This is a genomic window from Stenotrophomonas sp., from assembly GCF_032061965.1.
Lineage (GTDB): Bacteria > Pseudomonadota > Gammaproteobacteria > Xanthomonadales > Xanthomonadaceae > Stenotrophomonas.
The window spans coordinates 1-115,343 of the sequence record NZ_DAMBEF010000001.1; the positions used below are offsets into that span (position 1 = coordinate 1).

88 protein-coding genes and 3 pseudogenes (1 of these 91 running past the window's edge) are annotated in these 115,343 nt (G+C 62.1%); 39 read left to right on the forward strand and 52 right to left on the reverse strand.

All coding sequences use genetic code 11. The features are described 5' to 3' along the window. Window positions 1-814, forward strand: an 814-nt coding sequence (locus RT460_RS00005) for an AAA family ATPase (RefSeq protein WP_313316412.1), incomplete at its 5' end; no start/stop codon positions are given. Window positions 815-1,083: 269 nt separating this feature from the next. On the opposite strand, the gene infA is transcribed toward RT460_RS00005, so the two are convergent. From infA to trxB, 5 genes are all read right to left on the reverse strand, one after another. Continuing rightward, complete coding sequence (gene infA / locus RT460_RS00010; protein WP_005409596.1) at window positions 1,084-1,302, reverse strand: translation initiation factor IF-1; 219 nt, start codon at window positions 1,300-1,302, stop codon at window positions 1,084-1,086. A gap of 100 nt (window positions 1,303-1,402) precedes the next feature. Continuing rightward, on the reverse strand, window positions 1,403-2,137 hold the full coding sequence (aat, locus tag RT460_RS00015) for a leucyl/phenylalanyl-tRNA--protein transferase (protein ID WP_313316413.1): 735 nt from the start codon (window positions 2,135-2,137) through the stop codon (window positions 1,403-1,405). Continuing rightward, entirely contained in the window at window positions 2,134-3,276 is a 1,143-nt protein-coding gene (locus RT460_RS00020; RefSeq protein WP_313316414.1) for a GNAT family N-acetyltransferase, read from the reverse strand. The genes aat and RT460_RS00020 overlap by 4 nt, the downstream gene beginning before the upstream one ends. After that, on the reverse strand, window positions 3,273-4,163 hold the full coding sequence (locus RT460_RS00025) for a metallophosphoesterase (protein ID WP_313316415.1): 891 nt from the start codon (window positions 4,161-4,163) through the stop codon (window positions 3,273-3,275). The genes RT460_RS00020 and RT460_RS00025 overlap by 4 nt, the downstream gene beginning before the upstream one ends. Before the next feature lie 27 nt (window positions 4,164-4,190). Then, complete coding sequence (trxB, locus tag RT460_RS00030) at window positions 4,191-5,159, reverse strand: thioredoxin-disulfide reductase (RefSeq protein WP_313316416.1); 969 nt, start codon at window positions 5,157-5,159, stop codon at window positions 4,191-4,193. Window positions 5,160-5,447: 288 nt separating this feature from the next. Between trxB and RT460_RS00035 the strand changes: the two genes are divergently transcribed. The 8 genes from RT460_RS00035 (at window position 5,448) to RT460_RS00070 (ending at window position 14,054) form a co-directional block, all read left to right on the forward strand. After that, a complete protein-coding gene (locus tag RT460_RS00035) occupies window positions 5,448-7,811 on the forward strand; it encodes a DNA translocase FtsK 4TM domain-containing protein (RefSeq protein WP_313316417.1) in 2,364 nt (787 codons plus the stop codon). A gap of 95 nt (window positions 7,812-7,906) precedes the next feature. Then, window positions 7,907-8,545: an outer membrane lipoprotein chaperone LolA gene (gene lolA / locus RT460_RS00040; RefSeq protein ID WP_313316418.1), complete on the forward strand. Its 639-nt coding sequence runs from the start codon at window positions 7,907-7,909 to the stop codon at window positions 8,543-8,545. Between the two features lie 121 nt (window positions 8,546-8,666). Beyond that, entirely contained in the window at window positions 8,667-9,962 is a 1,296-nt protein-coding gene (locus RT460_RS00045) for a replication-associated recombination protein A (protein WP_313316654.1), read from the forward strand. 36 nt (window positions 9,963-9,998) lie between these two features. After that, window positions 9,999-10,385 carry a fluoride efflux transporter CrcB gene (gene crcB / locus RT460_RS00050; RefSeq protein WP_313316419.1) on the forward strand — a complete coding sequence of 129 codons (387 nt, stop codon included), beginning with the start codon at window positions 9,999-10,001 and terminating at the stop codon, window positions 10,383-10,385. Window positions 10,386-10,474: 89 nt separating this feature from the next. Then, on the forward strand, window positions 10,475-11,509 hold the full coding sequence (locus tag RT460_RS00055; protein WP_313316420.1) for a glucokinase: 1,035 nt from the start codon (window positions 10,475-10,477) through the stop codon (window positions 11,507-11,509). Window positions 11,510-11,533: 24 nt separating this feature from the next. After that, complete coding sequence (locus RT460_RS00060; RefSeq protein ID WP_313316421.1) at window positions 11,534-12,541, forward strand: N(4)-(beta-N-acetylglucosaminyl)-L-asparaginase; 1,008 nt, start codon at window positions 11,534-11,536, stop codon at window positions 12,539-12,541. After that, a complete protein-coding gene (locus RT460_RS00065; RefSeq protein WP_313316423.1) occupies window positions 12,538-13,272 on the forward strand; it encodes a copper homeostasis protein CutC in 735 nt (244 codons plus the stop codon). Before RT460_RS00060 ends, RT460_RS00065 begins: the two co-directional genes overlap by 4 nt. Before the next feature lie 287 nt (window positions 13,273-13,559). Continuing rightward, the gene (locus tag RT460_RS00070; RefSeq protein WP_313316425.1) at window positions 13,560-14,054 is read left to right on the forward strand and encodes an Lrp/AsnC family transcriptional regulator; all 495 of its coding nucleotides are present in this window, start codon (window positions 13,560-13,562) and stop codon (window positions 14,052-14,054) included. 30 nt (window positions 14,055-14,084) lie between these two features. Here RT460_RS00070 and RT460_RS00075 read toward each other — a convergent pair whose 3' ends face one another. The 5 genes from RT460_RS00075 to RT460_RS00095 form a co-directional block, all read right to left on the reverse strand. After that, a complete protein-coding gene (locus tag RT460_RS00075) occupies window positions 14,085-14,636 on the reverse strand; it encodes a hypothetical protein (protein ID WP_313316426.1) in 552 nt (183 codons plus the stop codon). Beyond that, complete coding sequence (locus tag RT460_RS00080; protein ID WP_313316427.1) at window positions 14,626-14,973, reverse strand: hypothetical protein; 348 nt, start codon at window positions 14,971-14,973, stop codon at window positions 14,626-14,628. The genes RT460_RS00075 and RT460_RS00080 overlap by 11 nt, the downstream gene beginning before the upstream one ends. Window positions 14,974-14,978: 5 nt before the next feature. Continuing rightward, window positions 14,979-16,124, reverse strand: coding sequence for a TIGR03032 family protein (locus tag RT460_RS00085; RefSeq protein ID WP_313316428.1), 1,146 nt, complete (start codon window positions 16,122-16,124; stop codon window positions 14,979-14,981). A 109-nt stretch (window positions 16,125-16,233) separates the two neighbouring features. Beyond that, entirely contained in the window at window positions 16,234-20,250 is a 4,017-nt protein-coding gene (locus tag RT460_RS00090) for an autotransporter outer membrane beta-barrel domain-containing protein (protein ID WP_313316429.1), read from the reverse strand. 67 nt (window positions 20,251-20,317) lie between these two features. Next, window positions 20,318-21,928, reverse strand: a complete 1,611-nt coding sequence (locus tag RT460_RS00095; protein WP_313316655.1) for a M4 family metallopeptidase — start codon at window positions 21,926-21,928, stop codon at window positions 20,318-20,320. A 656-nt stretch (window positions 21,929-22,584) separates the two neighbouring features. Here RT460_RS00095 and RT460_RS00100 point away from each other — a divergent pair. The 5 genes from RT460_RS00100 to RT460_RS00120 all read left to right on the forward strand — a co-directional run bounded on the left by RT460_RS00100 (window position 22,585) and on the right by RT460_RS00120 (window position 28,576). Then, entirely contained in the window at window positions 22,585-23,133 is a 549-nt protein-coding gene (locus tag RT460_RS00100) for a fimbrial protein (protein WP_313316430.1), read from the forward strand. Window positions 23,134-23,201: 68 nt separating this feature from the next. Further along, entirely contained in the window at window positions 23,202-23,954 is a 753-nt protein-coding gene (locus tag RT460_RS00105; RefSeq protein ID WP_313316431.1) for a molecular chaperone, read from the forward strand. Further along, complete coding sequence (locus RT460_RS00110) at window positions 23,938-26,520, forward strand: fimbria/pilus outer membrane usher protein (protein ID WP_313316433.1); 2,583 nt, start codon at window positions 23,938-23,940, stop codon at window positions 26,518-26,520. Before RT460_RS00105 ends, RT460_RS00110 begins: the two co-directional genes overlap by 17 nt. Continuing rightward, window positions 26,517-27,860 carry a fimbrial protein gene (locus RT460_RS00115; RefSeq protein ID WP_313316434.1) on the forward strand — a complete coding sequence of 448 codons (1,344 nt, stop codon included), beginning with the start codon at window positions 26,517-26,519 and terminating at the stop codon, window positions 27,858-27,860. Before RT460_RS00110 ends, RT460_RS00115 begins: the two co-directional genes overlap by 4 nt. Beyond that, on the forward strand, window positions 27,860-28,576 hold the full coding sequence (locus tag RT460_RS00120) for a molecular chaperone (RefSeq protein ID WP_313316435.1): 717 nt from the start codon (window positions 27,860-27,862) through the stop codon (window positions 28,574-28,576). The genes RT460_RS00115 and RT460_RS00120 overlap by 1 nt, the downstream gene beginning before the upstream one ends. Window positions 28,577-28,720: 144 nt before the next feature. Here RT460_RS00120 and RT460_RS00125 read toward each other — a convergent pair whose 3' ends face one another. Both RT460_RS00125 and RT460_RS00130 read right to left on the reverse strand, forming a co-directional pair. Next, the gene (locus RT460_RS00125) at window positions 28,721-29,170 is read right to left on the reverse strand and encodes a hypothetical protein (RefSeq protein WP_313316436.1); all 450 of its coding nucleotides are present in this window, start codon (window positions 29,168-29,170) and stop codon (window positions 28,721-28,723) included. A gap of 561 nt (window positions 29,171-29,731) precedes the next feature. After that, window positions 29,732-30,628: a DNA-binding protein gene (locus tag RT460_RS00130; RefSeq protein WP_313316437.1), complete on the reverse strand. Its 897-nt coding sequence runs from the start codon at window positions 30,626-30,628 to the stop codon at window positions 29,732-29,734. A 102-nt stretch (window positions 30,629-30,730) separates the two neighbouring features. On the opposite strand from RT460_RS00130, the gene RT460_RS00135 reads away from it, so the two are divergent. Continuing rightward, entirely contained in the window at window positions 30,731-31,819 is a 1,089-nt protein-coding gene (locus RT460_RS00135) for a site-specific integrase (protein WP_313316438.1), read from the forward strand. Between the two features lie 269 nt (window positions 31,820-32,088). Here RT460_RS00135 and drt3b read toward each other — a convergent pair whose 3' ends face one another. The 5 genes from drt3b to RT460_RS00160 form a co-directional block, all read right to left on the reverse strand. Further along, entirely contained in the window at window positions 32,089-34,041 is a 1,953-nt protein-coding gene (gene drt3b, locus RT460_RS00140; RefSeq protein ID WP_313316439.1) for an antiviral reverse transcriptase Drt3b, read from the reverse strand. After that, window positions 34,031-35,353, reverse strand: a complete 1,323-nt coding sequence (drt3a, locus tag RT460_RS00145; RefSeq protein ID WP_313316440.1) for an antiviral reverse transcriptase Drt3a — start codon at window positions 35,351-35,353, stop codon at window positions 34,031-34,033. The genes drt3b and drt3a overlap by 11 nt, the downstream gene beginning before the upstream one ends. Window positions 35,354-35,736: 383 nt before the next feature. Next, window positions 35,737-36,294 (reverse strand): hypothetical protein, encoded by a 558-nt coding sequence (locus RT460_RS00150; protein WP_313316442.1) that lies wholly within the window; start codon window positions 36,292-36,294, stop codon window positions 35,737-35,739. Between the two features lie 17 nt (window positions 36,295-36,311). After that, window positions 36,312-41,105 carry an RHS repeat-associated core domain-containing protein gene (locus RT460_RS00155; protein WP_313316443.1) on the reverse strand — a complete coding sequence of 1,598 codons (4,794 nt, stop codon included), beginning with the start codon at window positions 41,103-41,105 and terminating at the stop codon, window positions 36,312-36,314. Window positions 41,106-41,463: 358 nt separating this feature from the next. Next, window positions 41,464-42,351 carry a LysR family transcriptional regulator gene (locus RT460_RS00160; RefSeq protein WP_313316445.1) on the reverse strand — a complete coding sequence of 296 codons (888 nt, stop codon included), beginning with the start codon at window positions 42,349-42,351 and terminating at the stop codon, window positions 41,464-41,466. 276 nt (window positions 42,352-42,627) lie between these two features. Between RT460_RS00160 and RT460_RS00165 the strand changes: the two are divergent. From RT460_RS00165 to RT460_RS00180, 4 genes and pseudogenes are all read left to right on the forward strand, one after another. After that, a pseudogene (locus RT460_RS00165) lies at window positions 42,628-43,749 on the forward strand (MFS transporter); the annotation flags it as partial. Window positions 43,750-43,760: 11 nt separating this feature from the next. Then, window positions 43,761-44,747 (forward strand): aldo/keto reductase, encoded by a 987-nt coding sequence (locus RT460_RS00170; RefSeq protein WP_313316447.1) that lies wholly within the window; start codon window positions 43,761-43,763, stop codon window positions 44,745-44,747. Window positions 44,748-44,772: 25 nt separating this feature from the next. After that, entirely contained in the window at window positions 44,773-45,249 is a 477-nt protein-coding gene (locus tag RT460_RS00175; protein ID WP_313316449.1) for a cupin domain-containing protein, read from the forward strand. Between the two features lie 59 nt (window positions 45,250-45,308). Further along, the gene (locus RT460_RS00180) at window positions 45,309-46,283 is read left to right on the forward strand and encodes an alpha/beta hydrolase (protein WP_313316450.1); all 975 of its coding nucleotides are present in this window, start codon (window positions 45,309-45,311) and stop codon (window positions 46,281-46,283) included. A gap of 9 nt (window positions 46,284-46,292) precedes the next feature. On the opposite strand, the gene RT460_RS00185 is transcribed toward RT460_RS00180, so the two are convergent. After that, window positions 46,293-47,165, reverse strand: a complete 873-nt coding sequence (locus tag RT460_RS00185; protein ID WP_313316451.1) for a methylenetetrahydrofolate reductase — start codon at window positions 47,163-47,165, stop codon at window positions 46,293-46,295. Beyond that, window positions 47,162-48,083 (reverse strand): annotated as a pseudogene (locus RT460_RS00190) (LysR family transcriptional regulator). Before RT460_RS00190 ends, RT460_RS00185 begins: the two are co-directional and overlap by 4 nt. A gap of 114 nt (window positions 48,084-48,197) precedes the next feature. On the opposite strand from RT460_RS00190, the gene msuE reads away from it, so the two are divergent. The 3 genes from msuE (at window position 48,198) to RT460_RS00205 (ending at window position 50,899) form a co-directional block, all read left to right on the forward strand. Then, complete coding sequence (msuE, locus tag RT460_RS00195) at window positions 48,198-48,791, forward strand: FMN reductase (protein ID WP_313316452.1); 594 nt, start codon at window positions 48,198-48,200, stop codon at window positions 48,789-48,791. A 69-nt stretch (window positions 48,792-48,860) separates the two neighbouring features. Further along, window positions 48,861-49,844 carry a DUF1852 domain-containing protein gene (locus tag RT460_RS00200; RefSeq protein WP_313316453.1) on the forward strand — a complete coding sequence of 328 codons (984 nt, stop codon included), beginning with the start codon at window positions 48,861-48,863 and terminating at the stop codon, window positions 49,842-49,844. A gap of 26 nt (window positions 49,845-49,870) precedes the next feature. After that, window positions 49,871-50,899, forward strand: a complete 1,029-nt coding sequence (locus tag RT460_RS00205; protein ID WP_313316454.1) for a methionine synthase — start codon at window positions 49,871-49,873, stop codon at window positions 50,897-50,899. A 246-nt stretch (window positions 50,900-51,145) separates the two neighbouring features. Here the strand turns inward: RT460_RS00205 and RT460_RS00210 are convergent, their stop codons facing one another. Then, window positions 51,146-52,114, reverse strand: coding sequence for a TraB/GumN family protein (locus tag RT460_RS00210; RefSeq protein WP_313316455.1), 969 nt, complete (start codon window positions 52,112-52,114; stop codon window positions 51,146-51,148). A 543-nt stretch (window positions 52,115-52,657) separates the two neighbouring features. On the opposite strand from RT460_RS00210, the gene RT460_RS00215 reads away from it, so the two are divergent. The 4 genes from RT460_RS00215 (at window position 52,658) to RT460_RS00230 (ending at window position 62,836) form a co-directional block, all read left to right on the forward strand. After that, on the forward strand, window positions 52,658-54,502 hold the full coding sequence (locus RT460_RS00215; protein WP_313316456.1) for an AAA family ATPase: 1,845 nt from the start codon (window positions 52,658-52,660) through the stop codon (window positions 54,500-54,502). A gap of 5 nt (window positions 54,503-54,507) precedes the next feature. Then, window positions 54,508-55,170 carry a 4Fe-4S cluster-binding domain-containing protein gene (locus tag RT460_RS00220; protein WP_313316657.1) on the forward strand — a complete coding sequence of 221 codons (663 nt, stop codon included), beginning with the start codon at window positions 54,508-54,510 and terminating at the stop codon, window positions 55,168-55,170. Next, a complete protein-coding gene (locus RT460_RS00225) occupies window positions 55,167-61,487 on the forward strand; it encodes an AAA domain-containing protein (RefSeq protein WP_313316457.1) in 6,321 nt (2,106 codons plus the stop codon). Before RT460_RS00220 ends, RT460_RS00225 begins: the two co-directional genes overlap by 4 nt. Before the next feature lie 161 nt (window positions 61,488-61,648). Continuing rightward, window positions 61,649-62,836 carry a hypothetical protein gene (locus RT460_RS00230; protein WP_313316458.1) on the forward strand — a complete coding sequence of 396 codons (1,188 nt, stop codon included), beginning with the start codon at window positions 61,649-61,651 and terminating at the stop codon, window positions 62,834-62,836. Between the two features lie 126 nt (window positions 62,837-62,962). Here the strand turns inward: RT460_RS00230 and RT460_RS00235 are convergent, their stop codons facing one another. Then, window positions 62,963-63,685: a hypothetical protein gene (locus RT460_RS00235; RefSeq protein WP_313316459.1), complete on the reverse strand. Its 723-nt coding sequence runs from the start codon at window positions 63,683-63,685 to the stop codon at window positions 62,963-62,965. Between the two features lie 343 nt (window positions 63,686-64,028). Between RT460_RS00235 and RT460_RS00240 the strand changes: the two genes are divergently transcribed. Then, the gene (locus RT460_RS00240) at window positions 64,029-66,482 is read left to right on the forward strand and encodes an aminotransferase class V-fold PLP-dependent enzyme (RefSeq protein WP_313316461.1); all 2,454 of its coding nucleotides are present in this window, start codon (window positions 64,029-64,031) and stop codon (window positions 66,480-66,482) included. A 111-nt stretch (window positions 66,483-66,593) separates the two neighbouring features. Here the strand turns inward: RT460_RS00240 and RT460_RS00245 are convergent, their stop codons facing one another. The 3 genes from RT460_RS00245 to RT460_RS00255 form a co-directional block, all read right to left on the reverse strand. Next, window positions 66,594-68,087, reverse strand: coding sequence for a hypothetical protein (locus RT460_RS00245; protein ID WP_313316462.1), 1,494 nt, complete (start codon window positions 68,085-68,087; stop codon window positions 66,594-66,596). 21 nt (window positions 68,088-68,108) lie between these two features. Beyond that, a complete protein-coding gene (locus RT460_RS00250) occupies window positions 68,109-68,588 on the reverse strand; it encodes a hypothetical protein (RefSeq protein WP_313316463.1) in 480 nt (159 codons plus the stop codon). A 339-nt stretch (window positions 68,589-68,927) separates the two neighbouring features. After that, window positions 68,928-69,824: an SDR family oxidoreductase gene (locus RT460_RS00255; protein WP_313316464.1), complete on the reverse strand. Its 897-nt coding sequence runs from the start codon at window positions 69,822-69,824 to the stop codon at window positions 68,928-68,930. Window positions 69,825-69,923: 99 nt separating this feature from the next. On the opposite strand from RT460_RS00255, the gene RT460_RS00260 reads away from it, so the two are divergent. Further along, window positions 69,924-70,766: a helix-turn-helix transcriptional regulator gene (locus RT460_RS00260; protein ID WP_313316465.1), complete on the forward strand. Its 843-nt coding sequence runs from the start codon at window positions 69,924-69,926 to the stop codon at window positions 70,764-70,766. Window positions 70,767-70,958: 192 nt separating this feature from the next. Here RT460_RS00260 and soxR read toward each other — a convergent pair whose 3' ends face one another. Then, window positions 70,959-71,417 (reverse strand): redox-sensitive transcriptional activator SoxR, encoded by a 459-nt coding sequence (gene soxR / locus RT460_RS00265; RefSeq protein ID WP_313316466.1) that lies wholly within the window; start codon window positions 71,415-71,417, stop codon window positions 70,959-70,961. A 125-nt stretch (window positions 71,418-71,542) separates the two neighbouring features. Between soxR and RT460_RS00270 the strand changes: the two genes are divergently transcribed. Then, entirely contained in the window at window positions 71,543-71,965 is a 423-nt protein-coding gene (locus RT460_RS00270) for a DoxX family protein (protein WP_313316468.1), read from the forward strand. Further along, window positions 71,877-73,157 (forward strand): MFS transporter, encoded by a 1,281-nt coding sequence (locus tag RT460_RS00275; protein ID WP_313316469.1) that lies wholly within the window; start codon window positions 71,877-71,879, stop codon window positions 73,155-73,157. The genes RT460_RS00270 and RT460_RS00275 overlap by 89 nt, the downstream gene beginning before the upstream one ends. 90 nt (window positions 73,158-73,247) lie before the next feature. On the opposite strand, the gene RT460_RS00280 is transcribed toward RT460_RS00275, so the two are convergent. Then, window positions 73,248-73,910 carry a hypothetical protein gene (locus RT460_RS00280; RefSeq protein ID WP_313316470.1) on the reverse strand — a complete coding sequence of 221 codons (663 nt, stop codon included), beginning with the start codon at window positions 73,908-73,910 and terminating at the stop codon, window positions 73,248-73,250. Between the two features lie 72 nt (window positions 73,911-73,982). On the opposite strand from RT460_RS00280, the gene RT460_RS00285 reads away from it, so the two are divergent. Further along, window positions 73,983-75,422 (forward strand): PLP-dependent aminotransferase family protein, encoded by a 1,440-nt coding sequence (locus tag RT460_RS00285; protein ID WP_313316471.1) that lies wholly within the window; start codon window positions 73,983-73,985, stop codon window positions 75,420-75,422. A gap of 16 nt (window positions 75,423-75,438) precedes the next feature. Here RT460_RS00285 and RT460_RS00290 read toward each other — a convergent pair whose 3' ends face one another. The 8 genes from RT460_RS00290 to RT460_RS00325 form a co-directional block, all read right to left on the reverse strand. After that, the gene (locus RT460_RS00290) at window positions 75,439-75,807 is read right to left on the reverse strand and encodes a VOC family protein (RefSeq protein WP_313316472.1); all 369 of its coding nucleotides are present in this window, start codon (window positions 75,805-75,807) and stop codon (window positions 75,439-75,441) included. A gap of 196 nt (window positions 75,808-76,003) precedes the next feature. After that, window positions 76,004-76,849, reverse strand: coding sequence for an aldose epimerase (locus RT460_RS00295; RefSeq protein WP_313316473.1), 846 nt, complete (start codon window positions 76,847-76,849; stop codon window positions 76,004-76,006). Next, on the reverse strand, window positions 76,839-77,885 hold the full coding sequence (locus tag RT460_RS00300; protein ID WP_313316474.1) for a glycoside hydrolase family 43 protein: 1,047 nt from the start codon (window positions 77,883-77,885) through the stop codon (window positions 76,839-76,841). The genes RT460_RS00295 and RT460_RS00300 overlap by 11 nt, the downstream gene beginning before the upstream one ends. A 16-nt stretch (window positions 77,886-77,901) precedes the next feature. After that, window positions 77,902-79,386, reverse strand: a complete 1,485-nt coding sequence (locus RT460_RS00305) for an MFS transporter (RefSeq protein WP_313316475.1) — start codon at window positions 79,384-79,386, stop codon at window positions 77,902-77,904. Window positions 79,387-79,445: 59 nt separating this feature from the next. Continuing rightward, window positions 79,446-82,049 carry a glycoside hydrolase family 3 C-terminal domain-containing protein gene (locus RT460_RS00310; RefSeq protein WP_313316659.1) on the reverse strand — a complete coding sequence of 868 codons (2,604 nt, stop codon included), beginning with the start codon at window positions 82,047-82,049 and terminating at the stop codon, window positions 79,446-79,448. A gap of 92 nt (window positions 82,050-82,141) precedes the next feature. After that, the gene (locus RT460_RS00315; protein WP_313316660.1) at window positions 82,142-83,824 is read right to left on the reverse strand and encodes a glycoside hydrolase family 43 protein; all 1,683 of its coding nucleotides are present in this window, start codon (window positions 83,822-83,824) and stop codon (window positions 82,142-82,144) included. 56 nt (window positions 83,825-83,880) lie between these two features. After that, window positions 83,881-85,863, reverse strand: coding sequence for a sialate O-acetylesterase (locus RT460_RS00320; protein ID WP_313316476.1), 1,983 nt, complete (start codon window positions 85,861-85,863; stop codon window positions 83,881-83,883). Then, window positions 85,860-87,968: an alpha-glucuronidase family glycosyl hydrolase gene (locus RT460_RS00325; protein WP_313316661.1), complete on the reverse strand. Its 2,109-nt coding sequence runs from the start codon at window positions 87,966-87,968 to the stop codon at window positions 85,860-85,862. Before RT460_RS00325 ends, RT460_RS00320 begins: the two co-directional genes overlap by 4 nt. A gap of 170 nt (window positions 87,969-88,138) precedes the next feature. Between RT460_RS00325 and RT460_RS00330 the strand changes: the two genes are divergently transcribed. Beyond that, the gene (locus tag RT460_RS00330; RefSeq protein ID WP_313316478.1) at window positions 88,139-89,197 is read left to right on the forward strand and encodes a LacI family DNA-binding transcriptional regulator; all 1,059 of its coding nucleotides are present in this window, start codon (window positions 88,139-88,141) and stop codon (window positions 89,195-89,197) included. Window positions 89,198-89,208: 11 nt separating this feature from the next. On the opposite strand, the gene RT460_RS00335 is transcribed toward RT460_RS00330, so the two are convergent. The 8 genes from RT460_RS00335 to RT460_RS00370 form a co-directional block, all read right to left on the reverse strand. After that, window positions 89,209-89,349 (reverse strand): hypothetical protein, encoded by a 141-nt coding sequence (locus tag RT460_RS00335; protein WP_313316479.1) that lies wholly within the window; start codon window positions 89,347-89,349, stop codon window positions 89,209-89,211. A gap of 5 nt (window positions 89,350-89,354) precedes the next feature. Further along, window positions 89,355-90,764 carry a sugar porter family MFS transporter gene (locus RT460_RS00340; RefSeq protein WP_313316480.1) on the reverse strand — a complete coding sequence of 470 codons (1,410 nt, stop codon included), beginning with the start codon at window positions 90,762-90,764 and terminating at the stop codon, window positions 89,355-89,357. 47 nt (window positions 90,765-90,811) lie between these two features. Further along, window positions 90,812-92,146, reverse strand: coding sequence for a xylose isomerase (xylA, locus tag RT460_RS00345; RefSeq protein WP_313316481.1), 1,335 nt, complete (start codon window positions 92,144-92,146; stop codon window positions 90,812-90,814). Between the two features lie 44 nt (window positions 92,147-92,190). Continuing rightward, window positions 92,191-93,684 carry a xylulokinase gene (xylB, locus tag RT460_RS00350; protein ID WP_313316482.1) on the reverse strand — a complete coding sequence of 498 codons (1,494 nt, stop codon included), beginning with the start codon at window positions 93,682-93,684 and terminating at the stop codon, window positions 92,191-92,193. 194 nt (window positions 93,685-93,878) lie between these two features. Continuing rightward, window positions 93,879-95,408: a tryptophan halogenase family protein gene (locus RT460_RS00355; protein ID WP_313316483.1), complete on the reverse strand. Its 1,530-nt coding sequence runs from the start codon at window positions 95,406-95,408 to the stop codon at window positions 93,879-93,881. Window positions 95,409-95,422: 14 nt separating this feature from the next. Beyond that, window positions 95,423-96,442 (reverse strand): cupin-like domain-containing protein, encoded by a 1,020-nt coding sequence (locus tag RT460_RS00360; RefSeq protein ID WP_313316484.1) that lies wholly within the window; start codon window positions 96,440-96,442, stop codon window positions 95,423-95,425. Window positions 96,443-96,445: 3 nt separating this feature from the next. Next, window positions 96,446-97,204, reverse strand: coding sequence for a SapC family protein (locus RT460_RS00365; RefSeq protein WP_313316485.1), 759 nt, complete (start codon window positions 97,202-97,204; stop codon window positions 96,446-96,448). 157 nt (window positions 97,205-97,361) lie between these two features. Beyond that, window positions 97,362-100,496 (reverse strand): TonB-dependent receptor, encoded by a 3,135-nt coding sequence (locus tag RT460_RS00370; protein WP_313316486.1) that lies wholly within the window; start codon window positions 100,494-100,496, stop codon window positions 97,362-97,364. 443 nt (window positions 100,497-100,939) lie between these two features. Between RT460_RS00370 and RT460_RS00375 the strand changes: the two genes are divergently transcribed. Next, complete coding sequence (locus RT460_RS00375) at window positions 100,940-102,022, forward strand: LacI family DNA-binding transcriptional regulator (RefSeq protein WP_313316487.1); 1,083 nt, start codon at window positions 100,940-100,942, stop codon at window positions 102,020-102,022. Window positions 102,023-102,080: 58 nt separating this feature from the next. On the opposite strand, the gene cls is transcribed toward RT460_RS00375, so the two are convergent. Together cls and RT460_RS00385 are read right to left on the reverse strand one after the other, a co-directional pair. Continuing rightward, on the reverse strand, window positions 102,081-103,346 hold the full coding sequence (gene cls / locus RT460_RS00380) for a cardiolipin synthase (protein WP_313316488.1): 1,266 nt from the start codon (window positions 103,344-103,346) through the stop codon (window positions 102,081-102,083). 171 nt (window positions 103,347-103,517) lie between these two features. Then, window positions 103,518-104,231, reverse strand: coding sequence for a response regulator (locus RT460_RS00385; protein ID WP_313316490.1), 714 nt, complete (start codon window positions 104,229-104,231; stop codon window positions 103,518-103,520). On the opposite strand from RT460_RS00385, the pseudogene RT460_RS00390 reads away from it, so the two are divergent. Next, window positions 104,222-104,941, forward strand: a pseudogene (locus RT460_RS00390) (efflux RND transporter permease subunit); the annotation flags it as partial. The gene RT460_RS00385 and the pseudogene RT460_RS00390 overlap by 10 nt on opposite strands. A 112-nt stretch (window positions 104,942-105,053) precedes the next feature. On the opposite strand, the gene RT460_RS00395 reads toward RT460_RS00390, so the two are convergent. Then, the gene (locus RT460_RS00395) at window positions 105,054-105,242 is read right to left on the reverse strand and encodes a hypothetical protein (RefSeq protein ID WP_313316491.1); all 189 of its coding nucleotides are present in this window, start codon (window positions 105,240-105,242) and stop codon (window positions 105,054-105,056) included. Window positions 105,243-105,980: 738 nt separating this feature from the next. Here RT460_RS00395 and RT460_RS00400 point away from each other — a divergent pair. The 4 genes from RT460_RS00400 (at window position 105,981) to RT460_RS00415 (ending at window position 110,037) form a co-directional block, all read left to right on the forward strand. After that, window positions 105,981-108,626, forward strand: coding sequence for an EAL domain-containing protein (locus RT460_RS00400; RefSeq protein WP_313316492.1), 2,646 nt, complete (start codon window positions 105,981-105,983; stop codon window positions 108,624-108,626). A 67-nt stretch (window positions 108,627-108,693) separates the two neighbouring features. Next, the gene (locus tag RT460_RS00405) at window positions 108,694-109,335 is read left to right on the forward strand and encodes a DNA-3-methyladenine glycosylase (protein ID WP_313316493.1); all 642 of its coding nucleotides are present in this window, start codon (window positions 108,694-108,696) and stop codon (window positions 109,333-109,335) included. A gap of 200 nt (window positions 109,336-109,535) precedes the next feature. Beyond that, on the forward strand, window positions 109,536-109,745 hold the full coding sequence (locus RT460_RS00410) for a hypothetical protein (protein ID WP_313316494.1): 210 nt from the start codon (window positions 109,536-109,538) through the stop codon (window positions 109,743-109,745). A 7-nt stretch (window positions 109,746-109,752) separates the two neighbouring features. Next, a complete protein-coding gene (locus RT460_RS00415) occupies window positions 109,753-110,037 on the forward strand; it encodes a hypothetical protein (protein ID WP_313316662.1) in 285 nt (94 codons plus the stop codon). A gap of 99 nt (window positions 110,038-110,136) precedes the next feature. Here the strand turns inward: RT460_RS00415 and RT460_RS00420 are convergent, their stop codons facing one another. After that, window positions 110,137-110,298: a hypothetical protein gene (locus RT460_RS00420; RefSeq protein ID WP_313316495.1), complete on the reverse strand. Its 162-nt coding sequence runs from the start codon at window positions 110,296-110,298 to the stop codon at window positions 110,137-110,139. Window positions 110,299-110,562: 264 nt separating this feature from the next. Here RT460_RS00420 and RT460_RS00425 point away from each other — a divergent pair, with 264 nt between their 5' ends. Then, window positions 110,563-110,748, forward strand: coding sequence for a hypothetical protein (locus tag RT460_RS00425; RefSeq protein WP_313316663.1), 186 nt, complete (start codon window positions 110,563-110,565; stop codon window positions 110,746-110,748). A gap of 15 nt (window positions 110,749-110,763) precedes the next feature. On the opposite strand, the gene RT460_RS00430 is transcribed toward RT460_RS00425, so the two are convergent. The 6 genes from RT460_RS00430 to RT460_RS00455 all read right to left on the reverse strand — a co-directional run. After that, window positions 110,764-111,045, reverse strand: coding sequence for a DUF3247 family protein (locus tag RT460_RS00430; RefSeq protein ID WP_313316497.1), 282 nt, complete (start codon window positions 111,043-111,045; stop codon window positions 110,764-110,766). 426 nt (window positions 111,046-111,471) lie between these two features. Beyond that, on the reverse strand, window positions 111,472-112,134 hold the full coding sequence (locus tag RT460_RS00435) for a DUF6766 family protein (protein WP_313316498.1): 663 nt from the start codon (window positions 112,132-112,134) through the stop codon (window positions 111,472-111,474). A 35-nt stretch (window positions 112,135-112,169) separates the two neighbouring features. Continuing rightward, on the reverse strand, window positions 112,170-113,153 hold the full coding sequence (locus RT460_RS00440) for a CorA family divalent cation transporter (protein WP_313316499.1): 984 nt from the start codon (window positions 113,151-113,153) through the stop codon (window positions 112,170-112,172). 24 nt (window positions 113,154-113,177) lie between these two features. Next, window positions 113,178-113,780 carry a hypothetical protein gene (locus RT460_RS00445; RefSeq protein ID WP_313316500.1) on the reverse strand — a complete coding sequence of 201 codons (603 nt, stop codon included), beginning with the start codon at window positions 113,778-113,780 and terminating at the stop codon, window positions 113,178-113,180. Between the two features lie 277 nt (window positions 113,781-114,057). Beyond that, the gene (locus RT460_RS00450) at window positions 114,058-114,303 is read right to left on the reverse strand and encodes a hypothetical protein (protein WP_313316501.1); all 246 of its coding nucleotides are present in this window, start codon (window positions 114,301-114,303) and stop codon (window positions 114,058-114,060) included. Window positions 114,304-114,461: 158 nt separating this feature from the next. Next, on the reverse strand, window positions 114,462-115,343 hold the final stretch of the coding sequence (locus tag RT460_RS00455) for a catalase (protein ID WP_313316502.1). The gene runs 1,503 nt beyond the window's last position; only the last 882 of its 2,385 coding nucleotides appear in the window; its start codon lies off the right edge, out of view; the stop codon is at window positions 114,462-114,464.

The following is a 115,343-nucleotide window of genomic DNA, read 5'->3' on the forward strand; positions in this document are numbered from 1 at the left end:
GATCGGCAACTTCCTGTTTGCCGGCCCCACCGGCGTGGGCAAGACCGAGGTGACCCGCCAGCTGGCCTTGCAGCTGGGCATCGAGCTGGTCCGCTTCGACATGTCCGAATACATGGAGCCGCATTCGATCAGCCGCCTGATCGGTGCGCCCCCGGGCTACGTCGGCTTCGACCAGGGTGGTCTGCTGACCGAGAAGATCGTCAAGACCCCGCATTGCGTGCTGTTGCTGGACGAGGTGGAGAAGGCGCACCCGGACATCTTCAACATCCTGCTGCAGGTGATGGACCGCGGCATCCTGACCGATACCAACGGTCGCGAAGCCAACTTCAAGAACGTGATCCTGGTGATGACCACCAATGCCGGCGCCACCCAGGCGGCCCGGCGTTCGATCGGCTTCACCAAACAGAACCACACCACCGACGCGATGGAAGTGATCCGCAAGAGCTTTACCCCGGAGTTCCGCAACCGCCTGGATGCGGTAGTGCAGTTCCAGGCGCTGGGCTTCGATCACATCCTGCGTGTAGTGGACAAGTTCTTGATCGAGCTGGAAATGCTGCTGCAGGACAAGCATGTGTCGTTGTCGGCCACCCCGGCCGCCCGCGACTGGTTGGCCCAGCATGGCTTCGACCCGGAAATGGGTGCGCGTCCGATGAGCCGCGTCATCCAGGACAAGATCAAGCGTCCGCTGGCCGACGAGTTGCTGTTCGGCAAGCTGTTGAACGGTGGCAAGGTCAGCATCGACGTGCGCGATGGCGAGTTGATCGTGGAGACCGAGGCCGAGCCAGAACACCTGCTGCCGGCAACGGTGGAATAAGCCAAGCCAAGCAACCCCGCGCCACGCAAGCCGTGGCGCGGGGTTTTTTTGTCTGTAGTGCCGAGCCATGCTCGGCAGAGGCCTTACGGGCAATCCCAGTAGTGCCGAGCCATGCTCGGCAAGGGGCCTGACGAGGAAAGCCTCTACCAAATATGGCTCGGCACTACCGGTGAAGACCGGTCAGCATGCCGGTGCCATATTCCCAAGCCGCAGCCACGCAAAAAAGCCAGCACAAAGGCTGGCTTTCTGGCAGCGCCCTGCTTACCGCATTACTTCATGCGGTAGGTGATACGGCCCTTGGTCAGGTCGTACGGCGTCATCTCGACCTTGACGCGGTCACCGGTCAGGATGCGGATGTAGTTCTTGCGCATGCGGCCGGAGATGTGGGCGATGATTTCATGCCCATTTTCCAGGCGAACGCGGAAAGTGGTGTTCGGCAACGTCTCGCTGACGGTGCCTTCGAACTCGATGGAGTCGTCTTTCGACATGTAGTCCTGTGCGGTTCTGCGGACGGCCATTAGGCCTAAGGGCGGGCATTTTACGCTGCCGGGCGCGATGTTGCAAAGTTTGCGTTAAACCTCCGCTGGCTCAGCCCAGCGAGGAGGCCGGCAATTGCCCGAATTCGCGGGTCCAGCTGCCGATCCGGCCAGGGCGCTGCACGGCGTCCCGCACCTGCGCCAGGAACAGCGGGCGGGGCAGGTGGACCGCGCCCAGGCGCAGCAGATGCGGGTTTTCCACCTGCGCGTCGATCAACGACCAGCCCCATTGCGCCAGCGTGCGGGCCAGCGCGGCCAAGGCAACCTTGGAGCCGCCGCTGCGGCCGCTGAACATGCTTTCGCCGAAGAACATCTGACCGATGCTGACCCCATAGATGCCACCGACCAAGGTGTCCTCGTCGTAGACCTCGACGGAGTGCGCATACCCCAGCTGATGCAGCTGGACGTAGGCCTGGTGCATCTCGGCGGTGATCCAGGTGCCATCCTGGCCCGGGCGCGGCGCGCCGGCGCAGGCCAGCATCACCTCGGAAAACGCGGTGTCCGCACGGACCTGCCAGTTGCTCTGGCGCAGCCCGCGGCGGAAGCGCGACGACAGGTGCACCGCATCGGTGCGGAACACCATGCGCGGGTCCGGTGACCACCACAGCAGTGGCTGTCCTTCGGAGAACCACGGGAATACCCCGCCGGCATACGCGTTGAGCAGGCGCACCGGGCTCAGGTCGCCACCGATGGCCAGCAGTCCATCCGGTTCGCGGGCGGCCAGTTCGGCGGGCGGGAACGGAGCGTCGCTGGGTGTATCCAGCAGGAAGGGGCCAGTCTTGCTCATGGGGTGCTTTCGGCGGACTTGAATGGGCTGTGCAGGCGCAATGCCTGGGCGTAGCGGGCGACGTCTTCGCGTTCCCGGCCGCACCAGTCCTGCAGTGCTTCGCGGAACTGTCGATCGGCAATCCAATGCTGGCTGTGTACCAGGGTCGGCAGGAACCCGCGTGCGAGTTTGTGCTCGCCCTGCGCGCCGGGCTCGAAGCGCTGCAGCCCTTCGCGCAGGCAATACGCGATGCCTTGGTAGTAGCAGGTTTCAAAATGCAGGCCGGGCAGGGTCTGGCCGCCCCAATAGCGTCCATACAAGGTGTCGCCACCTCGAAGGCACAGTGCGCCTGCGACCGGTTCGTCATCCTGCAAGGCGAGGAACAGCACCAATTGACGCGGCAACGCCTCGGCCAGGTGACGCAGGAAGCCCAGGGTAAGGGCCGGGGCGTTTCCGTATTCGGCAAAGGTTCGCAGGTAGAAGCCGTGCATTGCCCGTAATTCATCCGCGCTGGCCTCATCACCGTGACGGGTCACGAAACGAATGCCGGCCTGGGCCACCTTGGCGCGCTCCTGGCGGATGTTCTTGCGGCGCTTGTGATCCATCGCGGCAAGGAAGTCGTCGAAGCTTTTCCAGCCCGGTTGCCGCTGCCATTGGAACTGCACGTCGTCGCGCTGCAGCCAGCTTGGGTCAAACAGCGTCGCCTCCGCAGGCAGGTGGAAGTTGAAGTGTGCCGAGGACAATGCGCCGTCCTGCACGTGCCGCACCACCGCCCTCAACAGCCCGCGGCGCGCGTCATCATCCACCCCAAGCAGGCGAGGACCGGTCACCGGGGAGTAGGGCACGGCACCCAGCCATTTGGGAAAGTAATCCACGCCGTGGCGCGCATAGGCGTTGGCCCAGGCATGGTCGAACACGAACTCGCCGTGCGAATTCTCTTTCAGGTAGCCCGGGGCCGCGGCAATCAGTTGTTCGTCACGCCACAGGGTGAGGTGCTGTGGTTGCCAGCCCCATTCCGGACGCAGGCATCCGTGTTGCTCCAACCCCGCCAGGAAGGCATGGCTGATGAACGGGTTGCTGCCGTCGTGCAGCGCTTCCCATTGCGTGGCCTGCACGTCGGCAAGCGATGCCAGCACACGGGTTTCATGGACGGAAGTCATGGCCGCAATTGCAACACATCGATTGTCGGCGGATTGAACAGCCGCAACGGCAGCCCGATTTCGCCAACGCCGCGGGTGGTGAACACCCGTACCGGCCCCTGCGGGGTCTGCATGACCTGCTCACCGCGGTCGAAGCCGAAGTAGCTGGGGATGACCTTGTGGTACAGCCAGGGGATGCGGATCTGTCCGCCATGGGTGTGCCCGGCCAGCACCAACGCCGCATCGCCTGGTTGCAGTTGCATGCCGCTGTCGGGGTTATGGGCGACCAAGATGATGGGGCTGTTGGCCGGGGAGTTGCGCAGGAATCCGGGGTCGTCCTTGCCAGCCCACCGATCCCCCAGGCCCGCCCAACGCACGTTTCGCGCACCGGTGATGACGCGGCCTTCGATGACCTGGGTACCATGGGTGGCCAATGCTGCGCGCAGGGGCTTGTCGATATCCGGGCCGGGTTGCTGTTGGTCGTGGTTGCCCAGCACCACATACGCAGGAGCACGCAATGCCGCCAGCGGAGCGAACAGTTCGGAGGGCGAACTGTCCTGCGGTTCGTAAGTCAGGTCCCCCGCGATCACCACCGCATCCACATCCAACGCATTGATGCGTTTGACCACGCGCTCCAGGAAGCGCCGGTCCTTGTAGACACCAAGATGGATGTCACTGATCAAGGCGACACGCGTATCCACGCCGGTGCCGCGAAGTTCGGTGTGGTCCACCAAAATCAGTTGCGGCTCGACGAAGCGTGCCCATACGAACACGGCACAGCCCAGCAGGAGCAACGCCAGCAGCGCACGGTGGCGACCGCCGCGCCAGCGCCACAGCAGCCAGACGATGGCCGGATACACCAACCAGCTGCCGTGGAACAGCAGCTGCTTGAGCATCACCTTGTCCATGTCAGGCTGCGGCGGTGCGGGCGGGTATCAGAGGCCCTCGGCGTCCAGGAAACGCTCGGCGTCCAGCGCGGCCATGCAGCCGAAGCCGGCGGAGGTGATGGCCTGGCGGTAGTGCTGGTCGGCCACGTCACCGGCGGCAAACACACCTTCGACCGAGGTCATGGTGGCGTTGCCGCCCAGGCCGGAGCGGATCTCCAGGTAGCCGTTGTTCATGGCCAGCTGGCCGGTGAACAGTTCGGTGTTGGGCTGGTGGCCGATGGCGACGAAGAAGCCATGGGCTTCGATATCACGGGTGCTGCCGTCCAGCGTGGACTTCACGCGCACGCCGGTAACGCCGGCGTCGTTGCCCAGCACTTCGTCCACCTGGTGATGCCATACGGTCTCGATCTTGCCGGCGGCGACCTTGGCGAACAGCTTGTCCTGCATGATCTTTTCCGCCTTCAAGGTGTCACGGCGGTGCACCAGGTAGACCTTGCGGGCGATGTTGGACAGGTACAGGGCTTCTTCCACGGCGGTATTGCCGCCGCCGACCACGACCACGTCCTGGTCCTTGTAGAAGAAGCCGTCGCAGGTGGCACACGCCGACACGCCGCGGCCCTTGAAGGCTTCTTCGGACGGAATGCCCAGGTACTTGGCGGTGGCGCCGGTGGCGATGATCAGCGCATCGGCGGTGTACTGGGCACTGTCACCGGTAAGGGTGAACGGGCGCTTGGACAGGTCGGCGGTATGGATGTGGTCGAACACGACTTCGGTGTCAAAGCGCTCAGCGTGCGCCTGCATGCGCGCCATCAGGTCCGGACCCATCAGGCCGTGGGCATCGCCCGGCCAGTTGTCGACCTCGGTGGTGGTCATCAGCTGTCCGCCCTGCTGCAGGCCGGTGACCACCAGCGGCTTCAGGTTTGCGCGTGCGCCATAGACGGCAGAGGTCCAGCCGGCGGGGCCGGAGCCGAGGATCAACAGACGGGTGTGCTTGGTCGGGAGGCTGGAAGTGCTCATGTATACTCGCGAAAGTCAGGATTGGTGGCCCGAACGCGATGTTCCGCAACTGTCCGGGCAGGCCAATAGAGTGGCGGTCGGGGCAGGGTGAATCAAGGCGCGTGAATGGAACTGCGCAACCCGTCGGCTACAGTCCATATCTTCAGGTAGCACCGCTTGGTGGGAATCGGCGGATTTTTGACGTTTTCTGTCTGCCGGCCTTACCGGCATATGTCGTCGTGGGTGAAACCTGTCGATCTGTCGTTTAATATCAATCACTAACCGTGCATTTCTAAGGTCTGGTCAAAGGTGGCGAAACAGGTCCCGGAACGTGGCAAGAACCCCAGCGCTGGCAATGCCGCGCGCAAGCCGCCTGCCGCAGCGGACAATCCGCGTCGCCAGAAGTTATGGCGTGACCTGGCGCTGATCGCGATCGCGCCGGCATTGCTGTACCTGCTGGCCAGCCTGTTTACCTATTCACCCGCAGATCCGGGCTGGTCGCAGTCGGGCTCGGTGGTGGCACCGGTGCACAACATGGGCGGCCGCGTTGGTGCCTGGATCGCCGATGTGATGCGCCAGCTGTTTGGGTATGTGGCGTACCTGATCCCGTTGATGCTCGCGGCCGTGGCCTGGATCGCCATGTTCGGCCTGAAGAAGAACGAAGAGCGCGGCCAGGATGACCTCGGCCCGGCGCTGCGCCTGGTTGGCATTGTCGGCTTCCTGATCGGCGCCACCGGCTTTCTGTACCTGCGTCTGCCGCAGGGCGACGTAGCGCGCGCCGGTGGTGGCCTGGGTGTGCTGGTCGGCAAGTCGCTGGACAGCGGCTTTGGTCCGGTCGGTAGCAACCTGTTCCTGCTGGTCCTGTTGCTGACCTCGATCACGCTTGCCACCGGCCTGTCCTGGTTCGTGGTGATGGAAAAGATCGGCCGCTGGGTGCTGGCCTTCGGCCCCATGCTCAACAAGAAGAAAGAGCAGGCCAATGAGTGGCAGCAGACCCGCGCCATGCGCGAAGAACGCGAGGAAGTGCGCAAGGTCGACGCCGAGGTGCGTGCCAAGCGCGAGCCGGTGAAGATCGAACCGCGTCCGGCGCCAGTGATCGAGAAGAGCGACCGCGCCAAGCGCGAAACCCAGATCCCGATGTTCCAGGGCGTCAATGGTGACGGCTCGGACATCCCGCCGCTGGCGCTGCTGGACGATCCCAAGCCGCAGGCCAAGGGCTATGACGAGCAGACCCTGGAAACCCTGTCGCGGCAGATCGAATTCAAACTGAAGGACTTCCGCATCGATGCGCAGGTGGTGGGCGCCTATCCGGGTCCGGTGATCACCCGTTTCGAGATCGAGCCGGCGCCGGGCATCAAGGTCAGCCAGATCAGCTCGCTGGACAAGGACATCGCGCGCGGTCTGTCGGTCAAGTCGGTGCGCGTGGTTGACGTGATTCCGGGCAAGTCGGTGATCGGCCTGGAAATTCCCAACGTCACCCGCGAGATGATCTTCCTGTCCGAGCTGCTGCGCTCCAAGGAATATGACAAGTCGACCAGCGTGCTGACCTTGGCCTTGGGCAAGGACATTGCTGGCCGCCCCAGCGTGGCCGACCTGGCGCGCATGCCGCACCTGCTGGTTGCCGGTACCACCGGTTCGGGCAAGTCCGTTGCGGTCAACGCGATGGTGCTGAGCCTGCTGTACAAGGCTAGCCCGAAAGACCTGCGCATGCTGATGATCGACCCGAAGATGCTGGAGCTCAGCGTCTACCAGGGTATCCCGCACCTGCTGGCGCCGGTGGTCACCGACATGAAGGAGGCCGGCAACGGCCTGCGTTGGTGCGTGGCCGAAATGGAGCGCCGCTACAAGCTGATGAGCGCGGTGGGCGTGCGCAACCTGGCTGGCTTCAACAAGAAAGTGAAGGACGCCATCGACGCCGGCCAGCCGCTGATGGACCCGCTGTTCAAGCCCAACCCGGAAATGGGCGAGGCGCCGCGCCCGCTGGAACCGCTGCCGTTCATCGTCATCTTCATCGACGAATTCGCCGACATGATGATGATCGTCGGCAAGAAGGTCGAAGAGCTGATCGCGCGCCTGGCGCAAAAGGCGCGTGCGGCCGGCATCCATCTGATCCTGGCCACGCAGCGGCCGTCAGTGGACGTGATCACCGGCCTGATCAAGGCCAACATCCCGACCCGTATCGCCTTCCAGGTCAGTTCCAAGATCGACTCGCGCACCATCCTGGACCAGTCCGGTGCGGAAGCGCTGCTCGGCAACGGCGACATGCTGTACCTGCCGCCGGGCACGGCCATGCCGGACCGCGTCCACGGCGCCTTCGTCTCCGATGAGGAAGTGCACCGCGTGGTCGAGCACCTGAAGGCCAGCGGCCCCACCGATTACATCGAGGGCGTGCTGGACGAAGTGCAGACCATGGGCGATGGCGTGGTGGTCGGTGCCAACGGCCTGCCGGAAAGCAGCGCCAGCGCTGGCGACGAATCCGATCCGCTGTACGACGAAGCCCTGCGCATCGTCACCGAAACCCGCCGCGCCTCCATCTCGGGCGTGCAGCGGCGCCTGAAGATCGGTTACAACCGCGCCGCCCGCCTGATCGAGGCCATGGAAGCAGCAGGCGTGGTTACCCCGCCTGAGCACAATGGCGACCGCACGGTGCTGGCACCGCCGCCGCCCAAGTAATGAACGGAAGGGCGGCATTCAGTCGATGATTGCCGCCCATTCAGTTTGAAAGGGGCAGACTCTGCCTCACCCGATACCACTTACCTCAAGCCGCCATGACTGCATTCCTGCGCACCACCGTTATTGCCGCCGCCCTGGCCTGTGCCGGCCTCGCTGCTGATGCCCAGGCCGGTGCCCGCGATGATCTGCGATCCTTCACCAGTGGCCTGCGCGGCCTGGACGGCCAGTTCTCGCAGCAAGTAGTCGACAGCCGCGGCAGGGTCAAGGAATCGTCCAGTGGCCGCGTGGCGATGTCTGCGCCGCGTTTGTTCCGCTGGGAATACACCCGCCCGCATCCGCAGTTGATCGTTGCCGATGGCAGCAAGGTCTGGGTCTACGAACCGGACCTGGAGCAGGCCCGCGTGACCCCGCAGGGCAGTGAGGAGCAGAACAATCCGCTTACCGCGCTGATCAACCCGGCCCTGCTGGAGCAGCAGTACGACGTCAGCGAGGAAGCCGCCGCGCGTGATGGCATGCAGTGGCTCTCGCTCACCCCCAAGCGTGACACCGAGGCCAGCTTCGACTACGCCGCACTGGGCTTTGCCGGTGGCAGCCTGTCGCGCATGGAACTGGTTGACGCAGTGGGCCAGCGCACCATCATCAGCTTCAGCGGCTGGAAGAAGAACCCCAGCTTCGCCGCTGGCACCTTCCGCTTCGTGCCGGGCAAGGACGTCGACGTCGTCGGCGAACGCTGAACACCTGCCGCCCAGCGCAGGGGAGGGCTGGCCACGCTGCTAGAATGCAGGCGTGGCCAGATCCCGAAATATCTTTCTTGATGAAGCACCTGCCGACCTGCTGAGCGCGGACCGCGACAGCATGCGTCCACTTGCCGAGCGCATGCGCCCGCGCGCACTGGATGAGATGGTCGGGCAGAAGCGTCTGCTTGCTCCCAATACGGCGCTGCGCCGCGCGGTCGAGTCCGGGCGCGTGCACTCGATGATCCTGTGGGGCCCGCCGGGCTGCGGCAAGACAACCTTGGCGCTGCTGCTGGCGCAATACGCCGATGCCGAATTCCGTGCCATCTCTGCCGTGCTGTCCGGCTTGCCCGATGTGCGCCAGGTGCTGGCCGAAGCCGCCCAGCGCTTCGCCGAAGGACGGCGCACGGTGCTGTTCGTCGATGAGGTGCACCGTTTCAACAAGGCCCAGCAGGATGCCTTCCTGCCGCACATCGAGCGCGGCACGATCATCTTTGTCGGCGCCACTACCGAGAACCCCTCGTTCGAGTTGAACTCGGCGCTGCTGTCGCGCTGCCGCGTACACGTGCTGGAATCGGTCTCGCCCGAGGACGTGGTGGAAGCACTGCAGCGCGCACTGCACGACACCGAGCGCGGCTTGGGCGAACAGTCGATCACGGTTTCGGCCGGGTCCTTGCTGGAGATCGCACGCGCCGCCGATGGCGATGTACGACGTGCCCTGACCCTGCTGGAAATCGCTGCCGAACTGGCGGCGGGCGAGGGCGGTGAAATCACCCCGGAAACCCTGTTGCAGGTCCTGGCCGATCGTACCCGTCGCTTCGACAAGAACGGCGAACAGTTCTACGACCAGATCTCGGCCCTGCACAAGTCGGTACGCAGCTCCAACCCGGACGGCGCGATTTACTGGCTCGCACGCATGCTCGACGGCGGCTGTGATCCGTCCTACCTGCTGCGCCGGCTGACCATCATGGCGGTGGAAGACGTGGGGCTTGCTGATCCACGTGCGCTGGAAATGGCGATCAATGTCTGGAACGCCTATGACCGCATCGGCGCGCCTGAAGGCGATATCGCGCTGTCCAACCTGGTCGTCTACCTGGCCAGCACCGCCAAGTCGAATGCGGCCTACATGTCCCTGCACGCGGCCCGTGCCGACATTGCGGCCTACGGGACCCAACCGGTCCCGATGCACCTGCGCAATGCGCCTACGCGGCTGATGAAGACGCTGGGTTACGGCCAGGGCTACCAATACGACCATGACGTCGAAGGCGGCATCGCCTTGGACCAGACCGCATTCCCCGACGACATGGGCGAGCGTGTCTACTACAAGCCGGTCGAACGCGGCCTGGAAATCAAGTTGAAGGAAAAGCTGGACCGGCTGCGGGTGGCGCGCGAGCAGGCGCGCTCACAGCGCAAATGAATCTGCCCGCCTGCCAACCCCGCGGAGACTGAAACCATGTGGCTTTCCCTCCTGGCCATTGGCATGGGCGCGGCGGTGGGTGCCTGGTTGCGTTATGGCCTGAGCCTGTGGCTGAACCCGGTGCACGGCAGCTTGCCGCTGGGCACGTTGGCAGCCAATCTGCTGGGCGGTTACGTGATCGGCCTGGCGTTGGCGTTTTTTGCCAGCCGCCCGGAAATCCCGCCGCAATGGCGGCTGTTCCTGGTGACGGGGCTGCTCGGTGGCTTGACCACCTTTTCGACATTTTCCGCCGAAGTCGTGGATATGCTGCAGCGGCAACAGTTGGGCTGGGGCCTGCTTACCATCGGTCTGCACCTGTTTGGTTCGCTGTCGATGACTGCCTTTGGCTGGTGGAGCTGGCGCGTATTACGTTCCCTGACTTGAGCTCGCTTTCCAAGCTTGGGGCGATGCCGCATCATGCGCGCACCACGTATTGATCAGTCCGGACACATGCAGCAAAAGCGGGCACAAGGATGAACAGGCCGGCGCCTCATGGCGCGGCCCATTTCCAGGCACAAACAGCCACAGCCAAGGCCATTGTCGGCGCCGATGTAGGCGGTACCTATGCCCGCCTCGGCTGGACCTTGTTGCAGCCCGGCAGCGATCTGCAGGTGCAGGGTTTCCGTAAGTACGCCTGCGCGGACTATCCCAGCCTGGCCGCCATCCTGCGCGACTATGCCGATTGGCTGGCTGCGGAGAGCGACGCCCCTGCGATCGGCCATGCGGTGGTTGCCATAGCCGGCGTGTTGGACGGCGACACCTTGCTGAACACCAATCTGGCGTGGCCGGTGTCGCTGGCCGCAACCCGCGCGCAGTCCGGTTTCCAATCACTCGAACTGATCAACGATTTCGTTGCCGTAGCCCAGGCCATGCCGCATGCCGATGCGGCTGCGCTGCACCTGATCTGCGGTGATGCTGCCCATGGCACGCGTGGCCCGGCGCTGGTGCTGGGGCCGGGAACTGGCCTGGGCGTTGCCTTGTACCTGCCCGGTGGCAATCCACCGGTGCTGGCCAGCGAGGCCGGGCACGCGGCGCTGGCGGCCAACACCCCACAGGAGCAGGACGTATTGCGCCTGCTGGCGCGCAGGTTCGCGCACGTAGACAACGAACGGGTGCTGTCTGGTCCGGGCCTGATGAATCTCTACAGCTGTCTGGCGGAACTGCAGGGAACGGCGCCGCGCTGGCAGGACCCGGCCGAACTGATCGCCGCCGCGCAGAACCAGGGCGATGCCTTGGCGGTGCAAAGCATCGACATGTTCTGCGCCTGGCTTGGCGCGCTTGCCGGTGACCTTGCGCTGACCTTCGGGGCGCGATCGGTCTATCTGACCGGTGGCATCACCGGCCACCTCAGCGGCCCCTTGCATGGCGGTGGCTTCCAGAAGCGTTTCCTGGCCAAGGGCGCCTTGTCGGCAGCCTTGCAGCAGGTGCCGGTGTGGCGCGTGGAGCATGGCGAACTCGGCGTGCTGGGTGCGCTTGCCTGGCACGTGGATAACCTGCCTACTTCTTGATCCTGATTCCGGAGAGCCCCTGGCATGAGTACCCGCAGACAGTTCCTGCAGTCATCGGCAATGCTGGGGGTGCTTGGCAGTGCGGCACCAGGCTTGTTGGCAGCGCCGGCCACGCCCAGCGGCGCGCGCGTGGTGTCGACCTGGGACTTCGGTGTAGGCGCCAACCAGGCGGCATGGAAGGTGCTGGCAGCCGGTGGCAGCGCGTTGGACGCCGTCGAGACCGGCGCACGCTGGGCCGAGAGCGAACTGTGCAACGCCACGGTGGGCCACTGCGGCAATCCTGATCGCGATGGTGTGCTGAGCCTGGATGCCAGCATCATGGCCGGCGACGGGCGCTGTGGCTCGGTGGCTGCCATCGTCGACATCCTGCACCCGATCTCCGTTGCCCGCGCGGTGATGGAAAAAACACCCCATGTGATGCTAGTGGGCGAGGGCGCGCAGCAGTTCGCGATGCAACAAGGCCATGAACGCCAGAACCTGCTGACGCCGGAAGCCGAAAAGGCGTGGCGCGAGTGGCTCAAGACCGAACACTACGCGCCGCAGATCAACGCCGAACGGCGTGGCATTCCCGGTGACAAGGACAACCACGACACGCTGGGCATGATCGCCATCGATGCCAAGGGCGAGATGGCCGGTGCCTGCACTACCAGCGGCATGGCGTTCAAGATGCATGGCCGCGTTGGCGACAGCCCGATCATCGGTGCGGGCCTGTACGTGGACAACGAAGTTGGCGCAGCGACGGCCTCGGGCATGGGCGAGGAAATGATCCGCAATGCCGCTTCCTTCCTGGTGGTGGAGCTGATGCGCCAGGGCCGCTCACCGGCCGAAGCCTGCCGCGAAGCCATCGCCCGCGTGGTACGCAAGCGTCCGGAGGCAAGCCGCACGCTACAGGTGTGTTTCCTGGCGATGAACCGTGCCGGCGAAGTCGGTGCGTATGCGCTGCATCGCGGTTTCGTCTACGCCGTCTGTGACAAGGACCGGCAGGATGCACTGCTGGATTCGGCGTCGGTTTATACGAGCGAGCAGAAGTGAGCGCACGCTACCTGCTGGAGATCGCCAGCAACTCGGCGATGTCCGCCGTTGCGGCACAACAGGGCGGTGCTGGCCGTATCGAGCTGTTCGACAATCTGGAACAAGGCGGCACCACGCCGTCTGCCGGCACCATCGGCGTTGCCCGCGACGCACTGCGCATCCCCCTCTACGTGCTGATCCGCCCGCGTCCGGGCGATTTCCACTATGGGCCGATGGAAACGGAGATCATGCTGCGCGATATCGCGCTGTGCCGGCAGCAGGGCTGCGACGGCGTGGTGATTGGCGCGCTGACCGAAGAGGGCGATATCGATACAGCGCTCTGCCGCGAGTTGATCAGTGCAGCGGGCCCGCTGGGCATTACCTTCCATCGCGCCTTCGATGCGGCACGCGACCTGACATCAGCGCTTGAACAAGTGATTGGCCTGGGCTGCGAGCGCGTTCTGAGCTCGGGTGGCCATCGCGATGCCTGGGAGGGCAGGGCGGTGCTCGCTGCAATGGTGCAGCAGGGCAAGGGACGCATCACCGTGATGGCCGGTGCTGGCTTGAACGCGCACAACATCCAGGACGTGGCGCTCGCCACCGGTTGCAGCGAACTGCACGCGTCGGCAAAACAAGCGCAGGCCTCGCGCATGCGCCATCGCAACCCGGCGCTGCTTGGTCTGGAGAACGATTGGCTGCAGTCCGACGCCGGCCAGGTGGCCGCACTGCGGGCTGCCCTCGCTGCGCCCTGAAGCAGCACATGCTGCGCTGAGAAGAATGCAGCGTGACACGCAGCGCATTCCGGCGCGATGCGTCCATGGACAATCGCCCTAGGCATCCACGGGGTCGCGAGGTCGCGGCACCAACGCAACACACAAGTGCCAGGTAGCTCCGAAGGAGGAGCGTGCCTTCACATATAGTGATCCGTCACATAAACATTCAGATGTATCGGCGACACTGAATCAACTGCTTTTTTGGGTCAAAGCAGGGAAGCCAGGCGGGCAGCGTTGCCGCTAGTATGCCGACAGGGGAAAACTCAATGAGCGCCAAGAGCATGTCGACTGATCTGGATCCCATTGATGTGCAACTGCTTGGCCTGCTGCAGCAGGACGGGCGGATGAGCAATGCCGATCTGGCCGAAAGGGTAGGGCTGTCGCCTTCCACCTGCCTGCGCCGGGTGCAACGGCTGGAACAGGACCAACTGATCCTGGGCTACCGTGCCGATCTTCCGGCTGCCAACCTCGGTTTGGGGCTGCGCGCCTTCATCAGCGTGCAGATGACCCATAACGATACCGAGACGCTCACCCGGTTTGCCGATGATCTGGCGTCCTGGGATGAAGTGGTGGCGTGCTACAGCATCACCGGTGACTACGATTACCTGGTGCACATCCTGGTGGAGAACCTGGAAAGCTATTCGCGCTTCATGCTGCAGCGCATGTTGGTCAATCGCGCTGTGCGTCACGCCAACACCAGCATCGTGGTGGAAATGGTCAAGCCCAACCGGGGCATCCCGCTTGGGCATCTATCAAGATGAATCCCGGCCGGGGCCCCATGCCCCCGGCGTTCAGGCCTCCGGTGCCACCGGCGGCAGCAGCACGGCGTCATCGAAATAGCTCACCCGCAGGTGCAGGCCACGCGGCGAGTAGCCAATGAATACCGAATTCAATTCGGGGATGTAGGCACGCTGGGAACGCTTCTCCAGTCCGCGGTTTTCAAGTTCCAGCAGGATCCCGAGGCTTTCCGGTTGCGGCAATCCGGCGTTGTAGGACTGAAGGATATTCAGCGACTTGATAAGCATCGCAGTGGCATGGTCATGCCCGCGTGCGCCTGGCGCGACGAACGCACGGAAGTAGTACATCGGTTGCAGTAAACGCGGCAGTACCTTGATCGCAACCGAGGCAATCGCCTGGATGTCGCCTTGCGGATCACGTCCGACGCAGACCACTTCATCAGCACGGCGGCGGGCTTCGGCGGGGTCGCTGATTGCACCTTGCTGCAGCCAGAAGGTAGCAAGCTCCGCGCCCAGTTCCGGGCCGACCTGCTTCCATACCGAACTGAACTCCAACGGTGCATCCACGCGCTGCAAAGCTGCAGCAGGGCTTGCTTCAGTGTTCATGCGTACTCCTTGCCGCGTCGTCGAGGTTCTTGCGCGGTTCCACAGCAGCAGGCAGTGGTGCCGCAGGTTGGGATGGCGGAAGCGGATTGGGTGATGCCGCCGGTGGAGCAGGGGAGAGCGTGCGCAGGCGCCCCGCGCGCAGCTGCCGCCAGCAGCTTTCGAACTCCGTCCAGGACAGGGCGGCGCTGTGGTCGCCGTCGCAATGCTCGAACAACGCACGCAACTGCGGAGGTGGTGGTTCCGCGCGCAGGGTTTGTGGCGGTGCCACGCTCTGCGCCAAGGCGGTGACCGGAAGGCCCAAGGCAAACAGCCAGGCAATGGCTTTCAGGGTGGCCATGATGGTCAGCCCCCGATGCCCGGCTCGGTTTCAAAGGTGATCAGCTCGCGGATCTCGTTGTTGCGCAGGCCGATCATCATCGGGTTGCCCACATCCTGCAGGAAGCAGACATCGAACAACTCGCTGACATCACCCTCAAACCGGATCCAATTGATCACATCGCCGGTGGTCAGCGACAACAGCTGGATACCGCACCACGGATCGGCATCGCGCTTGCGCAGTTCCTCATCCAGGGCCAGACCTTCGAAGCGGTCATGGCGCGGTTTGGACAGGCCTACTGCCGCGTAGTTGCCCATGATGGACAGCCCGCGCAGGAAACCGGGGCAGAACGCGACTGGCACAAAGCGCTTCTCATCGAAGTTGACGTAGCCAAAATGCCCGGTGCCGGCATTGAGCACCCACAGGCGGCCATTGGCCCAGCGCGGCGAATGCGGCATCGACAGGCCTTCGCAGACGATCTGGTTGGTCTGCACATCGATCACCACCCCGCCGTCATGGCGACGGTCGCGCCAGCCATCGACCACGTCGCTGCGGCAGGCAGCGGTGACGTAGCGCGGCAGGCCATCGACCATCGCCAGGCCGTTGAGGTGGCAGCGGTCTTCCGGTGCCAATTTGCTGATGAAGGGCGGCTTCCACACCGCCTTGAAACTGTGCGTCTGGCTCAGTTCTGCCAGACACGAATATTTGGTGTTGACGAAGATCACCTTGCCGTTGGACTGGATGCCGATTTCATGGATATCCAGATCACCGGTGGTCTGCGCGTTGCGCGGCACATAGCACTTGTCGTGCTCGCCATGGATTACCTCGCCGGCGCGCAGCACGTTCTCGAAGCGCCAAAGCTGGTACAGGCTGCCCAGGTAGATCCGCTGTGAATTACCGACGATCCCCATCGCACGTTCGAAGATCCGCTCGAAGAAGCTGACCTGGCCCTTGCCATTTGCCCCCACCAAGTACACCCGGCCGCTTTGGTAAGACGAAATGGCCAGCGACACGTTGTTGCTCGACAACCAGTCGTACAACCCGCGTGAGCAGGACTTCTGCACGATCATCTGCGCGGGGTCGTTGGTCTTTTCGCTCGCAGCCTCGTTCGCCGGTGCTTGAGTGCCATCGTTGGTGACGCTGTTCAACACCGCATCTGCCTGTTCGCTCATGGGCTTGTTGGCTCCGTGCGGCGGGGCAGGGGGTACCTGCCCAACCGCGCTGGTGGGAAGAACAGGGTGGCCCAGCGCACTGCACACGCCGGACCACCCACGGCCTTACTTACCAGGCATAGCTCAACCGGGTCTGGACACCCAGACCGCTGTCCAGCAGGTTGCCGCTCTGCCAGTTCAACGCACTACCCAGCGAGAACCGCCCCTTGGCCGCATTCACACCGAGCTTGAACATTGCCGTGGTTCCCTCGCTGCTCAACTGGCCACGGAAGTCACGGTTGATGTTGTAGTCCAGCGTGCCATCAAGCGTGTGAACGGCGTTGATTTGCCCGAACGGGGTGACGTTCCAACCCGACACTCCGCGGTAGGCCTTCCACAACGACAGGCCGACGCGGCCACGTTGCCAGTTGGTGGTCTCGGTCTCCAGGGACGCCTGGTGGCCCTGCACGTTCATGCCCGACACCGTGGTGGAGGTGTACTGGAACTGCGGTTCCAGGTTCAGGCCATTGCGCAGCGTCCAGGTATGGCCGGCTTCCAGGTTGAGCATGTGGGCATTGCCCTGGCTCTGCTGGCGACCGGCGACGGTGTCCATGTAGGCATCAAACTGCATGCCACGTACCGATGCATCAACGTAGGCACCGCCCTGCGAACGCCAGGTGGCATACAGGCCGACGCTGGAGCCGCGCAGGGTGTCCATGCCGTATCCCTCGGCCAGGTACTGCTTGGCTTCGGACTTGGCCACGGTGGCACCCATGCTGAAGCCATTACCGGCATCCACATTGAAACCGACTTCGCTGCCCATGTTGTCCTGGTTGAGGCTGGCGCTATGCCCTTGGCCGAAATTGCCGGCCAGGTAGCTCGGGCTCATGCCACCGGTATCGCGGAACCCACGTACCCACGGCGTGACACCCTTCAGGCCAGGCAGGGCAGCGGAGCTCTCGATCATCGCGTTGCGATCGCGCCAGCTGCCGGTGGTGCTGGCCAGCAGGCTGTCCACGCCAAGTGCGGCGGCTGTTGCCAAGGTGCCGGAGGCATTCAAACCGGAGACCTTGGGGGTGATGGCCAGCAGGTAGTTGCCGCCGTTGCCGCTGGGCTCTTTGGCCACTGCCACGCTCATGTCCAGCTTCAGGAAGTCCGCCGGGGAAATGCCCAGCACCTGGCCCGCAACAAACGCCTTCGGATCGGCGCTGCCAGCCACCTGTACCAGTTGCAGCGGCTTGTTCACCGAACTTGAGGTGGGCAGGCCGTCCAGCAAGGCAACGTTGAGCTTCTGCTGGGTACCTGCAGCGGTGGTGCCGCTGATGTACAGCGAGTCGCCGCGGTTTGCACGCAGGTTCACGTCCATGTTGATGTTGCCCTTGCCGGCAAAGTTGCCGGCAATGGTCAGGCTGTCACCCACCTTGCCGTTGACGAAGTCCAGCACGCCGGTATTGGTGAACAGCGCCGCGCTGCCACCGCCAAGCTGCACGGTGTTGTTGCCCGCGATCTTCACCGTTCCGGTATTGCTGAAACTGTTGTTGCCAGCACCGAAGGCCAACTGGCTACCCGACAACAACAGGCTGCCCTGGTTGCGGAAGCTGTCATCACCGGCGCCGAAATCGGCACTGCCGCCGGCAGCGTTCCATAGCCCGCCCACCGCATTGGTGATCACATCATTGCCCGCACCGGTGCGAACATCACCGAACAGCGAGCCACGGTTGGTCACGGTGGTGGCGCCATCGCCGCCCTGGATGGCCGTAGCGGCAATGATGCTGCCGGTGTTATCCACGCTGGCCGCGCCGTTGCCATGGATCAGCACACCATAGGCCTCACCATTGACCGAGGACGCAGTCAGGTTGCCGCTGTTGATGACCTTGACCGTACCGCCATCGAGGGTGCCCAGCAGGCCAATGGCGTCGCCGTCCTGTGCGGCTGCAGCGATGCTGCCACCGTTGCGCAGGGTCAACGTGCCACCGGTGATGCTGCCTTCCAGGCCTGCGGCCTGGCCGGAGGTGCTGTTGGAGGCGATGGTGCCGTCATTGCGAACGCTGACATTGCCGCCGTTGCCTGCGCCACGCGCACCGGTGGTGATGGTGCCATCCAACTTGATGGTGCCCGTGTTGGTGACACTGACCGCGCCGGTACCCGAGCTGCCGTCCAGGCCAACCAGCGCATGGCCCGCTTCTGCACTCAACGGGACCGGCGATGCTGCATTGATCGTGATGGAGCCGCTGTTGCCGAGCGTTACGGCACCGCTGGTAGAACTGCCCAGCACCCCGGTTGCACCAAAAGCGATGGCATCCTCGTTGGTTGTGGGTATATCCAAGGTCAGCGTGCCTTGGTTTGACGCTTTTGCGCTGCCAGCATCTGACAGCACTGACAGGCCAACAGCGACAACGCCATCAATTCCGCCCTTGTCTTTGTACATCCCAAGGCTGGTCAGGTCCGAGCCGCCAACCTTGATGCTGCCCGTGTTGCTGGCAGAAGCATTGCCAGAACCACCCGCGCTGGCGCGTGCGCCAAACAAGGTGGCTTCGCCGGCACCTTCAGGTGCACTTACGTTGATCGCACCTGCATTGCTGACCGTAGCATTGCCGACCTCCGCCTCCGCCCGCAGGGCCGTCGCCAGCGCCGGTGTGCTGCCCAGTGCATCCTGGCCCGCGGTGATGTTGATCACGCCAGTGGCGGTATTGCGAGCGCTTGCATCACCTTGGCTGGAAGTCACAAACAAGCCGGTAGTGGCGCCAATGTTGGTGCTGCCTTCCTTGGCCATCTGGATCTGACCACTATTGGTGGCTGCGGCACCCGTAGTGCCGTTGATCCGGGCGCCGACCGCAACACCATTGGTTTCAGCAATAAGCGTGCCGGAGTTGGTGAAGTCGACACGGCCATTGTCCGCGTTTGCAATCACGCCAGCCGTGGCGTACTTGCCTGCAGTGGCGTTGATCAGACCGGCATTGGTGATACGCACATTGCCATTGGTCGAATTGGCCTGCACGCCCGATGCGCCACCTTCGCCCTTGCCGTAGATCTCGCCGGCAGCACTGTTGGTGATGGCGATATCACCACCTGCCAGCACATTGAGGGCGGTACCGGCGTACTTGGCCATCAAGCCCGGGCGCAGCCCTTCCGCGGTGATCTTGCCGGAATTGGTGACGGTTGCCTTGGAGCCATCACCGTAGGCCGAGACGGCGATGCCGGTTGCGCCACGGTACTTGCTGCTGGCTTCCACCGAGCCGGTATTGTTCAGCACGATGTTGCTGCCCGGCGCATTGGTGGAAGCGAAAATACCGGTCGATATTGCCGAAGTTTTTTCGTTCTCCGGCGTATCCGCGTCGTCTGCGGAGGCCAGGACAGAGATGTCACCGGCATTGGTCAACCGGATGCCTCCCGTACCGCCATCGTAGGCAAAAATGCCGGTTGAATAAGCCGCGCCATCTACCTTGATGGCGCCGCCATTGCTTACAACAGTGCCCCCATCGCCAAAGTTCTTGGAGAACACCCCATAGATGTGGCTATAGATGGTGTTTGGGTTCTCCGTTACGGAGTGGCCGGCGAAAATATCGCCGTTGTTGCGTATGACTGCCGAATCGCTGCTCTGGTTTTCGATGCCGGCAACCCAGCTATAGCCGTTGGCACTGATGCTGCCGTTGTTGGTGACGTTGGTCTTGGCACCGGCAGAAAAGATGCCATCGGCAAGACCGCCTTCGCTGGAAGTTACGTCTACGCTGCTGTCATTGACAACGGTAACGATGGCGTCGTCCAGCGCTGCGTAGATGCCGACAACATCGCCCGCCTTGTTCTTGGTGATCGGGTTCCTGTTGACGATCCTCACCGTGGAGGCTGCTGCCGGGGTGATGGCCGCGCTGTCTGCTGCAGTAGCCAGGCTGCTGACAGCAGAGGGCAGGGCAGCGTCGACAACCACCGTCAGGTCCTGCGCAGGTGCATTCAATGCATTCCCCTGCGTGGTGCTGCATGGCGCAGCGGCTGCCGTGTCGCAGGACTGTGCATACACACTGCCCGAGGCCAGCAACGCCATGCCGGAGGCGAACAGCGCGGTGCGTACCGCACCTGCCAGTGATGACTGGCGAATGATCGGTTGCGCACCCTTGCGTGACGAACGCGCTTTCTGGTCAATCTGATTCATGAGATGACTCCAATAAAGTGGTGTTTTAACGTCGAAGGCTTGCGCCTTGCGTGGGACTTGCCAGCACTCAGCTGGCGGACTCCACGCTCACTGCACTCCAAGTCGCGGCGACAGCGCGGTACTGGGCAGAGTCGGCGCCGAACAGGTCACGCGCGGCATTCAGAGTGGCTACCCGGGCTTCGGGATAGGTCGTGTTGGCGGTGAAGTACGCCGTCAGTGCCAGGTACCAGATCTTCGCGGCGTCCTTCTGGCCGATACCTGCAAGCGAGGTATCACCGTTGCAGACCAGGCCTGCAGGCGTGAGGTTGGCCTTGGTTCCCGCCCCGTAACCGGCAGGCACCTTGGCGCCTTCGGCCAGCAGATAGAAGAAGTGGTTGCCCACGCCGGACGAGTAGTGCGGATCGGCGCTGGTCACCGCGCTGGAGTAGCAATCAAACGAACTGCCATCCAGGCTCGGCTTGAACATGTAGCGCAGCGCATCGCCGCCGAAAATCGCACCCAGCTCTTCACCGATGAGGTAGTTCGGCGGACGCGCGGCATCATTGACGAAGAACTCCACGGCGGTACCGAAGATGTCGGAGGTCGCTTCGTTCAAGCCGCCTGCGTCGCCGGAATAGACCAGCTTGGCCGAGCGACTGGTAACGCCGTGGGACATCTCGTGGCCGGCGACGTCCAAGGCCGTCATGGTGTCGCCGAACGTCATGCAGAAGCAGCCATCGGCCCAGAACGCGTTCTGGTAGCCCACGCCGTAGTGCACGCGGGTTTTTGCACCCTTGCCATCGTTGGCGATGCCGTTGCGGCCATGCGCGGACTTGAAGTAGTCCCAGGTTGCAGCGACACCAAAGTGCGCATCGGCTGCATCGGTCTGGCGGCTGGTGCTCTGACCGTTGCCCCACTTGTTGTCGGTATCGGTTACCAGCACACCGGCGGCGGTGCTTTGAACACCGGCCATGTCTACGGTGTAGCCGCCACCGCGGGTCTTGTCGAGCAGTTGGTAGTAGCTTCCACACTTCACCGTGTCCAGCTGCACTGTGCCAAGGTAAAGCGACTGACCAGTGCCCTTGGCAGGAACGCCAGCGGTACAGCCAACGCCGCCGCCGCCCGGTTCTGCGGTATGCACGGTGTCCCACTTGGCCAGGACCCTGCCGGTATTGGCATCGATCAGGTAACGCATGTCGGTGGGGGTGCGGTCGCGCTTGGTCCCGAGCAGGCGTACCTGATAGGCAAGTGCGGGATTGCCATCGAGTGCAGCGATCACCAGGCTCGCCGTGGGCGTGCCCTGGAAGTCGGTCCCAAGATCGGCACCGGCTTCAACCATGGCGTCTGCAGCAGTGATCTTCGGTGCCAACGATGCCGGCCGCTGGGTGGTCTTCAGCTTCTGCGTCACCGATAGCAACACGCCATTACGCGAATGCACCACCAGATCGCCACCGATCACCGGCAGCCCTTTGTAGGTGCGCTCGAAACGCACGTGTTCCACACCACCGGCGCCGGTGGGCAGATCCGTCGCAGTGAAAGCATCGCCAGCGTTTGCAAAGCTTTGCGCCTTGCCTGGGGTGCTGGCCAGCAGCGACTTGGCGCGTACCACGGGAGCTGCAGTAGAGGAGGGAACGGCAGCATGGGCTGCGCTCCCCGCCAGTACGGCGGTAAGTGCGGCGCTCAACAACTTCAGGTTCAACGTCTTCATTCGGGTCGATCTCCAGGACAGGGAGTGGAGAAAGCAGGAGCGGTCTGCTGAAGCGCTTGCGCGCATGGCCCACGGCGGATTCGGAAGAACGCCGCGATTCAGTTGAAGCAGACAGTGCCTGCTGACGTAAACGCTCAACTTGGGACTGGGAGAGGCCGGAACGGCACGGCCAACACACTGTTGGCAGCAACCGGGGGGAACCGGAACCCAGAACATTCAGCAATCACACGCGCAGTAAGCCCGAATGCAAACACGCCCCTGAAAAAGAAAACTTATTGCACCAAATGATCTGTATCCGTATTTATCTTGCAAAAAACAAGAAATAAATCGAACTATGTGTTCGGGCGGCGTTCATGTAGCCCGACGTGGTTTCAGCTGTCAACAAAAATTTGGGCACAGTTTTCTTAATACGGACGGTGCCTATATGACAAAACGTATTCACTTAGATCAGCGGGGCAAACCCTGCCCAGTTCGCTGCACCGCACGCGTGAAATCGCGCAGAAGAAGCCACTTGGCGGGGCGGGGGTGCACGTTTCGATCAGTGTGCTGAGCGACCGCGGGACTTTTTGAGAGTTGTCTGATGTACCCGGATTCGGCGGGTACTGACAATGCTGGCTCCCCTAGCTGAGCTCCCGGAGCACAACAACATGAAGCGCGAAATACGCACCACTCTGGCTTCGCTGGTCGCCGTAATGGCTGTATCTGCATCGGCCAATGCGACCAACACCATCACGTTCCACGGTGAAGTGACGGACCAGACGTGTTCGGCCGTCATCAACGGCGGTACGGACCCGACCGTCATCCTCGATAGCGTGCCGCTTTCCGCACTGAACGGTGCCGTGGGCAACACCGCGGGCGAGGGCATCTTCACTCTCACCCTGACCGGCTGCGCGGCGTCGGACGCGGGTGAAACCTTCACCACGTTGTTCCAGGCCACCAACCCCACCGCCACCGGCAACCTGACCAATACCGCCAGTGCGGGCGCCGAAGGCGTCGCGTTGCAGCTGCTGGATGCGCCGGCGGGTACTCCGGTGAACCTGGCGGGTGGTGCGGCAGTGGAAGCCGGGCAGATTGTGCTGGCTGCTGACGAAACGACTGCGACCCACGACTACGCCGTTCGCTACATCGCCGAAAGCGCGACCGTCAAACCAGGCCCGGTACTGGGTTCGGTGACGTACACCATCCGCTACGAGTGATTGAGATTGGGGGCGGCCGGACCAGGCCGCCTCCAATGCGTGTGCCTCGAACTACTGGAGACCGTTTCATGCCCAGCCTTCGTTCCCCTTGCAAGCTGACCTGCACCGCGCTGGCCGGTGTCCTGGGGTTGTTCATTGGCGGGGAGGCTGCAGCAAGTGTTGTTGTTTCCGGAACCCGCGTCATCTACCCCGGCGATGCACAACACGTGACGGTGCAGGTGACCAATCAGGACGCCTTCCCCAATGCGGTGCAGGCGTGGGTGGATGTTGCCGAACCTGAGTCGACGCCGGTCGATACCGACGCGCCGTTTGTGGTGACGCCTGCGGTTTCGCGGCTGGCACCCGGCGCAGGCCAAACGATTCGCGTGATGTTTGCGGGCAAGGATCTGCCGCAGGATCGCGAATCGCTGTTTCACCTCAATGTGTTGCAGATTCCACCGATGAATGCCGCCCATGCCAATCACAACAAGGTGATGGTGCTGATGCGGAACCGGCTCAAGCTTTTTTACCGTCCCGGCGGTATTGCTGGTACGCCTGCGCAGGTCGCGGAGCGACTGCGTTTCAGCATCCAGCAGACCAACAGCGGTTGGCGCGTGCAAGTGGAGAATCCAACCGGTTATCACGCCTCGTTTGGGGCTGCCTCGTTGCAGGTTGCAGGTTCCAACTGGGAACTCAGCCCCGCCATGGTGCCGCCGATGGGCACCACGCAGTGGTCGCCGATCAAGCCGGGCCAGCTGCCGGCGGGCGATGCGTTGGTTACGGCCCATCTGATCAATGATTACGGCGCAAGGGTAGCCATCAGCCATGCTGCGTCCCGTTAAACGTGCCCCGAGCGCCATTGCACTGGGCGGAGCGTTGCTGGCTGTGGCCAATGTGGCCAGTGCCGACGAAGCTGCGTATGAATTTGACGATCGGTTGTTGATGGGCTCAACGCTGTCCACGGGCAGTTTGAAGCGCTTCAATCAAGGCGACCAAGTGGACCCCGGGCTCTACCTGGTAGATATCTACGTAAATGATGTCTATGTGGAGCGGGCCCAGCTGCGGTTCGAATCTGTCGCAGGTGGCACCAAGCCCTGCTTGAGCAACACGTTCCTCCGCGAAACGCTGGGTGTGCGGGTGCTGGATGCAACGGCAACCAGCAGCACAGCCGACGCGCCTGAATGCACGGATCTGGCAGCCCGCTTGCCCGGTAGCACCACGACGCTGGATACGGGCCGCTTGCGCCTGGACATTTCCGTGCCGCAAGCCTTGCTGATCAACACACCGCGTGACCATGTCAGCCGCGACATGTGGGACGCTGGCAAGACCATGGCATTTGCCAACTATGACGTAAATGCCAGCCGCTCATCCTCGAACGGGATGACGTCGCACTATGCCGCCATGGCGGTAAATGCCGGCGTGAACCTGGGTATGTGGCGCTTTCGCCACCAGTCGAACATGACTTACGCAAGCCGCCCAGGTTGGCAGCGCAGCGACTGGACCAGCATCCGCACCTACGCACAACGTTCGCTGCCTGGCATTTCCAGCGACTTGAGCATTGGCAGCAGCTACACCGACGGGAACCTGTTCGGAAACCTGAGCTATCGCGGCATACGCATCGCCACCGATGAGCGGATGATCCCGGATTCACAGCGACGCTACGCGCCGATCGTGCGTGGAACGGCCACCAGCAGGTCGCGGGTGATCATCCGCCAGAACGGACGCAAACTCCGTGAGGACGTCATACCTCCGGGGCCGTTCCTTATCGATGACATCAGTGGCGCGGCCTATGGCGGCGACCTGGACGTGGAAGTGCTCGCCGCCGACGGCAGTACCGCGCGTTTCAGCGTGCCATTCTCCGCCGTTCCTGAATCCATACGCCCTGGCTATTCCAAATACAGCGCGACGGTGGGGCAGGCGGGCGCGGAAGGGCAGTCGCGGCAGGGCTTTGCAGAGGTCACCTATCAACGCGGGCTCAGCAACCGCTTGACGGTCAATGCTGGCGTGCGCCTGGCGGAGGACTACCTTGGGGTGCTGGCCGGCGGTGTTATTGCAACGCCCTACGGCGCATTCGGCGGAACCTCGGTGTTCTCGCGCCTGCAGGAAAAGGGCGTCGGCACGAAGACCGGTTACCGCCTTGAGCTGAACTACAGCAAGACGTTCCAGGCTACCGACACCACCGTGACGCTGGCCGGCTACCGCTATTCCTCCAACGGCTTCCGCGATTTTTCCGATACGCTTGGACGGCCGTGGGAGCAGACATCGCTTGACGATGAATTCAAGCCGTTGGCGCAGCATCGCAGCCAGCGCAACCAGTTCAACATCGTAATGAACCAGCGACTGGGGGATTCCGGCTCGCTGTATCTCACAGGCTCGGCAGCGGACTATTTCAATGACGGCAACCGCGATGTGCAGTTCCAGTTCGGTTACGCCAACACATGGCGCAAGCTGAGCTACAGCGTCTCGTTGTCGCAGCAGCGCAACTGTGCGGTGGACCGGTGGCGGCACGATGCTGCATCTGCATGCCAGGTGGGCCGCTCGCTGGGGCTGACGCTGTCGATGCCGCTGGGCTCTGCACCATCGGCACCTGTACTCAGTGCAATGGCGACCCGAGACAGGGGCACGCACGGCTCGAGTTACCAATCCGTTGTCAGTGGCACTCTGGGCGAACGGCGCACCACGAGCTATGCGGTGTCCGCCGGCCATGGTGGCAGCGCCAGTGGCGGCCAGTGGAGTGGCAACCTGCAGACCCAGACCGCCGTGGGCAGCTTCAGCGCAGGGGCTTCGGGCGGCTCTGGTACCCAGCAGATCACCGCCGGCATGCGTGGCGCGGTGGTCGTGCATGGCGGCGGCGTGACGGCAGGGCCCTATGTGGGCGACAGTTTTGCCCTGGTCAAGGCCGAGGGTGCGCGCGGGTCACATGTGAGGGGAGGGCAGGGAGCACGGGTGAACCGCAACGGCTATGCGCTGATGCCCTCGCTGTCACCGTATCGCGTCAACCGTATCGGTCTGGATCCGCAGGAAATGACCGCCGATGCGGAACTCGTGGAAACCGAACGTACCGTCGTGCCCTCGGCCGGTGCCGCGCTGAAGGTAGCGTTTGAGACCGTGACGGGCAGGGCGCTGATCCTTCGTGCACGACGCAGCAATGGAACGGTGGTGCCGCTCGGTGCCAGCGTCAGCAACGAGAGCGGTGCGACGGTAGGCATGGTGGGACAGGCCGGTCTGATCTATGCACGCTCGCCGAAGTCTGCCGGGCAACTTTCCGTTCGCTGGGAGGACACCGCGGACGGCCGTTGCACCGTTTTCTATGACCTTGGTTCGCAGACGCATGCTGGCAACGCAGCCCCTGTGATCGTTGACGCCATCTGCCAGGACCTGCCCGACTTTGGAGCGGACGTGCAATGAAAAACTATCTGCGCCTACTTTCGCTGACCCTGGTGGCCACGGCGCCCGGCGCCTGGGCTACCTGCTACAAGGTGGACAGCGTTGGTACGGAAAACACCACCGTGCAGACCGCGATCCGTCCTGGGGAGGGCACAGCGTCCGCATGGGCCGGCGCATGCGATACCTGCAATGGCTCGCTTGGACTGCCCAGTGTGATCAATGTAAGTGATCCTGCATTCCAACCCTATCCGACGCTGCTCGCCAGCGCCGTAGCGCCTGCCACCGTCTACGGCACCACCGGCGGCTACGATCCGGAAAGGGTATTCGTCCGTTGCGCGCCAGAAGACACGATATATGAGATGTATTCCACGAACGCGGATAACCTTTACAGCGGCTGGCACGACGGCGGCGACACGTTAGGCAACTCCATTGGCCTGCAGGCCGCATACCGGACTGCATGGCGGAACGTTCTGTTGCGCCTTACCAATGTGAACACCGGCCAGTATTTCTCCGACATCTGGAAGCAACGCCTGCTGGAGGGGCTGGACGTGGATTCACGCGGCTACCGTTTGGTGAAGGCCAAGAACCTGAGCGCCGTGCGAGCCGAGGTGTTCAGCGCCCCGTTGGAGTCGACCTATTACTACGCCGCCACATCGTCGCGGTCCTACAGCTATGCGCAACCGGCAGGCTATATCGCGATCAAAGGGCCGGGGCTGTTGTATCCCCAAGTAGGGCAGTCCCACAACGGCGACTATTCGGGTTGGCACTACAACTGGCCTGGCGCCATCGGGCTCTACAATGCTGTGACGTTGAAGCGCTATCCCACCTGCACGGTTCTCAACGTCACCCCGCAGGTGTACTTTCCCAGCGTTTCCCTGGGCGAGCTCAATGCGGGTATCAGCCGTGAGGTTGCTTTCGAGGTGAGCTTCAAATGCGAAACCGGCTTCACCAGCAGCACTGCCGCGAACGCTACGGCGTTGGGCATCAAGGTATCGAACGGCGCTGCTGCCGCCGCATCTGCACTGGGCCTGGCAAATGCAAGCGGTGGCCTGTCCTATCTGGTTTCCGATCGTTACAGCGAGACCGGCATGGCCAAGGGGGTAGGGATCCGCGTGCTGCGCGATGGCCAGGTAATGAACCTGCTGGTGAACGAAAACTCAGCTGGCGGTGTAAATGCCCAGGCACGTGGCTGGTACCCGGCGGTCAGCGGCGCAACCCAGTCCGTGGGTACATCCAGCGGTGTCACCCGCTATCGCGAAACATTCATCGCCAGGATTGAAAAGCTGACCGAAGGCACCAGGCCTGCGGTGACACCAGGACGGGTGGAGGCTACCGCGCAGATCGTCATACGGGTCCAATGATGACGCTCCCGCGGCTACTGGCTCTTCTTCTGTTTGGTTGTGGGCATGCGATCGCTGGTGTGACCGCGGAACGAACACGTGTGATCGTCAACGAGGGTCAGCGCGAGGTGTCCTTGGTGCTGGTCAATCAGAACGATTACCCGGTGATGGTCCAGGCATGGATAGATGACGGCTCGCCTGATGCTGGGCCCGACGAAGCCGAGGCGCCGGTCATCCCATTACCGGCGATGTTCCAACTTGCCCCCGGACAGCGGCAGAACCTGCGCCTGCTGTATGTAGGGCCGGCGCCTACGCAAGAACGCGAATCGATGTATTGGTTGAACCTGCTGGAGATTCCGCCGAGCCCTGTGGCTGCCGAGCAACCGGATCCGGCACGACTGACCGTGACGATGCGAACACAGATGAAGGTCTTTTACAGGCCGTCGGCGCTGAAAACGGGCGCATCACACGCCGCTGCAAAACTCGATTTCCGGACGGAAGATGGGCAGCTGTTTGCAGCGAATGCGTCGCCGTTCCACATCACGCTTGCAGAGCTCTTCGTTTGCCAGCGACAAGCGATCACCGTGGCAGGCGAGGGCTTGCTTGCACCGCAGACGAACGTGTTTCTTGCCGCTTCGGTGCCCGCATGCACACAAGCCGATGACGCAGTTGAGTTCAGCTGGATCGATGACGAAGGCAATCGTCAGCAAGGCATGGCCAGGTTTTCCGCGCGATAGACGTGCGTCGCGAATGCCGTCGAGGCTGAGCTGATTAAAGTGTTGCAACACTTTAATCACTTAGGGCATTTCTCAAGTTATGCCGCGGAATGAACTACTTAGATCGGAATATAACTCGAACTAATTAAGTCACCCGTCACTAAATTAACAGGGCGACCTTGGAAGATCCCGCCATCCGCCATCGATACGTTCAAAGCGGCGGCCCTGGATGCATCGTTGCCCGGGCTTCAACGGTTCTACTACCTGTCGCCAGTCTTGGCGTTCCGGACTTAGATTGCGTTGGAGTTGCTTGAGCATCTCGGCATCTTCCCGCGCTGACCGTCTGATTTCAGCGTCAAAGGCCGCTTGCTGCTCAGGCGTAATGGTCAGGGCTCGTTCCAAGGCGGCTACCTGACGGCGGGCGTTCCATTCAATGAGCCCCATGGCGATAAGCACGACGGCGGCAAGCAGGACAATGGCACGCAGCCAGAACTTGGAATCCTCGGAGCCGTCAGCGTTTCCCTGAGCGTGCTGCGCACGGCGGAGTCTTGGCTGGAAGCTCACATCCTTCAAATCCACTTTGCCTACCGTGGGTTCTTGCCGTTCTCGTTCCATGAATCCCCCTGGATTTCATCCTGCAGGGATTGTATCCACGGGGCGGTGCAAAGATGGACTGGGCTAACAATGCTCGCGTGTGCAGCGACGTGCGAGAGGATCAGGCTGGAATCGGTTGGGCGCATTGGACCAGCTCCGGGAGGTTCTTTCTTACATAATATACATTATGCGAAATGGCTTATCCGTCGTGTCAGCTGGATTTGGCTTTGGATCACGTCTTGCCTACCTCCTCGTACACCTCGCAAGGATGAGATTGAGGCATGACCGATACCTACGATCTGGACAACCGTCCGCCGTGCTGGAAGCCCGGCACTCAGTGTGTTCACCGCGGATAATTTCGTCGCCACTAAGTAGATTCTGGGGGTGTAGAAGCGGATAAGTTCGACACCCTATGAACGAACGTAGATAAGTGCGTAATCCAAAGAACACTGACCTGTGAATTTTTGGCGACTTGTTCGCTGAAACTCGCCCATCATTTGACCCTGTATTGTTTCAACCACGGATGCCCTGTCAACCAACGTAGACATTTGCGGTAAGCGATGAACCTTGTTGAAGAAGTCTTCAGCATGCTTTTGCCGCCTTCTTGCTAGGGGCTGGGGGCTTACGCTTACCGCGTAAAGCGGCCTCGATAGCCGCAGGAATCTTGGTCAGTTGTTCCTCTAGGACCTCGGATTTCGCCCGGAGGCGGTCCACCTCTCTCGCCGCCTCGGTCGCTGCCTTCTGGGCTGCATTCAAAGCACTGGCAAGCGATTTCTCGGCTGTAGTGCGGAGCTTCTCTGCAGAAGCCAACTTGATCTGTAGCTCTTTAGTGTGCTGACGAGCTTGATCGATCTCCCGTGCTGCACGATCTTCGACAGATCTGGCGTGTTCCATCAGGCTCTCGCGTTCAGATCTGGCCAGTTCCTGCTGCTCGTGCAACCGGGTCTCGAGCGCCTGCCTTGCGACATCCACCTGCTCCAGTCGCTGATTCACAGAAACTCGTTGTTGTGTCGACTCTGTCAGTTGCGACTGCAGTTGGTCGACGAGTTGCCGAAGCTCCGCCACCTGGGTCAGCGCCAGGCGCTCTGACTGGGCCGAGACAGTTGCTTTGGCGTGGAGCTCGGAGGCCTCCTCGGCAAAAGTCTGCTGTTGCACCTGCAGCTCGTCGTACTCGGCTGCAAGCGTCTGCCTGGCACCGGCGAGCTCCTCGAAAATCGACTCGCGGGCATGATCTAACGCCCGAGTCCACCATTGCCCAGCCAGCTCGGCCAGTGCCGCCGGCGCGTCCTTCAAATCTGACCGTTTCGGCTGCAGTCGAACGCCCAGATTTTTCCACCAAGTGTCCAACCAGCGCGTCACGGTGTTGGGCGAGCCGGTCCCCAGGTGTGCACGAATGCGCTCCACCGTCGGGCGCTCACCATTCGCCACCAGTTCGTCAGCGGCGGTGTGCACATCGGATTCGGTGATGCCGCGGGCCATAGATGTCTCCTCTATCGGCGCCCTACTCTATTGATTACGTACTAGCGATAAGCGATGATTATCGCTGGTACAAGCTCTATTTCGTAGTATACATTACATAGTATGAAAGATAATTCTACGATTCCTATGCTCGCCGCGACGACCACCAGCCTGGTGCTGCCCGAACAGCTGGCCCGGCAGGCCGCCGACGCGGTGCGCGAACTGCTGGCCGAAGCGGCGGCCGAGAACACTACCCGCAGCTACACCAGTGCCCTGCGCTACTGGGCCGGCTGGCATGCCGCGCGTTATGGGATCGAGCTGACCTTGCCAGTGCCCGAAGCCACCGTGCTGCAGTTTGTGGTCGACCACGTGCAGCGCCGCTCGGCCGAGGGCGAATTGGCGTGGGAACTGCCGCCAGCCGTCGACCAGGCCTTGGTGGCCGCTGGCCTCAAGGCCAAGGTCGGCCCATGGACCTTGGCCACCGTGCGCCATCGTGTAGCCGTGCTGTCCACCGCGCACCGACTCAAGCAAGCAGACAATCCCTGCGAGCAGCCGGCAATCCGCACCGTGCTCAGTCGCGCGGCGCGGGCTGCGGTCAAGCGCGGCGAGCGCCCGCGCAAGAAGACTGCAATCACTCTGGCCGAGCTCGAAGCCATGTTGGTCACTTGCGACGATAGTCTGGAAGGAATGCGGGATCGCGCCCTACTCTGCTTCGGATTTGCCAGCGGTGGACGCCGGCGCAGCGAGATCGCCGCCGCCGACTTGCGTGACCTAAGGCGGATCGGTGAGGCGAGCTATATCTACCGGATGGAGCACAGCAAGACCCAGCAGGCCGGGGTTACGGCCACCTCGACCCCGGATAAGCCGGTGCTCGATAGGGCCGCCCTCGCGCTCCAGGACTGGTTGGAGGCATCAGGCCTCACTGAGGGGGCTATCTTCCGGCGGCTGTGGAAACAGCGGGTCGGCCCTGCCCTGTCCCCGGCTGCCGTGGGTGAGATCGTGCAGCGGCGGGCGCGTCTGGCTGGGCTGGAGGGAGATTTTGGTGGGCACAGCCTCAGGTCTGGGTTCGTCACAGAAGCCAGCCGTCAGGGTGTGGCGCTGCCTGCGATCATGCAACTGACTGAGCATCGGTCGGTGTCGAGCGTGGTGGGCTACTTCCAAGCCGGCAACGCAACGGCAAACCCTGCTGCTCGCCTTTTGGAAGATGGCTAGCAGTGGCCAAGAGAGCTTAAGCTCAGTAGGGCTCAGTCGAAACAGTTTGATAGATCGAGCAGAAGATTCTTGCCTCGAAGCTCGACAAGAGGATGAAAAAAGTCGTGACTGACTGTGGTGTGTGTGGTGTTCGACCAGGGCCTACGCACATGCATCTCCATGCGCCCGAATCATCCGCGAAAGCACGAAAAGATGCGTGCCATGCTTCCGCATGTACAGAGCAATCAACCGCCCTGCAAAGCCAGTCACGACTCCAGCACAGGGTAACTTTAATCGTAAGCGGGTTTCAACTCCTTCCGCTTTAGGAGTGCCGGCAGCTCATTGGTCGATCGCCAGTCACAAAAACTAAGATGACGGGCAGCAAACTTCTTAAAGAAATTCATTTCACCTACGGCCATGGCTTTGTATCCAAGGCTTTTCGTGAATATGCCTAACGCCAACTCTTTGGTGCTATCTCTTGCGAATGGGCACGACACAACATCGAGGAATAGAAGTGTAGCTTCAGCATCAAGATGTATATCCACCTTCCGGTGCTCGAAAATTCGCTCTGCCGCATCACATGCGGCATTACGTAGCATGTCATAGCCCGGCTTTTCCTGTGCGCAGAACAGTGCAGTTACAACCTTGAAATAGCCAGCTTCGGACACTTCACTAAGCCGGAGGGCATCGATGACATCAGACTCAGCGACTGCAGTTGCCCCGCCAATGTAGAACAAGCAAGCAAGGAGAGAAGATGTCTCGCACTCCCCGACCGAGGCGCGACGAGCCTGTTTCAAAACCGAAACCCCGTGGTCGACAATTTCCTGCCTGAGGATCTTCCCCGTACTGCCAAACTTATCCGCCATTTCGGCAATTGTCAGTAGTATCGAAGCAACCCTATACGTAGTATTTACCCGAACATCCATTCTGTATAGAAAGAATGCCATTTCCAGTACATAGGATAGTTTCTGGTAAATATGATGGGGGTTCTGAATGGCGATAGCATCCTTTGCAAGGCTCTTGTTTGCTCGAGAGAGTACTCGAGATATCAGACCCAAGGCGTAAGGCGATATCGTCGAGTAGGTCGCCTTGTTTGTCTTTATGGCGGCCTTTAGCGCGCGAATTAGATGGTCCGCGGACCTCTCGTTAGGCGGGCGCACTGGCTCCTGAGTCTCTTCCAGCTTCGGATTGCCCAATTTGAACTGGCTAGATATTCGCTCTCGCAACAAACCTCTAACCGCATCCCTCGCAATCGAAAGATCGCTAATCAGAGGTGACTCGAGGATCTCCGTCTTAGCATCATTGATGGATAGCTTGTATTTTTCCAGTGCCCCCTCAATTGCTGAGCGAGCCACGGAAGAGGCTTCTTCGGAGTTAAAGAACACCAGGTAATCATCTACGTATCGTTTTATTCGCAATTGGGATTGGCCGAGGCCGGCTTTCATAAGGCGGATCGCAATGTCGTCATCGACTTGCTGGAGTATAACTTCAGCGAAAAGGCGCGAAACCTCAGGCCCCACCAGTATGCCGTTGGTCTCGTTCCAGTTCGAACCCTGCATCAACGAATCGAATGACTTGTCGAACGATTCCGCGTCCTTGTACTTCTTTGCAAATGCCCTGTCACGCACCGCCCAAGATATGGAGTGGGTGTAAATGCTCTGAAAACACTTAGAGACATCAAGTCGCAGCAGCCTTCGGTAATTTTGCTCGAGTCGTCTGAACTCCGTAGAGTCGTAAAATTTCCAAATCTGATTGTACGATGCGTAGTAAAAATAGGACGAAGCGTGTGTCCGCTGCTCTTTAGATGAGCCCGGTGCTAGGTCGCCCGCCTCATCACCTGGCGCTGGCCCCTCTTCTGCAAGAATAGATTCGAAGTATACGGAGCCGACCTGTACGGGACGCCGAAGGCTATACTCGCTCTTCGAGCACTGGTTGATGATGTAGTGATCCCAAGTCGCGTAGAAATCAATAAATTTGAGCTGGCTAGCGGGATGCATAATTGAGAGAGTCCGCTTCCGCCCATCGCCACGCTCAATCTTGAAGTTGAAAGGTATAGTGAACTTCGGTGCAGCGCTCAAGCCCAGCAATCCCTTCAGCAAGCTGGGGGTGTTGTCGGGAGGATTGGACACCAATTCGTACAGCCTATGGTTGGAGAAGAATACAGGAAGTTCGTATGGGAGGATCTCCGTCAACAGAACTCTTGCCCCGTCCTTCTTCTTAATTGCTATCGGCTTACGCTTCACGCCAGCACCTTCCAATCTCAGAGATTCGCTTAGGCAGAAGTTGTCGCATGCGCCTCAGCCTGTGCCCATTGACAAATGAGAGTGACAGTAGCTGGCGGCGCTCGGCTCTATTTGGTGGTGCGCAAATCTTGAAAACCCTAAGAAGACATGCAGACAGAAATTTGTCCAGGTGCTCGAGTCGACTGTCACGCATGAGTGCATCCTCGGCCAGCGGACTGTACAAATCGAAGTTGTAGAAAATTCCGCCACGTAGGGAGCCACCAGTCTTTGACGACTCCAGCTCGTAATTTCCGGTAAGAAACAAGACCCTATCGCGAAGCAAGGCGAAATCGCTCGTCTTCAAATAGTCACGAGTGGCCGAGTGGATTCTTGATTTGTACTTAGCCATCTTTTTGTCAGCCATGTAGGCCCCGACAGGGTTGAACTTATCCTTCTTTCTTTCATTAACGTCAGGGAAGGCAAGTTTGTAGCCAAGGATATCGAGCTGCTGGATATTGGCATCGGCAAGAATCAAGCTGCACTTGCACGCCGACGAGCAGGTGCAGTTTCCATTGATATGAATGCAGCCGACAGCACACCGGCACTGTACGCTCGCATAGTCGGTTTTAGACGCGTTCACGAGAAGACCATTCACCTTAAAGGCACTATGGATCTTATCTTCTAGGTTCGTTACATCGACATAGGAGAAAAGGACTATATCGTCGACATATCTTGCGACGTAGTAAACGCCCTCAATGGCACGAAGGTCTCGCTCCAGATGGGACGCGTGAATTTCCGCGAGCGTCGCACTTACCTGAAGACCTCGGGGTAGGCCGCGAGAGCCCGAGTGACTGGTCAAACGAAGAAGTCTGCTGAGAAGCTCCAAGGTGCGCGTCGACACCAAGCGGTCGGCTCGAATCTTCTCCACAAGCCTGCGACGAGGAACCGACTCGTAGAACGACCTTATATCAAGCCTGATGACATGCTTGGGCGTCGTCTCTTTGAGGGCCTGCTGTACCTGCTTGATGATATCGAAGCGGTTTGCTTGCTTGACCCTGTACGCACGTCGAATGTTATCGTTAATCTTCCGCATGACCAGGATGTTCTCAAGGCTGTGCGTAGAGAAGAGCTTCTTTTCCTTCGATAGGGAGCGCGTGCTGAAGGGCCTGAACCTAAAGGTCCCGTCTAGGATTTGGCCCTGAACTGACGTTAGCAGAGTCGTCCACTCAGCTTGACTCTTAGGGAACGCTCCATCATCTGTTTTGTACTTAAATTGTGCCCCGCGCCTTCTCATTCGGTTGAGTGCCGCAACCGTGAACTCCTGAGAAATCATCTCCTCCGACCCTCTATTTCCGCCCCCCCCCAATCTGTGCAGCTTACAACCAAAAGGGATCAGCGTTATACGTGTTTCTTGAAGATTCAGCGCTCGGGCGGATGACCTCCACCCCTGATAGTGCTACTTGTGTCAGCATGGTCTATCGCCCGAATCAATTTGCTCAAGGCATCCTGCAGCCAGCCGTCAAAAGTCCGCGTTGGGGCTAGCGCCAACCTTCCCTACCCCCGATAAATCGATCTAGTCCCTTTCACCTTCAATGCGTGTTGACCCACCCCCAAGTGCAGCAACCCGCACAGTGATTTCGGCAGACGACAACGCTCTTTATCCGACGCCAGACCAGTATGTGGGCTGATTAACGCGCATGGTGCAAAATAACCTTCTCACGGGCCAAAGCCCACCGCCATAGCAAGCACTCGATTCTCGTGGACGAAGAAACATATATTTGATCCACCATCTGAGAATCCACAAACACGTTCAACATCGAAACGACCGAGTTTCTCGTGAGACCTATCCAATGACCCGTAGCTCCGCGCCACGCTGATCGCCTTGGAAAGCGGATCTCCAATCACAACTCCTTTAAGGTTCAGCCCCGCCAGTCCTTCAGTTGTCCCGGCGCCCTGTCGCCCCGTTGATATCGATGAAACCCGAATTTCATCGATAGTCCGAAACGCCGGGGAAATATCCGGATTGGAGGTTATAACGACCTCAAACCCTGTAGAAGAGTCTCGATACGTGCGCCGCAACAATCCGACTTCATCAATGCTTCCGTTGCCTTCACCGTAGCGACGCAGTACGTCTGCCTCATCGTAAACAGTCGGAAGGTATGCTGCATCACGAAAAACTCTTGATATGTAATCTGTTTGACGATTTTCTGCACCCAAAATGGAAGCTGCACCCAACAGCCCGAGCAGAACCAAAATACCTCTACTAGCGTTCATAACATCAACTCTCAGAATCAGAAAAATGGGACAATAACAGGGAGCTCATAGTTCATCCGCTGGTATGGTACCGGCTTAAGGGGATTGCGAGCTTTCGCAGCCCTGACCATATCGACTAGCTCTTGGATGTCTTCATTTTGCATCCGAGTGCAACCCACTGCTGGAGTCCAGCCCTGCCTAGGGGCTAATGGATCAGCCAGTCTGGAGCCACCGCCGTGAATCCATCGGCCGCGAAGATCATCGGTTCTGAGAATATCATTAGGGCCATATGCCCTTGCGTTATTCTTGTAGGGACCATTGGTCGGGTATGAATCATTAGATCTATAGGGGCCGCCCGCGCCCGGCTTGGCGTTGCCAGCAGTGGCACTCAGCGAATCCCATGACTTTATGACGTTACCACTTTCATCAAAATATACCGTCACACCAATGTTCTGATATGTCACGATTGAATCCAATCCCAACGGATCTATGAATGAAATTGGATCCCCCCCGACATAAGCATATATATTCTCACCCCCACTCAATCCGATTGGATCTCTGGAAATCCATCTGCCTGCCATGGGCTCATAAGATCGGTACCAAGTTAAATACAATCCCGACTCCTTGTGGTAGTACATACCTGCATAACGCTTGTCAGGCAGCACCCCACTAGCCGAGACGGTTCTTCCATACGAACCATACTCAAGAGTGCCCATGCTGTTCCCAAGCTGGTTGAGCACCTCGCGTGGCGACCCAAGCTGATCGCGGACATAGTAAAGCAAGGTCGACCCATGAATTTCACCTTGGCCCAAATAAGTCGCGGTGACCGATTGATTCGAATCTCGCTTCTGGCATATCTCACTACCGCACCATAGATAGTATGAGGTTACCGGAGGCGCGGCGCTCGATGCCCGTTCAGTAGACATCACACGCCGACCCAAGCCATCGTATGAGAACTCGCTGGTAGCACCCGTGGTTATGTTGGTGATTTTGATAAGACGGCTTTCTGCATCCCAAAGATATGCCCGCTTGCCGTCATTGATTAGATTTCCAACCAGGTCGTACTCCCAGGCATTCCCATCGGCTTGCACCAACTGATTGTCGCCATTAGCAACAGCATTCCACGTCGTGCCGCCACGCACTTGCTGCAGCAGGTTTCCTGAATCATCGTAGTCGAAGGATTCCAGCAACGAACTGCCCGAGGTGTCGGTCCATGCCGCCAACCGATCATGGGCATCGTAACTGAAACCGTAGTCGCGCAAAGTTGTAGTGGCAGGAGTGACCTGTCGGGTCTCGCTCGCCGCCGTGATCCTGCCAAGAACGTCACGCTGGTAGCCTCGTGCCGAACTGAATCCAGCACTACTTGTTGTGGTGATAGCAGCTAGTTGGCGATCTTGCAGATTCGATTCATATGAGTAGCTGGTCTGTATGGAACCCACGATGGACTGCGCTAGCTGTCCCGTACTGCCGAGATAGCTCTGCACGTGTGTGCCCAGATCATTGTCGATCTGGCGGATCCTTCCCAATGCGTCGTACTCGTAAAGTTCATCGCTTGCACCGATGGCGCGGGCATCAAGGCGACCCAGCGCATCGTAGAAATAGGTGAGCGTCGACGCCGGACCGAGCGAGCTGGCTTCAGACGCAAGCTTGCCCCCGCCCAAGGTGCCTTCCAAGTGGTAGGAGTACGTCGTGGTACCCACGCCATCGGTCATGCTCAACAAGCGAGGACGTTGCGCATCCCAGACGAAGTTGACGGCGGGCGTAGTCTGCAACGCGCCAGGATAGGTGATGCCAGTTATCCGGTCGTCCTTTGCATAGGTGTACTGACGCGCCTGTCCCAGCACGTCGGTTACGCGATCAATGCGTCCGGCAATGTCGTATGTGAAAGTCTTGCGGGTGTCGTCAGGGAAAATTTCTGCTGTTACGCGGCCTTGCACATCCCGGTCCCAGCGAGTCTTAACGCCCCGTGGATCCGTAAACGCTGTGAGACGATTTGCTAGGTCGTACTCATACTTGGAGACTAGCCCGCCAGACTCGGTCTTCTCTACAAGCATGCGATTAGCGTTGTACTTGAACGTCGTCACTCGATTCATGCGGTCTTTAACAGCAGTAACATCCATTGCTGTCCAGGTATTCACCTCGGTGGTACCGTCCGGAAACGTGGTTGTGACCAAGCGATCTAAATTATCGTAAGTGAAAGCACGCGTATGGCCGCCTGAATCGGTTTCGGCTGCGACGCGTCCGACCGAATCGTACGACGCCGAGTACAAAATCTCACTCGCAGGCCCCAATATGCTGGTCATCTGGCCGAGCGCATTGTATATGCGGGTCGTGACTTCGCCGTTGGGGTTGGTGAGGGTTGTCAACTGACCTCGCGCATTCCAAGCCATCTTCCAAGTCTGTCCTGCAGTGTCGACGTGGGTCAATGGTCGGTTCATTGCGTTGTAGGTGTAGGCTGCCAGTTGGACATATTGGTTGTTGACTACTGTCCTGACCACGCGAGGATTCAACAACGCGCCAAAAGTGTCGTACTGGATTTTGCGACCCATTGGATCTACCTCTTCGGAAACATTGCCGGCTGGGTTGTACGCCCGCCGGAATATTTGCGACTCGGATCCCGGCAGTACTCGTGCAGCAATTCTTGGTGTATCAAAGCTAGTTCCAGTGTGAAAACCAGGTTGGCCCTGCCCTTGATGCATGAACCAGACACGGGACTCCAGTGGTTGCTTGATACTGTCCAACACCCCAGCGAGGACGGTAGTCGGTGTTCCGTGCAGCCAATGCTTGACTGAGGATTTCTGGTAGTCCCCTGGGTGCTTGTCCCAAGCCTCCGCGTCCCAGTAATGAGTGTTGCGATATTGAAGGTTCTGGAATCCTTCGGCTCCAAAGGGAACCGGCTCCGTCTGCGGGTATCCGGGCGTTTCGGCGATGAATTCAGAGCGACGTGTGCCTCCCAATGGGTCGGTGATTTCCAGCCAACGTTGCGTTGCGGTGGTGCCCGATGCGAACGACGTGGTGCCATAGGGCGTCTGCAACGACGTAATCGTCGTGCCTGCGTCGTATCCAAAGCTAGAGGTAATGCCGATGGTGTCCGTGATGCTTTCGAGACGGCCCTGACCGTCGTATGCAAACGCCGCCGATCGACCGAATGGGTCGGTGATACCGGTCACCAGGAATGGATCGACGGCATGCAAGTAATGAAAGGTCGTCACTTTTGCAAAAGCGTCCGTAACACTGCTCAGCCGCATGTTCGCGTCATAGGTGAGGTCAAGGGCGTTGCCTTGGGGGTCAATGATCTTTGTTAGGAAGATGCGGCGAGGGTAGTTTGTGGCCCCATTGGAAGCGGAGAACACTTCCTTACCGCCATCCCGCAATCGCCGCTCGTAGACGGCGGGGTTCAGCGTTACACGTACTAGCTGTGCGCCAGTACGTTGTTCGCGCCGATATGTCCTTTGCGAACTGTAATAACCGTCGTAGACCACGCTTCCGCCACCGCCATCTATACGGCGAGTACTGGTGCCGACGCTTCCAGGATCGTCCTCGATGTAGCTGATCCAGTTCATGGACCACTTGGGTCCAAGGTTGGCGTAGGAGAACGCTGGTGGCTGACTTGCCTCGCGCTGGTTGTAAGTGATTCGCGTGAACACATCAGGCCCAACCGCGGGCGCGTAGCCTACAGGGACGTCGCTTAGGCGTAGGCTGTTGACCATGGAGACGATGTTAGGAACGCACATGCCTCGTGGGCAGCTCTGCGGCTCCTCAAGGACCGAATCTGATCGTGTGTCGTTCTGATCGAAACTGGTGACGTAGCCTCGTCCCATCGTCGCGCGCAGTTCCTGTGCCGACGCAGTAACCCACCCGGCAGCCGCTTCCTTTAGGATCATAAACAGCCCGCTGGACTCACTGTCCAATGCGTCCTGGGTAATCCAAAGATCACGCCCAAAGGTGGGATCGATGACATGGTAGAGACCGTCTTGCTTAGCGACCACTGCTGCGTAGTGATCAACCTTCCAATGCACCACTGCTGGTAACGGCAACGGCGCACCCGCCGGCCGACGTACGGCAACCAAGCCCATCCCAGCCGCATCCGCCAGCGCGAGAACCTCTTCCATTCGGATGCCATTTTCGCCGGAAGGATAGTTCCTGATCCTGCTCAGCGAATCATCGGTCACTCCCGCCAAGCTCGGACTTGCTGTGCCTAGGCCCTCACGCGCAGCCACAACCAGGCTGGCCAATGCAGCTGGCCCGCAGGTGTAAGCCACTGCAGGATTGTGGCGCATCTGGTGTAGCCCCTCCCGCGCGCCGGCGATCGCTTCACTAGCCGATCCCCGCATTGGGCGATCCCCCACCTCCTTCAGTAGTGCGTCGAGCGCGTCTGCATGCCCCAGGCGGGCATGCATCCGGGCCAACTCACCGAGGGCTGCATCGCGCAACGGCAGCGTAGTCGGGCTCAAGCTTGATGCATCTACTTGCCGGGCAAGATCAAATGTTTCAATCGCCTTGCCGAAATAGCCTGCCTGGTAGTACAACTCGCCTAAGTTGAGCTGCAGCGCTAGCCGCCAGGGTGACTCCGGTGTTGTGGCGAGATAAGCCTCAACTAGGGAAAGCGCCTCTAGCCGACTCGCGGATTGATACTGCTCAAGAAATCGAGAGAGCGCGAGGCGATCCGCTTCCGTCGGCTCCCGCGAGGCGACCAGTCGTGTGGGGAATGGCGCGGTGTCGGCGACCCCTAGGGGAGCTGCGGGACGGGCGCCTATGATTCGCCCTTCTTGCATCAGAAACGAGCCAAAGAACAACGCGGCAGAAAGCGCAACAAAGCACAACAGTTTCATCGGCGAGAGTCCTTTCCACAGCAGCAGTGTGGGAGCGCGCACTGCTTGCTCAAGAGCATCCTTCGCGTTCCTTGGCCATCTCAACCAAGCTGGCCAACGCCGCCAGCCTTCGACTCACGGAACGCGCCCTTAGGCCCCGGCCATTGCACCACCGAGTCGAGGCGGTTATAACGCCAAAGCCGGCAGCTGTAAAGGCATAATCATATCCAACGAGCATCGGGCTCTACCCCGTTTCCCTACCCTCGATAAACATCCCTAATCCCTGCCCACTGATCGCTCACAGCCTCAAACGATCATCGTATCTGCGTGCCCCATCGAAGCCGAGATACCAAAAACGAATCGCCCGCACGGGCTCGCCCTAAACCCGCAACGCCTGCAGCACCAGGCTGAACGCCGGCGAAGGCTGGCGCCTGCTCGGGTAATACAAGTGGTAGCCGGGGAACGGTGGGCACCAGTCCTCCAGCACGCGCACCAGGCGCCCGCTTTGCAGGTGCGTCGCCAGCTCATCGACGGGCAGATGCACCAGGCCCAAGCCGTCAAGCGCGGCATCAACCATGTGCGGCGACGTGCTGAACACCAGCGGGCCCTCCACGCGCACGTTGAGCTCGCGGCCCTTCTTCTCGTATTCCCATACATACAGCCCGCCGCTTGTGGGCAGGCGAATATTGATGCAGCGGTGGCTGGTCAGATCGCTCGGCACCTTCGGCGTTCCGTGTGCAGCGAAGTACGCGGGCGTCCCTGCCGTTGCCATGCGCAGGCGTGGGCCGATGGGCATGGCGACCATGTCCTTGTCGATGGATTCACCGAGGCGGACACCGGCGTCAAAGCGATCGGCGACGATGTCGCGCAGCGCATAGCTGACGTCGAACTCCATGCGGATGTCCGGGTAGCGATGCAGCAGCGGCATCAGCTTGGGCAGCAGCACGGTACGCAGTACGTGGTCACCACTGGTAATCCTGACCTGGCCGGCGGGTGTGTCCCTCAGCGCCGTAAGTGCATCCAGTTCCGTTTCGATGTCGTCGAAGTGGTTGCCGATGGACTGCAGCAGGCGTTCGCCAGCCGTGGTCGGCGAAACGCTGCGCGTTGTGCGGGTGAGCAGGCGAATGCCCAGGCTCTCTTCCAACGTCTTGATGGCCTGGCTCAGTGCCGACTGGGTGACGCCGAGTACGCCCGCGGCGCGGGTGAAGCTGCCTTCGCGCGCCACGGTCACAAAAGCCAGAAGATCATTGAAGTTGCGTCGTGCCATGGGCCTAGTGTGGCACGCTGATTAATTAGTTCAACTAATTGACCCATTCTGAATTCATTATCTAATCAAACGCCTGTGCGTGAGCCAGACTGGCCTCCCTCCTCACCACGGGTGCTCCGACTACCGGAGCCCTCCGTCGTCATCGCCCCTTGGGGCCTGGATGCTTTCATGAGTTCACTCAATCTCCCCTCACCCGGGGCGGGCACATCCGCGCCTGCCCGTTCGGCGACAGCCAAGGAATGGGGCGCGGTTCTGGCCCTGTAGCTCGGCGCCTTCGCCCTGGTCGCTTCCGAGTTCATGCCGGTCAGCCTGCTGACGCCTATCGCCGCCGATCTACAGGTCAGTGAAGGCCAAGCCGGTCAGGCCATCGCGGTGTCCGGTGCCTTCGCGCTGGTCACCAGCTTGCTGGTCTCACCGCTGGCCGGGCAGTTGGATCGCAAATGGCTGCTACTGGGCCTCACCACCGCAATGATCCTCTCGGGCACCCTGGCGGCACTGGCGCCCAGCTTCCCGGTGTTCATGCTGGGGCGCGCCCTCATTGGTGTTGCCATCGGTGGGTTCTGGGCCATGTCGGCAGCCACCGCCATGCGCCTGGTGCCGTCGCATCAGGTGCCGCGAGCGCTGGCCATCGTCAATGGCGGCAATGCGCTGGCCACGGTGATTGCCGCCCCGATGGGTAGCTACTTCGGCGCGATCATGGGTTGGCGGGGCGCGTTCTTCTCGCTGGTGCCGGTGGCCGTGGTTGCCCTGCTTTGGAAGCTTGCTGCGCTGCCGTCGATGAAGGCGACCGCCGGGCGAGGCTCATGGAATGTGTTCGCGCTGTTGAAGCGTCCGCCCGTCGCGTGGGGGATGGTAGGAATGAGCCTGTTCTTCATGGGCCAGTTCTCGTTGTTCACCTATCTGCGGCCGTTCGTGGAAACCACGTTGCATGTTTCACCGTCCACGCTGTCGTTGTTCCTGCTGCTGATGGGCGCGTCAGGCCTGGTCGGCACGTTGCTGATCGAGCCCTTCGTGCACAGGGCGCTGTTCCGTACCCTGGTGGTGCTGCCCGCGCTGATGGCGGTGGTGGCGGTTTGCATGATCCTCATCGGGAACACCCTGCCCGTGGTGGCGGTGTTGTTCGCCCTGTGGGGCCTGTTCGGCACTTCGGCCCCCGTGGCGTGGTGGTCGTGGCTGGCCCGCACCCTGCCCGACGACGGTGAGGCAGGCGGCGGATTGATGGTGGCCGTGGTGCAAATGGCCATTGCTACCGGCGCCACCGTGGGCGGTCTTCTACTGGACCGTCACGGCTACCGCGCCACGTTCTGGCTCAGCGCTGCGTTGCTGCTGGCCTCGTTCGTCACTTCCTACATCGCTGCGCGCTCGGCGCGCCAGCACCGCGTTTTGGTTAACCGCTGAAGGAGACCTGCATGCAGTACACCCATCTGGGCCGCTCCGGCTTGAAGATCAGCCGCCTGGGCCTTGGCACGATGAACTTCGGCGAGCTCGCCGACGAAGCAGCGAGCTTCGCCATCATGGATGCTGCCGTGGACGCAGGCATCAACTTTTTCGACAGTGCCGATGTCTACGGTGGGCCCCAGTCGCCCGACATGCCGCAGGGCTTCGGCGTCTCCGAGGAGATCATCGGCCGTTGGCTCAAGCGCACCGGCAAGCGCAACGATCTGGTGCTGGCCACCAAGGTGTACCAGCCGATGGGGCTGGGGCCGAATGACCGGCGACTGTCGGCCTACCACATCCGTCGCGCCTGCGAGGCCAGCCTGCGTCGGTTGCAGACCGACCACATCGATCTGTACCAGATGCACCACGTTGACCGGGCCACGCCATGGGAAGAGATTTGGCAGGCCATGGAGCAGCTGATTCGTGAAGGCAAGATCACTTACGTGGGCAGCAGCAACTTTGCTGGTTGGGACATCGCAACCGCGCAGGGTGTCGCCGCCGCCCGGCATACCTATGGCTTGGTGTCCGAGCAGAGCCTGTACAACCTCACCCAGCGCACGGTGGAACTGGAAGTGATCCCTGCACTGCGTTACCACGGACTGGGGCTGATTCCCTGGAGCCCGATCGGCATGGGCCTGCTCGGCGGTGTGCTGGAAAAAGTGTCCAACGGTCGTCGCGCTTCCCCGCAGATAGTGCAACGCATCGAACGCCTGCGCCCGCAACTCGAAGCCTATGAGGCGTTCTGCAAACAGTTGGGGCAAGCGCCTGCGGATGTCGCGCTGGCTTGGCTGCTGCACAACCCGGTGGTCACCACTGCGCTGAGCGGCCCGCGCACCGTCGACCAACTTTTGCAGAACCTGAAGGCTCCTGGGCTGAAGCTTTCAACCGAGTCGCTGGCTCGACTGGATGCCATCTGGCCCGGCCCCGGTGGCGAGGCGCCCAGTGCCTACGCCTGGTAACCCCCTGACCCTTAGAGTAATCCCCATGTCCATGCTTTTCAGCGCTTTGATTTCCATGGCAGCTTCTACGACCAGCGGCGACCCGGTCGGAGACGCGCTCAAGGTAACGCCTGCCGGCACCCTGCCCTCGGCTGCTGGTCCTGCCGACTACTTCACCGGCCAGGTACGCATCGATGGTGGTTTCCAGCGCCCTGCCCCGGCCCGGGTAGGTGGTGCGACGGTCACCTTCGAACCAGGCGCACGCACGGCCTGGCACACGCACCCGCTTGGCCAAACCCTCATCGTGACTGCAGGCGTGGGTTGGGTACAGCAATGGGGGCAGCCACGCCAGCAGATCCGTCCTGGCGACACCGTTTGGATCGCTCCGGGTGTGAAGCACTGGCATGGCGCTATCGCCAACGTAGCGATGACCCATATCGCCATTGCCGAAGCGGTAGATGGCAGCCCGGTAACGTGGCTGGAAAAGGTAACCGACGAGCAGTACTTGGAGGCCAGCGAATGAAGAGGCTTTTGCTTTCAATGGCGCTCGCGGCCGCCACTTTCACTGCAGTTGGACAGGACATGACCCACGGCGCGGACAACTTCTATCGCAGCACCCAGCTCATCAGCGAGCAAGTTCGCTTCAACAACCAGTACCGGATGGAGATCGTGGGTAACCTCTACGTGCCGCGAAACGCCAAGCCAGGCCACGCCATGCCTGCCATCATTGTGGGCCACCCGATGGGCGCGGTGAAGGAGCAGAGTGCGGACCTTTACGCACAGAAGTTGGCCGAGCAGGGATTCGTTACCCTGGCCATCGACCAGTCGTTCTGGGGCGAGAGCGCGGGCGAGCCCCGCAACGTAGTTGCGCCGGATATCTATGCCGAAGCATTCAGTGCAGCCGTTGACTATCTGGGCGTGCAGCCCAACGTGGATCGCGAACGGATCGGCGTGCTGGGCATCTGCGGCAGTGGCAGCTTCGTGATAAGTGCGGCCAAGATCGACCCGCGCATGAAAGCCATCGCCACGGTCAGCATGTACGACATGGGCGCCGCGAACCGCAACGCGCTCAACCACTCGCAGGACCTGGCGCAGCGCAAGGCCGTGATTGCCGCCGCCGCGCGCCAGCGCTGGGTTGAGGCCGAGGGTGGCCCCACCCAGTACACCTCAGGAACCGTGCATACCCTGGACGCGGACACGCATCCCATCCAGCGCGAGTTCTACGACTTCTACCGCACCCCGCGCGGCGAGTTCACCCCGGCTGGCTCATCAGCTGAGCTCACCACCCACCCGACGCTTACCAGCAACGTGAAGTTCATGAACTTCTATCCGTTCAACGACATCGAGACCATATCCCCGCGTCCGATGCTGTTCATTGCCGGTGATCAGGCGCACTCGAAGGAGTTCAGCGAGCAGGCTTACCGGTTGGCAGGCCAGCCCAAGGAACTGCTGTGGGTCAAGGGTGCAGGCCATGTGGATCTCTATGACCGGACTGATCTGATTCCCTTTGCGGCGCTCGGCGCGTTCTTCCGTGAGAGCCTGGGCCAAAACATGTGACAGGCTGAATCAATGGCCAAGGGTGGACATGCACGCTATCCGGTAGTCATCCACCCACGACACGGTTTTCCCGATGCCGCCGAAGGGGAAGAAGTGCAGGCCAACCTCTCCCTGCGCATTGGCAAGCCCGCTGGCAAGTCGTTCGACAAACCGATCCGGCCCCGCCGTGCCGAACAGCTTGCCGATCGAGATGCCGTATTTGGACAAGATCGATGCACTGGCGGCGACGCCGCACGCCGCGGCACAGCGCGCAAGTACGGCAATGCCTGCCGGGCCCGGTATTCCCACGCGGACCGGGTGGTTGATGCCGAGCTGGCGCAACGCTTCCAGCCAGGCCAGTACCACGTCAGCGTCGAAACCGAACTGGGTGACGATCAACGGTGCCATGCCGCGGCTTTCGATGCTGTGGCACTTGCGGGCCAGCACCTCCCAGCGGTGGGCCTCGCTCATCACCGGATGCCCTTCCGGGTGCCCGCCTACGCCGATGCATTTGATCCCGGCGCGCTCGAACACGCCGGTATCGATCAGTGAAGCACTGTCAGGGAACGGCCCCTTCGGCGTGTTCGTGTCCCCGGCGATCACGAAGCAACGCTCTACGCCCGCTTCGGCGACAGCACGTGCGACAAAAGATTGCAGTTCGGCAAGCGAAGCAATGCGCCGTGCCGGCATATGCGGCATCGGTACGAAGCCGAGCCTGCGAACCGTTGCCGCAGCGGCCAGGCGAACCTCGTTGTCCTCGCTCGGCAGATACGGAATGAAGATGGTCGTGCCCGGCGCGATCCGGGGCGCCGCTTCGATCAGCGCGGGAATGGCCTTTGCGCTCACTTCCAGCGAATAGCCATCGGTGAGCGCACTACCGACACCGGCGTGCGACGCGATCATCGGTTGGCATCCTTGCCGACGACAGCCGCAGCTACCGCAGTCGAGTTGCGGGCCAGTTCGAAGAAGGCGCGTACGTAGTCGATGCCGGTGTCCGCTTCGCGCGCCCCCAGGAAGATCTGCTTGGCAATGCCGCGCGCGCCCAACCGCACCGGTACCACGTCCATCCGGCTTGCATATTCCTCCACCAGCCAGCGCGGCAGCGCGGCCACCCCGCGGCCGCTCGCTACCATCTGCACCATGATGTCGGTGGTCTCGATGGCCTTATGGCGACGGGGCGTAATGCCGGCGGGCAGCAGGAACTGGCTGTAGATGTCCAAGCGCTCGATGTCCACGGGGTAGCTGATCAGGATCTCTCGGTTCAGCTGCTGGGGCTTTACGTAGGCCACCGATGCCAGCGGATGATCCTTGGCTACCACCAGTACCTGCTCGTAATCGAATACCGGCTCGAACTTCAGACCCGGCTTGAACAGCGGATCGGGCGTGACCAGCAAGTCGATCTCATAGCCAAATAGCGCCCCGATTCCGCCGAACTGGAATTTTTGCCGGACATCCACGTCCACGTCCGGCCACGCGGCCAGATACGGCGAGACCACCTTGAGCAGCCACTGGTAGCAAGGGTGGCACTCCATGCCGATACGCAGCGCGCCGCGCTCACCCTGTGCGAACTGACCCAGCCGCTCTTCGGCCAGGTCCAATTGCGGCAGCACCCTGTTCGCCACGGCCAGCAGGTACTGGCCGGCTTGGGTCAAGCGCAGGCTGCGCCCTTCACGCAACCAGATATCGGTACCCAACTGCTGCTCCAGCTTGCGGATGCTGTGGCTCAGCGCAGATTGGGTGATTCAGTACCCCGCCGGCAGCGGTCAAGGAGCCCTGCTTCTCGACCTGCTGGACGATGCTCAGGTGGATACGCTCAAGCATATGGATGAGTGATATTCATGAATTGGTGAAATAAGACCATTTTACGTCATCGAATTCCATCCCTAGGATCGTCCGTATTCAGTGGCCCGCCACGCTTCGGGACAGATCAGGTCGATGAAGGCAAAAACCTCCCACCCACTCAACGTAGTCGCGATCTCCGGCGGCATGCATCGCCCTTCCCGAGCTCTGGCCCTGACCGAGCACCTGATGGGCCTGCTCGCCAAAGCGCTGCCCTGCCAGGTGCGCCTCATCGAGCTGGGGCAGCTTGCGCCACAGCTTGCAGGCGCAGCGTGGCGTTCCCAGCTGCCCGAGACGGTGGAGACCGAACTGGCTGCGGTTGAACAGGCTGACATCCTGATCGTGGTGACGCCGGTCTATCGCGGCTCCTACACGGGGCTGTTCAAGCACTTCTTCGATCTCATCGACCAGGACGCACTGATCGACACGCCGGTACTGCTGGCGGCCACTGGCGGCAGCGAGCGCCACGCATTGGTGATCGACCACCAGCTGCGGCCACTGTTCAGCTTCTTCCAGGCGCGCACCTTGCCGCTGGGCATCTATGCGACCGACAAGGATTTCGTCGATTACCGCCTGCACAACGAAGACCTGATCCAGCGCGCCGCGCTGGCGGTGCAGCGCGCCCTGCCCCTGCTCGACCTGCCCCGTCATATGGGAAGCGCAACCACCCCGGCCGTCGCTGCCGCCTGAGTCAACCTACGCCGAGTCGCCATCGTGCTGATTCAAACCTCCCCGCAGAACCTACGGTAGCCCTCCGCCATGAACGACGCATTTGAATTCCGCATCAAGAGCCTACGCTTTGATGAGCACTATCACCCCGCCGACAGCACCCGCCTGACGACCAACTTTACCAACCTGGCCAGGGGCAGCAGCCGCGAGGAAAACCTGCGCAACACCCTGAACATGATCGACAACCGCTTCAACAGCCTCGCCCATTGGGACAACCCCGGCAGCGATCGTTACACCGTTGAACTGGAAATCATCTCCGCCGAAATGCGCGTGGCTGCGGAAGGCGAAGGCCAGGTTTTCCCACTGATCGAAATCCTGAAGACCACCATCGTCGACCGCAATACCAATGCGCGCATAGACGGGATCGTCGGTAACAACTTCTCCTCCTACGTGCGTGATTACGACTTCAGCGTGCTGCTGCCGGCGTACAACGCCGACAAGACCTCGTTCACCACGCCGGCGGATTTCGGCGACCTGCATGGCAAGCTGTTCAAGCACTTTCTGGAGTCGGCAGCCTACAAGGTGCGCTTCAGCAAGCCGCCGGTGATCTGCATCAGCGCGTCCAGCAGCAAGACCTACCGGCGCACGGGCAACGAGGACCCGGTGTTGGGGGTGGAGTATCTGCAGAACGAGCTTTCCTCGACGGACCACTACTTCGCCAAGATGGGCATGCAGGTGCGCTTTTTCATGCCGCCCAACAGTGCCGCGCCGCTGGCGTTCTATTTCTGCGGAGACCTTCTGGGCGATTACACCGATCTGGAGCTGATCGGCACCATCAGCACCATGGAGACCTTCCAGAAGATCTACCGGCCGGAGATCTACAACGCCAACTCCGCCGCCGGCAGCGTCTACCAACCGAGCCTGAAGCACCAGGACTACTCGATTACCAAGATCGTCTACGACCGCGAGGAGCGCAGCCAACTGGCGGTAAAACAGGGCAAGTTCACGGAAGAAAACTTCATCAAGCCCTACCGGCATGTGCTTGAGCAGTGGGCCGCCAACCGCGCGGCCTGACCCACGACTACACACAAAGAACCGCCATGAAGAAACTACTCCCCACCTCCACCGCCGGCAGCCTGCCAAAGCCGTCCTGGCTTGCCGAACCGGAAAAGCTCTGGTCCCCCTGGACGCTGCAAGGCGACCCGCTGCTGGAAGCCAAACAGGACGCACTGCGTCTTTCCCTGCACGAGCAGCAGCAGGCAGGCATCGACATCGTCAGCGATGGCGAGCAGACCCGCCAGCACTTCGTTACTACCTTCATCGAACACCTCAGCGGTGTGGATTTCGAGAAGCGTGAGACGGTGAGAATCCGTGATCGCTACGATGCGAGCGTGCCGACGGTCGTCGGCGCCGTGAGCCGCCAGAAGCCGGTGTTCGTCGAAGACGCCAAGTTCCTGCGCCAGCTGACCCGGCAGCCCATCAAATGGGCCCTGCCCGGCCCGATGACGATGATCGACACGCTCTACGATGCCCACTACAAGAGCCGCGAAAAGCTGGCCTGGGAATTCGCCGGGATTCTCAACCAGGAGGCCCGCGAACTCGAAGCGGCGGGCGTGGACATCATCCAGTTCGACGAGCCTGCCTTCAATGTGTTCTTCGACGAAGTGAATGACTGGGGCGTTGCAACACTGGAGCGCGCCATCGAAGGGCTCAAGTGCGAAACCGCCGTGCATATCTGCTACGGCTACGGCATCAAGGCCAATACCGACTGGAAGAAAACCCTGGGTTCGGAGTGGCGCCAGTACGAGGCGTCTTTCCCCAAACTGCAGCAGTCCAGCATCGACATCATTTCGCTGGAATGCCAGAACTCGCACGTGCCGATCGACCTGATCGAGTTGGTCAGGGGGAAGAAGGTGATGGTGGGCGCGATCGATGTGGCCAGCAACGTCATCGAAACCGCGGAGGATGTCGCCAACACCTTGCGCAAGGCGCTGCAGTTTGTAGATGCCGACAAGCTCTACCCCAGCACCAACTGCGGCATGGCACCGATCCCGCGCGCTACTGCCAGGGGCAAGTTGCATGCACTCAGCGCCGGCGCCGAATTGGTCCGTCGTGAGCTGTTGAGCTGACGCTTCTGCTGGGTTGAAAATCCATGGACCGCCTCAGCGTTCTGAATCCAATCCGGGCAATCGAGGCAGTACATGGGCAGGCACGACTGACTTCAATTGGCGAAGTCAGTCAGCTTTCGTAGGTATGCAGATCTGGAATCACTCGATCCCATCGTCCGATGGGTGGCCATCGGACGACGGGCATGTAATGGGGCGATGCCCTGCACCGCATCGCGGCACTTGCTACAGGCAGGCCTGGGCGCCGGATCAGGGTTCAACCATCGCATTGTCCTTCGCGCCTTCGGCGTCTTCCACTTCCCCCTCGTCAGGCTCATGCAGCACATATCCCAACGACTGCAATCGAGAGAGGTAGCCGCTGGGGTCCAGGACCTCCGACAACGGCAGCGCGGCAAACGTAGTCCTGTTCGTTTCCAGCGCTTTCTGCGCGGCTCCGACCCATGTGGCAGCAAGCCGCTCCGTAACATCCGGCCGTTCCTGGAAGTTCAGTGAGGCATCCGCGATGCCTTTACAGGCTGGGACCAGTTGCTCCGTTTGCATGCGTCTCAAGACGCTCAGATCTCCATTCGCCCACGCGAGCGCACGCGACTTCATGATTGCAATGTCCGAATCCAGCCTATCAAGTGTCGTTCGAAAACAAGGGATGTCGTCGACGGCCGATTGGGCCAGGTTCGAAACCCCATCGCGGATCTTCGCCTTGTCGAGGTTGAGCGGATAGGAAATGCTGGTTTCCGTGATCCTTACCTCATGCGCTTTGGCAATGGCTTCAATTGCACCCCATACCCGATTCGACCTCGTCAGGCCCGCTGACTCCGTCGCCTTCCAGTACAGGTCCTGGGAGGCGAACATCGGACGATACCGTTCGAGTTTCGTATCCCTTCCGAAGTACGTTTGCCTGAGGATCGTCCAGCGGCCATACAAATCGGTGGGTAACACGTCCTGAAGTTTCCTGCCTTCCGGGTTTTTTACTGCCTTCAGCGCCGCTGGCGCCAGGAACACCATCTTGAAGGTGTCGCCAACGCCGACATCCGCCCTCGCCGATCCAGGCGCCAGGACCTCGTCCGCTGCGGCAATCACCTGCTCGGCTTCCCGGGACCGCCAGGTCATCTGTTCCGGAAGCGGCGTGAGCGTTCCCAGGATCCAGAGCGTGTTTTCTCCATGGGTGAGCCGCCACATCCGCGGGCCCGGTCGTTCACCGAGCACGGTGATGGCATCCATCTCCGTGACACCCGCTGTGGCCTCTTGAGGACTTGCTGCAGCCAGCCTTGCGCTGCTGGCCAGGAGAATGGCACCCATCACAACATGAGATCGCACCTATCAACCCCTGACTTGAATGCGTTCCAAGAGTCTAAATGCCTGATCCCCGACATCAACCCTTGGGTGATCGGACCGATGCAGAAGAACTCAATTCTCCGTTATGGGGGCCTTGGGAATATGGAAGATTGGCAGCTTCTAATTTCGTGACGCGTCATTTAAAATAAGACAGGCCTTTTGACTGCGGCACCAGACCCATCACTTGCACCACCTCAGCGCCCTACCCCTCTCCACCTGAAAAGCCAACGTTCGCGCGTGACTCGAATATGGGCGGAGACAGCGCCTCCATCTACTGCAATCTGCCCAACCAGATTGCTCCATGGCGATTGAAAGTCCCGGCCCGCACCTGGCTTTGCGCGCCGAAATCCCAGCGAACGGCGCGTGTTTGGGAGCCAATTGCCGATACAGCTATCCTATGGACAAATCACCTAGGGAAGGGTCGCGTCCATGTCGCCTTCAGTTGCCTTCCAGAAGCCGCGCTGGCTTCGGGATCTTGTCCGGTTCCTGCCACTGAAGAGCCAGTTCGTTCTCTCCGGAAACGTCGGCGACCTGCAGGTCAGTGAGATTTCACCGGGCGTGCTGACCCCGCAGACCTTCAATGTGAACCTGCGCGATGCGTTGTTGGAGGCCGGTTTCAGCCAGGTAATCGGCTGGGACCCGCTGACGGGGTTCAGGGTACTTGGCCGCCCAGCGAGCGATGACGCCGGTGACGTTGAGGCGGGTGACGCCTTGCTCCGCGAACTGGGCTTGACCCCGGTGGACGGTGCCGCGGCCGCTGGCCCCGACCTGCTAAGCACCACCCTGCCACGAATGGTTGACCGCAACGGCGAGCCCATCGCGCTGATCGTCGATTTCGCCTCCCGGCTGGTCGTGCGCAACGATAGCTTGACCCCAGCCGAGCACCAGCTTTTCACTCGCGCTCTGGTGCTTTCCCACAGCGCCCGGGCACGGCCCGCTGGCGAGGCCCGCAAGCCCTTCTTCAATACTGTGCTTTGGGTCGTCCACAAGGAGGGTGACCTGCCGGACTGGCTGCTGGTCGATAACCCTCGCCTGCGGCATATCCCGGTCTCCAAGCCCGACCTGACCGCACGCCGGGCGATTGCCTCAAGCCTGCTGCGCGGCCTGGAGGGTGGCCGTGAGGCCAGCGCGGAGGCGCTGCAGCTGGCTGCCGATGCCTTCATCGAAAGCACCGAGGGGTTGCTGCTGCTGGACCTCAACGCGATCGCGCAGTTGGCGCGCGTCGAAGGCGTGCCCATGGCGCGTATTTCCGATGCAGTGCGTCGTTACAAGGTCGGCGTGACCGAGGATCCCTGGCTGAAGATTGACCGTCGCCGGATCCGCGAGGCTGACGACTTCATCCGCCGCAGGGTCAAGGGCCAGACCCATGCGGTTACGCACATGCTGGACATCGTCAAACGCGCCATGACTGGCGTCGGTGCCAGCCGCAAGGGCAACCGCCCGCGTGGCGTGGCCTTCCTTGCCGGCCCGACCGGTGTCGGCAAGACCGAGTTGGCGAAAACCGTCACCAGCCTGCTGTTCGGCGATGACAACGCCTATATCCGTTTCGACATGTCCGAATTCAGTGCCGAGCATTCCGATCAGCGATTGATCGGTGCCCCTCCGGGCTACGTTGGCTACGACGTTGGCGGCGAACTCACCAATGCCATCCGCGAAAAGCCCTTCAGTGTGGTGCTGTTCGACGAAATCGAGAAAGCTCACCCGCGCATTCTCGACAAGTTCCTCCAAATCCTGGACGACGGCGTCCTGACCTCGGGCCGCGGTGACCGGGTCTACTTCTCCGAGGCGCTGATCGTATTCACATCGAACCTGGGCATCTATCGCCAGGACGAAAACGGCGAGCGCGTGGCCAACGTCATGCCCACCGACGCGTTCGATACCGTACAGCGCAAGGTGGAGAGCGAGATCGACCGCCATTTCAAGCTGGTGCTGAATCGGCCGGAGATCCTCAACCGCATCGGCGAGAACATCATCGTTTTTGACTTCATCCGCGAGGATGTGGCCGCACAGATTTTCGAGCAGATGGTGGATGCCACGCTTGCCGACCTGGGCGAGCAGTCGCTGCAGGTGGAACTGGCCGAACCCGCGCGTGCTGCGCTGCGCAGCGTGTGCCTGGGCGATCTGTCCAATGGTGGCCGCGGTATCCGCAATCAGCTCGAAGCCCACTTCATCAATCCGCTGGCGCGTGCGTTGTTCGACCAGGACGCGCAACCGGGCCAGCGCTTTGAAGTGGAAGCCATATCGAGCGCGGGACTGCGACTGGTGCCGCGTTGAGCACAGTGCTTGACTTGTCACGCGTGCACTTCCCGGTGACCACCTTGGGGCCTGGGCGGCGCCTGGGCATCTGGTTCCAGGGTTGCAGCATCCGCTGCCCAGGCTGTATCTCCGCCGATACCTGGGGTGCAGGTCGCCACCTTACGACCATCGCAAGCTTGCTCACGCAGATCCAGCCTTGGTTGACGGAAGCAGATGGCATCACCATTTCGGGCGGCGAACCGTTCGACCAGCCTGAGGCTCTGCTTGAATTGCTGCGGGCGCTGCGCCAGCTCGGGCAGCACGACATCCTGGTCTATAGCGGTTATCCGCTGGAGCAGCTTGCGCCGGTTCTTGCCGATGCCGAAGGACTGATCGATGCATTGATCTCCGATCCCTACGAGCAGGCGCTGCCGCAATCCGTCGCCCTGCGCGGCAGCGACAACCAGCGTCTGCATCTGCTTACAACGGTTGGCCGCGCGCGCTTCTCAGGCTTCGAGCGACCACTGCGCGCTGAAGACAAAGCGCTGGACCTGATGCTCGACGAGGACGGCAGCGTGTGGATGGCCGGCATCCCACGCCGCGACGATCTACTGCGCCTGCGCGCATTACTGCGCGAGCAGGGCCACCAGCTGCAGGTCAGCGCTGATACCGCATTGCGCGGCCCTTACGAGATCCTCCGCAAATGATGCGCTTCTGCCCCAATTGCCACACCGAACGTGACCTCCTTGAGCTCTTCTGCGAAGGGGTAGTTGGGGGACAAGCCTGCAGCTGGGATCTCTCCAGCGAGCCCATCCGTGCCGCTGGCTGGCGACCGCAACCTGTCATTACCCGCGACGCTCCCCTCACCCCGGCCAGTGCCGAAGCCGATGCGCCGGCATTACGCTGCATCAACGGCCACCCGCTGCAGGCTGGCGATCTGATGTGCCTGGAGTGTGGCGGTGAGCCGGCCGCATCGCCGCCGCCGACACCTCAAAGTGAAGACGCAGGCAGCATGGCAGCTGATGATGCTGCGCAGACACGCATTGACGGCTGGCGTCTACTTCGCGAGATCAGCCGCACCGACGGCGTGCGCGAACGCTACCTCGCCCAGCACGACGACGGCAGGCAAGCGGTCCTTACCTTGTATCGCGCCGGTGCCGAGCCGGACCCAGCGGTCTATGGCGTGCTGCGCCGGCTGCCCCGCGAGCATGTACCGGACATCATCGCGACAGGCCGTTGGAACGATCGCGCCTACGAAGTCGCCGAAGAACTCACCGGCGGCACCCTCGCCTCGCTGGGCATCGTCATCCACGACCTCGATACCGTGCGACATGTGGTACGCAAATTGGGCCAGGCGCTGCACGCGTTCAGCGAAGTCGGGTTGCGCCACCGCGACCTGCGCCCGGCCACACTGCTGGTGCGCAGCCCTGAGCCGCTGGACCTGGTGATCAGCGGCTTCGGCTCGGCGCGCCTGTCCGAGTTCGACCTCGATATCGTGTCGCCGCTGGAGATCAGCCGCTACATGGCGCCGGAGGCCATCGCCGGCGGTGTCGCTGCGGCCTCCGATTGGTGGAGCCTGGGCATGATCCTGTTGGAGCAGCTCACCCAAGGTGCCTGCTTCGAAGGGGTCAACCCGAATGCTTACCTTATCCACGTGCTGGCCAACGGTGCGCTGCTACCGGATGCGCTGGACCCGCAGTTGAACCTGCTGCTGCGCGGGCTGTTGGCACGTGATCGCAACCAGCGCTGGCAGTGGCCCGAAGTACGTGCCTGGCTGGATGGCGAGCCGGTCATCGCGCCTGCTGGCGCGCAGGCCGAACAGGATTCCGCCAGCGGCGCGACGATCACGCTGGGCGAGCGACGCTTTCATAAGCCGGCGTTGTTCGCACTGAGTGCCGCAGAAGAGCAGCACTGGGCGCAGGCACTGGACCATCTGTTGCGCGGTGTGATCGTGACCTGGGCCGAGCAGGTCGGTCTTCCGCCCAAGTCAATTGCCGGCCTGCGCAATGCCGCTCAGCATGTCGAACTTGAAGACGACTTCCGCCTGCTGCTGGCGCTGAAGATCCTCAATCCGGACATGCCGCTGATCCATCGCGGACAGATCGTTACCCCCGGCTGGCTGCTCGAACATCCGCTGGAAGGCTACCGGCTGATTACCGGCCCGGTACCGGATCTGCTGGAAGCCCTGGGCAGTGAAAGCTGGCTATGGCGATTGAAGATACGTGCCGATCAGGTGCGCCAGCGCGCCCGCCATCAAGGTATCGAGCTGGACGAGGCACAGCTGCGCATCTATCTGCTGTCAACCTCGCGGGCCCGCTTGGCAGCGCAATGGCAGGAGCGCCAACAACTGTTGCCCGACAGCGAGCACGCGGGCATCCGCTCGCTGAGCGAACGCCGGCTGATCGGCGAAGAAGACCTGATTGTCCTGCTTGGCGCGGGCATCCATCAGTTCCGTTCAGTGGACGCCATCATTGACCAGGCCAAGCTGCTGGCGTTCGAGGCCGGCGTGCTGCAGTTCGATCCCGCAGTTGCACGCACGCTGTTGGCGCTTGAACGGCGGGAGCTGTTCCTGCGCGTGGATGAGCGCATCGTCGGCTTCGCCCGTTGTGGTCTGCGGCAACCTGATGCCTGGGCTGATCAGTTCCGGCTGGAGCGGCGCATGCCGCTGGCCAACGCCCTGGTATTGCTGGCGGTGCCGGCAGAGAACTGGCTGGAGCCACAGAAGCAGCAATACATCACCCAGATCCTCGACTTCTTCGAGAAGAAGGTGACGACCAGCGTGATGCGCGGCCCATTGGTACGCATGATCATCGGCAAGACCACCGCGCGCATCGATCTGCACGAGCTCGATACCCCCCGTCGTCCTGCCGCTGCACTGCTTGATGCGCTGCTGCAACGGCAAACCCGCGCCGTGGACCTGGACCCGGTAGCGCTGGCGGCCAGCCAGCCGCTGCTGGCCCGTTTGAACAGCCTTCAACGGCAGAGCTCGCTGTACAAGCGTGACACCGGCATCGACGGCCTGCACCTTGGCTTTCCCTTCCTGCTCATCCGCGACTCGCAGAACATCCGTACCCGCATCGCGCCACTGCTGCTGTGGCCAGTGAAGCTGCAGATGGAACTGGGCAGCCGTGGGCGGATTGCGCTGGCCTTCGATAGTGAGCGCGAGGAAGTCCGGCTGAATCCGGCCCTGGAAGCGCTGATCGGGGTCGAAGCCTGCAAAGCCTGGCGCAGGACGGCGGATGAACTCCTGGGACGCTCCTCGCTGAAGGCCGCCGACGTGATGGATGCGTTCGGTGTGCTGGCCAGCCCGCGTGCGCGGGTGCTTGAAGCGCTTCCCCCCGCCTCCACCGAAATCCCTGTGCATGAGGCCGAACTGGCCTGCGCGGCGGTGCTGTTCCACGTCACCTTCATGGGCCAGGCACTGGGTGAGGATCTGCGCCAGCTCAAAGCCTTGTCGCCCAGCGGCACCGGTCTGGAAACCGCGCTACGCCTGGGCACCGCCTCGGCGGAAGCCCCGGACGAGTCACCGGCCGAACTGGATCGTTTCTTCACCGCCTCCAGTGATCCCTCGCAGGAGGGCGCCGTCCTGCAGGCCCGGCAGACACCGGGCCTGCTGGTCGAAGGCCCGCCCGGTACCGGCAAGAGCCAGACCATCGTCAACATGGTGGCCGATGCCATCGGCCGACAGAAGAGTCTGCTGATCGTCTGCCAAAAGCACGCTGCACTGGAAGTCGTGCACAAACGGCTGGTGGCCGAGGGGCTCGGCAATCGCGTGGTGATGCTTGATGACGTCAATCGCGATCGCGAACGGGTGATCCGCGGTGTGCGCGAACAACTGGAAACGCTGTTTGCCACGGACGGGCCGACCTCACGCAGCTGGCAGGCGCAACGCGAGCGGCTCGCTGCCCGTATCGAATCGCTGGAGGGCGAGCTGGATCGCTTCCACGCCAACCTGCATGCGGTTGATGAACGCACCGGGCTGAGCTATCGCCAGTTACTGGGCGAGCTGATTGAACTGGAACAGGATGGGGCAACGCTGGCGTTTCCGGCACTACGCCAGCGCTTGGGTGACCTCGATATGGCCGAGCTTGCGCAGCTGGAAGAGGCCTGCGCGCCGCTGGCTCGGCTGTGGCTTCCTTCCGATTACGAAGCAAGTCCACTTGCCCGTCTGCAGGTCTTTGCGTCTGATGCAGCCACCTTGCAGGGCTTCCAGCACGACTTCCGTCAGTTTGTCCAAGCCGAGACCGCCAGGATCGAGATACTGCAATCGCATCCGGCGGGTTTCGAGGTTGCCGAGCCGGCGCCTTATCGCGAGTGGCTGCAGGGGCCGGCACGCACCCTGCTCGAACTGGACGAAGGCCAGCGACAACGCCTCGCTCGCTGGCTGCCGCTGTTCCGTGCATCTGCAACCGGTGACACCGGGATCGGCGTACGCACGCTCGCCTCGCTGGACCAGATCCAGCGCGACCTGCGCAACGCTGCATTGCAAAGCCATTCCCCGCTGCTCTCACCCGCATTGGCTGCCCTGCCCTCGCCTGCCCTGGATCGTCTGGACAACCAGGCAAGCGCGTTGTTGAGTGCGACCTCCTGGCTTGCGCGCATCAGCCCTTTGAACTACCTGCGGCGCCGTCGCGTATCGGCCTTCCTCGCCAATCATGGCGAGACGAAAACAGGCACGGCGCAGCTCGGCAGCTTGCTTGCTGCAGCGAAACTCGAACAGTACTGGCGGCCGTTGCGCGCGGCGTTCTCTGCCGCGCAGCTGCTGCTGGAACTTCCGCTCCCCGATGTAGCAAGCGGCCCTCTTCTTGCGGCGCAGGTCGCCGATACCACCGACAAACTCCGCGCCGCGCAAACGCTCGCCGCATCCATCGCGACTGCGCCAAGGGCTGCGGCACTGGAAGCGGCGGTGCGCTCGGGCACCCGCCAGGCGCTGCAGGCCATGCTGACGGAAACCGAAGCCGCGCTGGCGCAGCAATCAGCCCGCGAACGCAGCCTTGAGCGTCTGCAGCGACTGGCCAACTGGGCCAATGCAGACTGGGTCGCACAGCTGCGCAGCGCAATCGAGCAAGGCCATGACAACCATGCCACGCTCGACGCGCTGACGCAGGCCTTGCCAACGCTGGCCGCATACCAGCAGTTCCGCGTGCGCGCCGAGCAGCTGTCGCCTGCGCAGCTGGCCTTCTTTGCCCTCTTGCGTGAACGCGCCACCGAGCTCAAGGGCATCGCCGATGAGCGACTGGACCTCAGCGTCCGCCACCTGATCAATCGCGAAGCGCGACTGGGATGGAAGCAGCGCATCGAACGCACACAGCCAGCATTGCTGCTGGACCAGGCCGAAGCAGCGGGCAAGGTGGACGCACTGGCGCAGGCGGATGCACAGATGCGTCAACTCAACCGTGAGATGCTCGGTACTGCCATCGACAGCCAACTGCTAGGCACCCGCAAGCAATGGGAAGACGTCACCCGACTGACAGGTCGCCGTTCCCGCCGTCTGCGCGAATTCATCGAACTGGGCGCGGGCCTGGGCCTGATGCACCTTCGGCCGGTATGGCTGATGAACCCGGACGTCGCCAGCCGCGTCCTGCCGCTTCGTGCCGGCTTGTTTGATACGGTGATCTACGACGAAGCCTCGCAGATGCCGGTCGAATACGCCTTGCCCACGCTGTTCCGTGGACGGGTGATGATCGTCAGTGGCGACGAGAAACAGATGCCGCCGACGGCCTTTTTCTCCAGTCGCATCGAGAGCGATGAAGCTGAACTGTTCGATGGCGACACACCTTCTGAGGACGCCGAGCCGGAAGAGCAGGAGCAATTCGAGGACACCTGGAACCGGCGCGAGATCAAGGACTGCCCGGACCTGTTGCAGCTGGCGCGCAGCGTGCTGCCAACCACCACCTTGCAGATCCACTACCGTTCCGCCTACCGCGAATTGATCGGCTACTCCAATGCATCGTTCTACGGCAATCGGCTCAGCGTGCCGGTGCGACACCCGGCTGCGAGGATTCTGCAGGCGCGGCCATTGGAACTGATCCGTGTCGATGGCCTTTACCAGGAACAAACCAACCCGCAGGAAGCCGAGCGCGTGGTCGACTATCTCGCCGAGCTTTGGCGCGCGCCGCTGGAACAGCGCCCATCGGTCGGCGTAGTGACTTTCAACCGCAAGCAAGCCGACCTGATCGAAGAGCGGATGGAAGAGCGCGCAACGCTGGACGATGCTTTCCGCATGGCCTTCGCCGAGGAACGTGAGCGCCGGGATGGCGGCGAGGACATGGCGGTGTTCGTCAAGAACGTCGAGAACGTACAGGGTGACGAGCGCGACGTCATCGTGTTTTCTTCCACGTTCGGGCGCAATGGCCAGGGCACATTCCGTCGCAATTTCGGCGTATTGGGGCAAACCGGTGGCGAGCGGCGGTTGAATGTAGCGGTCACCCGAGCCCGCGAAAAAGTGGTGATGATCACCTCCATGCCGATTGCCGATATCTCCGACATGCTCACTACCCAGCGCCCGCCGACCAGCCCCCGCGACTATCTGCAAGGCTATCTCGAGTACGCGCGCGCCCTGTCTGCGGGAGAGTTCAGCGGCAGCCGTGCATTGCTTGGACGGCTGCTCACCGACCGCGGCCAAGTACGCACGGAGCACCGCCGCCACGGCGACGGCTTCACCAATGCGGTCGCCGCTTACATCCGTTCGTTGGGGTGGGAGCCGGTAGCGGCCGACGAAGGCGACACCTTCGGCCTGGACCTGGCGATTGAAGATCCGGTTACCCAGCTGTACGCCATCGGCATTGAATGCGACAGCCCGCGGCATCCGCTGCTGCGCCGTGCCCGGGCGCGCGAGATCTGGCGCCGCAAGGTGCTGCAGCGGTCAGTACCGCATATCCATCGGGTGTCGTCATTGGGCTGGTATGGCGATGGCGACAACGAACGTCAACGTCTGCGCCAGGCAATAGCCGCTGCGCTTGCTGATGGCAGCCAAGCCGCTGTGCAGAGGCCGGAAGCCGAGCTCACCAAGGAACAGCCATGAGTGGTCCTAAAGTCGTCCGGCTCACTACCCGCGAAGAGGTCCTGGCGATCTGCGAAGCGCTCCTGAGCCGACTGGATCGTGCTATCGCCAACTGGCAGAACGAAACGCTCCGGCTTGGACAGCAGGACGAGGCGATACTGAACGCTACGCGCGAGCGGCGGGTGCAGCTGCAGCAGATGCTGGTGCAGGATGAGTTGTGGCTGCTGCAGAAGCAGGTACCGCTGGAAATAAACTTTATTGAAGCCGATCTGACGCAACGTCAGGAAGCGGCGGTGACAAAAGCGGCCGAACTGCGCACGACCCAACGCAACCTGAGAGCCAACGCCGTGACCTTGCTGAAGGCACTGCCTGATGGTGCGACGGAGGCCGACGTGGCGTTGGTGCAAGCCCTGGAGTTGATCGTTGCCGGCCGATCGGTCGCCGACCCAGCAGCGATCCTGGCCCAGGGCTTTGCGCGCCTGAGCAGTGCCAATCGAGCCGATACCGAAACGGTAACCGACGCGCAACGCGATCTCGCCCGCGCCTTGCAGACTGATCGCCCAGACAAGTGGATCGCGGAGGATCACACCGTTCGCGAACCACGCCTGCAACGCATCGACGGCTATCTGGCACGCCTGCACACGCTGTACGGTGCCGCGGTAGCCGAACCCTTCCAGCACCGCCTGGCAGCCATCGAAGAGGACGTGCGACAGGCACGACGCGGACTGCTGCTCGATAGCCTGGTACTCGACCTGGCGGCAGCATCCGCATTTCACAAGGATCTGGCTGAACATCGGCTCGCACTGCGAAACCTGGCATCCGAGCTGGAGGCAATGCCTGGACAAGCCAACTCACCGCTGCTGGTGCAGATCGCGGATTGCCTGGCCCAACAAGCGCCGGATATCCAACAGATCATCGCGCTATCAACGCAATGCAGCGAAGCCATCGCCGATGAAAATGGAAAACAGGCAGCAGCTGTCAGGCGCCGGGCCATGCTCGAAGGCCTGGCCAGCCTGGGCTACGAAGTCCGCGAAGGCATGGAGACGGCCTGGGCCGATGCCGGCAGTGTCGTCCTGCGCAAGGCAGCGACCCCGGGCTATGGCGTCGAGCTTGGCGGCCGCTCGGACAACGGACGCCTGCAAGTGCGTGCGGTCTCACTCTCCAACGCCAACGATCCGGGCCGGGATCAGGATATCGAGACCATCTGGTGCAGCGAATTCACCCGCCTCAGAGACGTGCTCGCAGCACAAGGCAGCGAACTGAGTATTGAGAAGGCATTGGGCGTGGGAGCGGTGCCTTTGAAGCGGGTTGAGCTTGAACACAGCGATGCAACTCAGAGCACAGGCCGGCGTCGGACGAGAGCGGAGTGATACGGCCAAGCATCAACACGTCTCGTGCCCGAAGCGTCCGGTACAGTTGCCTCTCCGCGAAGTGATTCTGCAAAGCTCGGAAAAAGCGGCAGGTCGTTGCTTTGACGTGCAGCTTGGCCCCCTTCATCAGCTACCTTTTGTCTTGCTTGATGCGGGCCTGCTGTTCGAACGTCGTTTTTCGCGAACGCCGGACTCTCCAGTCACGATGCTATCCCTGAACTCCAGCATCGGCTCCGGAACCAATGAAGGTTGCATATTCTGAACCTTGATGAAGTTCTTTCGGGCGCCTGCAAGGTCGAGCCCATGGTTCAAAAGCTTGATTGCGATCCCGCCCAACACCAATGCACAGACCACCATGACAACGATCAGGTGGCCTGAAACCGTGCCCAGCCCGCGGAAGCTCAAGAAGAGCAGCCACAACGATGCCATCGCAAACACGAAATAGAGTCCAGTTCCCAGGATGACACCGAGCCCTGCAAATAGAGCTCTCGCATGCCGCGGGTCCTTCCATCGGACAAGGCCATCATCCAGCTGAAAGAATCGCGCCGACTGACTCAAGGCCCACAGGGTATCGGCTGCTTGGGAATTCGCGGCAACCTTGACGATAAGTCGCGCAGGGAGAAACTCACGGCAATAATGGCGAATCAACACCTCACACCACAACGGATCGCGTTTGGCGCGCTCGAAGTCCCAGAGCTGCAGGAATTCCTGGCGGGCTTTGGCTCGGTCACTGTTGAGCGAGTAAAGCCCCTTGAGCAACAGAAAAAGCAGCAGCGACAGCAACACAATCAGCTCGCCGGCCGTCCTGTGGCCAAAACTACCCGCCAACTTGAGTACAAGCTCCTGCACCCCTCCCCCTTCGCCTTCACTGGCTGGATATTGCGGGGATCATATCGGGGTTTCCCCGCGCCTGGGCGCGCCGGCATGCCGCCCGAAGCTCGCAACAACTGCTCCGTGCATTGAATTCTGGCGCGTTGGCACGCCCCCAAGAGTGCCGGCCAGCCCCCGCCTATCCGCCAAGTCTTCGGCCGGTTCGTCAGCACAGGGCGCACACCGTCACAGTACATCGCAGGGCGAACGAACCCAGACACAAAACTGTGACCGCGAAGGCGCGATCTACTGTTACAGATGAAAGTTCCATGAGATAACCCAGCAAAACCTGCCAGGAATATCTGTCTTTTAGGAGCCCGCAATGCATGACGCAGCGCAGCACCACTGCAAGACGGTGTCCGATCAGAAATGGTCGCTCAGTACCTTCATGGAGTTCTACGAGCGCGTACTCGGTCCGCGCCTGTTCAAGCCCTACGGCCAGTTGCTGGTGCACGAAATACGCGCTGATATCGATCCGCTTGCGCCGCCTTCCGCAGTACTTGAAGTGGCGTGTGGCACGGGCCTGATCACCCGCCATCTGTATGAAGACCTGGCGAAGCCACTGAATCTTCAACTCGTGGCCACGGATCTTTCAAAAATTGCCGTTGACGTGGCCAAGCAGGTGCTCAGCGAGGAGCTGCAGCGCGATGTCAGCTTCCAGTCCGACGTCGACATGGCCGACCTGCCCTTTGCCGACAACAGTTTCGACATCATCGTATGCGGCTTTGGATTGATGTTTCCACCGGACAAGGCGCGGGTTGCACGCGAGTTCAAACGGGTGCTGCGCCCGGGCGGGAAAATCTACGGCACGCTGTTCCGCTATAACGAGCTGTTCGATCTTGCCTGGAAGCAATCACTGCAGCACTTCGGCACACCCTCGGCGATCATGGACGCCGCCCTCAGCCTGACCGATCCGTCGACCATTACGCAGCCGTTCGCGCTGGAGGGTCTTGACCGGGGTATCGACGAGGTCACGGTTTCCCGGCCGCTCGCGTTCCACCTTGACGATGCCGATGCACGGGAGTTCCTGTTCAATGCCTGCATCCTGCTGGAAGAGTTCAACCAGTGCGACACCTCGACCCGCGAACGTTACCTCGATCGGATGCTGGAGGCTTTCAACACCCAGGTACCGGATCACAACTACCAGGTGGATGCATGGCTGCTGCGTGGCCGGGTTGATCCTGCTGGCAAGGAGGTCGTCGTCGCAAGCGCGCTACCTGATTTTTCCACTGTCGTTGCGTTCCGCGCCCTCACTCAAGAGGTGAGCGCACTCGATGCAGGCGGCATCTCTGAATCTTCCTGTCGGCAACTTCAAACTTATCGGGCCGTGAAGACAGCATTCCTCGCCAGCAACCCTGGCTTTGCCGACGCTGAGGTCGAGTTGATGCGCAGGCAGGAGTTCTCTCGCCTAGACCTGCAACACGTGACCTATCTTGATCACGTGGGCGGCGCCTTGCCACCGGAGAGCTTGCTTGAGCAGGATCTGCAAACCCTCAAGACCAGCATCCTGGGCAATCCCCATAGCGGCTCCGCCACCTCCGCCGCTGCCTATGCCAAGGCCCGCGAGGACATCTTCCGCTTCTTCAACGGCGACCCCAGCGAGTACGAGATCATCTTCACCGCAAACGCCAGCGCTGCGATCCGGCTGGTGGCAGAGTCGTTCCCGTTCGAGGCGGGGTCGCAGGTATTGCTGAGCAAGGACAACCATACGTCGGTCCACGGGTTGCGCGAATACGCCCGCGCAAAGGGCGCCTCGGTGAAGTATGTGCCGCTGGACAAGAGCCTGCAGATCAACGGCAGCTTGCTGCAGCGCTCGCTCGAACAGCTGCCCGCAAGCCACCCGCACCTGCTGGCGTTCCCGGCGCAATCCAATGCTACCGGCATACGGCATGACCTCTCGCTGATCCGACAAGCGCAAGCGCATGGCGCGATGGTGCTCTGCGATGCAGCGGCGTTTGTCCCGCAAGCACGGCTGGATCTGTCCACGCATCAGCCGGATTTCGTCGCAATCTCGTTCTACAAGATGTTCGGCTACCCCACCGGCGCGGGGTGCCTGATCGCCAGGAAGTCGTCGCTTGCCAGGCTTACCCCGCCTTCGTTTGCAGGCGGCGCGGTGTGCTATTACTCCGGCCCCTGGTCTCCCACCGACCGGCTGTTGTACCGCGAGAACGGGCAGCGCTTCGAGATAGGCACACCCAACTACGCTTCGTTCCCTTCCATCAGTCACGGCCTGGAGTTCATCACGGGTCTGGGGCTGGACACGCTCGCCCTCCGTTCGACAACCCTGGCACGCTGGCTGGAGGCTCAGCTGCTGGAGCTGCGGCACGAGACCAAGAGTCGAACAGCGCTCTGTCGCATCTATGGAGCACCCGGCTTACCGAAGGGCGCGACCCTGATGTTGAACTTCTTCGATTGCTACAACGCGGTGATGCCGCATGCGCTGGTCCGGCGCGCGGCGGAATCGTTCGGCATCAGTGTGCGCAACGGCTGCTTCTGCAATCTGGGCGCCGTGCAGCAGGCCACCTACACCACCGCTGGCGCTGAGCATTGCGAGTTGGACAAGGGCGAGAAAGTGCTTGATTGCAGGACGTTTGACGAGAAGATATTGGGCAAAGGCGATTGCGGCGCGGTCCGTGTCTCATTCGGGTTGGGCTCCAACTTCGCGGACGCTTATCGGTTCTACCTTTTCGCCCGATGCCTGCTCAATATCGAAAGCCCGGGCCTGCAGGCCGCTATCGGTGGTGACGAGACAGGCATACCCTCGCCGGCATCATGAACGTCGAATCCGCTGCTGGTGGGCGCCAGGGATGTCTCCTTTCCCAGCGCCCGCTGCTTGGCATTTACGTGCCACGGACGCAAAAGCCTGCATGGCCTCAATCAGAGCTCGTCAACCTCTCTCCGGACCGGCCTGATTCGCCGCCTGCTGCGTGCGTGCCTGCTCATCGGCTTGGCGATTGGCGGCAAGTTCGGAACTGCGCTGGGTGAACGCGACGCCCTCGGCCGATCGCGTCATCTCCTCCATCGCCCGACGGCCCCCGGCATCGTCCCCTCCCCTCGCAGCGGCCAGCATGGCGTTGAGGTAAGGATTGTCGAATGTTCCTGTAGCGGCGCCCGGCTGACGTTCGTCTGCAGCGGCGTGCCTGTTCTCGGTTGGATTTGACGCATCCGCGCGCAGCGCAGGCGTTCGCGGGTCCACCCGCATCAGCACCGATCGCTGTCCGTTCTCGTTGATGGTGAGCTCAGTCGTGCCGTCGCGGTTGCGCACGCGCGTGAGATCTTCGGCCTCGATGCTGCGCCACTGCCCGCCGATGAACGCCTGCCCATGGCCACTACGACCCCAATGGACGAAGTCGTTGCCGGAAACATAGAAGCCAGCCTGCTGACTGCCAGCTTGGCGCGCTGGATTGCCCTCGGCCAGCGATGCGCCGTGGTCAAGCGCGGTAATGAACCGGCGTGACTGCTCCGGCGTCAGGAACATCGATCGAACGGTGTCGTACTCAAAGCCCAGATTCGGGTTTGCTGCATTTGGTTGATGGGCAACCACCGGGCCCATCAGCGGGTTCGCGGAAACGTTGGCCCATGCGCTTGAGAGCGGATTTTCCGCATTCGCGCTGCGCAGTGCATTGAGCACACTGACGCCGCGAAGCGTATTGTCCGCGCCGCTCTCCAGGTAATCCGCATCACCGTTGGGTCTGTTGGCCAGAAACCCATCGATGGCAGTTTTGACCCCGTCAGGCGACGTCAAGGTGCCCGCTTCTATGCGGTCCAGCAGCCCGGGCCAACGGCCGTCGCCGGCCTGGTTCTGCAGCTTCATGAACATGCCGGCAAGTTCTGCCTGGTCATCGCTGGTCGCATTCTGGTACAGCCCCGTTCGCTGCAGCCGCTCCAACGCCTTGTCGTTATTGCCCACCACCGTGTCGGTAGCCGTCACACCATTGACGTGCTCGGTATCCAAGCCGTGAACGAACGTGCGTCCGGCATCCGAATCGAGAAAGCGATTGATCGAGGTGCGGTCTATGTCGACCGCCTGCGCTGCGCGCATCTGCTTACCCGTGCGCTGCAACGAGGCAAGCGTCGAATCGTACTGCTGCTGGCTCAGCTCAAGCGTCGCGCGGTCAGGCTGCGTTGCTGCCCAGGTCTGATAACCGTTCAACATGTCGCGGGCGACGTCGGGATGCTGACCGAGGTCGATCTGCAATGTACCAAAGGAGTAGCCGCTGTTTGCAACGGGCTCCATGCGGCCCCCGGCCCCAACGTTGCCAGCGAAGCTGAGGCGATAGGCAAGATCGCGCCCACCGATGCTGCCCTCGGAAGTCACGCCCACCGCGAAATAGGCCGCCGCCTTCAGTTCATTCTCGGTGAGGGGATTTGGGTTCGTCATGATCCGACTCCTTGATTACCGTTACTGCGCGGCGGCCAGGCAGGTTTTCAACCAAGGCTCGGCTTCCAACGCTGCAAGCTGATCCTGTGGCACGGGAACTTTCTCGTAGTCGGCGAAACAGGAGCCGTCTGCGCCCGCCATGTCGCTCAGCTTGCCGTCGCAAAGCGCGAGGGGCTTGTCGATCTTTTGCCAGCCCGTGGCGCATTCGGTATCCGTCTCTGAGCCCGGCCGGCCACAGACCTGCGTGCGCTGTGCTTTGCTTTCGCTGATCGCATGCGCAACCACCCTACCCTCATAGGCCTTGCCGGTGGCGACATAGGACCAGGTTCCGCAGATGCGATCGCCACGTTGAACCAGAAGGTAGCGACTGCACTCATCCGGCGAGTCCGTGCCTTCACAGGATTCCCAAGCGCCAGCGAACGTTCCGGCAACTGCCGGCGACGCTGGTTCCTGTTGTGCAGATTGGGCGCTTGCAGCGCCATCCGCATTGGCCGGCTGCACCGCAGTGCTACCTTGCCCTGCGCTTGGTCCAGCGCATGCCGCCAGGCCCACGAGAGTGATCAACCCAAAAGCGCGCATCCGCAACCTCCATCCGATGGTGACTGGAAACCTACACGCTCAACCGCCATGCCACAACTCAGTCAATGGATGCTACGCAAGCTCGACACTCGGACAACTTGGAATACAGATTGCGCCAAGGCCTGCATTACAGCGCAGGCGCCCCGACCCAGTAGTTTCACTCTGTCGGGCACCAACGAGTGCGCACTCCCATTTGGCAAAGTGAAGGAATCATGAGGATCCGATTCCTTCAGACCGCCCTATCGTGAGGGGCTGCGCGAATCAGGAAGGAACTGTGTAATTCATACAGGACAGGTCTTCAATCAACCCAGGGTGGACCGGATCCCAGTCGAGCCATTGACGCGTGAGTTGGCTGGATGCCGCCATGTCCATGCCCACGAAAAGGCCGAACCAGCCGAACAGCGCGTCCTGGTCCCGTGCTGCGATCGAGCGCGTCGGTACCTCCAGCCCTCGCGCGACGACGTCCGCAATCTGCCGGTAAGGCACGCCCTCCTCGGCGACCGCGTGGTAGCGGCTGCCTGCCTGGCCCCGTTCGAGGACAAGACGATAGAGCAAGGCGACATCATCCACGTGCGCAGCTGACCATCGGTTCCCTCCATCGCCAACATAGCCAGCCAGGCCAAGCTGCCGACACATCTCGATGTAGGGGCTGACCAGTCCCTGCCTTGTCATATCGTGCACCTGTGGCAAGCGAACAACGCGAACATCCACGCCGCGCTCAAGCAGCGCATTGGCGGCCAGTTCGGACGCAACGCGGGGGTTAAGGTGGTCGGCATTGAAACGTGTTTCCAGCGCCAGCTCGCCCTGGATGCCCTTGCCCATGCCCACGCTCGAGGTGATGACCAGCGGCCGTGGGGATCCCGTAAGCGCTTCGCCCAGTGCACCGATGGCAGCCCTGTCCTGTTCGCAATTGGCAGCGAAGCGACTGAAGTCATGCGAGAACGCGGTATGGATCACCGCATCGGCCAACGCCGCACCCGCGCGAAGACTGGGCAGGTCGGAAATGTCCGCACGGTGCACCTGGGCGCCAGCAGCCGACAATAGCCGGGCTCCTTCCGGCGATCGCGACATGCCCAGCACCTGGTGACCTGCAGCAAGCAATTGCGGGACGATTCGCGAGCCAATGAATCCGGTCGCACCTGTGAGGAATACAAGCATCGTGAGTACTCGAAATGAAGGAGCACATACCGTATTTCCTGTCCCCATGCGGTTAAAGTAGTGATGTTATCGGGGTATATGCACTAACAGGTTTGCAACATGGATCAGCCGTCGCTGGGTAGTTTCCTCAAGAGCCGCCGGGCCAGGCTTGATCCTGCCCATTTCGGCTACTCCGCAGCACGTCGCCGCACACCCGGTCTGCGGCGCGAGGAGGTGGCGCAACGCGCCAACATCAGCCCCACCTGGTACACATGGCTCGAACAGGGACGCGGAGGAGCGCCCTCTGCAGACGTCCTGGCGCGCATAGCCTCGGCCCTGATGTTGACGGAAGCCGAACGTGAGCACCTATATATCCTCGGGCTGGGCTGTTCGCCGGATCTCCGCTACCGCGGTGTCGAAGACATTCCGATGCATCTGCAACGCACGCTTGACGCGCTGCCGTTCAGTCCGGCGCTGATCAGGACACCGACCTGGGATGTCGTTGCATGGAACCGTGCAGCGACGTTGCTGCTGACCGACTACACGAAGATTCCTAAGTCAGAGCGCAACATACTTCGTTTTCTTTTCTGCGACCATCGCATACGCGCTGCACAGGAAGACTGGGATAGGGTCGCCCGCTTCGTTGTGGCGTCGTTGCGGGCCGACTCGACCCGCGCAGGTGCGCGAGCCGAAGTGGCGGCCCTGGTCGAAGAACTTTCGTGCACCAGTACGGAGTTCGCTACGCTATGGCGCTGCGACGATGTGGCAAAGGAAGGGGATGGCACCAAGCGCATACGTCATTCTGAACTCGGCGTCCTTGAACTGGAATTCTCGGCTTTCGCGGTCGAAGGGCGCCCTGACCTTTCGATGATTGTCTATAACGCGGCAAATGAAGACACTGCAGGACGAATCGCCGCATTCATCGCCGGCCAGGACATGGCCGCCGCAAGTTCGTCATCGTGATATGTGTCGACCGCTGCGGCATGCTGCTGTGGCGTGGCCCGGCACCGGATCCGTGGTACCGAAACAGACGCATCAAACAGACTTCGACCAATCCACATTCACGTAGCCCGGGCAAGCGCACCCGGTAACCCACGTCGGGTTGATTCCTCAGGCAAACCGCGAACAGCCCCAACTGTGCCGCGCTTACCCCGGCTACGCACGGTCGCCAAGCCAACGGCGCGGCCCAGCGCCATTCATCGCCGATCGATCACCGGGATTGGTCAGCAGGCACTTCTTCATCGACAGACAACCGCAGCCGATGCATTCGTCCAGGCCCATATGAAGCGCCTGTAGCTGGGCGATCTGGGCTTCGATCCGCGCTTTCCATTGGCGTGAGAGACGCTTCCAATCCTCCCCCGTAGGCACCCGTTCCTTCGGCAGGTGCGCCAACTCGGCGCCGACCTCGTCCAGGCTAAGTCCCACTTTCTGCGCGAAAACAATGAAAGCGATGCGTCGAACCGTGGAGCGCGCGTAGCGCCTATGGCCGCTGTTCATTCGCACAGATTCGATCAGGCCGCGTGACTCGTAGAAGCGCAGCGCCGATGCCGCGATCCCGCTGCGTTTGGCCATCCAACCGATTGTCACCAATGGGTCTGTATTGGAAGAGGGCATGCGGGCTCCTTGACTTGAAGTTCACTTTAACTTTTATAGTGCCGCCCGATCAATCAAGAGGTACTGGGTAGGTCCGGCTGTCAGGGACGCCCTCGCCTATCTGCCAGTCCATCACCAGGCGCCGAATGAAAATCGAGAATCCCCTGCTTGCCCTGCTTCGTAAACCGGTAGTCGCGCTGATTGCGCGGTTGCTGCTGACCCTGCCGTTCTGGACCAATGGGCTCGCGCGCCTCGTCAACTTCGAGGCTGGCATCGCGGAAATGGAGGCTTTCGGATTGCCCCACGGCGCGCTCATCAATGGCCTGGTGATCCTGAGCAACCTACTCGGCGCTGGACTGGTCATTGCACGTCGCTGGACATGGTTGGGTGCCGGTGTGCTGGCTGGATTCACCCTGGCCACCATCGTGGTGGTGCATCGGTTCTGGGCGTTCGAAGGCGTCGCCGCCACCCGTGCACTGCATGTTGCGTTTGAACACGTTGGCATCATTGGCGGGCTGGTGCTGGCAACCATTCTCGACAGCGGCGATCGGGAGCGCGAGCATGGCTGACAACCCCTTGAACACGACGCCCGCTGCGTCGGTTGCGGCCAACGGCAACTTCGATCGAGTGACGATTGCATTGGTGATACTGGCCGGTGTTGCCTCGGCCCTGCATGTGGGCAAGGGCCCGATCGCGCTACCTGAAATGCAGCAGGTATTCGGGCGTAGTCTGGCGGACCTGAGCGGGATGTTGTCGGTGTTTGCGGTCGTCGGCGTTATCGGCGGCATGGCAGCCGGCGCCCTGACCCAGCGTCTTGGCGACAGGCGCGTGCTTGCCGCCGGATTACTGGTCGTTGGCTTGGCGAGCATTGTGGGTGCCGCCGCTCCCGCCTATGCATGGCTCATCGCTACCCGCGTCGTCGAAGGATTGGGATTCTTGATGGTCGTAGTGGCCGCACCTGCGGTGCTCAACCGGCTGACACCTCCTGGCAAACGCAACCTGGTGTTTGGCTTCTGGGGCACCTTCATGGGTGTAGGTATCGCCTTGTCGATGCTGCTGGGGCCATTGCTCGACAATTGGCAGGTGCTTTGGCTGTTGGACGGGGCACTCGCGCTGGTGATGGCGGTGTGCGTGCGCCTGCGCGTACCCGCCGGAGCTGGCGGGCGCACGGCAGATCGGGGGCGAGGCGCACTCAGCGTGCTCCGCTCTCCTCCCACCTGGCTGCTCGCGCTGGCCTTCGGGGTCTACAACATGCAGTTTTTCGCCATGATGTCGTTCCTGCCCAGTTACCTGATGCAGAGAGTGAACCTGTCCATGGCACAGGCAGGCGCGGCTAGCGCGTTGATCGTGGTGGCCAACGCGGCGGGCAATGTACTGGGAGGTTTGTTCCTGCAGCGCGGCGTGCGCGCTTCGCAGGTGATGACCGTGGGCTACCTTGTTGCCGGCCTGCTGGGCCTGGTTGCCTTCATGCCGGTCACGTCCGGGGTCGCAGTGCTGGCCTGTTGTACGGCCCTTTCGGTTGCTGCCGGCGTGCTGCCGGCGACCTTTCTTGCCAGTGCGCCGCGTTCGGCGCCCGCGCCGCAGTTGGCGCCGACCAGCCTGGGGCTGGTCATGCAGGGCAACTATCTTGGACAGGTTGTGGCACCCATAACGACGGGCGCGCTGTTCGCTGTCTTTGGCTGGATCGCGGTAGGCATCCAGATCGGCGTGTCGGCATTCGCTGGTGTTGCGCTGGTGTGGCTATACCGCAAGTACGATTGATCGGCATGGTTGTAGCGCGTCGCAAGACCTTGCGCGCTGCCAATTTCCTGCGTGAGTGACGGGTAAAGCGCATCGCCGCGGCCAAGCGCGTCACGCTGCAGGCTGCCCCTTCAGACGGGTTACCAGAAAACGCATGAAAAACTGGGTGATCGGCCCTACGCAGAGGGCAAAAATGATCGTCCCCACGCCAACCGTGCCGCCCAGAATCACACCGAATGCCAGCACCGTGAGTTCGATGACCGTGCGCACGCGCTGGATCGACCACCCGGTGCGACGCGCGAGGCCGGTCATCAAGCCATCGCGCGGACCGGGCCCGAGTTGGGCACCAACGTAAAGTGCAGTGGCCAGTGCACAGATAACGACGCCACCGGCCAGATACAGCCAACGCCAGAGCAATGACTCTGGGGCGTCCAGCATACGCAGGCTAAGGTCAGTGAACGGCCCCAGCAGAAGCGTGTTGGCCACGGTGCCCAACCCTGGCATCTGCCGCAGTGGAATCCACAGCAGCAATACCGCCACCGCGACTACAACCATGATCATGCCAAGGGACAATGGCAGCCGCAGTGCCGCCCCCTCATGGAACACGACCCAGGGCGAGCCCCCCAGCGCCCCCTGCATCAACAGCGCGTTTGACACGCCATACAGCCACAACCCGGCCAGCAGTCGCAGGATGCGTTCGGGAAGACGGCCCGCGCGGAGCTGGGCGACAGGGCCTAGATTGGCCAATCCAAGAGGGGAAGTATTGGGGTCCATGGGGCCAGTATCTTGAGAATTGGCGCTTTTACGTAGATCCACTTCTGCCATAGTGGCCCCATGAACCGCCACATGACCGCAGAGCACCTGGCCAGCCTGATCGGCCATTTCCCCCGCACGCCGGCTTACCGCGGGCTTCGCCTTGTCCTACAGGAACTGATCGGCGGTGGTCGCATTCCGTTGGGCACGCGCTTGCCCAGCGAACGCGCGCTATCGCTGGCGCTGACGGTCTCGCGGAATACCGTCACCCGGGTCTACGCGGACCTGGTCGCCACAGGATTTGCGAGTGCACGACAGGGCGCTGGCACCTATGTCACCGTTCCCGGCGACCGGCAACGTGCGCATGAGCACGCGCTGCATTCCTTGAACGCCAGGAACACGCCCGACAACAGCATCGACCTCAACTGTGCAGCGACCGCCGCCATTCCGGGCATTGCCCGTGCCTATGAGCGTGCACTTGAACAACTGCCGGGCCAGTTGGGGACCGATGGCCAGCGCCCGGTCGGCCTGCCTGCCCTGCGCGAACTGATTGCTCGCATGTACACGGCACGAGGCCTGCCGACCGGCCCGGAACAGATCATGGTCACCTCCGGCGCGTTGGCAGGTGTGGCCGTCGCCGCGCGTGCGCTCACCCGTCCCGGTGACCGGGCCATGATCGAATCACCGGTATATCCCAACGCTATCGAGGCAATGCGACTGGGCGGTGCGCGACTGGTTGCGGCACCCATGGGCGACGCGTTGGGTTGTGAGGGTTGGGATTTGAAAGGGATCGAGGCCACGCTGCTGCAGACGCGCCCGCGCGTCGCCTACCTGGTGCCCGACTTCCAGAACCCAACCGGCTTCCTGATGCGCGATGACCAGCGCGCCCGCTATGCCACCGCCCTGCAGGACACGCAGACCACTGCCATCGTCGACGAATCCCTGCAGGCCATCGCGCTGACCGACGTCGACATGCCCCTGCCTTTCGCCGCCCATGCCCCCGGCGCGATCACCATCGGTAGCGTCTCCAAATTGTTCTGGAGCGGCCTGCGGGTGGGCTGGATCCGTGCGCCGCACGATCTGATGGACCGATTCATAAAGGCACGCCTGCAGTTCGACCTGGGCACATCGCTTTTTGACCAACTGGTGGTGACCGAACTGCTTGGCGACAGCGCGATCGCAGCAATGCGGCGGACGGAACTTCGCCAACGGCGCGATGCCCTGGCCGGGGCAATCCGCGAGCATTTGCCGCATTGGCGTTTCCGGCTACCCGAAGGGGGCATGACCTTGTGGCTGCAATTGCCTGGCGGCAGCGCTACACAGTTGGCTGCCAATCTTGAAACGATTGGCGTGCATATCCCTCCCGGCCCGATGTTCAGTGTTGAAGGTGGCAACGACCAGTGGCTGCGCATCCCCTACGTAAGGCCGGAAGAAGAGTTGAGGCAGGCCGTACGACGCATTGCGGATTTCTGCTCAACGACACCCGCATTGGCTTCAGGGCGGCATGAAAGCCTGCGGTCGGTAATCCTCTGAAGTTGGGTCTTCAGGGTCAGGGCTGAGGATTGTGACAAACAGCCTCGATATTGTGGCCATCGGGACCGATGACAAATGCAGCGTAGTAGTTCGCGTGGTAGTGCGGACGCAATCCGGGCGAACCGTTGTCCTTGCCACCTGCCTCCAGCGCGCAACGATGGAACGCATCAACGTCGGCCCGGGCCTCGGCCGTGAAAGCCAAATGCAACGGCGCAGGCTTCACGGTTGCCTGCGAGATCCAAAGAGAAGGTTTCCCGTTGCGCCCCAGACCAAGCCCGGACGGGCCTTCCATCGCCACTTCCACGCCCAACGGCGCAAGCGATCTCAGAAAGAAGTCCTTGCTCCGCGAAAGATCCGTTGCACCCAATCCAATGTGATCAAACATGCGGTTCTCCTGCTCTGCTCGGCGTGCCCAGGCCAAGTCTACCGAGCGTTGCACCGTATGAGCACATGTTGGGCATGCGACTGCGCTACGCCGCCAATGCATGCGGCCGTGCAAATGCGAAAGGGGCATGCGCAGGGCTCGGTCAGCGATTCGTCGACCGCCATCTGTGCGTGATGCCAGCAGGCTACTAGTCGACTCAGCTAACGACCTGCTCCCATGCAAGCTCGAACGTCAGCTCCAGTCGTTGCCCAGGCGCCAAGCGATGTGGCGCCAAGGTGAACCCATCGGGAGGCCCTGTCTGCGGTTCCACGCAGGTCGCATGGGCGGCGCCATCGTAAACCACCCAATGGTCGGTATCGGCGCGTAGTCGCAGCCGTTGCCCGGCAAGCACCAGCGTTGTTTCGCCGCGGGCGATGAAGCAATCATCCCAGGGCCCGGGCGTGGGCGTGCCCACGGGTAACACCGCGATGCCGTCCTCATCGCGCGGATACATGGCGTCGGGACTGAACAGCAAGCTGTCCGGCTTGCGGAACCATGGGTGCCAGCCGAGCACCGCGGGCATCGCCAGGTCGGTTGCCTGCACCGTGAGGCGCAACTGCAGGCTGTCATTGTCCAAACGTAGGGATTGGGTTGCCTCACCGCCGAAAGGCCAGTAGCCGTCCGTAGGCAATTTCAGGGAGAGAATCGCACTCTGCGCATCGATGCGGTCGACCTGCCAAGGCTGCGAGAAACCAACCCCGTGGATGGCATGGTTACCGAAATTGGCCGGCAGCCGGAAGCTTTTTCCCTCGAAGTCGAAGCAGCCGCGGCGGATACGCCCGGCCCACGGCACCATGGGGTAACAGCCCCAAGCGATGGTCGCGGGCCAGACGTCGGCCTCCCCTATCAGCCAGTCCGCGCCGTCATAGCGAAGCTGGGCGATGCGACCACCCGCTTCCGGTGCAAGCGCGACCTCAAGCCTGCCAGCACGCAACCAAAGCAGGCGGCCCGCCCGCAGTGGCGCCTGCGCGTCGTCCATCGGCAAAGGACGTTCAGGCACCATAGGGATCGATGGTAGCAATGCTGCCGTCCGCTTCGATATGCAGCGGCGTGCACTTTGCTGATCGCAGATGGGTAACACCGCCAGACAACAAGGCGTCGTGATAGAACAGATACCATTGGTCTTGGAACATGCAGATCGAGTGGTGCGTTGTCCAACCCACCACCGGCTTGAGAATCACGCCTGCATACGTGAACGGCCCGTACGGGCTATCGCCGACGGCGTAGCACAGCAGGTGCGTATTGCCGGTGGAATAGGACAGGTAATAGCGGCCCTGGTGCTTGTGCAGCCAAGGCCCTTCGAAGAAGCGGCGCTCATGGTCATCGGCGCGGAGCGGTTGGCCATTCTCGTCAAGAATCAGCACCTCGCGGGTCGGCTCGGCGAGTCGGGTCATGCTTGCATCCAGCCGACCGACGCGCGGCCCGAGTGCAGGCATGTCCCCTACTGGCTCCTTATTGGCGGCGTCGTAACGGTTGTCGCGATACTTCTGCATCTGGCCGCCCCAGATGCCGCCGAAGTAGAGGTAGTGCGCGCCGTCATCGTCCTCATAGACCGCCGGATCAATCGAGTATGTCCCCTCCATGGGTAGCGGCTCAGCGCTGAACGGCCCCTCAGGATTGTCGGCAATGGCCACGCCGATACGGAAGATGCCCTGCGCGTCCTTGGCGGGGAAATAGAGGTAGTAACGACCGTTGCGGTGTGCCGCATCTGGTGCCCACATCTGCTGCTCGGCCCAGGGCACGTCGCGCACATGCAGCGCCATGCCGCAATCGGTGGCCTGCCCATCGGGCGTATCCATGCGCAGCACGTGATAGTCCTGCATGCCGAAGTGCCCGCCTTCGTCATCGAAGGGCCGGTCGCCCTCGATGTCGTGGGATGGATAGATGTAGAGACGTCCATCGAACACGTGCGCCGAGGGATCGGCGGTATAGATGTGGGTCACCAGCGGCGTCGAGATCTGGTGCTGTGCGAGCTGCTTGAGCTGCTCGCGTTCGGCTTCGAGGGCGTGCGCTTCTTCGTCGATTGAAATTTCGTTCATGGTCGTTGTCATGGGGTTACACCACGGCGCCAGCGGCGCTGCGACGTAGCTGGAGGTCATGTTCGATGCGCGTTTCGACGCGCTTGTCGATCTCGTAGATGAAGAGCAGTGCGACTGCGACCAGGAAGGGAATCGAGCAGTACACACTCACCGTCAGGCGGATGCCGTCGACCACCGCATCGGGCTGCTGGGCCGCGCCGGCCTGGTACCCGTAGTGCGCGAGGATGCCCGCGACCAGCGCGCCACCAACGCTGAGCCCGATCTTCAGGCCGCACAACATCGCCGAGAAAATGATGGCCGTGGCGCGACGGTTGTTCTTCCATTCGGAATAGTCGGCGACATCGGCAATCATCGCCCACAGCAATGGAATGGTGATGCCGTAGCAGAACCCGTGCAGCATGAACGCACCGAATGCCACTGCCACCGCCGTCGGCGGGAACAGATAGAACACCAGCAGGAACAGGGTCGAAACAAATAACGCGCCACCAAACACGTCGCGCTTGCCGAAACGGTCAGCCAAGCGGCGCGAAACACCGATGCCCAGGATCATGCAGATGATGCCGCAGGCATTGAACAGGCTGAAGGCCGAGGTTGCCGGATCCTTCGGCCAGCTGAAGCTGGATAACCCTGCAGCATTGAGTGCCGCGTTCAGCGCATTGATGAAACCGTTGAAACCGGAGTTCTCGAGGAAGCCCGCCAAGGCGGTCTCGCTCATGTAGTACTGGAAGTAGTAGATGTAGGTGCCGCCTTTCAGTGCCAGGTTGATGAAGACCAGCACCGTCAACGCCAGCATCACCTGCCACGGACGGTTGCGCAGCAGGTCCGACAAGTCCTGCAGCACCCCGCCGGTCTGTTCCCTGGTCGGTACGATGCGCTCACGCGTGGTGGCGAATGTGATCAGGAAAAAAACGGTGCCGACCACGGCGAACACCGTCATCACGCGCTCGAAGCCCTGCACGCGGTCGCCGTCGCCCAGGATCAGAACCAGCGGCATCAGCAGCACCTGGATGATGAACTGCGCGATCATCACCGCCACGAAGCGGTAAGCCGACAGACTGTTGCGCTGGGCCATGCTGCCAGTCAGTACGCCGCTGAGCGCCGAGTACGGCAGGTTGTTTGCCGCATAGACGCACATCAGCAGCCCGTAGGTGGTCAAGGCATAGATGACCTTGCCGCGCTCCCCCAGATCCGGGGTACTGAAGGCCAGCAGCGACAGCACGCCGAACGGCACCGCCGTCCACAGGATCCAGGGGCGGAACCTGCCCCATCGGGTCGCCGTACGGTCGGCGGCAATGCCGATCAAGGGCGTGAATACAAATGCACCCAGCAGCCCGATCACGAAGATGATCGTTGCCGCGGTGGCGGCCGGTAGCCGGTACACATCCGTGTAGAAGAACGCGAGATAGGTAATCAACGTCTGGAAAATCAGGTTCGCCGCCAGGTCACCCAGGCTGTAGCCCAGCTTTTCCCGGACCGATAACGTGTGCTCAGTGCTTGCCATGCGACGGAAGTCCTGGAAGGAAGGGTTGAACCGGAAGAGGCGGAGGGAGGCGATGCAGCTCAGTCACGCACGGCCTCCACCTTGAAGCGCCTGTGCACGCGGGCATCGGCGCTGGAACCACCCACCCGGACCTCATAGCGCCCCGCTGGCACCGCATAGGCGCCACGATCGTCGTCATAGCTGCGCAAGGCCTGCTGCGCCTCCAGTTCAAAGGTCAGCGTGCGCCGCTCGCCCGGCGCAAGATGGACGCGCTGGAAGCCGCGCAGTTCCTGCTGCGCGTCACCGGCTTCGGCCTGCATCTTGCGGACGTACAGCTGCACGACTTCATCGCCAGCGACCTTGCCGGTGTTGGCCACTTCCACCTGCACGTTGAGGCGCCCGTCGGCGGGAATCCTGCGCGCATCGACGCGGAGTTTTTGGTAGTCAAAGCGGGTGTAGGAGAGCCCGTAGCCGAACGGATACAGCGGCGTGCCACGGAAGTAGCGATAGGTACGGCCTTCCATCGTGTAGTCGTCGAACGCCGGCATGGCCTGCTCGGCCTTGTAGAACGTAACCGGCAAGCGGCCGCCTGGGTTCACGTCACCGAACAGCGCCTGGCCGACGGCGGTGCCGCCGCGCTGCCCCGGATACCAGCTCATCAGGATCGCGGGCAGGTTCTGCTGGGCCCAGTCCACCGCCAGTGCCGAGCCGCCGGTAAGTACCAGCACCACCGGCTTGCCGGTGGCCTGCAGCGCCTCAAGCAGGGCACGCTGGGTGGCCGGCAGGCGAAGGTCGGTACGATCACCGCCGGCAAAGCCCGGATAGTTGACTGTCATTTCCTCGCCTTCGACATCGCCGGTCAGTCCGCCGACGAACACCACCACGTCCGCATCGTGCGCCACATCCAATGCCGCCTCGAACGGTGGCTTGGCACCCGGCATGCGCCAGCCCAGGCGTACGGCGGCGTCGCGTTCGGCATCGTAGTACTCCAGCATCACGTCGTAGGCTTGCCCTGCCTGCAGGTCCAGCTCAACGCCGTCGGCGTGCAGCCTATCGTTGTTCGTCCACCGGTCCAGTACGCGCTTGCCATCGACGTGCAGACGGAATCCATCATCGGCAGCCGCTTCGATCCGGTAGCGGCCTGTCACTGGCGGCAATAGTTGGCCACTCCAGCGGATGCTGAAGCCGTCGCTCGGAATGCCCTGCCCCGGCGCGGCCTCACCGCGTGCCAGCAGGTTGTCGGTGGGTGAGCCACGATCCCAGCGGAAACCGATCTGCGCATCGGTGCGGACCAGTGCCGGCGTCCCGGACAGATCGGGCGTGCGGAAGTATTCACCACGCAGCCCGCGTTCCGGAGAATCGGCTGAAGGCCGCAGGAACGCTGCTTCGATCAGGGGCGTCGCGCCGGGATCATCGCGCCCTTCCACCAGGTCCACGCCACGTGCGTAGCGCACTTCGATGCCCTTGGCAGCATCACGGATGCCCTGCAACACAGTGACCGGTGCCGCAGGGGTGCCGAAATAGTTGCCAAGCAGCGCCATCGTGTCATCAGCCGTGGGACCGACCACCGCAATACGCTTGAGCTCGCGCGACAACGGCAGGACACCATCGTTCTTGAGCAGCACCAGTGATTCCTGGGCAGCCTTCAATGCCAGCGCATCATGCGCAGGTGCCTGGTTCACCGAGGCGGGAATCCTCGCCCAGCGAACGCGCTCGGGGGGGTCGAACATGCCCAGCCGCATGCGCGCGGTAAACAGGCGTGTCACCGCCGCATCGATCTCCGCTTCGCTGATCAGCCCCTGGCGCACGGCAGCCGGGAGCGTGGCGTATTCCTGGCCGCACTCCAGTTCGGTCCCGTTCTTTACGGCCAGCGCCGCTGCCTGTTCCCGGCTCTCTACGATCCGGTGGTGCTTCCACACATCAACGATGGCCCAGCAATCGGACACCACATAACCCTTGAAGCCCCAATCACGCCGCAGCAGGTCGCGCAGCAGGAACTGGCTGGCGCTGGCGGACTCGCCATACACGCGGTTGTAGGCGCCCATCACCGCGTCCACGTCGCCCTCTTTGACCAATGCCTCGAAGGCGGGCAGATAGGTGTCGTACAGATCACGTTTGCTGGGCCGCGCGTCGAAGTGATGCCGATCGGCCTCAGGACCGCTATGTACCGCCAGGTGCTTGGCGGTGGCGTCCAGCTTGCGGTAGACAGGATCGTCACCTTGCAGGCCCTGCACGAAGGCCACGCCCATGCGCGCGGTGAGGTACGGGTCCTCACCGTAGGTTTCCTGGCCCCGGCCCCAACGCGGGTCGCGGAAGATGTTGACGTTGGGCGACCAGTAGGTCAGCCCCTGATAGCGCGCATGCGAGCCTTCGCGCAGGAACTGGTGGTGCTTGGCGCGCGCCTCGTCGCTGATGGTTGAAGCCACCTGCCCCATCAGCGGCACATCGAATGTAGCTGCCAGACCGATGGCTTGGGGAAACACCGTTGCCTGTCCCGCGCGGGCCACGCCGTGCAGGCCCTCGTTCCACCAATCGTAGGCCGGGACACCGAGACGCTCGATGGCGGGCGCGGTGTTCTGCATCTGCGCGGCCTTCTCCTCCAGGGTCATCTGCGAAACCAGTGCCGCAGCACGGGTCTCGAAGCTGGCCGAAGGGTCCAACCAAGGCTTGGCCTCCTCTGCCATGGCGCCAGTTGTTGCCCAGAAGGCTACGCACAGGGCCAAGGTTCGCAGGCGGGTGTAGCGACGGCCGGCGGAAATGAAAGGCGTCCGCGTCATCATTTGCTCCTGTTGGCGCGCTCATCGCGCGCGAAGGGTCCCAGCAGGGTGCCGACGAAGCCACCTGCACGATCAGTACTCAACACAGTTCCATCCACGTTTTCCGCGAGACGCTGCCAGCCATGGCCATCGCCGGTGTCGACCGCGAACGCATAGTTGCCTTCATCCCCGTCGATCTGCAGCTGCAGCGTCGCTTGCGCGTCCAACTCCTGGCTGGCCAGCGTCTTGCTTGCGCCACCGCCATCACGTGCTTCCAGGAACACCGTCACGCGACCGCCCGCAAGGCTGCGCACACCAAGGAAGTACCAATAAGCCTCGCTCTGGAATGCCGCCAGGCCGGCGGCTACCCCTTCGGGTGGCCGCGTCATCTCGGTAGTCGCGGTGAAGCGCAGATGCTGCTGGCGTCGGCCGAGGAACGCGGGGTTGCGCAGTGTGTCCAGATCCTCTGGCAAGGGATGCAGCGCCAGCATGCCGGGGCGTTCCCCCAACGTTGCCCACGCCTGCTTGGGTACCCGTACGCGCAACCAGCCGGCTGCCAGCGCCGGCCCGTCAAATGTGTCGCGATCAACGAAATTGCCGGTTGATGGCGCTTGTGATGCATCACCCTGCATCCATGCCGGCGCTTTCGCCACGTATGGGATGGTCTGGCCGGCGGGCAGGATTTCAGGCCAGCCGTCGCGCCACTGCACCGGCAGCAGGTAGGTCTCTCGACCGGTGTTGTAGTGGCGCTTCTGATAATTGCGGCTGGCGAGGAACACTGCCCACCACGATCCGTCCGGGCCTTCCACCAGGTCAGCATGGCCGGCATTGGTGATTGGCAGCGGCCTGTCGTCCGGCAGCTCGCGCTGGGTGAGGATCGGATTGCCCGCATAGGGGATGTAGGGCCCCCACACGTCGCGACTGCGCAGCACGACCTGGGAATGCTGCGGCCCGGTGCCACCCTCGGCATCGGACAGGTAGTACCAGCCGTCGCGCTTGTAGACGTGCGGCCCTTCAATCCAAATGGGGTTCTTGGCGGGCTCTACCCCGCCATCGATCAGCACCTTGCGCTGCCCCACCGGGGTGAACCCGGCCAGGTCGATCTGCTGCATCCAGATGGCGCGGTGCCCCTCGTAACGCGCGGGACCGGCCGGTTCGTCGTTGTTGACCAGATAGACCTTGCCGTCGTCGTCGAAGAACAACGACGGATCGATACCCCCGATAGTCGGCAGCCAGTGCGGATCAGACCAAGGCCCGGCGGGGTCGCGCGCGGTGGCGATGAAGTTGCCGCCGCTGTCGGTCGCGGTGGTGACGACGTAGAACATGCCATCGTGATACTCGATGGTAGGCGCGAATATCCCGCTCGAGACGCCAAGGCCATCGAAATCCAGCTGCGTCGGGCGATCGATGACGTTGCCGATCTGCTTCCAGTGCACCAGGTCGGTGCTCTCGAATACCGGGATGCCCGGGTAGAAGGTGAAGCTGGAATTGACCAGATAGAACTTGCCGTTGGCGCGGACGATGCTTGGATCCGCATGGAACCCGGCCAGGATCGGATTACGGTAGTGCCCTGCCGGCAAGGCGGTTTCAAAGGCGGTATCGCGCCCGCTGTATTCAAACCAGTCGAAGTACACGGCGGGCGCTGCGCGCGTGTCCTGCGCCTGCGCGACCGTGGCCGCCAGCAGCGGAACCAGGATCAGCAGCCGATGCAGCCACTGATGGCTCCTCCTGCTTTTATGGCGCGGACGAAACAGGCGCATCACGGAGCCTCGGCGTCGCTAAGGAGTAGTTCGAACGGGCCAGCAGGTGCGCCGCTGCCATCGCGCAGCGTGCAGACCGGGCCGTCGGCCCAGCAGTAGCGGATACGTGCGCCGGCCGCAGTTGTGCCACGGAGCAGGACGGCATCGCGTCCCTCCAGCACGGCCTCGGCGTAGTCGCAATGGCGGGCCTCGGCATCGCACAGCTCGAATCCGATCGGACCTTTGGCGCCCGACGTCACCAGGCCGTCGACAACGTCATCGAACACGATCCTCACCCCTGCCGGTGCGCGCACCGCCGTCGCCGCAACCGGGCCAGAGGGTGCAACGGCATGCTCGCCGTAGGCCAGATGACGCGCCGCGCGTGCCAGCCGACGACCAAGCTCCTGTTTGTTTGGCGGATGGATGTCGTAGGCATCACCGATATCGATGGCAACCACCAACGCGGAATGCGCGTCCTCCGCGGCAACTTGGCGTTGTGCCTCACGCACCTGTGCCCACCCGCTCTGCACGGGCGCCGCCGGTGGCTGGCCGTAGCCGGCCAACTGCACCACCAGCAACGGCATCTGTGGGCCAAACTGCCTGCGCCAGTCGTCGCGCAAGGTTCTCAGCAAGCCGGCGTAGGCAATGCCGTCACCGGTATTTGATTCGCCCTGATACCACAGCATGCCGCGCAGGCCATAGCTGCCCAGCGGCGCGATCATGCCGTTGTACAGCGTGGCCAGTCCGGTAGCGGCATGCCACGGCGCTAGCGGTGGTGCGTCCCCGCCCGCCGCCATGCGATATCGCCATGCTGCGTCCAGGGGCACTCTTGTCCCGTCGTCAAAGCGCAGCGCCTGTGCGTCCGCTGGACCGGCCAGTCCGCCTTCGCCATAGGTATCCAGCACATTGATCACGACGGTATTGGTACCTGCCTTCAACAGGCCGACCGGTAGCGGATAGCGCCGGGCCTCACCCGCGCCGTACTGGCTGCCCACGGCGATGCCATTCACCCAGGTCATGTCGGTCTCGTCGACGGGTGCGAGTTCCAGCGTTGCGTGCTGCGCCGCCTGTGCTTTGGTCAAGCTGACCTGCGTGCGGTACCAGACCATGCCGTTGTAGTCGGCAAGTTCCGCAACGCCCCAGCGCTCCCAAGCACCCAATTGCCCGGGCACCTTCTGCCATGCTGTTGCGTTCGCGGTGGGACGCCAGGGTGTATCACTTGCGGCCGCGCCGTCGCGGCTGCTCCACCACCGCTCCCAATGTCGCCCCCAGCGCGGTTGTGCCGCCGCTGGATCCCGCGCATACAGGGCCAGCACATCGAGTGCTTCGTCCCTGCCGCCGTGTGCGCGCAAGGCATCGGCACCGGTCCATGCCTCTATCCGCGAACCACCCCAAGCGGCCTGGATCAGCCCCATCGGCACATCGACGGTTTTTTGCAACTCACGGGCGAAGTAGAAACACGCCGCGGAGAAGTCGCGCACCGTCGCCGGCGTGGCTGGCACCCAGCCGGTATCGGCACTGAACTCAGCCTGCGGTTTGACGGCAGCGGCACGTGGCACGGTGAACAGGCGGATCTCCGGCCGGTTGGCCGAGGCCAGTTCGCTGCTGGCGTCGAGCGCACGCCATACCGGCAACTCCATGTTCGACTGACCCGAACACAGCCATACATCGCCCATCTGCACGTCACGCACGGTCTGGCTTTCCTGCCCTGCGCGAACCGTCAACTCGTACGGGCCGCCAACCGGGGTTGCCGGCAGCGTCGCGTGCCAGTTGCCCTGGTCATCCGCATGCACGACAAGCGCCGCCTGATTGCCGAGTGCGACGGATACGGCCTCTCCGGGCTTGGCCTGCCCCCACACCGGAATTGGCTGGTCGCGCTGCAGCACCGCATGATCCTGGAACAGCGCATGCAGCAGCGGCGTGGCCGCTGCCGGCAGGCAAATGGCGTAGTACGCCAATGCCACCGCCAGCAACTTGCAGCATGACACCTGTCCCCGGTTCATCGCCCATCCCCGGGTGCGGAAGGAAACTGCAGTGCCTGGTAATAGGCCAGCGGATGCGGCGGCTCGGTCTCACCCGCCGGCAGCGGCCTGCCGCTGATGGACTGGAAATAGGCCACGCTGGCATCGCGCCACCATTGCGCCTCGCTGTGCTGGATGCGCAGGAACGCAGCAACCTGGTCGTGGCGGGGTGCGTCCACCCTGCCCTGCAGGCCGGCCCAGGCAGCTTGCATGGCCTCTACCTTGCGCACGCCCAACGCGTAGCGCCCGACAAGTTCATCCCACAGCGTGCGACCGGAACGCAGCCGGTGATCCCATGGCACATGGTGGAACCACAGCAACAGCGGCTCGGGAACGCGCTCCAGGTCGGCATAGATGCGCGCCACTGCTGGCGCGTACTGCGATACCGCATTGCTGCCTTGCGCGGTCCGGTCGAAGCCGATGCCATCGTGGTCGGCGCGGTGGTAGTACACCGACGTCCAATCCGCACGGGGGCCGCCATCGACCCAAGGACCGGGGCCGTAGTGGTGTCCACGTGCCATCACATGATGCAGGCCCAGCGGGGTCATGTAGTCCACCGCTGCCTCGCGCGAGGCCATCATCATCGCGACGATGGGCTGCACCACGCCAGGATCCGGCGAGAACGTCATGCCTGCCCAGTCAGTGGCGATATCGCGTGCCGACAGGTGGGGATTCCATGCCAGCCGGCCGAAGGCGTACCAGTTGGCCTGGTCGAAGTGCGAGCCGCTCCAGGTACGATCGCTGCCAATGTTCGCGACCCCCGCCATACCGGTAAGGACGTGCCCTTCCAGGGAACCATCGATCACGCGTGCAACCGTCGAGCCAAGGCCCTTTGCCTGCGTATCGGCCTTCAATACCTCTTCGTACAGTTGCCCCAGATAGACCAGATGTGTTGCGAAACCCAGGTACTCCTTGGTGATCTGGAATTCCATCATCAACGGGGTGCGCGGCATGGCGCCGAACAAGGGATGGAACGGCTCACGCGGTTGGAAATCGAGCGGTCCGTTCTTCACCTGCACGATGACGTTGGGACGGAACGCGCCGTCCAGCCCCACAAACTCGTTGTACGCCTGTTTGCTGCGGTCCTCGGGCACCTCGTGGGCGTAGACGAAGGCTCGCCACATGACTACACCGCCATGCGGAGCCAGCGCGTCGCCCAGCAGGTTGGCACCGTCTGCATGCGAGCGACCGTAGTCCTGCGGACCCGGCTGGCCTTCCGAGTTCGCCTTCACCAGCAGGCCGCCGAAGTCCGGAATGCGGGCGTAGATCTCGTTGGCCTTGTCACGCCACCAACGTTGCACGTTGGGATCCAACGGATCGGCGGTTTTCAACCCGCCAAGCTCAATGGGAGCGCTGAAGCGCGCGCTCAGGTAAACCCGGATGCCAAAGGGACGGAAGATGTCCGCCAGCGCAGCGGCTTTGGCCAGATAGGCCGGGGTCAGGCTCAGGGCATTGGCGTTCACATTGTTCAGGACGGTGCCGTTGATGCCCAGCGATGCATTGGCGCGCGCATAGTCCGTGTAACGAGGGTTGCGCCATTCCGGCAAGGTCTGCCAGTCCCACAGTGAGTTGCCGGCATAGCCCCGCTCGACATAACCGTCCAGATTGTCCCAATGGTCGAGCACCCTCAGCTTTATCCGCGGTGACTCCTGGACATCAAGGCCTGCCAGTGGTGCGCCGGTCTGCAGCAGGCGCAGCAGATGGAAAACCCCGTACAGCACGCCGATATCGTGGCGCGCTGCTACCAGCAGCACGTCGTTGCCATCGATCCGGGTTTGCCTGAGCAGATAGCCTTCATCGCCGAGCGACTCGACGTCCCCGCGGACAGAGGCCACCAGGCGGGAGGACTGGGGTGTACCCAGCACCAGCGCCGGGCCACCGGCAGCGACTGTAGTCATATGTGGCGCATAGCCGGTCAAACCGGAAAGTCCGCGCTGCAGTTCCTCACGCGCGGCGCGCTGGGTAGCTGTCGTATCGGGCGCGACAACCTCACCCAGCCGAGTGCGGTAATCGGCCGCAAGCGCAGGCGCAAGAGGAACGTAGCGCATCCACAAGGCGTAACCGTCCTCTGCCCGCACGCTGCCCATGCATGCCAGCAGCACCAGGGCAACGCCCCACAACCCACAGCTCCGGCCAGCCTGGGCACGGAGCAGCAGCGTTAACATTCGACTTTGTAAGCTATGGGCGGGCCCGGGATGCACCATCATCGCCCCTCGCAGCTGCGCGACAGCGCCACAGGAAAGAAAGGGAACGCGTATTGGACAAACCGAAGAAATCGGTCCGCCGCAAGACCAGCGGCGTGACGATCGACGAGGTGGCGGCACTGGCCGGGGTGTCGCCGATGACCGTGTCGCGGGTGATCAACCAGGGCAAGGTACGCGACGTTACCCGCGAGCGGGTGATGCGTGCAGTGCGCGAACTTGGCTATACCCCCAACCTGGCAGCGAGTTCGCTGGCCGCCGCGCAGCACACGCGCATCGCGCTGATCTACACCAACCCCAGCGGTGCCTACCTGCGCGAGTTGCTGGTCGGCCTGCTGCGCGTGGCATCCAACTCCGCCATCCAGTTGGTGATCGACTACTGGGACAACATGGATGCCGACGCCGAGCGCAAGGCCGCGCGTGCATTGGCGGGCCGGGTTGATGGCGTCATCCTGCCGCCGCCGTTGTGCGAGTCGCAGGCCGCGGTCACTGAACTGGTCAAGGCCGGCATCCCGGTCGTAGCCATTGCCTCGGGACGGCTGAGTGAGGACATTTCCTGTGTTCGCATCGACGACTTCCACGCTGGCAAGGAAATGGCAGAACACCTGATCCAGCAGGGTCACCGTCGCATCGGTTTCATCCGTGGCCGCAAGGACCTGAGCGCCAGCGCCCGCCGCTACGATGGCTTTGTCACCGCCTTGCATGAAGCCGGTCTGGACATCGAACCCGGCCTGGTCCAGCAGGGGGACTACACCTACCGCTCCGGGCTCAGCGCTGCAGAGAAACTGCTGGCGCATCGCCGGCCGCCAACTGCCATCTTCGCCAGCAACGACGACATGGGCGCGGCGGCCGTCTCGGTGGCGCACCGACGTGGCCTGGACGTACCGCGTGACCTGTCGGTGGTTGGCTTCGATGACACCTCGGCCGCCACCACCGTCTGGCCGGAACTCACCACGATCCACCAGCCGATCGCGTCGATGGCATATGCCGCGATCGACATCCTGCTGCGCAGCATCCGTCGCAGGACCGACAGCACGCGTGTGCTGATGGACCATGTGGTGCCACACCGCCTGGTCACCCGCGACTCGGTGGCGGCGCCGCCCAAACGGCGTTAGCGCGGGCCGCATCATCCCGCCGACCTCGCGCGGGCACGCGACACAAATGCCACGACAGCGACGCCGCTTACCGTCCACTCCATGCCGGTCGCGCGGGTTGCCAACGCGGTGATCTCACTCCGGCAAGGCGCGAGGAATCGGGGGTTGGTCATGGCGATCATCCCTCCATCTGCTCCAGTTCCTTGCCCTTGGTTTCGTGCACGTACCTGAGTACGAAGAACACCGAGATGACCGCTGCCACCAGATAGATGCTGTAGGTCGCTGCCAGTCCGGTCGCCGCCAGCAGGATTGGAAAGGTCACGGTGACGGCGAAGTTGGATGTCCATTGCGCCGCACCTGCCACAGCCAGCGCCGATCCGCGGATCTGATTGGGGAACATCTCCCCCAGCATCACCCACATCACCGGACCCCACGACAGGTTGAAGAACACGACGTAGGCGTTGGCGGCCACCAGCGCCAAGGTGCCCATGCGACCGGGTAGCTGCAGGTGGCCATCAGCCAACGAACCGCTGGCGAAGGCCACCACTACCAGCGCCAGCGACACGGCCATGCCGGCCGAGCCCACCCACAGCAATGGTTTGCGGCCTATGCGGTCGATCAGTAAAACGGTGACGATGCAGGCGCCGATGCTCAAAGCGCCCGACAACACGTTGATCAGCAAGGCATCGTTCTCGGAGAAACCAACGGCCTGCCACAGCACGGCGCCGTAGTAGAACACCACGTTGATGCCCACCAATTGCTGGAAGGTGGCCAGGCCGATGCCAACCCAGACAATGGGACGTATGCGCCCGGTCGCCTTGTTCTTGAGGTCAGACAACTGCGGGCGATGATGGTCGGTGGACAGCGAGGCATCGATCTCGGCCAACTTGGCCTGGGCGCTGGCCCCGCCAAACAGCCGCGTAAGCACGCGCAAGGCGTCGTCCTTGCGCCGTTTCATTACCAGGTAGCGCGGGCTCTCGGGGATGGTCAGCAACAACAACAGGAACAGCAACGACGGCACGGCCTGCATCCAGAACATCCAGCGCCAAGCGGCGTGGCCTCCCCACAGCGGTTCGGTCGAGGCCCCCGCGCTGGCCGCCAGCAGGTAGTTGGAGAGGAACGCAGCCGTGAGCCCACTGATGATGGCGATCTGCTGCACCGTGGCAAGGCGACCGCGATAGCGGGCCGGTGCGACCTCGGCGATGTAGGCCGGCGAAATCACACTGGCCGCGCCCACCGCAAAGCCACCCACCACGCGTGCAACGATGAACCAGGACGACGAGGTCGCAGCCCCCGCGCCCAACGCCGACAGCAGGAACATGACCGCCGAGATGACCAGCACATTGCGACGGCCCAGGTTGTCGGAAAGCCGACCGGCGCTGAATGCTCCGACCGCGCAACCCAGCAGCATCGATGCGATCTCGAAGCCCTGCATCCACTCGCCGGACTGGAACGCCTGGTGCAGGCCATCCTGGGTGCCGTTGATGACGCCGCTGTCAAACCCGAACAGGAACCCGCCAATCGTCGCCACCACGCTGATCAACACGATCAGCCGGGTATTCTCGCCACCGCTTGCCGCCTGGTTCATTCCCGTCCCCTCCCCGTTCCTGCAATGTCGTTAGGGTCCTGCCGCGCTCAGCGCAGCAGGTATTGGTTGAGCAGATTCTCGTAGCGCTCCTGCTTGCCGCTGATCTGTCGCGGCTCGCCGGCCCTGCTGGCCAGTGCTGCCAGATCAGTCAGGCTGAGCGTCCCGCGCTCGAAATCCTTGCCAGCGCCGCTGTCGAAGCTTGCGTAGCGCTCCTGGCGCCATTGCTCCCACGGCGAGTCGGTCAACAACGCATGGGCCACTTCCAGGCCGCGGGCAAAGGCGTCCATGCCACCGACGTGGGCGATGAACAGATCCTCCATGTCGGTGGATTCACGACGCGCCTTGGCATCGAAGTTCAGCCCACCCTCCAGCCCCCCCTGCCGCAGCACAACCAGCATCGCGCCAACGGTGTCGTACAGGTCAGTCGGGAATTGATCGGTATCCCAGCCGTTCTGCGCATTGCCGCGATTGGCATCGATGCTGCCCAGCAGGCCGTGGTCGGAGGCAACCTGCAGGTCATGCTCGAAGGTGTGGCCGGACAGCGTGGCGTGGTTGGCCTCGATGTTGAGCTTGAAGTCCTTTTCCAGACCGTGCTCCTTCAGGAAACCGGCCACCGTCGCGCTGTCGAAGTCGTACTGGTGCTTCATCGGTTCCATCGGCTTGGGCTCGATCAGGAAGTTGCCCTTCAACCCGATGCTGCGGCCGTAGTCGCGGGCCATGGTCAGGAAGCGCGCAAAATGATCCACCTCGCGCTTCATCTGGGTGTTTACCAGTGAGGCATAGCCTTCGCGGCCGCCCCAGAACACATAATGTTCGCCGCCCAGCTCGACGGTGGCCTCCAACGCCGCCTTCACTTGCACTGCCGCACGCGCGACCACGGCGAAATCAGGATTGGTGGATGCGCCGTTCATGTAGCGCGGATGCGAGAACAGGTTGGCGGTACCCCACAGCAACTTCATCCCGGTCGCGTCCTGCCGCGCCTTGGCCAGGCCGACCATGTGCTTGAGGTTCTTCTCGTACTGGCCAATGTCATCGGCATCCGGTGCCAGGTCGATATCGTGGAAGCACCAGTACGGCACGCCCAGCTTGGTGAAGAACTCGAACGCTGCGTCGACCTTTGCCTCGGCAGTCGCCATCGGTGAGCCCGCCTCCCACGGAAAGTGACGGGTGCCTGGGCCGAACGGGTCGTGGCCGGCGTTGCAGAAGGTGTGCCAGTAGCACACCGCGAAGCGCAGGTGCTCCTGCATGGTCTTGCCGCCGACGATTTTGTCGGCGTCGTAGACCTTGAACGCCAGCGGGTTGTCCGAGCCGCGTCCCTCGAACGGGATGCGGCCGATACCGGGGAAGTATTCCTTGGCGCCGATGAAGGGTTGGGTGCTCATGCTGCGAATTCCTGTGGTTGTGCGAGGTGTCGCGGAGAGGGACATCAGCCGCGCTGCAGCGGCGTGATGGCGTCGAGGTGTCGCAGGAAACGGGTATAGGCCGTGGCGTAGGCCTGGGTGCGTTCAACATCCGGCCGCGCCGACAGCACCGGATCGACCGCAACGTGTCGTTCGGCGACGTCGGCTATCGAGGCCGGATCACCGCGTGAAACGCCCAGTGCCCACAGTGCCTGCAACGCTGCTCCAAACGCAGCGCCTTCTGGCTGGGTCGGCACATCAACGGGCAGACCGAATACATCGGCCACCAGCTGTCGCCAGGCAACGCTGTTGCTGCCACCGCCGGTCAGCACGATGCGTTCGAACTGCATGCCGGCGCGAACAAAGGCGTCGTAGCCGTACTTGAGGCTGAAGGTCGCGCCTTCCATGGCTGCACGGTAGATGTGCGCCGGTGTCATGTTGGTGGTGTCCAGGCCCGCCAGTACGCCCTTGCCGAACGGCAGGTCGGGCGTGCGCTCGCCGTTGAGGAAGGGCAGCATTACCAAGCCGTCGGCGCCGGGCGCTGTGGTCCGCAGGTGCATATCGCCATCGCGCGTACTGAAGCCGAATGCCGCTGCCACGTGTTCGGTCACCACGGTGCAGTTCATCGTGCAGATCAGCGGTAGCCAACCACCGGTGGACGAGCAGAACGCGGCCCATGCCCCCTCAGCGTCAACCACCGGCGTGTCGGAATAGGCAAACAAGGTGCCCGATGTTCCCAGGCTCATCGCCAGGCGTCCCGGGACCACACAGCCGGTGCCGATGGCCGCCATCATGTTGTCGCCACCGCCCACGGCCACCTTCACGGTCGCCGGCACGCCCAACGCCGTTGCCGTCGTCGGGTCGATGTCGAACAGCGCGTCGGGCATGGCCAGCGGCGGCAGGCACCCGGCAAGATCGCGCTCCGGATCCGTCGCCTGCAGCAGCGCGTTGGACCAGGTGCGGCTGCGCACATCGAGCCAACCTGTTCCCGATGCGTCGCCGTACTCGCAGAATCGCTGACCAGTCAACACGAAATTGAGGTAGTCATGCGGCAACAGAATGGTCGCAAGCCGCGCGTAGGCGTCCGGCCGATGCGTCTTCGTCCAAGGCAACTTGGAGGCGGTATAACCGGTGAGGATCGGATTGCCGGCAAGTGCGACCGCACGGGCCTTGCCGCCAACCGCGTCCATGATCGTCGTGCACTCCACCGATGTGCTGGTGTCGCACCACAGCTTGGCTGGCGCCAGTACCTGACCCGCTGCATCGACGGCGACGAAGCCATGTTGTTGGCCCGAAACCGACAAGGCGACAATGCGCGCACGCAGCGACGGATCGATGTCACGAAAGCACGCGTGCAGCGCCGCTACCCAATCCGCCGGCTGCTGTTCGCGGCTGCCATCGGCCGCACTGGATAGTTCCAGTGGCACGCTGGCGGTCGCAACGATGATGCGCCCCGCGGGATCGTAGACCACCACTTTCAGGCTCTGCGTACCCGCATCGATTCCCGCAACCAGATCCATCGAAACCGTCCCCGCTTGGTTAAAAGGTAGCGCTACCATTTTGCTTGTTTAAAAAAGGAGGCACGTCCAACACCTCCTTCTTCGCGCACTACATGCCGCCGATCGCGTTGTCGCACTGTAACCAGCCGCCGCCGAAAAAGCGTGCTGCGATGCAAAACCCCAGTACTGGCTTCAGTTGCATGTGTCCCCCCCCGCTATGCCGGCACCGGCTTCGGTCGCCATACTTCCGGCGCGGCCTTGCAGTAGCGCTCGATGAAATCGGCCTGCGAAGGCATCTGCGTCACAGCCTGCTGCACCGGTTGTCGAATCCCGTTCAACAAGGTGCGCAGGTCCGCATCGCCCAAGGCACGTGCCAGCGGGTGCGGGCTTCCTGGCTGGATCCCCTGGCCCAACAACACACTGGTCCAGGACTCCACCCGGAACAATTCGCCCGGATCCTGCCAGGCATGCGCGCGTTCGCGCCAGGCCCGCAGCCGGATATCCAGGGACTCAGGCAAGGCCATTTCCCGACAGGCCTTCCACATCGGCTCGTCGCGCTGTGTTGCGTGGTAGTGCAGGATGATGAAGTCACGCACGTGCTCCATCTCCTGCCGGCTGACGTCGTTGTACAACGCCACCAGCGACGGGCTGATACCGTCGAACGGGAACAACTGGATCAAACGCACCACCGCGCTGATGGTCAGGTGGATGCTGGTCGATTCCAGCGGTTCGATGAAGCCACTGGCCAGACCCAGCGCCACCACGTTCTTGTTCCATGCCTTCAGTCGGCGTCCGCTGCGGAACGGCACCAGCCACGGATCACGCAGCGGCGGCGCACCAACATCGCGCAGCAGCTTGGCCTGCGCTTCGTCATCGGACATGTGCCGACTGGAGAACACCAGCCCGCAGCCAACCCGGTGCTGGAGTGCGATATGCCAGCGCCACCCCGCCTCATGCGCGATGGCGCGGGTATAGGGTACGGGCGGTCCTACCGCTTCGGTCTGCACGGCAACGGCGCGATCACTTGGCAACCACTCATGCCAGTCCTCGTAGCCGGTATGCAAGGTCTGCTCGCTCAAGACGCCGCGGAAGCCGGTGCAGTCAATGAACAGGTCGCCTTCGATGACCTGGCCATCTTCAAGCACCAGTGCCTGCACCGAGCCATCATGCGCGTGCTGTCTGACCTCGCGGATCTTGCCTTCGACCCGGCGCAGGCCATGCGCCTCGGCTTTGCCACGCAGGAATTTCGCGTACAGCCCGGCGTCGAAGTGATAGGCGTAGCTCGCCTGCGGCTGGGTCTGCAGGGAGAACTGGTCGCCCCGCGATGCCACGGTCTCCAAACAGAAGTCGCCCAGGTCCGACGGCATGCCGCGGCGCAGGCTGTCCAGCCAGAAGTGGTGGAATGGGGCCGCCCAGGTGCCCTGCCCGATGGTGCCGAACGGATGGAAGAAGCGCTCGCCGGGCCGCCGCCAGTTCTCGAACGAGATTGAAAGTTTGAACGTGCCGGCTACCGCGCGCAGGAACTCCTGCTCATCGATCTGCAGGAAGCGGTGGAATGTGCGGATGGGTGGCACGGTTGACTCACCTACCCCCACGGTGCCGATCTGCTCGGACTCCACCAGGGTGATGTCCAGCTGATCGCGGAACTGGTGTGACAACGCGCAGCCAGCCAACCACCCCGCGGTGCCACCGCCCGCGATGACAACCTTGCGGATACGCCCTTCTGTCGTGTTTGCAGCGTTCAAAGCAGTGCTCCCGATCAGCGGTTGAGTCGACCCAGCAGCATGGCGCGCATTCGTCGCGCCTGCGTCTCGTCGAAGGGTGCAAGTTCGCCCCGGGCTGCCTGCGGGAGGTGTTCCCCTGCCCGCTCGCCCGGCCCGAACACGTAGTACTCGAAGATCTTTGCCCACGCCTGCTTCTCGCGCTCGGGCAGATCGCGCACGGCCCACATTGCGTGCTGCAGCGCCGACAGCGGCGACGGCAGGAACGCTGGCGAGTTGCGCCACCAGTAGTTCACCAGCACGTTGAACGGCTCAAGGCTGCGCACGTGGTGCCACCACATGCTGGGAATGAAGATCGCATCGCCCGGCTCCAGCACCGCGGTCCGCGCCGTGGCCAGCGCATCGCGGAATCGGGGATGACGGCTGAAATCCGGCTGGTCGAAATCAACCATGCTGACGACCTGCCCACCGGGCGTGGGTTCCAAGGGCCCTGGATACAGGTTGTCGATCTGCTCGGGCGGAAATACGGTGAACCGGCGCCGCCCGACCGCGCAGCACGCCAGGTTGTCCGGGGTGTCGTAATGGCAGGATGCGGTCACGCGATTGCCGATCCAGATGCTGGCCGAGGCATTGATGCCGTGTTGCGCCAGGCCGGCATCATTGGCTTGTGCGAAGCCCGGCAGCGCCCGCTCGATCAGCAAGGAAGCAACGTAGTACGTGGGCGGCCGTTCGACCTGCAGATTGGCGGCAATTTCATCCAGCACCTGGCTGAGCAGCCCGCGCCGGACTTCGAAGTTCAACTGGGTGAAATCAGCGTTGTAGAACGGGCGACCCTCGATCTGCGGGCCGCCGAACGAATACTGGACAGGCACGCCGGTATCGAAGTCGCGCAGATAGGCGAGCGCCCGTTGGGTGGACTGCAACCCGGCCTGGACCAAGCCCCATTCGCGGGCAATGCCGCGCAGCACCACCGGCTCGCCGGCGCTCACCAAGGCGTCCATCGGCAGCGCCGCCGGATCAAGGCCCTCCAGTGTCCGCATGGCAATGCCGTGCAACATGGCTCAGTTCCTGCCCACCGGTGCGGCGCCATCCTGCGCACGCAGGCGTCGCTGCTTTTCGGCGATCAGGCGCCGCATGTTATGCAATGAGGCCAGCATCAGATAGGCACCTTCCAGGTAACCGGCACGGTTGAGTTCGGCCAGGACCGGGCCTTCCAGCTCCGCCAAGCGATCGCGATCGATTGCGTGCAGGCCATTGACGCCCACGCGATGCTGTTGATCGATCTGCACGTCGAGCTTGATCGGCTGGATCAGGCCTGCCTTGTCGAGCATGGCAAACATGTCGGCACCAAAGGCACTGCCGTCGTGGATGCCACGCAACACGCCTGCGATGTGATCAAGATAGGGACTATTGCCGCCCTGCGGCAGGAATACCGGCTCGCCGGCAATCGCGTTCACGCGCGGGTGGTCCAGATCCACGTGCATCACTGCTTCCTGGGTAAGCACGCCGTCGACCTGGTGCTCCTGGAACCCGATCAGGAACGGCCCCTTGGCCGCAGCCCCGGGCAGGTAGGCGGCATTCCAGCGGCCATCGTGCAGGAACAGGTTTTCGTGCTGCTCGAAACCCAGCAAGGCAACGGATTGCCAATCGCCGGTGGCAGTGTCCTTGCGCAGGAAGATCGGATACTCGCGTTGCAACTCGGCGAACTCGCTCGGGTATGCCGGCACCATACCGACCTCATCACCAAACTCCGGCCCGAACCCGGTGGACACGCGCAGGTCACGGTGGGCGATGTTGTTGAGCATTTCGTAACGGGCCATGGTGTCGTCCAGTCCAATCAGGAGCCGAGCGCCGGCCTGCTGGCACCGGCGGCTGATGCGTGTGCCGGCCCGGACAAGCGCCGTGTCCCAAGAAGGTACCGCTGCTTGCGCAGCGGTACCGGTGGCGCCTTCCCGAAGGAAGACGCCGGTCTCACATTCAGAACTTGTAGCGGACACCGAGCATGTAGCGCGGGCTCTGGTCTGCCAGCTTCACGATCATCTGCGAGGTACGCGAGCGCCAGCGCACGTCCTCACCGGTCAGGTTGATCGCCTCCAGGCCAAACGACCAATGGTCATTGAGCGCGTAGTTCACGCTGAGATCCCACTGGGCATACTCTTCCACGTAGTAGGGATTTCGGCTGGAGCCCTGGTTGGCGAGAATCAGGTACTCATCACGCCAGTTCCAGGCCAGACGCACTGACCAGCCATACTTTTCGTACATGAGCATGGCATTGGCGGTGTCGCTCAGGCCGGTAAGCGAGAACTGATCGATACTCGGATCGCCGCCATTGTCGTAGCCAACATCGCCACGCACCACGGTGTAGTTGGCGAGCACGCCGAAGCCCGTATCACCGAAGAAGTACTGACCACCCAGTTCCCAGCCATGCAGCTTGGATTGGTTCTGGTTGATCGGGCGGTTGACGTTGAACATGTACAACGGGTCATCGGCCTGCCCGTGCAGGTCGTAAGCGGCCTCGGTCGCGAGCACCTGCGCATCGGTGCCGTTGTAAGCCCCAAGACCGGCTGGATTGTTGCGCAACAACGCCAGGGCGGTGAACAAGGAGGTGTCGTTGGCCGAGCACGCTGCCGCATTGGCGGCACCTACCTGGGTAACGCAGGCCGCGCTGGTCAGGAAGGCCAATGCCGCCTGCGCATCCGGACCGGAGGTCGGATCGGTCAACCCATACAGGCTTTCCTGCTCGATCGTGTTGCCGATGAAGTTGTCGACGGACTTGTTCCAGTATGTCAACGACACGTAGCTGGCGTCGGCGAAATACCACTCCACGCCCAGATCCAGGTTGTCCGACTCCAACGGCTTCAGGCTGGGATTCTGCGCGTTGCCGCTGGCCCGCGAGGACGGATCGATCAACACCGAGCCGAACGGTTGCTGCGCGCCCGGACCGGCATAGAGGTTGCCATACGGCGCGCGGGCAATGCTCTTTCCGAATGAAGCACGGCCTTTCAGCTCATCGGTGAAGTCGATACTGAAATCCAGATTGGGCAGGATGTAGCTGTACTTGGCCTTCTCGCTGAACGGCTGCTGCTCGTCAGACAGGACAACACGGAAGTCGTTGTTGGCCTGCCATTCGATGGACTCGGGGATGGCGATGACCGACGTCGACACGATGTCGGTGGTTTCATAGCGCACACCCAACCGCGTATTGGTGCGCATGCCGCCCAACTGGCCATCCAGTTCAACCTGGAAGTACGCCGACTTGGTCTTCTCCTCCACCAGGTTGTCGGCCGCACGCTGCGGACTCACGCCCAGGCCCACGCCGTACTGGCCTGCCGCCCACTGCGCCAATTGCCCAGCGTTGCCCCGCCATGCAGACCAGCTGCTGGCGTTGTAATCGTCGAACAAGCCAACGATGTTGACCGGCTGCAGCAGATCCATGAGTCCGCCAGCGACGTCGCCGTCGACGTTGGCCACGCCCCAATCGCCCAGGGTGGAATACGCCTCGGCTGCCTGGATCCGGTGCGTGGACGACTTGTTGCTGTCCACACCGAACTGGAAGCGTCCCTGGTCAAAACTCCACTCGCCGTCGACGCGTGCCTGCTTGATCTCGCTGATCTGGGTTTGCGAATTGACGCGCAGCACCTGCGAACCGATCTCGCCTTCGGCGAAACCCGGGTTGACCACACCATTGGTTCCGGCAATGGCGTCGGCCGTGGTCGGGTACCAGGTCTGGGTGCCGACCGGCAGGCCGTTGTTGAAGTTGAGCTCCTGCACCCAGGAGCCACCACAATGCGGGCCGGCGGTGCAGTTGTTGGTTCCGGCGATGCTCATGAAGATGGAGCCGCCGCCGGTCAGTGGATCATTCGGCCGGCTTTCATTCTTCGAGTTGTGCGCGTCAAAGCTGAGCTTGAACCTGTCGCTGACATTCCAGACCGCGTTCAGGCCCAGCGACCCCAGCTTGTACTTCTGCATGCTGCGCTGCTGCTCCAGACCGAAGTCCTTGGTGCCAGCGATCTCACGGATGTAGACAGGCGTGGCAATGGCACCGCTGGTGTCAAACTCGACGTCGGTGTAGTTGCTGTTCTGCAACCACATCCCCTGCTCACCTCGGTTCTCGGTGATCTCGTTGGTCGAGTAGGTGTAATCCAAGGTGAGGGTCAGGCTGTCAATCGGAGCGAACTGCAGCACGGCCTGGCCATTGACGCGCTCACGTTCGAACTCGGAGAACGCATAGCGCAGATCGTTCGGGCGCGCATACAACTGGCCAATCGCCGGCGCATTGACCACCGTCGGATTGCCCGGCATGGTCCCGGTCCAGGGCTGTACGTTCCAATAGTTTTCAGTCGCCTGCACCGAGCCGCCCTTGCGCTTCTGCTGGCTCGCACTGAGGCTGACGCCGAAGGTCTTTTCAGGGTTGCTGTAGCTGAAGATGCCGGACAGTTCCGGGGTCAGATCGTTGTCGAATGGCTGACTCTGGTCGGACACGACCTTGGCACCGGCGCTGGCAACGATGCCTTCATGATCGAACGGTCGCGAGGTCAGGATATTGATGGTTGCGCCGATGCCACCGCTGGGTACCTGGGCTTGGCTGGTCTTGTAGACCTCGATGCCATTGATGGCCTCTGCCGCAAGCTGGGCAAAGTTGAATGCACGGGTGCCGCCGTCGACGCCACCGATGGCGACCTGACCAGCTGCACCAAACGCATCGGCACCCGGCATCTGCCGGCCATTGAGGGTGACCATGTTGAACTGCGGGCCGAAGCCGCGGGCCGTGACCTGCGCGCCTTCGCCATCACGGCGTTCAATCGAGATGCCGGTGATGCGCTGAAGGGATTCGGCGAGGTTGGTATCGGGAAACTTGCCGATATCTTCAGCGCTGATCGCATCGACGACACCCGCGGAGTCGCGCTTGATGTCCATCGCCTGGCTGAGGCTGTTGCGGATGCCCGTTACCTGCACGGCATCCAACTGTGTCGCCTGCGGTTGGGCTTGTTGCTGCTGGGCCACGGGCGCAGGCGTCGACGCCTCCTGGCCGAACGCAGGATTGATGACCAGAACACCTCCGACGAAGGTGAACATGGCCCTGGATTTGAACTTCGCCAACTTCCGGCTCATGAACTGATCCTCAGGTCTGGAGTTCTACGGAAAGTGCAAGCGCTCATGAATGTCCTCTCTGACATACGTTCGAATGGATGTACCACCCCCTCCCCGGGGGCACGCGCGGGCGAGGCCCGTCTTCCAAACCGACTATCGCGGTGCACCCAAACGCACCGCGCTTCAAACTCGCTTTCAGCTTGCTGGACGACGGCGTGGTCAAGAGAAGGCGCCCTGGCCACTGACCCGGCCAAGATGTTGGTAGCGCTACCATTGCGTCGGTGCGCAGACTAATCACCTGCGTTCTCGCTTGTCACCGTGCAGCGCAGCAAAGCTGGCCAAGCTGCCAAGCCAAGCCTGCAAACAGCCCCGCCAGAAGCACGGTAATCACCCACAGCACGGGGTTTAGCGCAGATAATCGCCAACGACAGGTCCTCTTGATCGAATCAAATGGAACTATTTGCGTGAAGAAAGCCAACAAGGCCATGCGCCGCAAAGGGGGCGCCATCACGATCGACGAGGTGGCTGCGCACGCAGGCGTTTCACCGATGACCGTCTCGCGCGTCATAAATGGTCATGCAGGCGTACGCCAGGCCAATCGCGAGCGGGTCATGCGCAGCGTGGACGAACTGGGGTACCGGCCCAACCTGGCGGCAAGCGCGCTGGCCACCGCGCAGCACACGTGCATCGCCCTGATCTACACCAACCCCAGCTCAAGCTACCTGCGCGAATTGCTGGTGGGCGCCCTGCGTGGCTCCACCCGTGCGGCGGCGCAACTGGTGATTTCGACCTGGGATGAACTGGATACCAAGGGGCGCCGCGCGGCGGCTCGGCAGCTGGCCAACAGTGTTGCCGGGGTGATCCTGCCGCCGCCGCTATGCGAGTCCAGGACCATCGTCGAGGAGTTCTCGCAGGCTGGCGTGCCCGTTGTGTCGATCGCTTCCGGCCATTTCAGTGACAGCATCTCCTGCGTGCGCATCGATGACCACCGCGCCAGCCATGACATGGTGTCCCACCTGATCGCGCATGGGCATACGCGCATCGGCTACATCAAGGGCGACCCGAACCAGACCGCCAGCGCGCACCGCTGGCAGGGTTACCGGGATGCGTTGGCCGAGGCCGGGATCGCGTACGACGACAAGTTGGTGCAGCCCGGCTACTTTACCTACCGCTCTGGGCTGGAAGCTGCCGAGCGCCTGCTTGCAATGCGCAATCCGCCGACCGCGGTCTTTGCCAGCAACGACGATATGGCCGCTGCCGTGGTTTCCGTCGCCCATCGGCGTGGGCTGGATGTACCGGGCGACCTGTCGGTGGTGGGCTTCGATGATACCTCCGCATCCACCATGGTCTGGCCCGAACTGACCACCATCCACCAGCCGGTGGCGGCGATGGCCGACGCAGCCATCGACATCCTGCTGCGCGAGATCCGACGGGTGCCCAGCGCAGCCCGCGTGATCGTCAACCACGTGCTTCCGCATCAATTGGTGGCCCGCTCTTCTGTCGGCAATACCGCCGATCCCAAACAGAAGCGCAAGCAGACTTCGTGAGCGCGCTGCCGTCGTCCAGCGGCAGCCGGCAACTGCAACGCCTCAGCGGATTGCCCGCTTACAGCTGCGACTTCATCGGCAGGATGAACTTCTCAAACAGTTTTTCCTTCAAGGGACGTTGCGCCCACATCGCGTAGGTGTACTGGACCGTGGGCTTCAGATCCTCTTCAAACACCTCGGTCATCCGCGCGGCGAAGGCCGCGTCATAGATATTGAGGCTGGCTTCGTCGTTGAGCCGGAAGCTGCGTACATCGAAGTTGGTCGAGCCCACGGACGTCATCACCCCATCCACGATCAGCAACTTGTTGTGCATCATCGTCGGTTGGTACTCGTAGATCTCAACGCCGGCCTGCAGCAGTTCGCCCCAGTGCGCCTTCGATGCGAGGCGGACGGTCTCCGAGTCGATATGCTTGCCGGGCACCGTGACGCGAACCCGCACCCCGCGCTGACGGGCAGCGATCAAGGCCTTGATGATCAGGTCGTCGGGCACAAAATAGGCCGCCTGCAGGTCGATGCTCTTTGCTGCGGCAGCAATGGCCATCAGGTACATCAGATGCATGCTCTCGCTGCCACCCGCTGGAGAGGCCACGAACATGTGCGCGTCCATCTCGCCGGCAGGAGCAACCGGCGGGAAATACTCCGGGCCGTTGAGTACCTCGCCGGTGGTCTTGATCCAGTTGTCGTTGAACGCGGCCTGGATCTGCGCCACCACCGGACCTTCGATCTTGAAATGCATATCCCGCCAATGTTCGCCGTCCTGGGCGTGGCCGTTCCATTGGTCGGCAACGCCAACACCCCCCGTAAACCCCACCTTGCCGTCAATTACCAATAGTTTGCGGTGGGTGCGGTTGTTCAGGCGTCCAAGGTTGTACCACTTCAAAGGACGGTATTGGTGCACCTCAACGCCGGCATTCTTGATCTGATCCAGCAGGCTGCTGTCCATCTTCAAGCTGCCCATCCAGTCCACCATCACCTTGACCTTCACCCCGGCGCGGGCACGCTCGACCAAGGCATCGGCAAACTCCTGCCCTACTTCGCCAGACCAGTAAATGTAGGTCTCGAAGGTGATGGTCTTCTGCGCCGATTGGATGGACTCGAGCATCGCCGGGAATATCTCATCGCCGTTCTCCAGATCGGTGACCCTGTTGCCAGGTACCAGACCGGGGCCCAGCAACACACCCATTTCACGGCGGAATTGCGGATCATCGGCAGCGTAGAGATGCTCGATCTTGCGCTCGAGCTTCTTTTCCGAGGTTTTGAAGTTCATCGCCACCACGGCCACCAGCAACGTGACGAGGGCGGTTAGCAGAATAGTCCAGACCATTCGTTTGCGACTCCAGCGCGGGGCCATGGGTGGAATCCCGACTATGGGTGCCCGCTAGCTAACGGGAAACCCGATCATGTCCATGTGAAACACGGCACAGCCACGGAGACGGTCGGCATCGACGGTTTACCTTGCACTGCAACATAGCAGCCCTTACTGCGGACCCTCGTCCTATTCCGTTGCGCCAGCGGCCAACGGCGGCTCATAGCTGTAGCCCACCCCATAGATCGAACGCACGCTTTCATCAGGCAGGCCCGCATCGCGCAGCTTGCGGCGCAGGTTGCGGATATGGCTGTCCACGGTGCGGTCGGTGACCACGCGGTGGTCCTCGTAGATATGGTCCAGCAACTGCTCCCGCGACCAGACCCGCCCTGGGCTCTTGAACAGTGTGCGCAGCAGGCGGAACTCCACCGCCGTCAGGTCCAGCGCCTGACCCTGCAGCAATGCGCGGTTGCCCGCCTCATCAATGGACAGACCATCACCCATGCGCTCTGGCGGAGTGTGGCGGTACCGGCGCAGCACCACGCCCACCCGGGCAATGACTTCCTTGGGGCTGAAGGGCTTGCAGATGTAATCGTCGGCACCAACCTCAAGCCCGAGCAGGCGGTCGATCTCCTCCACGCGCGCGGTGACCATGATCACCGGCACCTCACTCTCGCTGCGTATAGCCCGGCACAGGTCCACCCCGTCGCGGCCGGGCAACATCAGGTCCAACAACACCAGGTCGGGCCGTTGCGTGCGGAAAGCATCCATCACCCCATCGCCGTCGGCGACCCAGTCACTGGCATAGCCCGCTGCGTGCAGATAGTCACGCAGCACCGCAGCCAATCGCGGTTCGTCTTCGACCACAAGGATACGGCCAAGGCTGTCCGGATACGTTTTCATGGGACTTCGCCCCCGCCATCCTGACCCGCTTCAACGGCAGCGGTTCGATGGAAATCAGTGGCGAAGCAAACGCTGGGGTCAGCTCCGGCACGGCAATGGCGGCAATGGAGAAACTGGCCGATGCGCTGCCTGTTGGCATGGGCTACTCGTGGGCGGGCATGTCCTACCAGGAGCGATTGGCGGGCAATCAGGCCCCGTTGCTTTACGGCGTGTCGCTGCTATTCGTGTTCCTGTGCCTAGCGGCGCTTTATGAAAGCTGGTCGGTGCCCTTGTCGGTGATGCTGGCTGTCCCGATTGGCGTGGTCGGTGCATTGCTGCTCACGACGCTACGCGGCTTGGAGAACGACGTTTACTTCCAGGTTGGGCTGTTGACCACGGTGGGCCTGGCGGCCAAGAACGGCATCCTTATCGTTGAATTTGCCAAGGAGCTGGAAGAGCAAGGCCAACCCCTGCTGCAGGCGGTCGTTCATGCCGCGCATATGCGCCTGCGGCCGATCCTGATGACCTCCATGGCCTTCATGCTGGGTGTGTTGCCGCTGGTGATCAGCAGCGGCGCGGGTTCGGCAGGCCGACATTCGCTCGGTACCGGGGTATTCGGCGGCACGCTGGCCTCCACCGCGCTGGGCATTTTCTTCGTTCCACTGTTCTACGTCATCGTGCGTAGCCTGCCCTTTGGACGCGCCAAGGCCTCCGCCGCCACCGCCAAGTGACGGCGCCGCCTCGCGTGAACGTGCTTACCCCATGTGGTGTCGGCGTGCGCTCATCGATTGCGCCCACTCTTGGGTCAAGTCGTAGCCCGCGATTCGACCAGACTGCGCCTGCTTATCGACGTCCCTGTGGGTTGCACGCCGCAGGCCCCTTGTCGATCTGGTTGGACTGTCGCAGTTTTTCCTCCTGCTTCTTCTGATCTGTCTGCTCGGTCAGATCGTGCTGACGTGCGGCGTCCGTCCCGGGGGCAGCATCGGCGCGCTCGGAATCACTTTTTTTGTCGGGTTTGGTGGTGGAGTTCATGGCGGGCTCCTTTTGCCCAGCAGGCTTGGGCTCAAGTGTGGGCACTTGATTGTTTGCGCGATGTGCCCTGACAGCTATTGAGCCATGATTCGAACTTAACGCCTGTGTAGACAGCGATACGAACGCTCACTGTTCAGATCCATTGGCCGCCCATGTTGCGGGTAACCACCACGCTGTCGCCAATCCGCTCTCCACTACTTTCGCGCCCGTTGACACGAATTCCGTACCAACGTATCGAACCGCGCCCTAACGTTTGGCCCATGCTGCCTGAGCTTGGCAGGTACGTGCTTGAAGATGATCGCATCGACCCGCTGCAGTTCCCGACGCCGAGTACACGCAAGAGGCAATGCCACCAGCAGCCCCGACCGTCAGGAGCTGGGATCTGTCGCCCAATCTACGCGTGCACTCCCCGGACTTTCCTATCGGCAAGCCCTCTCGCGGACAGCGATGTTGGACCCAGCGAGGCGCGCAGTGACTGGCTGCCAATCGGCTCAAATTGCGCTAACGTAGAACTACCGTCGTGGCTGCGCAGGGGGGCTTCGCAGCGCGACGTCATTGCCCCATCAAGATCACCCCGCCAGCGCCGATATTCACTTTCGGCTTGCCGGCACGGGAGCTGCATCACGGTACGAGCGTCGCCGTTTGACTACTTTCGGAAGCCTTCCTGGTCACCCGGGTCCCATCTTCACGAGATTGCATGTCCAACGCCCAACTACTGCGCAGGAGCTGAGCGGGCCAGTGAACTCGATCCATCCAGATGTTGAAGCGTCAGCGCCTGCCCCGCCGGTACGTCGTGCAGGTCTGCCGCCGTTGGCCTGGGCATTGACGGGCCTGCTTGTAGGACTGGCTTGCACGGCGGTGCTCGGCTTTCGGGAATGGAAGGATCTGCAGCAGCATGCAGCCGAGGCGCGCGGCGCACTTGCCGACGCCGGCGCTGCGCAACTCCGCCAACCGCTGGAGCGCGCCGCCTCCATCCTGCGCGCAATGCAGACCTTGTTCCTGGCCAACGACAAGATGGACCAGTCAAGCTTCAGCCAGTACTACGCTCGCCTGCACGATGGGACCGGCGCATACACGTCGCTGGCCTTCGCCCGACTGGGCCGCATGGACCGGCCGGCCACCGCCAATGCCGCATACCGCTACCAGTTTGTGTCCCCCTACCAGAGCAACGCCGAACTGCTTGGCTTTGACATGGTCAGCCAGCCTGCAAACCTGGCGGCACTGGTACGCGCCCGCGATACCGACGCCGTGGCCCTATCCGCGCCTTTCGTGTTGCGCCAGCAAGCGAACCCAACACAGGGCCGCTTGGGGGTGACGCTGCGCCTGCCCGTCTATTCCAATGGACCAACCCCAACCTCGGCCAATGAGCGCCGGCAGCGCGAGCTGGGGGCATTGGCGATTGGCATGCGCCTGCAGCCGCTGGTTGAAGCCGCCTTGAGCCCTGCGGTGCGGAATAGCTTCCGGGTGCGCCTGCGCGATACCGCAGCCCAGGCCGAGCCGTTCTTTGACTCGGGACAGGTCGATATCGCGGATCTGCCCGCCGAGGTGCGACAGTTGGAATTCGGAGGCAGGCGCTGGCAGATCGAGATGCAGCCACGGCCGCAGCCCTTGGATATCGGGCGCCTGCAAACCATCGTCGTGGGTGGCAGCATCATCAGCGTGCTGTTGGCAGCATTGCTGTGGTCCTTGGCCATGACCCGGCGCAAAGCCCTGGCGCTGGGCGCGCAGATGAGCGCGCGCTACCGCGAAAGCGAATTGCGCTTCCGCACCCTCAATGAATTGCTGCCCGCGCTGGTGCTGTTGGCCGATGCCCGGGACTGGAAGATCGTATACGCCAACCAGGCGGCTCGCATCCGCCTGGGGGATCCCACCGGGCAGCCCCTGTCCGCACTCTTCCTCGATCAGGAGCTGCAAGCGCGCGCCCGCGATCCAGCCGATATCCGCAGCGGCTGGAACCGCCTGGAAGCGGAGCTGCGCGGGGCTGGCGGTACTAGCTTCTGGGCCAACGCGTCGATAGCCGAGGTCGACGTGGACGGTGCACCGCATCTGTTGATGGTGGCAACCGACAACTCCGAACAGCGCGAACTGACCGACCGCCTGAGCTACCAGGCCGCACACGACGCGCTGACCGGGCTGTACAACCGCCGCGAGTTCGAGCGCCGCGTTGAGGACGTCCTCAGGGAACGCTCCACATGGACCGGCAGCGGCTACTGGGCGTTGCTTTATATCGATCTTGACCAATTCAAGTTGATCAACGATGTGTCAGGGCATATGGCGGGCGACCAGCTGCTTGAGCAGCTCGCATTTGCCATGCGCCAGCAGTTGCGGACTGGCGATGTGCTGGCACGGTTGGGAGGTGACGAATTCGGCCTGCTGACATTCCACGGCGACGCCGGCGGCGCCTTGGAGTTGGCAGAGCGTTTGCGTGGTGGCATCGAGGCGCTGATGTTCACCTGGCAGGGCCGTTGCTACAAGGTGAGCTGCAGCATCGGCATGGTGGTGATCGACCAGCAGGTTCCTACGCTCAAGGATCTGCTGGCCTGGGCGGACACCGCCTGCTACCTGGCCAAGGAGAATGGACGCAATCGTGTACACGTCTACCGCCAGGACGATGAGACCACCCGCCGCCAGGGCGAGATGGAGTGGGTCAACCGGCTGCGCTGGGCGATGGAGCAGGATCGCCTACTGCTCGACTATCAGGAGATCGTCTCGCTCACCGGCGAGGACGTCGCCACCAACATCGAACTGTTGCTGCGCCTGCGCGATGAAGACGGGGCCATCGTTCTGCCCGGCGCCTTCCTGCCTGCCGCCGAGCGCTACGGCCTGATGCCCGCTATCGATCGCTGGGTAATCCAGAAGGCGCTATCGAACTTTTCCAGCCTGCATCCCACCGCCCGCGTCCTCGGCACCTGTGCAATCAACCTGTCAGGCGCGAGCATCGAAGACGAAGGTCTTGCCGACTTCATTCTTGCCTGCATCGAGCAACACGGAATTCCGCCGCAGATGCTGTGTTTTGAGATCACCGAGACGGTTGCGGTCCGCAATCTGCTCAAGGTAGTGCGCATTGTCGAACGCCTGCGCTGTGCGGGCTGCAGCATCGCCCTCGACGATTTCGGCGCCGGCATGTCTTCCTTTGGCTATCTCAAGAACCTTCCGCTGGACCTGATCAAGATCGACCGCAGTTTCATCGTCGACCTGGATACCGATCCGATCAGCCATACCATCATCAGCGCCATTGCCAAGATCGGCCATCAGCGCGGGCTCAAGGTGGTGGCCGAGGGCGTCAGCAACGACCATCTCTGCGCAGCGGCACGTTCCCTGGGCGTGGACTATGCCCAGGGCTTCGGTCTGCATCGGCCCGAGCGTGTGCAGTTCCAGCGTTAGCGCACCTGCTTCGTCGTGGCGCGTGGCGTAAGCTTGACCGACTGCCAGCAACCGAAGGTGCGTGGATGTGGATTTCGTAAGCAAGGGCCTGCAGGTATTGCCGCGCGGCTTCTACCGCCGCCACCCTGCCCTCGTTGCCCCGGAGCTGCTCAACAAACTGCTGCTGCGCAGTGACGGCCGCTGCGCCAGGATCGTGGAAGTGGAAGCCTATGCGGGCAGCGAAGACCCCGCCGCTCATTCCTTTCGCGGCCAGACCGCGCGCAATGCCACCATGTTCGGGCCCCCGGGGCACCTGTATGTCTATTTCACCTATGGCATGCATTGGGGCAGCAATGCGGTCTGCGGCGAAGTTGGCGAAGGCGTTGGCGTGCTTATGCGGGCAGCCGAGCCGCTGCACAACCTGGAACTCATGTACGCCGCCCGCCGCGCCGCAAAGCGGCTCTCCGACCTGGCCAGTGGTCCTGGCAAACTATCGCAGGCGTTTGGCTTGAACCGCGACTTCGACGGTGCCGACCTGGTCCAGGGCGACCGGGGCATCGTCATTGTCTCCGACGGCGTGCCACCCCCGGACAACCCGACAGTCGGTCCCCGGGTGGGGATAACCAGGGCGGTGGACACACCATGGCGTTGGAGCGTGCCTGCGAACCCCTGCGTCTCGAAGGCACCGTCCCGGCGCCGCGACAGCCAGATCGCCGCGTCCCGGCCGTAAACTCCCTTCGCATCATGCATGCAACTGCGGACAGCCGCTTAACTCCTCATTGACCAGGATGGCTGCACACCCGAACGGAGCCCGCCACCGTGATCACCACCCGGCGTTCGCATCCACTGTCACGCAAGTCCGCCCTGTTGTGCTTTTCCATTGGCGTGGCGCTGGCAACATTACTGCAGACCATCTGACCCGGAGGAGCCATGGGATTCAGTGCACAAGTGCTGACCAACGAACAGTGGATGCGTTTGCACGCGGCCTATAGGCGCCACGGGAGCGGCCCTGAGTTCTGGGAGACCTATCGCGAGATACTCGACATTGCCGCAAACAGCGGCGATGGTATCGCCGCAGCCAATGAACTGGCCAAGCTGGCGGTGCAATTGGGCGTTACCGAAACCGCGCTTTTTGTCTGAACCGGCCATGGGAAACGATGTGCTGACGGAATGCATCGGTTGGGCCGCTTCGGCCATCCTGCTGGCGACCTTGGTCCGGCAGATCGTCAAACAAGCCAAGGCCGATCATCCCGAGGCGATCTCGACCTGGTTGTTCGTTGGCCAGGCGGCGGCGTCGACGCTGTTTGTGGTCTACTCCGCCCGGGTGGGAAACATGGTGTTTGTCGTCACCAACAGTTGCCTGCTGATCACTGCGCTGGCTGGTCAGTGGGTAGCGCATCGAAAGCGCCGGCAATCCGGATCCCGCCGATGAACGGGTAGGCGTACAGATGCCGCCGGATACAGCAACGGCGCTTTGCGGTCGTGACGCCGGCGCTCACGAAGTACAAGGCCGGGATACCGACAACTACAGTTACTCCTCTTCCTCCACGTCGATTGCACGTGCATGCCGCTGGCGACTGTTGTCCTGGTCCTGCAGGCGACCTGGCCGCCCTGCAGGAGCAGCGGCCAGCAACAACTCGAGCTGCGAATCAGCAGCAACGAAAGTAGGTTCAGACTCGACAAAGGCAGTCATCGACCATCTCCTGGGTGTGTCAGCGTTAGCGCCGGAAAACCAGATTCGGCAAGGCACAGTATTTTTCATGTCATGAAGCGTCAACCCTGCAACGACATACCTGACTGAAGACGTTGGGATATCTCAAGACTTGCTCACGGATCCACACACATCACAAATGCGGAGATGCGCAGGATTGCGAACGCAACGGTAGAGAAAAATTCGCTGGAACGAGGAATTTCGCCCATGCCGTTACCCGCCATCGCTCCCTTGCAGGACATCACCATGAATACGGACGAAAAGCGCCCGGAAGGTGGCATCAATGCCAGCGACCAGGACAAGGCCAACACACCGGACAAACATCGCAACGACAATGCGCGATGGAAAGACCACGACATGCCAGACGCGAAGCACAACGCGCGCCCGGAAGACTACGAGCGGGTGCCGCCGGCCAAGGCGCCCGACGACTGAACCAGGCGTCTTCCGTCAATTGGTTCCCAATCGCGTGAACCCCTCTATCTCATCCAGCCATAGCAGTTGCACACCCTGCCCCGGGACGTCCAGCGGCACTTGGCCATTGGTGCCTTCTTCCTCGCCCGGGCCGCGAAACTGTTGCACCGCAGGGCGCTCGGTCACGGTACCTGTCAGGACCCGTCCATCCTTCATCCGCAGCTCGACAACCAATTCGGCGTCCAGCGCCAGCTGCAGGGCTTTCAGCTGCTCGATTTCAGCTTGCGCGATATGAACCCGCGGTGCGGTCCTGGCCATTTGCATCCTCCGGTTGGGCGGTGCACTGACCTTACGCGGCTGGGTGCTAACCGGGAATAAAAGCCGGTATGGGCCCGCGCGCATCTTCTTCACGGACCACTGGCAGCTGTGCACGCTTCGCTAGCAGCGGTTGGAGCAGATTCCCCTTTGCCGGAGGATGCAACCTCCCGGCTCCGTCCAATTTGAGGAGTTAGAAGATGATACGCGACCGCAAGGATCCGCCGGACCCCTCCGAGGACCGCGACTGTTCCGAATCGGGTCACCAGCGCCGCGAGCGCAAGGATCATGAAAGTTCAAACCAGGATGAGGCGCTGGAAGAGACGTTTCCAGCAAGCGACCCGGTGTCTCCATTCGTTCCCGCAAAGGCTCCGGACTGACGAAGGCGTGGGAAGGCGTGGGCCGGCACGCCGGCCCACGCCTATCCTGTCAGGTACCGGTTTGTGAATGCGGCGCGGCCAAGGGCTTGGATTCGGGCGACTTGTCCTGTCTCAGGAAAATACTCAAGACCACAATTGACAACACCGCCAGAAACTCGCTCTGCCAGTTCTGCATCGACTCGAACCAGAACTGCGCGCTGGCGAGATGCTCGGTAAACGCCTGTGCCGCTTGCCCCTCCATTGCGCGTTGCTGGTTCTCGTTCAGCCAGCTGCCGTAAGCATGACCGGCGAACGCCAGGAAAAACAGGCCTGCATAGGCCAGTGACAACGAATTGGCATATAGCCAGCGCCACGCACCACCTGCCCGCAAGAGCCACGGTGTCGGCCCGGCTTCGATGCGATCCTCTTCCTGTGCTGGATCAAGGGGCCGTGATTCCGCAGAGCCACGCTGGCGCAGGCCGACCGTCAGTAGAACGTACATGCCCATCTGCAAGAACTCGCTCTCCCAGTTTTCGAAGGTGGCCGAGATGAAATGCCCGCTTCGCAGGTAATCGGCGATCGGCTCGGCCAGCAGACCCTGGGCAAGCCGTTCCTCATTGTTGACGGCATAGCCCGTCAACACCTGGCCAACCAAGAACGCCAGGAACAGCAACAACAGCACAAGTGAAAGGCCATTGCTGGCAAGAAAGCCATCCCGTTGCGTGTTGCTCATGCGTCTGTTCTCCCTTCAAGGTTGATGGCGTCAATTCAGAACCACCGCCTACGTCGTGCGAATACGGTCACCGCCGCCGAGAACAGCAACAATCCACCCACCACTGACCAAAAGCCGACGTCCTTGGACTCGAATACCCCTGCCTGGAAGTTCATGCCCAGCGCGCCAACAAACGTGGCCAGCACTCCCGCCACAACGGTCACGAACGTCAGCACCCGCATGGTGCCATCGGTACGAAGTGCCACCTGCCCACTGAACAGCTCGAAGCTGCCGATCACCAGCTCCCGGGCGTTCTCTATCATGTCCATCGCGCGTTCAAAGCGGGTATCCAGCGCGACGAAATGACGTTCGGCCTGACGGTCCTCCGAAGGTCGGAAGTCCGGACGGGACATGGCACCAAACAACGCCCGATGCGGCGCCAGCATGCGCCGCATGCGCGATGCCCAGCGACGCAGGCGCTGCAGTTCGTGGATGTTCTTGTCCACCGCGTTGACCGACATATCCGCTTCCAGGTGCTCCACGGCACACTCGAAATCGTTGACCGCGGAAAAATACCCCGCCAATTGGCGATCCAGAAGCGTGGCGACGAAGCTCTCCGAGGTAAGCAGCCCAATGGCGGCCCCGTGCGTGCGGCAACGCAGCTCGCGAATAAAATCGACTTCCTCCGTGTGCCACGTGATCACCCGGTTCTTTCCCGCGATGCATACCACCACCGCACCACTGAGCAGCTCACCACCTTGTTCACTGGTTATCGCCACCGCTCGCGTCCAGAAGAAATCGCCCTCATTCTCGACCGCTGGTGTACTGCCTCCATCAAGGAAGCGGCGGGCGTTCCCAGGCAACCGGCAGCAATCCCAGAGTTGGTCCAGCATCGCCTCGTCAGGCCCATGCAGATCGATCCAGAGCAGCTCGTGCTCCGCAACGCGGCAGGACGAAATTTCTGCTTCGCTGAGCTCGCGGGGTGGTCCGTTGCTGCCAAAAACGCGCGCAAAGAATGGCCCGCCTACCTCGGTATCCATCGCCGTCTTCCCATCAGGCCCGGCTCAGAGGTAGTCCTTGCGGGCTTTCTCTGCGCGCGCTGCGCCAATGGCGGTCTCCACGTCCTTTTGTTCCTCGGGCGGCGGCAGAACCGCTGGAATGCCCAGGCTCTGCAGCCACAGTTCCCGCGCCCAGCCGGCGGTATGGTAGAGATGATGGTCTTCCTGCTGTTCAACCGCCTCGTATGCCTGCTTGAGCACCTTAGCCGATGCCCCACCCTGCTCGGCCACCTTGCCGATCAATTCCCAGTTCTGGTGGTCCTTGGTCTCTGCCAGCACAACGCATTCGGCTGCCACCAGCTCGGCGGCGGCCGGGGTGTCTGTCTTGATCGCCATCTCGATGGCGGCCACCAATGACTTGCCGTGATGTGCCACCACTTTCCGGCCAGGGCTGGACATTTCGGTGTCCAGTCCTAGCTGCTCGAAAACGCGGGTGAGGATCTCCTCATGTCCGCGGGTTTCCTCCAGGTAGCCTTCCCATTCTTCGCGCAGGTCGTCGTTCTGAACTGCCTGCAATGCCGCGTTGTAGATCTTCTGGCCTCCGCGTTCGGTTTCCAGCGCCTGCAGCAGCAGTTCTGTGACTTGGGCATCATCTGTCTTTCGCGCCATGATGGCTCTCCTCGTGTTGAGCCTCTGATGTAGCGATGCCACTGATAAAGACGCGTGAGCGATCGTGAATGCTGCGCCCACTGTCAACCTGCCAACACCACGCAGCGCAGCACAGCACGGTCGACGTGCTGTGCTGCCCTTGTTCAATTGCTCTGCAGTCGTCGGGTGCGTGGCCGGGATGCACTGCCGTGATAGAGAAGAACAGGCCCCGACCGATGTTCGAGCCAGTTTCCTCTAAGGCTTCGCCAGCTGCGGTATCAAGTGCTGTATGCGGGTATCAACCCACCATCAATGCCCATGGAGCATTGGATTCGGGAAAACGGTAGCGCAGGCCTTCATGATCAACCTGCGTGGCAACATTGCCGAGAGCATCAACCATTATGTGGAGATCGACCAGCGCCACCGCTGCCTTGCTCGTTGCATGACGCAGCAAGGTATCAAGCGGTACCCGTTCGGTGCGCAGCAACCGCACCGCCCGGCGCTCCAGTCCCGGACCTTCCAGGAACATATTCAATCCGTTCAAGATACTTCTCCTTCACGGATCCACCCTGTACCAGCTCATTCGGTATACACCATGTGGATTGCTGAATTCGGAACTGGTCCGCGTTTATGGTCCAGCACCTCCTCAACGTTCACTTCCAATCATTACGGGGCCGGATTTATCCGGCCCCGTGGAACTTCCTACTTTTGGGGCTGCATCAGCAATTCGCGTTCGGGGTTGCGATGCGCTGCCATCGCCTTTACGAACGACCTGATGATGGGGCCGTCTAGCGTGGCGCCCTGTACCAGCAAAGGATCTTTCGCCAGGTGATCGATGCCGGCACTCTTGAAGACCTGCCGACCTTCGCCCACAAACAAAAGCGGTTTGCCGTGCCGATACGCATCACGCACATGCTCCAGAGCCCTCACGTCAGCTGACAACGTCAAGGCGGAAGGCTTGCCTGAGGTCACAGCCAGGGCATCGAACAGGACGCCAGGTTCGTTTTCCAGCGAGGCGTCGGCATCAAGATAGCTGCCCTCTTCGGAAATGATCTCGCCCACATGCGGACCCAGCAGCCGCACTACAGCACCCTCGGCAACCAATGCCGCGGCCAGTGCGTCCACCTCTGCCTTGCGACTGCCGGCAGCGATCAGCAGCGCGACCTTGCGACTGCGTATGCCTCGTTCACCGGGACGTGCCATCAATGAGAGAGCGGACGACTGCTTTACTTCCTCTTTCAGCTTGCCCTCGAATGCCCGCGGCATGGCGTCGGGTAATGGCATGCCGAGACCGGCAGCAACTGTTTCGGCGAGCGCATCGGATACATTGCGCAACATGGACACCACGCGCGTGCGGATGGCCGGCACGGTGACCTTGCTGAGTTCGAAGCGGAAGCCATCGGCGATATGACGCTGCTCGGCTGGCGTCTGGCTGTTGTAGAACAATGTCGCCTGCGCGAAGTGCTCGGCGAATTTCTCGGGCTTTGCCCTTACCTCATCCCCTGCCGGTGGCTCGGCAAACGAGGTGAACCCGGCGCCCCCCGCCTGGAAGGGACAACCACCGCCCAGCGAGTTGGGCTCGTA

Excerpts from the sequence above, each read along its gene's own strand:
- infA (WP_005409596.1), bottom strand. The coding sequence starts at position 1,302 with ATGTCGAAAGACGACTCCATCGAGTTCGAAGGCACCGTCAGCGAGACG.
- aat (WP_313316413.1), bottom strand. The coding sequence starts at position 2,137 with ATGAGCAAGACTGGCCCCTTCCTGCTGGATACACCCAGCGACGCTCCG.
- RT460_RS00020 (WP_313316414.1), bottom strand. The coding sequence starts at position 3,276 with ATGACTTCCGTCCATGAAACCCGTGTGCTGGCATCGCTTGCCGACGTG.
- RT460_RS00025 (WP_313316415.1), bottom strand. The coding sequence starts at position 4,163 with ATGGACAAGGTGATGCTCAAGCAGCTGCTGTTCCACGGCAGCTGGTTG.
- trxB (WP_313316416.1), bottom strand. The coding sequence starts at position 5,159 with ATGAGCACTTCCAGCCTCCCGACCAAGCACACCCGTCTGTTGATCCTC.
- lolA (WP_313316418.1), top strand. The coding sequence starts at position 7,907 with ATGACTGCATTCCTGCGCACCACCGTTATTGCCGCCGCCCTGGCCTGT.
- RT460_RS00045 (WP_313316654.1), top strand. The coding sequence starts at position 8,667 with ATGCGTCCACTTGCCGAGCGCATGCGCCCGCGCGCACTGGATGAGATG.
- crcB (WP_313316419.1), top strand. The coding sequence starts at position 9,999 with ATGTGGCTTTCCCTCCTGGCCATTGGCATGGGCGCGGCGGTGGGTGCC.
- RT460_RS00055 (WP_313316420.1), top strand. The coding sequence starts at position 10,475 with ATGAACAGGCCGGCGCCTCATGGCGCGGCCCATTTCCAGGCACAAACA.
- RT460_RS00060 (WP_313316421.1), top strand. The coding sequence starts at position 11,534 with ATGAGTACCCGCAGACAGTTCCTGCAGTCATCGGCAATGCTGGGGGTG.
- RT460_RS00070 (WP_313316425.1), top strand. The coding sequence starts at position 13,560 with ATGAGCGCCAAGAGCATGTCGACTGATCTGGATCCCATTGATGTGCAA.
- RT460_RS00075 (WP_313316426.1), bottom strand. The coding sequence starts at position 14,636 with ATGAACACTGAAGCAAGCCCTGCTGCAGCTTTGCAGCGCGTGGATGCA.
- RT460_RS00080 (WP_313316427.1), bottom strand. The coding sequence starts at position 14,973 with ATGGCCACCCTGAAAGCCATTGCCTGGCTGTTTGCCTTGGGCCTTCCG.
- RT460_RS00085 (WP_313316428.1), bottom strand. The coding sequence starts at position 16,124 with ATGAGCGAACAGGCAGATGCGGTGTTGAACAGCGTCACCAACGATGGC.
- RT460_RS00090 (WP_313316429.1), bottom strand. The coding sequence starts at position 20,250 with ATGAATCAGATTGACCAGAAAGCGCGTTCGTCACGCAAGGGTGCGCAA.
- RT460_RS00100 (WP_313316430.1), top strand. The coding sequence starts at position 22,585 with ATGAAGCGCGAAATACGCACCACTCTGGCTTCGCTGGTCGCCGTAATG.
- RT460_RS00105 (WP_313316431.1), top strand. The coding sequence starts at position 23,202 with ATGCCCAGCCTTCGTTCCCCTTGCAAGCTGACCTGCACCGCGCTGGCC.
- RT460_RS00110 (WP_313316433.1), top strand. The coding sequence starts at position 23,938 with ATGCTGCGTCCCGTTAAACGTGCCCCGAGCGCCATTGCACTGGGCGGA.
- RT460_RS00115 (WP_313316434.1), top strand. The coding sequence starts at position 26,517 with ATGAAAAACTATCTGCGCCTACTTTCGCTGACCCTGGTGGCCACGGCG.
- RT460_RS00120 (WP_313316435.1), top strand. The coding sequence starts at position 27,860 with ATGACGCTCCCGCGGCTACTGGCTCTTCTTCTGTTTGGTTGTGGGCAT.
- RT460_RS00125 (WP_313316436.1), bottom strand. The coding sequence starts at position 29,170 with ATGGAACGAGAACGGCAAGAACCCACGGTAGGCAAAGTGGATTTGAAG.
- RT460_RS00130 (WP_313316437.1), bottom strand. The coding sequence starts at position 30,628 with ATGGCCCGCGGCATCACCGAATCCGATGTGCACACCGCCGCTGACGAA.
- RT460_RS00135 (WP_313316438.1), top strand. The coding sequence starts at position 30,731 with ATGAAAGATAATTCTACGATTCCTATGCTCGCCGCGACGACCACCAGC.
- drt3a (WP_313316440.1), bottom strand. The coding sequence starts at position 35,353 with ATGATTTCTCAGGAGTTCACGGTTGCGGCACTCAACCGAATGAGAAGG.
- RT460_RS00150 (WP_313316442.1), bottom strand. The coding sequence starts at position 36,294 with ATGAACGCTAGTAGAGGTATTTTGGTTCTGCTCGGGCTGTTGGGTGCA.
- RT460_RS00155 (WP_313316443.1), bottom strand. The coding sequence starts at position 41,105 with ATGAAACTGTTGTGCTTTGTTGCGCTTTCTGCCGCGTTGTTCTTTGGC.
- RT460_RS00160 (WP_313316445.1), bottom strand. The coding sequence starts at position 42,351 with ATGGCACGACGCAACTTCAATGATCTTCTGGCTTTTGTGACCGTGGCG.
- RT460_RS00170 (WP_313316447.1), top strand. The coding sequence starts at position 43,761 with ATGCAGTACACCCATCTGGGCCGCTCCGGCTTGAAGATCAGCCGCCTG.
- RT460_RS00175 (WP_313316449.1), top strand. The coding sequence starts at position 44,773 with ATGTCCATGCTTTTCAGCGCTTTGATTTCCATGGCAGCTTCTACGACC.
- RT460_RS00180 (WP_313316450.1), top strand. The coding sequence starts at position 45,309 with ATGACCCACGGCGCGGACAACTTCTATCGCAGCACCCAGCTCATCAGC.
- RT460_RS00185 (WP_313316451.1), bottom strand. The coding sequence starts at position 47,165 with ATGATCGCGTCGCACGCCGGTGTCGGTAGTGCGCTCACCGATGGCTAT.
- msuE (WP_313316452.1), top strand. The coding sequence starts at position 48,198 with ATGAAGGCAAAAACCTCCCACCCACTCAACGTAGTCGCGATCTCCGGC.
- RT460_RS00200 (WP_313316453.1), top strand. The coding sequence starts at position 48,861 with ATGAACGACGCATTTGAATTCCGCATCAAGAGCCTACGCTTTGATGAG.
- RT460_RS00205 (WP_313316454.1), top strand. The coding sequence starts at position 49,871 with ATGAAGAAACTACTCCCCACCTCCACCGCCGGCAGCCTGCCAAAGCCG.
- RT460_RS00210 (WP_313316455.1), bottom strand. The coding sequence starts at position 52,114 with ATGGATGCCATCACCGTGCTCGGTGAACGACCGGGCCCGCGGATGTGG.
- RT460_RS00215 (WP_313316456.1), top strand. The coding sequence starts at position 52,658 with ATGTCGCCTTCAGTTGCCTTCCAGAAGCCGCGCTGGCTTCGGGATCTT.
- RT460_RS00225 (WP_313316457.1), top strand. The coding sequence starts at position 55,167 with ATGATGCGCTTCTGCCCCAATTGCCACACCGAACGTGACCTCCTTGAG.
- RT460_RS00240 (WP_313316461.1), top strand. The coding sequence starts at position 64,029 with ATGCATGACGCAGCGCAGCACCACTGCAAGACGGTGTCCGATCAGAAA.
- RT460_RS00245 (WP_313316462.1), bottom strand. The coding sequence starts at position 68,087 with ATGACGAACCCAAATCCCCTCACCGAGAATGAACTGAAGGCGGCGGCC.
- RT460_RS00255 (WP_313316464.1), bottom strand. The coding sequence starts at position 69,824 with ATGCTTGTATTCCTCACAGGTGCGACCGGATTCATTGGCTCGCGAATC.
- RT460_RS00260 (WP_313316465.1), top strand. The coding sequence starts at position 69,924 with ATGGATCAGCCGTCGCTGGGTAGTTTCCTCAAGAGCCGCCGGGCCAGG.
- soxR (WP_313316466.1), bottom strand. The coding sequence starts at position 71,417 with ATGCCCTCTTCCAATACAGACCCATTGGTGACAATCGGTTGGATGGCC.
- RT460_RS00270 (WP_313316468.1), top strand. The coding sequence starts at position 71,543 with ATGAAAATCGAGAATCCCCTGCTTGCCCTGCTTCGTAAACCGGTAGTC.
- RT460_RS00275 (WP_313316469.1), top strand. The coding sequence starts at position 71,877 with ATGTTGCGTTTGAACACGTTGGCATCATTGGCGGGCTGGTGCTGGCAA.
- RT460_RS00280 (WP_313316470.1), bottom strand. The coding sequence starts at position 73,910 with ATGGACCCCAATACTTCCCCTCTTGGATTGGCCAATCTAGGCCCTGTC.
- RT460_RS00285 (WP_313316471.1), top strand. The coding sequence starts at position 73,983 with ATGACCGCAGAGCACCTGGCCAGCCTGATCGGCCATTTCCCCCGCACG.
- RT460_RS00290 (WP_313316472.1), bottom strand. The coding sequence starts at position 75,807 with ATGTTTGATCACATTGGATTGGGTGCAACGGATCTTTCGCGGAGCAAG.
- RT460_RS00295 (WP_313316473.1), bottom strand. The coding sequence starts at position 76,849 with ATGGTGCCTGAACGTCCTTTGCCGATGGACGACGCGCAGGCGCCACTG.
- RT460_RS00300 (WP_313316474.1), bottom strand. The coding sequence starts at position 77,885 with ATGAACGAAATTTCAATCGACGAAGAAGCGCACGCCCTCGAAGCCGAA.
- RT460_RS00305 (WP_313316475.1), bottom strand. The coding sequence starts at position 79,386 with ATGGCAAGCACTGAGCACACGTTATCGGTCCGGGAAAAGCTGGGCTAC.
- RT460_RS00310 (WP_313316659.1), bottom strand. The coding sequence starts at position 82,049 with ATGGCAGAGGAGGCCAAGCCTTGGTTGGACCCTTCGGCCAGCTTCGAG.
- RT460_RS00320 (WP_313316476.1), bottom strand. The coding sequence starts at position 85,863 with ATGAACCGGGGACAGGTGTCATGCTGCAAGTTGCTGGCGGTGGCATTG.
- RT460_RS00325 (WP_313316661.1), bottom strand. The coding sequence starts at position 87,968 with ATGGGCAGCGTGCGGGCAGAGGACGGTTACGCCTTGTGGATGCGCTAC.
- RT460_RS00335 (WP_313316479.1), bottom strand. The coding sequence starts at position 89,349 with ATGACCAACCCCCGATTCCTCGCGCCTTGCCGGAGTGAGATCACCGCG.
- RT460_RS00340 (WP_313316480.1), bottom strand. The coding sequence starts at position 90,764 with ATGAACCAGGCGGCAAGCGGTGGCGAGAATACCCGGCTGATCGTGTTG.
- xylA (WP_313316481.1), bottom strand. The coding sequence starts at position 92,146 with ATGAGCACCCAACCCTTCATCGGCGCCAAGGAATACTTCCCCGGTATC.
- xylB (WP_313316482.1), bottom strand. The coding sequence starts at position 93,684 with ATGGATCTGGTTGCGGGAATCGATGCGGGTACGCAGAGCCTGAAAGTG.
- RT460_RS00360 (WP_313316484.1), bottom strand. The coding sequence starts at position 96,442 with ATGTTGCACGGCATTGCCATGCGGACACTGGAGGGCCTTGATCCGGCG.
- RT460_RS00365 (WP_313316485.1), bottom strand. The coding sequence starts at position 97,204 with ATGGCCCGTTACGAAATGCTCAACAACATCGCCCACCGTGACCTGCGC.
- RT460_RS00370 (WP_313316486.1), bottom strand. The coding sequence starts at position 100,496 with ATGAGCCGGAAGTTGGCGAAGTTCAAATCCAGGGCCATGTTCACCTTC.
- cls (WP_313316488.1), bottom strand. The coding sequence starts at position 103,346 with ATGGTCTGGACTATTCTGCTAACCGCCCTCGTCACGTTGCTGGTGGCC.
- RT460_RS00385 (WP_313316490.1), bottom strand. The coding sequence starts at position 104,231 with ATGAAAACGTATCCGGACAGCCTTGGCCGTATCCTTGTGGTCGAAGAC.
- RT460_RS00395 (WP_313316491.1), bottom strand. The coding sequence starts at position 105,242 with ATGAACTCCACCACCAAACCCGACAAAAAAAGTGATTCCGAGCGCGCC.
- RT460_RS00410 (WP_313316494.1), top strand. The coding sequence starts at position 109,536 with ATGGGATTCAGTGCACAAGTGCTGACCAACGAACAGTGGATGCGTTTG.
- RT460_RS00415 (WP_313316662.1), top strand. The coding sequence starts at position 109,753 with ATGGGAAACGATGTGCTGACGGAATGCATCGGTTGGGCCGCTTCGGCC.
- RT460_RS00420 (WP_313316495.1), bottom strand. The coding sequence starts at position 110,298 with ATGACTGCCTTTGTCGAGTCTGAACCTACTTTCGTTGCTGCTGATTCG.
- RT460_RS00425 (WP_313316663.1), top strand. The coding sequence starts at position 110,563 with ATGAATACGGACGAAAAGCGCCCGGAAGGTGGCATCAATGCCAGCGAC.
- RT460_RS00430 (WP_313316497.1), bottom strand. The coding sequence starts at position 111,045 with ATGGCCAGGACCGCACCGCGGGTTCATATCGCGCAAGCTGAAATCGAG.
- RT460_RS00435 (WP_313316498.1), bottom strand. The coding sequence starts at position 112,134 with ATGAGCAACACGCAACGGGATGGCTTTCTTGCCAGCAATGGCCTTTCA.
- RT460_RS00440 (WP_313316499.1), bottom strand. The coding sequence starts at position 113,153 with ATGGATACCGAGGTAGGCGGGCCATTCTTTGCGCGCGTTTTTGGCAGC.
- RT460_RS00445 (WP_313316500.1), bottom strand. The coding sequence starts at position 113,780 with ATGGCGCGAAAGACAGATGATGCCCAAGTCACAGAACTGCTGCTGCAG.